Here is a 115343-nt window from a genome sequence, read left to right as displayed (position 1 = left end):
AATATTGAACCCATAGTAGATCTTATAACCTTAGGATTATATATATCCACACAACCTTTTAATAAAATTATTGAATGCGCTCCAGCTGCATCTGCCGTTCTTATTATAGTTCCCATATTACCCGGGTCTTGTATTCTATCCAGTACCACTATAAAATCTGTTTCTTGCCTTAAAGAATCATCCAAGGAATATTCTTTAGATTCAACTACAGCTATTATCCCTTGTGGCTTTTCTGTATCACATAATTCTTTAAAAAGCTTATCAGTTGTTTTGTAAATTTTATAATTATCAATTTCTAAACCTTTTATAAATTCCTTATGTTCATCTTTATTTAAAGATTCATCACTATAAACAATATAGTCAATAGTTGCACTACAGTCTATAGCCTGCTTTACTATTCTATATCCTTCTATTATAAATCTTTTTTCTTGACTTCTCTTTTTTGATTTAAGTAAAGATTTGGTATACTTTATTCTTTCATTGTCTTTGCTAGTTATTTCTACAATCATTATTATCTATCCTCTTTACTTATTTTGTTTATTTTAGTATTTTCACCTATAACAACCAATATATCTCCTTTTTGGAACTTAGCATTAGGAGCTGGAGATATATCTATCTCTTTATTATGCTTTACAGCCATAACATTTATTCCATATTTAGCTCTTAAGTCTAATTCCATAAGACTCTTACCTATCCAATCACTAGGAGTTACTATCTCAACTATAGAATAGTGAGGATCAAGTTCTATATGGTCTAAAACATTCTCAGACACCAAATTGTGTGCAACCCTAACTCCCATATCTCTTTCAGGAAACACTACTCTATCTGCTCCTATTTTATAAAGTACTTTAGCTTGAAGTTCATTTTGTGCCTTACAAATTACATATTTCACACCTAATTCCTTAGCTATTAGTGTAGCCATTGTAGATGCTTGAACATCAGACCCTATACTTATAACTGCAATATCAAAATTTCTAATGCCTAAAGATCTCATAGTATTTTCATCAATAGCATCTGCTTGAACTGCATGAGTTACCTTATCAGCTATATCTTGTACAATATCATAATTTTTATCTACAGCCATAACCTCATGTCCTAAAAGATATAATGTTGTAGCTACAGAAGTACCAAATCTTCCACACCCAATTACTACATATTGCTTCATAAACAAAACTCCTCTCTATCCCACGATTACTTTTTCTTCTGGATATCTTATAACATTTTTTTTCTTTTTATTTGAAATAGCAAATAATATAGTTAAAGCTCCTACTCTTCCTGCAAACATAGATAAAGCTATCAATATTTTACCAATAGTAGTTAAGTTAGGACTTCCAAAAATACTAAGTCCTACAGTTCCATAAGCAGAAACAGCTTCAAATAATATATGAATAAATTGAAAATTCGTATCAGTCAAACTCAGGCTCATAGTTAAAACTATAACAATACCAAGTCCTATAGCAATAACCCCCAAAGACTTATTTACAACAGTATAAGATATTCTTCTTCCAAATGCTTCAACATCATCTTTACCTCTTATAAAAGCTGCTACAGACAGAAATAATACTCCTATAGTAGTAGTTTTTATCCCTCCTGCAGTTGATCCAGGAGATCCTCCTATAAACATTAATATAACAGTTAAAAACTTTGAACTATCCTTCATAGCCGCAAGATCTATAGTATTAAATCCAGCTGTTCTTGTAGTTACAGATTGAAAAAGAGATGCTAAAACCTTACCTTCAAAAGAAAGAGCACCTAAAGTATCAGGATTACTGTACTCAATTGCGAAAAATAACACAAATCCAAATAATATTAAAAAAGAACTCATAGATATTACCATTTTAGAATGAAGATTAAGCTTTGAGAATTTTCTCTTCTTTATAATATCAAGTATAACAGGGAATCCTAATCCACCTAGTATTATAAGTAGCATTATAACTATATTGACAGTAATGTTGTCTACGTATGATGTAAGAGATGAAAAACCTCCCATCAAATCAAATCCAGCATTACAAAAGGCTGATATAGCGTGAAAAACTCCATAACCTACTCCTTTTACAAATCCCATTTGAGGAATAAATACACTAGATAATATTATAGCTCCTACACCCTCTATTATAAAAGTTCCTATCAATATATGTCTTGTAAGTCTTACAAGCCCAGACAAATCATATTGATTCAATGCTTCTTGTATCAAAAGCCTTTGGTGTAGATATATTTTCTTTCTAACTAGTATAGCAAACAATGTAGCCATACTCATAAATCCAAGTCCACCAACTTGAATTAAAGTTATAATAACTATTTTCCCAAATAAAGTCCAATAAGTTCCTGTATCAACAACAACAAGACCCGTAACACAAACAGCTGATGTAGACGTAAATAAAGCATTTATAAAACCTACTTGTTCACCACTGTTGGTTGCCATAGGAGTATTTAAAAGTATAGCTCCTATTAATATTATCATTGCAAACCCTATAACCATTATTTGAGCTGGAGATAATCTATTCTTCTTTCGAATATATTTACCTAACATTTTTTCACCTCTTTATGTAATAAGAATATACTGTAATAATTTCATAATTAATACAAACACTGTAGATTATATACTATTAATTCTAATAGTCAATCTTATTTTTAATACATATCGACAAACTATACATTATTTATATTATTTACTTTAATTTAATAAAGTTCAATATAAATTTAAGCTTAATTCATAAAATATCAAGTTCTTCTCTGTATCCTAATACAATACCTATTATTTTATTATATTAATTGACTATTTTCAATCAATATAATGCATTTTTATAATACTTTATTAAAGGGGTGATTAATTTGTCTTATGATAATTACTATAATAATGTAAAAAAAACATTGATATTCATATTAATACTAAATCTAATCGTAGCTTTTTCTAAAGTTTTTTACGGCTATTACACTAATGTATCGAGTATGATTGCAGATGGTATTCATTCCTTGGGGGATAGCTTATCTAATGTCATAGGAATACTCGCTATATATATTTCTTCTAAACCACCCGATGATACTCATCCCTATGGTCATGAAAAATTTGAAACTCTAGCATCTATTTTTATATCTTTGTTATTATTTTCAATGTCGCTTAAAATAATAACAAATTCGTATAATAAATTATTAAATCCAACTCTACCTAATATTAATATATATAATTTCATAATAATGATACTTACATTAATAATTAATTTTTTTGTTTCAGTCTATGAATCAAAAAAAGGAAAAGAACTTAAAAGTGAAATATTAATCTCTGATTCTGTTCATACACAAAGTGATATATATGTATCTATATCAGTTTTAGTGAGTTTATTTACTATAAAAATGGGATTTATAATACTAGATATAATAATTTCTTTCATAATATCTATGCTTATAATAAAGGCATCTTTTGAAATATTAATTCCTGCAATAAAAGTACTGTGTGATGGTGCTATGATTGATGCTAATCACATACATGACTTTGTTATAAAAATTGATAAGGTTCTATATTGCAATAATATACGAACGCACGGAAAAGAAAACCGAATAAGAGTAGACCTTACTATAGGTGTAGATAAATTCCTCACTCTTGAAAGTACCCATCTTCTATCTCATTATATAGAAGATATGATTATACTGGAATTTAATGGAGTTAAAGAAGTAATAATACACATTGAACCCTGTGATAATAGAAAAACCGATAGTTGAAAAATTATCGGTTTTTGATATATCTATTCAGTTAAATTGTTTTTTAAATTAACTAAGAAATCTTGAACATTAGTAACTATAGTACTAACCTCTAAAGTACCTCTATCTCTTAGCTTGTTAACTGCAAATTCAGAAACATCAACACTATATATGTATACAGGTCTTACTTCTCCATTTACAACTGTATAAGATGGCGTCATATTTCCTGTTGCTATTGAGTGAAGTTGAGTTGCAAGACATATAACAGTCGTAGCTTTTCTAGTATGTTTTCTCATCTCATTTTGAGCTTGATAAACATCACTTATAACTATAGGAAGAGGTCCATCATCTCTTATAGACCCTCCAAGTACTATAGGTACATTATTTTTAACACAAGCGTATATAAGTCCATTATCTATATTTTCTTCTTCTATTAGCTTTTCTATAGATCCTGCTCTTCTAGCTTTATTTAATAAATCTAAGTGGTTGTAGTGTCCATCCTTCATAGATTTCTGAGTATATATATCTTGTCCTAAAGCAGTTCCTATAGTCGCAGCTTCTAAATCATGTGTAGCTACTGCATTTCCACCTAATAATGCGTGAGCATATCCATTCTCTATTAAAGCTTGCATAGCCTCTCTTGAATCTTTATCAAATACTGCAGCTGGTCCTAATACCCAAACTATGTATCCATTTTCTTTTTCATATTTTAAAGCATCATATAAATCATCATAATCCTTAGAATATGCAGTTTCTCTAGATCTTCCAGCTCTAAATGCAAAAGTCTCTTCCTCTTCTTCTTCTGAATTAAAACCGCCAGTATATACGTAAATTCCTTCACTAGCATCTTCAGTTCTTCCAACTATAACCTTATCTCCAGCGTGTAGGTTTCTAAACTCTTTTACTGCAACATCATTATCTTCAGTTACAGTCATTACACAGTCCATTCTACTTTCTTTAGCTAAAATCCATTTCCCATCTATTTTTAAATATTCAGGGTATATTGTAGTCCCATGATAATTATCTGGTGCAACACCATCTTTAAGAACTTCTATAGTTGTAACATTTGGTGCATTCGTTAAAAATTCTTGTTCAAAATTCGGTTCTATGTATTTTGGTAATTTAAAGCTCATTTATAATACCTCCGTGGATTGTATTGTCCTAATTTTATAAAATTTTAAAACCCTTACATATTATATCAAAAAAATACATGCAAATACACACAGTATAAGTTATTTGGAATTTTTCAAGTTTTCGTTATATTCTGATTTTATTTTAAATTCTAGCTTTTTAAAAACAAAAGTGGTGTACATTTAATCGTACACCACTTCTTTAACCTCCAAGAGTTACATCTTGAGTTTCATACCAATTTAGAGCTTCATGTATATGTTCTTCTTTAAAATCAGGCCAATAATCATCAACTATATAAAAATCTGCATATATTGATTGAACTGGTAAGAATCCACTAAGTCTTCTTCTACCACCCCATCTTATTATAAGGTCAAGTCTTGATATATCTTTTGAATTTATATTTTCTATTATTTTATTCCTATTCGTAGTAGTTTCATCAAATTTTAAATTTCCAAGATCCCAGTTCCATCCATAATTAACTAAAAAATTAACCTTCATATCTGCCTTTCCAAAATTTTTTCTTGTCGTATATTCTTTTAACTCCTCTGGAAACATTGGTGATTTATGATTTCCTACAACTAGCAAAGAAGCATCTTCATTTTCAAGCATCTTTACAGCATCTACACAAGCTTTTGTAAATGCTTTAGTTTGAATAGACGGTCTTTTTGTATTGTCCACTGTGAACCCATAGTATGTTATTTCTTCTACTCCCATTTTTTTACACGTTCTAAATAGTTCAATCCCAGGATCTAGCCCTTTATCATATCCCATTTCTTTAGTCATTCCATTGTTACTAGCCCATCTTCTGTTTCCATCAGGGATTACCCCTATATGCTTTGGAATTCTCATACAACCCCTCCTTTAACCTGCTTTTTTATATTATTTTTCCCTTATATAGAAATTTTATACTTCCACTATGAATTCTAAACTTTCTCAATTATATTGTTGAACAATATTCATTAATGTGTTATTATGAACCTAAATTAAATAGTTTTGCTAGGGGTGCTGGTAGGCCAGCTGAGATTAAGACCCATAAGTCTTTGACCCTTAACCTGATCTGGATAATGCCAGCGTAGGGAAGTGTAAATGTATATATTTTTGTATGTAAATATATAGGTGCAAATCCTTTTTTCTGGGTTTTGCACCTTTTTTTATTTTTGGTGAAAGGAGGTACAGATATGATTGTTAATGGAGAAAAAATGTCCTTCAATCAAGATATGACAGTTAAAGACCTTATATCCAGTCTAAATCTAAATTCACAAACCATTGTTGTTGAATTAAATTTAAATATAATACCTAAAGAACACTACGAAAGCACAAATCTTCATAATGATGATAAAGTTGAAATAATCAATTTTGTTGGAGGTGGTTAATATTGAAAATATATGTGAATCAGAAAAAATACAATATAGACCCAAATACAACAGCTTATGAAGTAAAAAATTCTTTAAAAAAATATGCAGATGTAATTATACTAAATGGATTCATGGTAAATAAAGATATTAAACTTAATGAATTAGACAATATAACACTTATAAAAAAAGGAGAACAACCATCCAAGGAAGAACTAGAACACCTTTTAGTATCAAGACATACACCTAATGTTCATGAAAAAATTAAAAAATCAAAAGTAGTAATAGCAGGTCTTGGTGGTCTTGGATCAAATATAGCTGTATCTCTAGCTAGAATAGGTATTGGAAAACTATTTTTATTCGATTTTGATGTAGTAGAACCTAGTAATCTAAATAGGCAACATTATTTTGTAAAGCACATAGGAATGAATAAAACAGACGCAATAAAAGATATAATTCATCAGTGTAATCCATTTGTAGATATTTATGCAGAAAATATATTTATAGATGAAAGTAATATAAAGGATTTATTTAAAGATGCCCAAATCATAGTTGAAGCATTTGATAATCCTAAATCAAAAGCAATTTTAGTGAATACAGTTCTTTCCCATATGCCAGATAAAAAGATAGTAGCAGCTTCTGGGTTAGCAGGATATTTTTCATCAAATTCTATTATCACTCAAAAAATAAGAGACAATCTATATATTGTTGGTGATAATAAGTCAGAATCAAAACCAGGATGTGGACTTATGGCTCCAAGAGTTGGAATTGCTGCAAATCATCAAGCTAATATGGTTTTAAGACTTATTCTGGGTGAACAAGAAACTTAAGGAGGTTTATTATGGACAAATTAAAAATAGGCACAACGGAGTTAGATAGTAGACTATTTATAGGAACAGGCAAATATTCTTCAAACGATATATTACCTAAGGTTATAGATTCTTCTAAATCTCAAGTTGTTACTATGGCTTTAAGAAGAGTTAATTTAGACGCTCCAAAAGAAAATATATTAAATTACATAGATAAAAGCTGTATCTTATTACCTAATACTTCTGGTGCCAGAAATGCTGAAGAAGCAGTTAGAATAGCAAGGCTTGCAAAAGCTGCTGGCTGTGGAAATTGGATTAAAATAGAAGCTATTTCTGATAATAAGTATTTACTTCCAGATAATTACGAAACAATTAAGGCTATAGATATACTAGCAAAAGAAGGCTTTATCGTTCTTCCTTATATGAATCCAGATTTAATGGATGCTAAGAGAATGGTTGATGCTGGAGCCAGTGCTATAATGCCACTTGGTTCTCCTATAGGAACTAATAGAGGAATTAGAACTGAGGAAATGATACAAATTTTAATAGATGAGATTGATATACCTATCGTTGTTGATGCAGGTATAGGAAAGCCTTCTCAAGCAGCTCAAGCAATGGAAATGGGTGCAGATGCAGTTCTTGTAAATACTGCTATAGCATCATCAAATGATCCCATTATGATGGGAGATGCTTTTCGCAGTGCTGTAATAGCAGGAAGAAAAGCATACCTTGCAAAACTAGGATCAGTTAAAAAATTTGCTAGTGCCTCTTCTCCTCTTACTGGATTTTTGCAAGGGGATGAAAAGTAATGAGCTTTTATGATGAATATTTAAAATACAAAAACTTTGATTTTAATACTTTCTTTAAAAATATAACTGATGAAGATATATTAAACACAATAAATAAGGACAAGCTTGATGAATTTGATTTTTTAAAGCTATTATCACCTACTGCTGAAAAATATCTAGAAGAAATGGCTGTTAAATCAAATAAATTATCACTACAGCATTTCGGAAAATCTATAATTTTATATACTCCTATGTATCTAGCTAATTATTGTGCTAATAAATGCTCCTATTGTAGCTTTAATGTAGAAAATAAAATAGATAGAAAAAAATTAACACTTGAAGAGGTTGAAATAGAAGCTAAAAATATATCAAAAACTGGTCTTAAGCACATATTGATTTTAACAGGAGAATCTAAATCAAAAACACCTGTTTCATATATAAAGGATTGTGTTAAGGTACTGAAAAAATACTTCGATTCTATATGTATTGAGATTTATCCTCTTGAAGAAGATGAATATAAAGACCTTGTATCTGCTGGGGTCGATTCTCTTACTATATATCAAGAAGTATATAATGAAGATATTTACGACAAGGTTCATATATTAGGTCCTAAGAAAAATTATAAATTCAGACTCGATGCACCAGAGCGAGGATGTAGATCTAAAATGAGATCTGTAAATATAGGTGCTCTTCTTGGTCTTTTTGATTTTAGAATTGAAGCTTTTATGTCAGGTCTTCACGGATATTATCTTCAGAGTAAATACTTAGATGTAGAAATTAGTTTTTCACTTCCTAGAATAAGACCTTATATAGGAAGTCCTATAGATATACATAATGTAAATGATAAAAATTTAGTTCAAATAATGTTAGCTCTTAAGTTATTCATGCCTTATGCTGGCATAAATATTTCAACTAGAGAAAGTGCAGACTTTAGAGAAAACCTTATTCCTCTTGGAGTTACTAAAATGTCAGCAGGGGTTTGCACTGAAGTTGGGGGACATTCTCAGTCTAACACAAGTTCTAGTCAGTTTGAAATATCAGATATAAGAAGTGTTTCAGAAATTGCAATATCACTTGAAGAAAAAGGTTATCAACCCATATTTAAAGATTGGGTTCACTTATAAAGGGAGGGTTTTTAATATGAATTATACTACTCAAATGGATGCTGCAAAAAAAGGAATTATAACTACTCAAATGGAGACAGTTGCTAAAAAGGAAAATATGGATGTTAATTTACTTAGAGAATTAGTTGCTAATGGTAAAGTTGCTATTCCTGCTAATAAAAATCATAAATCTTTAGATCCAGAAGGCGTAGGAGAAGGTCTTAGAACTAAAATAAATGTAAACTTAGGTATATCAAAGGACTGTCCGGACATAGAGCCAGAAATAGAAAAAGTAAAAAAAGCAATAGATCTTAAAGCCGAGGCTATAATGGACCTTAGTTCTTTTGGTAAAACAGAAGAATTTAGGAAAAAGGTTGTTGAAATATCTCCTGCAATGATAGGAACTGTTCCAATGTATGATGCTGTTGGCTTTTATGATAGAGAGCTTAAGGATATAACAGCTCAAGAATTTTTAGATGTTGTCAAAAAGCATGCAGAAGACGGAGTAGATTTTGTAACTATTCATGCTGGTCTTACTAAGGTAACTTGTGATACTTTCAAAAAGAACAAGAGACTAACTAATATAGTTTCAAGAGGAGGTTCTTTATTATTTGCATGGATGGAGCTTAACAATAGTGAAAATCCATTTTATGAATATTATGATGAGCTTTTAGATATTTGTGAACAATATGATGTTACTTTAAGCCTTGGCGATGCTTGTCGTCCTGGTTCTATCAATGATTCTACTGATGCATCTCAAATCGAAGAGCTTATTATTTTAGGAGAACTTACAAAGAGAGCATGGGAAAGAAATGTTCAGGTTATAATTGAAGGTCCTGGTCATATGCCTATTAATGATATAAAAGCTAATATGCTTCTTCAGAAAAAACTATGCCACGGTGCTCCTTTTTATGTTCTAGGTCCTATTGTTACTGATATAGCACCTGGATATGATCATATAACGAGTGCTATAGGTGGAGCTATAGCTGCAAGCTGTGGTGCTGACTTTTTATGTTATGTAACACCAGCAGAACACTTAAGACTACCTACTCTAGATGATATGAAGGAAGGTATAATAGCCACAAGAATTGCAGCTCACTCAGCAGACATAGCAAAAGGTATTAAAGGAGCTAAAGATTGGGATTATAAGATGAGTGAAGCTAGAAAAAACCTTGATTGGGAAAAAATGTTTGAACTTTGTATAGATGAAGATAAAGCTAGAAAATTTAGAAAAGAGTCTATGCCAAAGCATGAAGATAGCTGTACAATGTGTGGAAAAATGTGTTCTATGAGAAATATGAATAAAATACTAGATGGAAAAGATATAAACATATTAAGGGATGATAATGAAAATGTTACATCTTGTAACCAATAGAAAATTAATACCTGATGGTAATATATTTAGAGTGGTTGAAGAATCTGTAAATGCAGGAATTGATAGTATAATACTTAGAGAAAAAGACTTAGATTATAGATCACTTTATGAAATAGCTAAAAAAATAAAAATAATTACAGATAAAAGGAATGTTCCACTTATAATTAATGGTAATTTAGATGTTGCTGAAGATTTAAATTGTCATGGGTTTCATATAGGATTCAACTGTATACAAAACAAGATCCCTAAATTTAATGGTATAATAGGAGTTTCTATACATAGTGTAGAAGAAGCAATTAAAGCTCAAAATCTAGGTGCTGATTATATAATAGCAGGACATATATTCCAAACAGATTGCAAAAAAGGACTTAAACCTCGAGGTATAGAATTTATAAAAGAATTAAAACAAAATCTTCAAATTCCTATAATATCTATAGGTGGCATAAACGAAAACAATATAAAATCTATATACGAATCTGGCTCAAGTGGAGTTGCAATAATGTCTTCAATAATGGAATCTGACAATATTTCTAATACAATAAAACGTTTAAAATAATAAAAAAGTCTACCTTTAAATAATTTAAAGGTAGACTTTTTTGAATTCGTAACATAAATTATAATTTCCTATTCACTATAAAAAAATCCTTAGATAAAATCTAAGGATTATTTTTAATTAAATTGATTTATTATTTTAAATTTTGCTTAGCTGTTTCAACTAATTGCTTGAAACCTTCTGCATCACTTATAGCCATTTCAGCTAACATTTTTCTGTTTATGTTAATATTAGCTAACTTTAATCCATTTATGAATTTAGAGTAAGATAATCCATGCATTCTAGTTCCTGCATTTATTCTTTGAATCCAAAGCTTTCTGAAATCTCTTTTCTTAAGCTTTCTTCCTACATAAGCATGCTTTAATGCTTTCATTACAAATGCATTAGCCGGTCTAAATAATCTACTTCTAGATCCTCTGTATCCCTTTGCAAGCTTTATTATTTTTTTATGTTTTTTACGAGCGTTAACTGCTTTTTTTATTCTTGCCATTTTTCACGACCTCCTTTGTTTAAATACTCATCCTATACGTATGGTAATAATCTTGCTATTCTCTTTTGATCTCCATCACTTACTAATCCTGCTTTTCTAAGGTTCATCTTAGTCTTAGCACTCTTCTTAGTTAATATATGACTCTTGTAAGCTTTAGCTCTCTTTAATTTACCTTTTCCTGTAGCTTTGAATCTCTTAGCTGCTCCTCTGTGAGTTTTCATTTTTGGCATGCTAATTTCCTCCTCTCAAAGTGTAATTATTTTTTATTAGGATCTAATGTTACAACCAATCTATTCCCTTCAAACTTAGGGCGATTTATTGGAGTTCCAACCTCTTTAACAATATCTATGAACTTGTTAACAACCACTAATCCTGCATCTTTGTGGCCAAGCTCTCTACCTCTAAATCTAAGTTCCACTTTAACCTTATCACCTTTTGATAAGAACTTAATAGCTTGCTTAGCTTTAGTATTCAAGTCATTGTCTTCTATTGATGGTCTCAACCTTATTTCTTTTAAAGTTACTGTTTTCTGCTTCTTTTTTGATTCTTTTTCTTTTCTAGACTGTTCGTATTTAAACTTACCATAATCCATGATTTTGCACACTGGCGGTTTTGCATTTGGTGATATTTTAACCAAATCCAAATTTTCTTCATTAGCTCTTATTTGAGCTTCTCTAGCTGAAACAATTCCTAACTGCTCACCTGTTGGAGATAGAAGTCTTACTTCCCTATCTCTTATCTCTTCATTAATTGGTAGCTCTTTAATAGTTAGACACCTCCAAATAATATTAAAATAATAAAATTTATATCAAATAAACTTTATCTACATTATCTTAATTTATAAATAAAAAAAACGGATAGCATAAGCTATCCGTATATACTCAACATAACCAAGATTTAAAATCTAGTTATTAACCCTACAACTTTGATTAGAGCAAGGTGAGAAGTGGATAACTTCTACTTTATTTAACATCAACTATATTATCATCTTTAATTTAATGTGTCAATATTTTTTTTAAAAATTAATTGTATACTATTGAATTTAAATATCAATAATATATTATAAGTATAATTTAGTTCTCGCAATAAATTTCAATGGTAAAATTAACAAATAATAATCTTACACTTTTAGGAGAAACTAAAGATAATTATAAAATAACCTAACATTTAGAGGTGTTGCATATTATGAGTATGATTAAGGAAATATTTAAAAAATTTAATATGCCCGTATTTGCTTTTAATCACAGTAAGGTTGAGAAAGATTCGGGCAAAGACGACGGGAGTTTTTCAAAGCCTAAAACTACCTTTAGAGATGTTGCTGGTCTTGACGAGGTAAAAGAAGAGTTATTTGAATTAGTAGATTTTATAAAAAACCCTGACAAATATAAGAAAATGGGTGCTACTATCCCAAAAGGGGTTTTATTTAATGGTCCTCCTGGAACAGGAAAGACATTACTTGCTGCATCTGTTGCAGGTGAGACTAATTCAGCCTTTTTTAATACAACAGGCTCAGAATTCGTAGAGAAATATGTAGGTGTTGGTGCTAAAAGAGTAAGAACTCTATTTGAAAAAGCTCGAAAGGAAGCTCCAAGCATAATATTCATAGATGAAATAGATGCTATTGGAGCAAAAAGACATCTAGAGAGCAATAACGAAAAAGACCAAACCTTAAACCAACTCCTTGTTGAAATGGATGGATTCAATAAGGACTCAAACGTTATAATTATAGGCGCAACAAATAGATTAGATCTATTAGACGAAGCCTTACTGCGACCTGGAAGATTTGACAGACACATATATATCGGAAACCCAAATCACCATACAAGACATGAAATTTTAAAAGTTCATACAAAAAACAAACCTTTAGATGAATCAGTAAATCTTGATGCATTGGCAAAGAAAACTCATGGACTTAGTGGTGCTCATTTATCCAATATAGCAAACGAAGCTGCTATAATGGCTGTACGAGAAAATAAATCCACTATAAATAGACAACATTTTGATAATGCAATAGAAAGAATTCTTGCTGGACTTGAAAGTAAGAATAGTAAACTAATAGAAAGAGAAAAGAAAATCGTATCTTATCACGAAGCTGGCCATGCTCTTGTAAGTAACCTGCTTGGAATAAATCCTATTCAAAAGATATCCATAGTTCCTAGAGGGCAAGCTTTAGGTTATGTGCTTCAACTTCCAGATGAAGATAGATTTATACACACAAAAGAAGAACTTCTAAATAAAATAAAAATTCTCCTTGCTGGAAAAGCTTCTGAAGAATTAATATTTGACCATACATCTACAGGTGCTAAAGATGACTTAAAGAAAGTAAGTTCTATTACAGACCAAATGATTTGTGAATATGGAATGAGTTCATTAGGTGCTATTACAATAGAAGGAAATCACAAGAACCTAATGATAAATAAAATTCAAAATGAATCAAATTCCATAATTAACGAATGTTATGAGGAAACTCTAAGTGTATTAAAAAAACATATAGAAGAGCTTCACCTAGTATCTAGTCACCTTTATGAAAACGAAACTTTAACTCATGATGAGCTAAAGGATATAGTAAAAAGAGTCTATACATAATGTACAGACTCTTTTTGCTATATTAATATATTCCTACAGAATCAAATGCATCTTTTACAGCTCTTGTTTCGCTACTATTTTTTCCATATAAGTCTTTTGCAGATTGCACTAATGCAAGTCTTGCATCATGGAAATTAGATGTTTTTACTAAGTAATTAGTAAGTGCATGATAATATATTTGACCGGTTTTATAGTGTCCAACACTTTTCATAACATTGTATGCTGCCTTATTAGGTATACCTGAGTTAGTGTGAACCCCGCCATGATCTTGTGTTGTATCTACATAATCATTCATATGAGCAGGTTGTGCTCTATACGCTTTATTGCTTCCTGGATTTTTCATATCTCTCAATGCATCATTTGGCTCATTTGGAGTCCATATATCTTCTCCTAACAAATAATCTGCTTTATCTGGCTGATATTCAAACTCTATCAAAGCACCAAATACATCTGAAATTGATTCATTTAAAGCTCCTGATTGATCCTTATACTCAAGATTTGCAGTATGTTCTGTAACACCGTGAGTTATCTCATGGCCTACTACATCTAATGCCCCAGATAAAGGTCCTGATATTTGCCCATCTCCGTCTCCATAAATCATTTGAGTCCCAATCCAAGCTGCATTTGAATAATTCTTTTTAAAATGAACTGATGATTTTATATCCATCCCTTTATCATCTATGCTATTTCTATCAAAATTATCTTTATAATAATTATATACATAGTTTGCGTATTTATGTGCATCTACTGCTGCCTTTTGCTCTTCTGCATCAAATTTATCATCTTTATCTATCATCAAATCTCCAGGTAAGAACATCATTGCCCAGCGATCACCCCATTTAGTAGGTATATTTGACGCATCATAAGTTATTATATTTGTTCTTGAGGTTACAGCATCCTTCATTTCATAATTACCATTATTGTAGTTAAGATTTATCTCCTTCTCATCTCCTAATACTCCTATTCCAGATCCCTTTACAGCCGCTGTAGCCAATCTATTGCTTTTTTCTATAATATCTCCTGTACTTCTATCAACAAGAATCTTCCAATCTGCGACTTCTGGTTCTGCAACTATTAATCTCACTTCATAAACAGGAATATATCTTCCTTCTAAATCATATAGATACTTATTAACTTCTGGTTCATTAATTAATTCCTCTGCTCCTACTTCTGATTTAGCAGCGTCTATAGCCATATTTTGATCTATTTCCAAAGATCTTCTTGATCTTCTTGAAACTTTATTGTATATTTCATTATCTATTTTTCCATTAATAGCATATATAAAACCTTCATCATCAAAATGTACTATGTATTCTTTTCCATACAGTGGATTTCCTTTATATAACTGTTGCAGTTTAATATGAGTATTTCCTAATTTATCAGTATTTTTACTTATCATATCAAATTCATCTCTAGGATTATCTATTTTAAAAGTGTCTTTATTCTCTTCAAAAAACTCTATAACACCATCCATGTTTGTAGATTTTTTGCTAGAGTTTTTAACCTCAATAAACTCTAATCCACTTTTTTCTTCTAATTTAACTTCTTTCTTTACTTCCTCTTTTTCTACTTCTTCTTCCTTAGCTTCCTCTTTCTTCACTTCTTCTTTTTCTACCTCTTCTGCCTTAGCTTCCTCTTTCTTCACTTCTTCTTTTTCTACTTCTTCTGCCTTAACTTCCTCTTTCTTTACTTCTTCTTTTTCTACATCTTCTTCCTCAGTTTCCTCTTTTATTATTTTAACACCCTCTTTAACTTCATCAGTTAAATTTTCTTCTACAGATTGTACCTGAGCATTTTCATTTGCTACTATCTTATTAGGAGTAACATCTTGTGCACTAGCTACTGGTGTAAATAGCATAGATCCAGTCATAACTGTCGATAACGCAATTGAAGTTATTTTCTTTTTCATTATAAATACCTCCATTTCAAATTTTTAATAAAATTTATGCAATAACCACAGTTTAACCTACTAACCTCCTTATATTTTATTTATATATATCCTACAATACTAATTATATTTTTACAAATTTTGGTATAGTTATGTAAATTGCATTTTATGCTATAAAAAATATATAGAAGCATTATCAAAATGCCTTTTTAAGTAATTTTTTAAATATTTTGTTTTTTTAATATCATATAATTCTTTTAAGTATAAAAAAATCGTTTACTAGCCAACGCTCCTTACAGGCTCCGTTGTTCAAAAATAATATAGTTTCCTTAATCATAAAATAGGCTATGTCGAAATATAAATTAATTTCTATTTCGACATAGCCTATTTATATAACTTTCTTTTTATGTAAATATAATTCATTCAAAAACTTTATTTCATTTTTTTTACTCAACAATGCTTTCAATTCACTTTCTTTAAATGAAACTTCAAATGATGTTTTATTATATGGCACTATTTCACTTACTTTATCTATGTTTACAATAAATGATTTATGCGATCTAAAAAAATTAGAAGATAATCTTTCTTCTATATCATAAAAAGATTCATAAAAATCCTCTTGTATTTCTGAAGTATATATTCTTGTTACTCTAGCATTTTTTTCAAACATATATATATCATTCAAATTGACTATATACCTCTTTCTATCCTTTTTAAATATAAACTTTTCTTCATTATTAGAATTTTCTTTGGCATGCTTTTTTAAGTTAATTTCTTTCATAGCCTTTTCTAAAGTTGATACAAGCCTTTTTTCATTGAATGGTTTAAGTATATAGTCAAAAGAATAGACATCAAATGCATCTAGTGCATATTCTCTAAAGCCTGTAACAAATATTATATATACATCTGGATTTATCTTAAATATATCTTTAGCTGCATCTATACCATTTTTCTGAGGCATATCTACATCCATTATAAGAATATCAAATTTACCTTTTTTAATCCTTTGAACAGCTTCCAACCCATTTTCTGCTGTTTTTATAAACTCTATATCCTTAATTTTACTTGCAACTTTTACAATATGATTTCTTACTATTTTATCATCATCACATATAAGTACATTTATACCCATTTTAACATCTCCATTTCACATCTTATAATATAAAGCCTGTACACATAAAATGTACAGGCTTTATATTATTTTTGTAATTTTTTTGGTGTTTTTGGTTGGTATAAAGCTCTACTACTTGCTGCATTACATGTATTTTGAGCTACCTTGTCTAAACATTTTCTTGCTGAAACTAATGCCATTTTCTTTAAGTTTTTCATTTTGAAATCCTCCCTTTTAAAATATTATCAAATTTATTAACAACCCTATAAGCTATAGGATGCAATAGTAACATTTGCATAAAAATTCCTATAAAACCAGCTAAAATAAAAGTATATTGTATTTTATAATATAACAATGCAAACATAGAGAATGTATATAATATAAATACATAAGAAGTTATTTTTTTAAATTTTTTCTTTTCTTCTTCATCACTTATAATTCTATTAGGTGTATCTTTAGGTACAAATCTAAAGATAGAATAAACACTATATACTATTGTCAAAACAATAAATAATATAAACATCCTATAATTAATATTATTTTCAAATAATCTCACAATTATAGATAATCCTATAAATAAACTCATTGTGAGAATCATACACCCCTTATATGTATTAGCATGTACTCCTCCTGAAAATGTTCTAAATAAAGCAAATGTAGTAGATATTATAAGTGCATACTTTAAAACTCCAAATAATAACCCTAAAGTTATTAACATAATAATTTTAAAGCAACCACCTATAACTACAAATGAGCCATATTCTATTACTTCTCTATCCTCTTCATCAAGACTTAATTGATTTTGAAAATACAATGATATCTTATTAGATATAATTCCAACCATAGTTTATCACTCCATCAATACTTAGGGATCACAATACTAAATTCAGTTACTTCTTTATTGCTGTCTACAAATATACTCGATTTATATTTTTCAAGAGTTTGTTTTACTATATAAAGTCCAAAACCTCTATCTTTACCTTTTTTAGTGCTAAATCCTTCTTCAAATATCCTATCTGTAAATTCTATTTTATTCCCATTATTTCTTATCTTAAATATATAGCAAAGTTCATCTCCATAAATAATTAATTCTACATATTTATTATTTTGTTCAATTTCATCAAGTGAATCAAGTGCATTATCTACTATATTAGATACTATATTGCAAATTTCAAAATTAGGTATTTTCAATCCTACTATTTTGCTCTTTACATTAGTTTTAAATTCTATCTGCCTATGCTTTGATTGTTCCTCTTTAAGACTTATAACAGCATTTAAAAATGTATTTCCAGTATCTATATATTTAGCTTCACTATTTATATAATCTGTTAGATTATCTATATACTCTTTAGCACTATCAAACTTATTATCATCCAACAAAGACGATATAATCTGCATATGTCTTAAATAGTCATGTCTTTGTTTTTTTAAAATATTTATATTTTTTTTCATATCTTCTAGACTTTTTTCTATTAAAATAGTTTCATACTTATTTTTTATATTTCTATCTACAAATCTAAACATTATCATCAATACGAAAAATAATAATAAAAACAAGCAAGCTACTATTATCAAATTTATTTTTTCTTTTAAACTAAAGATATCATTCTCAAAAACTTTCACATACATATCAAATACTACTATCATTATAAAATTTAATATTAAAAACATAGTAGATATAGTTTTATTATCTATAACATAATCTTTATTTTCTTTCTTCATATAAAATTTGTAAAACACTATATCTTTTTTATATATTACAAAAGCTATTATTCCTAGTAAAATTAGCGATGGATAAAAAAATAATATACGTACTATTTCATTTTCTAATAAAGTATTATATTTCATTCCAAAAACATATATACAAATTAAATTTAGATATTGAATTAAGAAAGATAATATCATAGAAAAAGTTATAGATATAAAAGAACTCTGCATATCTATTTTAAAGAAAAAATATACTAGTAATATTAAAATGATTGTTACTATCCACGAATGTATATCTACAGGTAATAACAAATAATTCATATAAATATAAAACAATATACCTTCTATAATCGACATTACAAATATTTTTTTAAAGTCAACTTTACATCCTATGGATGTTATAGCTATTAATAATATAAAAAATGATTCTGGTATACTTGCTAAAAATATAGTTATCCAACTTACATGTTCCATTTTACCACCATTTCAAATATGTATACTTTAATATGAATTATACCATATAATAAATTTTTTTGTAATATTTTGTGATTTTTCTAGTTTTTATTACTTGATTTTCTATTTTCATTCAATATAATTTAATTCATACAAAACAAAAATGATATAGTTTCATTAAAGAATAAAAAATATCGACTCATATGAGTCGATATTTTTTTATAAGCTATTAGCTCTATCTTTTTGCTCTTTTAATATACTTTCTACAAATTCATCAACAGATATAGATCCTATTTCTCCTTTATCTCTTGAACGAACAGATATTTCATTATTTTCTTGTTCTTTTTCTCCTACAATTAACATGTAAGGAACTTTCTCAAGTTGTGCTTCTCTTATCTTATATCCTATTTTTTCTGCTCTGTTATCTATTTCCACTCTGATTCCTTTATCAAATAAGATTTCTTTTACTTTATTTGCATAGTCTATATATTTATCAGATATAGGAAGTACCTTAACTTGAACAGGAGCTAACCATAATGGGAATTTACCTGCAAAGTGCTCTATTAATATACCTATAAATCTTTCTATACTTCCAAAGGCAACTCTGTGTATCATAATAGGTCTATGCTTTTCTCCATCTTTTCCTATATAAGTTAAGTCAAATCTTTGAGGTAACTGCATATCTAGCTGTATAGTTCCACATTGCCATGTTCTTCCTATACAATCTTGTAAGTGGAAGTCAATCTTTGGTCCGTAGAAAGCTCCATCTCCTTCATTTAATTTATAATCAAGTCCTAATTCCTCTAAAGCTTCTCTTAATCCATTTTCAGCTACTTCCCACTCTTCATCAGTTCCAATAGATCCTTCTGGTCTTGTAGATAATTCTACATGGTATTTAAATCCAAAAGTCTTATATACCTCATCTATTAACTTAGCAACACCTTTTATTTCATCTTTTATTTGCTCAGGTAGCATGAATATATGTGCATCATCTTGAGTAAATGCTCTAACTCTCATAAGTCCATGTAATGCTCCTGATAATTCATGTCTATGAACTCTACCTAATTCAGCAACACGCATTGGGAAATCTTTGTATGAATGCATTTGAGTTTTATATGCAAGCATTCCTCCTGGACAGTTCATAGGCTTTATAGCAAAATCTGATTCATCAATTTGAACTGTGTACATATTTTCTTTATAGTGATACCAGTGTCCTGAAGTTTCCCATAAGTGTTGGTTTAATATTATAGGAGTTTCTATTTCAACATATCCATCTTTTCTATGAATTTCTCTCCAGTATTCTAATAATTTATTTTTAAGCTCCATTCCTCTTGGCAAGAATAATGGGAATCCTGGTCCTTCATCTGGAATTACGAATAATCCTAATTCTTTACCTAGTTTTCTATGATCTCTCTTCTTAGCTTCTTCAAGCATTGTTAAGTAAGCTTCTAAGTCTTTATTCTTTTCAAATGAAGTACCATATATTCTTTGAAGCATTTTATTCTTTTCATCTCCACGCCAGTAAGCACCTGCTACACTTAATAATTTTATAGATTTAACTTTTTTAGTAGTAGGAATATGTGGTCCTCTACATAGGTCTACAAAATCTCCTTGCTTATAAAAAGATAGTACTTCTCCTTCTGGAAGGTCTTCTATTAATTCAACTTTGTAATCTTCATTTTTTTCCTTCATTAACTTTATTGCTTCTTCTTTTGAAAGTTCAAAGCCTTCTATAGCTAAATTTTCTTTAACTATTTTCTTCATTTCTGCTTGTATTTTTTCTAAATGATCAGTTGTTAATCTTTCTTCTAAATCTATATCATAATAGAATCCATTGTCTATTGCTGGTCCTATAGCAAGCTTTGCCTCAGGGTATAATCTTTTTATAGCTTGAGCTAGTATATGAGCACTTGTATGTCTAAATACTTCTTTACCCTCAGCATCATCAAATTTTAATAAATTAATCTCTGAATCTTCTTCTAATTTATAATTAACTCCAACAGTAGCTCCATTTACTTGTCCTGCAACTATATTTCTTGCAAGGCCTTCACTTATTGATTTAGCAATATCTAGTATAGATACGCCTTTATCAAATTCTTTTACTGATCCATCTTTTAAAGTAACCTTTACTTTACCCATTACATTCACCCTCCTGTATTTATTAACTATTTTGGTTTTAAATATAAAAAAACCCGTCCCATAAAATCTGGGACGAGTATAATCTCGCGGTTCCACCCAAGTTGGCAAAAGCCCTCTTGAAGATTATAAGGTAATCATCCTGAATTTTTCATCTAAAGACTAATCAATTCAACTCTAAGGTAGTTTTCAATTATCCATATTTAGAAATGCTCTCAGCCGGTGACACTTCTTCTCTTGAAACTGGGTATAATTTACTCTTCCTTATTCATCGCTTTATCATTAATTTGATTTTATCTGATTATATATCTCATAAAATAAATTGTCAATATCTTTTTAAAAATTAATTACAATAATTCCTTGTAGTATGCCTATAAAAAATCCTAATATAAATCCTAGAACCTCAATATGCTTTAATTCTTTTTTAGCTATACTAATTATTATTTCTTCTAATTTTTCTAAATCGAACTCATTTATCTTATCTTCTACCATTTTTCCTATTCTTATTCGCTTAGAAGATTTATGAATTAAATACCCACTTAAGTCTCCTATTACTTGTCCTATTTCTTCCTGAATTATTTTATCCAAATATTCTTTTATCATACCCTTAAATGTTTCAGGTATAAAGGGTGGTAGTTTTTGTTCTATAATCTCATCAGCCTTAAGTTTTACAGCCTTTATAAGATTGTCCTTATCTTCTTCTTTTACCATATTAGTTATTATATCTTCTATAGATATTAACTCTTGCTCTACCACATCTCCTATAGATTTTGCTATTTCTTTTCTTCTTTTTGGTATAAGTCCTTCTATTTTTAAGTTTATAATAGGTATATTTATAGGTTTTATAGGTCTAAATATTAACTTTATAGCAAGTATATTAGTAACCCAGCCTATAACAGCTCCTATACATCCTAAAAATAGTATCTTCATCACAACTGTCATTTGATTCCTCCTTAGTAATAAAATACATTAACCACTTTTCCTAACTCTATTAATTTATCTTTTATTTTTTCTACAATTTCAACCTTTGTTGCTAGATTCTCTTGAAAATCAAAATTTTCATAAGCCGAATTTACACTTCTTCCAAGTAAAAAGTCAATATGAGTACATTCATCTATCAATATTTTGAGTATCCTATATGCTCCATTTTGTTCTTTATTATGCTTAAAAATATCATCTATATGATACTTATTATTTTTATATTCATCAAGTACTTTAAGTACCTTTTTTAAGGTTATCATACCTTCTGTTACTAAATCAATATTTTTTATATATCCAATAGGAGGTATATCTCCTGTTATATTTTTCATATCCATTTCAAACTCAGTATCCATCTCTCTTTCAACTATTTCAGCGGTAGTCCCCCCACAAACTATTTTTTTACCTGTGCTTTTTATAAGATTTTGAACTACTATCTTATCGTCTTTAGGGTCTAATGGAGGTCCTGTAAGCAAGGTTACATGCTTTTTTTCCATTATCTTTACTGCAAGTACAGTAGTATCATCTCCTGGTTTTTTCATGTATAAGTTGTCACATGTTCCAATTACCTTTTTTATTAAACTTATAGAGGAAATGTCCGATGGAATAGTCTTAATGTATTCAGATACACTGTTCAAATTCCATCCTAAATTTAAATTTTTTCCATTCCCAGCATTTAAAACTCCATCACTAAAAGAAACTATTATATCATCCTTCTTCAAGTTAAATTTAGATTCTATAACTCTTCTACCTGATATTATAACCTCTTCTCCTTCAATTATATCAATATTTCCATTTCTTTTAATAAGCACCTCTGGATTATCAAATCTAGCTATATAGCATTCACCTGTATTAGATATGTATATTATAGTAAAAGTAGAATAGGCAAGTTCTCTAACCTTGCAAGTTGGTAATGTATTAATTATTGTATCTACAACCTCTTCTATACTAAGTCCATTTTTCATCATAGTCACAGCTATCTTAGATGTAAGAGTAGCTAATATATTAGCTTTTACTCCTGAACCTAACCCATCTGATAATACAACGATGCAACCTTGATCAAATTTTTCTATTTCTACTTTGTCACCACATAATTCTTCTTTATATTTTTTCAAACTCAAATACGCTATATCTAAAAAATATTGTTTAATCTTCCTCCTCTCCCTTCATAGCTAATTCTTTTAATTGAGTCAATATCACCTTAGTTTCAGCAGTAGTCTCTCCAAGTAAAGAAGCTATTTCTTGCGCTACTCTCATCTGCTTGTTAATTACATTTTGAGCTGTATTTATTGTATTTAACTTAACTTTTCTTATAGTTTTTCTTTGATTTTCTTCTTTTGTCGTATCTATGTATATTCCAAGCAAAGCGCTATGTTCTTTTAATAAAATTATACTGCTTTGAGTATCCTTATCATACTCTTTCCACTTTAGTTTTTTAGATATAATATCCTCTTTACTATATAAAACGTCTATAAAATATTTAATATCAATATAATCTCCTATATATTCTCCGATTAGTTCCTCTCTTTTTTTCTTTATAACACTTGCCATTGCATTATTTATATCTATTATCTTAAAATCATAACCTACTATCACTATGTAATTTGGAGTTGCTTCAAATATAACATTGCTTACTGCTTCTACTCTATCCTTCATATATCCCATGCACATATGCCTTTGAGCTAACTTCCTATAAACAGCTATAGCCTTATCCCTACAAGTATCATATCCACAAGCACCACAGTTTAATTCATCTTTAACAGTTTTTTTTCCTATAGAAGCTAATATTTCTCTTATTTCATATTCACTTGGAATATCAAATTTTATTCCATAACTCTTAAACTCTTTTTTTAAGCTTAACCCCTTGAATACTTCCCTTATATTGTTCAAATATTTTTGATCTAAACTCCTCTGCCCAGTATATTGTTTTACCCTGTTCTTCCTATAATATATTCCCTTGTCATTCTTAAATCCTACTCCTCCTACACATGATCCCGAACATGCATTAATCTCTATAAACATATTATTAAGTTCATTATTTTCTATACTATTAATTAAGTCCTTAACATTATCCATACCAGAAACCTTTACTTTATTTATCTCTCCCATATTAAAATTCATGCCCTCTTCTACGGGAAATAAAGTAACATCCCCTAACGGCTTATTATCGAATTCTCTTTCTTCAATATCATTTATATCCATATCATTGATTGAATCTATACATTCTTGTATGCTTATAACTTTATCAATAATTCCACCGCTATCATTTAATGACTCATATTTTTTAGATATGCACGGTCCTATAAATACTACCTTTATATCTTCTCCATATATTTTTTTTAGATATTTACCATGAGCTATCATAGGAGAATCCACAGGCATTAAATATTTGATTATATCTTCATGATATTTAGTTATTAGATAATTTATAGTTGGACAACAAGATGATATGTATATATTTTGCTTATTATTTTTTATATATTTTTCATATTCTTCCGTTATAGCTTTTGCTCCAACTATAGTTTCTTCCACTTTATAAAATCCTATTTTTTTAAGAGCTCCTACAAATTTTTTATAATTTATATTTTCTAAATCTGCAACAGAAGAAGGTGCTACACTTGCTACAACTTTATATCCTAATCTTATATATTCTTTAACTTGCCCTAAATAAGACGTCATTTTTTTTGAATGTTGTGGGCATACTTTAAAACAATTTCCACAACCAATACACAATTCTTCTACAAAACAAGACTTGTTATCTTCCATTTTTATAGCTTTAACAGGACATCCCCTTATACACTTATAACAGTTCTTACAATTTACATTTGAGAAATTTAATATATACTTCACGAAATCACCTCCAAAAAGCTTTTTCTATATACTTTTTGTTAATATTATAACATATTTATAAGTTTAAAATGTCAATTAAAGCCAAAAAAATAGAGCATTAAGCTCTATAACCAACCGTAACCCTTCCTTCAAATATAGCTTTTATAGTTTGTATAATCTCTTTTGATAGATTGCTTTCTAAATTATCTTGAATATATATTTGTTTTGGACATAATGTAATCAATGCACTTATTAAAAAGTCCTCTTCATTCATATTTTCTCTTAAAGCTATATCAAACATATCTTCTGCATACGTTTCTTCTAGGTCTTTGTTATCCTTATCATATAGTTTAAATGTTCCATCTTTTTCTATATATAGATTTAAAATCTCTATTTTTTCTTCTTGTACATCTACAAAATACTTCAATAATTTTATAAATTCGTTATAGTCTTTTTCAATTAAATATTCTTCAAATCCTCTATCCTTTAGTTCTAAAATATAATCCATAAAATCTCTTAATCTAAATTTTATAAATCCATTTATATTTAAATAATCATTATCTGAAAGATAAGTATACATCCTATTGAATAAAATTCGTTTTATTTCCTGTTCTTTATTATTAAACAACCCCAAAGAGCATTTATATATGCTATCAACTTCAGATAAATATGTATTTCTATAGCTTGTATTTACAATTTCTTTTAAAACTTTATTTTTAACTTTATTTATAATAAAGTTAGTTAATTGTGAGCATATCAATAGTTTTGTTTGTTGTTTATCTTCATAAACAGGTATGTCTATTTCAATTAATCCTTTTAATTGATTTACATTTTTATCTAATTTGATTTCATTTGCCAATTCTTTATAATTATTGCTTATACCTAAATATATATGTTCCATTAAAGTCACTCCTTTCTAGTCATAACAGGAATTATAGAGCCTAGGTCTATAAGTTTATTTGTTCCCAAAGATATTATTTTTTTACCTCGCTTATTCACAAATTCTTTTATTTTATTGTAATCTGGATGTTTTTTTATATCGCCTAAAAAAGCTAATTCATCACAAGATAAAATACCACTAACACCTCCAATAAAACCATAATTCATATTAAATAAATCTATGCTTCCTGTTTGTATTAATAAGCAGTCTATTTCATTATATTTCAAAACTTCCTTATATATACCTACGTCAGATGTTATTATAGAATTTTGGTCAACAATACATATACAGCATTTACAGTACCCTTGCTTAACATTTATTTTTTTAATATTATTGTCATTTATATATTTAACTATATTTTTATCTGTATATTTGAAATTATGTATTGCATATTCTCCAAATAGTGCCACATTATAGCTTATATTGTATGGATATTTGTTTTTGATATAGTTTGTTCCTTTAATTATATTAAATCTATATTTATTCATTATATTTTTATACTTTTCATATAAATTTGGAGCTACTACTAGGTCCCCTTTTCCTAAATAACACATTTGCATATCTGCATGATATTTAACTGCTTCATATAATTCTTTACATTCACATGTCTTTATTATTTCTATATTTCTATTTTTTGATTCATATTCTATATTTTTAGGTATTCTTCTATCTATTATTATATGACTTACTTTTTCTTTTGGTATAAATGGTCTATCTAAAAATTTCATATTTCACCTCTTAATTCTATTTTCTCCAAATAAAAAAAGGCGATAAAATCGCCTTTTTTAATATTATCTTTCACCTTTTTCATATGGTTGCCCATTAGCTGCTGGCCCATTTCCTTTTCCAACAAATACTATTAGAACAACTAAAGTTATTAAATATGGTACCATTGATAATAGGTTTTCTGATACATTAACTCCTACACTTGGATTTCCTAAGAATACAACAAGTCCTGTAGATGCACCAAATAATAACGATGCAAGCATTGCTCCTTGTGGCTTCCACTTACCAAATATAAGTGCTGCAAGAGCTATATATCCTTGACCTGAAATAAGTGTAGGTCTAAATGTAGAAACTATTGCTAAACTCATTGACGCTCCACCAAAACCTGCAAGAACACCTGATAGTATTACACATAAATATTTCATCTTATATACATTTATTCCTAGAGTATCTGCTGCTTTTGGATGCTCTCCAACAGCTCTTATTCTAAGACCAAGCTTAGTTTTATAAAGTATAAACCAAGTAAGTAAAACTAAAGCAAATGCTATATAAACTGTAGAGTAAGTATTAAATACTATATCCATAAAGCTTCCTTTAGCAAACATACCATTTAATGGTCTTGGCATTTTTTGAGTTAACTCCATAGGTGGAGTCATAGTTGATCCATCAAATAATCTTCTACATAAAAACAATGCAAAACCTGGTGCTAAAAAGTTTATTGCTATACCAGAAACTACATGATCTGCATTAAACTTTATTGTAGCTATTGCATGTAAAAGTGCAAATAAACCACCTGCTATACCAGCTACCAAAAATGCTATCCACGGATTTCCTGTCATTACGGCTGCTGCTGCACCTGCAAAAGCTCCTATAGTCATCATACCTTCAAGCCCTATATTTACAACCCCAGCATTCTCAGAAAAAACTCCTCCTAAAGAAGTAAATATAAGCGGTGTTGAGTACATAAGGGTTGTACTAAGTATCATAGCTAAATTTTTACTAAACATTAGCCTTTCCTCCCCTCATTTTATCTATTATAATTTTTACCATTCTACTTGCTGCAATAAAATAAATTATAGATCCTATAACTATATTTATAACCTCAGTTGGCGCTCCAATATTTTGCATCTTTCCTCCACCATATTTAAGAGCTCCAAATAAGAATCCACCAAATACAGCTCCTATTGGTGTATTATTTCCTATTAAAGCAACTGCGATTCCATCAAATCCAAAGCCTTCTTGAGCCGCAAGTATAGTTATCTTATGGGATACTCCCATAACATGCATAGCCCCTGCTGATCCTGCTAAAAGTCCAGCTATTGCCATTGATATTACCATAGATTTGTTAACATTTATTCCAGCATACTCTGCTGCATATTTGTTAAATCCAACTGCTCTTAGCTCAAATCCTAATACAGTTTTATACAATAAATAAGATATTATAACTATTAATATTAAAGCAACTACTATACCCCAGTTAACGCTTGTCGCTGGTCCAACTAAAGATTTAAGCCATTTTATATCTATAATAGCAGTATCTTGTATATCAAAAGATGCTTCCGTGTGTGGCTTTCTAAAACCTTCTTTCATTATACAGTAGTTTGAAAAATAAAATGCTATCCAGTTTAACATTATGGTAGATATAACCTCATTAACTCCAAACTTAGACTTTAATAATCCTGCTATTGCCCCCCATATAGCTCCAGCTAAACACCCGCTTAGAAGAGTTAATGGAATATGTATAATTGCAGGTAAATGTACGAAATATCCAACAAGAGTTGCAGCTAACGCTCCAACTATAAATTGCCCTTCAGCTCCTATATTGAATAATCCTGTTCTAAATGCAAATGCTACAGATAACCCAGTAAGTATTAAAGGAGTTGCTTTTACTATAGTCCAAGCTACATACTTAGGTTTTCCAAATATTCCTTTAATCATTTCAGCATATCCTTCTATAGGACTAAATCCAGATACACTAAGAACGACAGCTCCAACTAGAAGCCCTAAAAATATAGAAATTAGAGTATACAATAGCGTATCATTAATTATTTTTTTATTCTTCATCTTCAGTACCTCCTGCCATCATAAGACCTAGAGTATTTTCATCAGCGTCTTTAGAGTCTACGATACCAACTATCTTTCCTTCGTAAATTACCGCTATTCTATCAGAAACACTCATAACCTCATCTAATTCTAAAGATACTAAAAGTACTCCTTTTCCTTTATCTCTTTGTTCTACTAATGACTTATGAACAAATTCTATAGCTCCAACATCAAGTCCTCTTGTAGGCTGAGTAGCTATTAATAGGTCAGGGTCATTAGTTACCTCTCTAGCTATGATTATCTTTTGTTGATTTCCTCCTGATAATGCTCTTGCTTTTAAAGTTTCATCTGCTGGTCTTACATCAAACTTATTTATTAAATCCTTTGCAAAATTCTTTATATTATCTTCTAATAATCTGAAGCCTTTTGCAAACTGAGGTTTTGCATAATTTTCAAGAACCATATTCTCTGCAACTGTAAAATCAAGAACTAATCCTCTTTTTTGTCTATCTTCTGGTATATTGTAAAGACCATTTTCAAATATTTCCCTAGGAGTGTTATTAGTTATATCTTTACCATTTATGAAAACGATTCCACTTTCAGCTTTTCTAAGTCCTGTAATTACTTCAACAAGCTCAGATTGCCCATTTCCATCAATTCCAGCAATTCCTAATATTTCTCCTTTTCTTACTTCTAAAGAAAGCTTATTTAAAACGTCTAAGCCTCTATTATCTTTTGCCACTAAATCTTCAACTTTAAAAATTACATCTCCTAAGTTTTGTTCTTTTTTATCAACTTTAAAGTTTACTTCTCTTCCAACCATCATAGCCGCAAGGTCATCTTCAGTAGTTTGTTCAACATCAACAGTGTCTATATACTTACCTCTTCTTATTATAGTACAAAAATCTGCTGCTTCTTTTATTTCTTTTAATTTATGAGTTATTATAATTATTGACTTTCCTTGTTTAGTTAAATTTCTTATTATATTTATTAATTCTTTTATTTCTTGAGGAGTTAAAACTGCTGTAGGTTCATCTAATATAAGAATTTCTGCTCCTCTATATAATGCCTTTAGTATCTCCACTCTTTGCTGCATTCCAACAGTAATATCTTCAACCTTAGCAGTTGGGTCAACATAAAGTCCATATTGTTCAGATATTTTCTTTACATCTTCAATAGCTTTTTTCATATCAATTTTACCTAGTGCACTAGTTGGCTCCATTCCCAGGATAATGTTTTCCGCTACTGTAAAAGGTGGAACTAACATAAAATGCTGATGCACCATTCCTATCCCATTTTCTATAGCTATATTTGGATTGTCTATTAATACCTTCTTTTCATTTATATATATTTCTCCCGAAGTCGGCTGATACAGACCATATAATATATTCATAAGTGTAGATTTACCTGCACCATTTTCTCCAAGAAGTGCATGTACTTCTCCTTTATGGACAGTTAAATCTATATTGTCATTAGCTGTAAAGTTACCAAATTTTTTGGTTATTTCTTTCATTTGTACAACTTTTTTACTAAAATCTACATTTTTTCTTGTATTGTCCAACTTTCATCCCTCCTTAAATCATTTTTTACATTTACCTTTTTAATTATACTAAATTTTTTTTAATATAACAATAAGTTTTAATTTTTTTAAAATTTATTGTTATATATTTTTTTATTATTATATAATAATAAAAACCCAGAAAAATATCTGGGCTTTAATTTTATATATATATTTTTATTTCATAGCTTTAAATTCTTCTTCAGTTGAAGGAACTACTATTTCTCCATCAATTATCTTTTGCTTTTCTTCCTTAACAAATTCTAATATATCTGCTGGAACATTTTTATCACTAGTTGGAGCTATGTCAACTCCACCTTCTGCTAAACCATAAGTTACAGTTGTTCCACCTTCATAAGTTCCCTCTGCTAATTTCTTACTTACATCGTACATTGCATTGTCAACTCTCTTCATTGCTGAAGTTATAACATTATCAGGAGCTAGAGAATTTTGGTCTCTATCAACACCTATTGCATATTTTCCTTCTTCTTTAGCTGCTTCTATCATACCTGTACCAGTATCTCCAGCTGCATGATATAATATGTCAGCTCCATTTGAATACATTTGCTTAGCTATTGCCTTACCTTTTGCTGAATCACTGAATGAGTTTGCATATTGAGTAAGTACTTCTGCTTCTGGATTAGCTTCTTTAACTCCAGCTTTAAATCCATATTCAAATCTTTGAATAAGAGGTACTTCTATTCCACCTATATATCCTACTTTATTAGTCTTAGTCATTTTTCCAGCTATTAATCCTACTAAGTATGAGCATTGCTCTTCTTTAAAAGTTACTCCTATTACGTTTTCAGGAGTTTCATCTCCATAAGAGTTATCTATTATAGCAAACTTTTGCTCTGGGTAATCTTCAGAAGCTTTTTTAATAGCATCTGCCATTTTAAATCCAATTCCCCAAATTAAATCGTTTTCCTGATCTACTAAGTTTTCTATATTTGGAGCATAATCTGCATCTTGTTTAGATTCTTGGTAACTAGCTTTTATTCCTAAATCTGCCTCAGCTTTTTGAAGACCTTCCCATGCAGATTGGTTAAATGATTGGTCATTAACTCCACCTGTATCTGTTACCATACCTACTTTAACTATTTTTTCACCTTCAGCTCCTCCAACATTTTCCTCTGCAGGCTTACCACAACCAACTAACATAGTTCCAAGTAATGTTGCCGTTAATGCAAGAGAAACTAACTTTTTCTTCATTGCCATAAAATGAACCTCCTCATTTGATTTGATTATTTATTTTGCATATCTTCATGAAAACCTTTTCAATAAAGATACATTTAAACTTTTATGTACATTATTATTTTCATTAATATTTGTATTTATTCAAATTATATATTAATGATATGATTATTTATTAAATTGTACTTGCTATAAACATTATATAATATATTAAAGCATTTGTTAAGTATAAATATTATATACTTCAAAAAACGGACAGGTATACACCTGCCCAGTCTTTTTCTAATCTTCAAATACAGTTTGCTCAGAAACTTCTTTAGTTAAAGCTTTCAAACATTTTTCAACTAGTTTTCTTCTAAGTGATTTTTCATCCTTAGCTTCTAAAGCTGGATTTCCTAGAGGATGAGGTATTGCTATAGCTGGAACTATTCTATTTGCTCCAACAGTTAAAGATATAGGAACTACTGTACAAATATGAACAACAGGTATTCCTGCTCTTTCTATTTCTTTTACCATCGTTGCACCACAACGAGTACAAGTACCTCACGTAGAAGTTAAGATAACCGCATCTACTTTATCTTCAATTAATTCTTTAGAGAATTCACTAGCATATTTCTTTGAATTTGCAACAGATGTACCATTACCTACTGTAGTATAGAAGTATTTATGAAGTTCTCCTATAACTCCTTCTTTCTCTAAATCTCTTAAAACATCAACAGGTATTACTCTATCAGAATCTTCATTTGCATAAACTGGATCATATCCACCATGAGCAGTTTCATGTGTTTGCTCAGTTAAATTATCAAATCCAGATATATCATATTTCCCGTATTTAGATGCTGAAGACGATTCTATTCTATCAGGATTTCCTTTTGGAACTATTCCTCCTGAAGTTACAATTGCTATTTTACACTTTGATAAATCTTTTACTGCTGGATTTGGATCTACTCTATCAAAATCAGGCATAGGATACTCAGTTACGTATTCTTCACCCTTTAATTTTTTAATCATCATATCTACAGCTCTTGTAGATCCTTTAGTATCAGAGAAGTAATTTACTCTAACTCCTCTTTCAATGTAACTTTCTTCTTTAGGCGAACCTATAGTTTCATTTTTTGCAAGTTTTAATGCAAATTTAGCAACACTTGGAAGAGCCTTTCTCATACCAGCAGCTGAGTTACTTGTCTCAATTATATAAAGTTCTTTTTTGAACATATCTGCTCCTGGATTTTCAGGATACATACCAGTAAGCACAGGTATATTAAGCTGATCTTTTACTTCTTTAGTAATAGTTCCAGCTGCTACTCCATATCTTCCTGCATTAAATGCCGGTCCAGCTATAAATAAATCAGGATTAAATTGTTTTATCATATCCATAACTTCTTTTTTTGCAGACTCTAAGTTTTCATTGAAATATGAGTCTCCACAAACTACAGTTGCTACAAGATCTGCTTCTTCACCTAAAAGCTTATCTAAATTTTTACTAATAGGAGGCATTTCCTCCATAATCAAAGGCTTAGTATCTGCCTTTTCCTCTCCTCCGATTCCTGCGAAAAACTGATTAATATAATGAACTACTTTTATTTTTTCCACTACGCTCACCCCTCTCAGGTTTTTTATAACGAATAGGAAATTATATTCCTCGTTAAATTAAGATAAGATTAATCTATTCTAATATCCTTTAGTAGTTAAATATCCAAATCCTGTTTCATTTGTAGCACCTGTTATAGCCTGAATTTCTACTTCTATACTTCCATCTTTTCTTAAGCTTCCATCAAATCCACCAGCTATTGTATCTACAAATTCTACATGTCCTATAACTTTATCCATTGGAGGTAATACGATAACTTGATTAGCATTTCCTCCTGTAACAACTGCATCCGCTTTAGGATCTGCATCTGCTAATGATTGAGACGCTCCATCTCTTCCTGCATATTCATCTGTTACAATAACAGTCTTAACTCCTTGACCTTCAATTTTTTTACAGTTCATTATAAGATCTGTATCAGGATTTCCAAATCCTTCTTGAGAAACTATTGCACCATCTAATCCTAAATATTTACATAATTTAGCAGTCCAATTCGAAGATCTTTCTTTATCAGCAAGATAAACATTTTCATTTGTTATAATAATACCTACAAAATTTATTTCTTTTCCATGTTTCTCATATAAATCATGTACTATAGAGTTGTTAACATGTACATAAGTAGGATTTTTATCACAAGCAGATACACAGTTTCCACTTACTATTGCTCCATCCATTATTTCTGTTGGATATAGTAAAGTTGGAACTATTTTTTTTGCATCAACTCCATATACATATGTATCATGTAATAATCCTTGTGTTTGAAGCATATATACATATCCTACCTTTGGAAGATTAGGATATTTTTTAACTGATTCAAGTAGTGGTTCAGTTTCATAGACTTTAGTTTCATCTGGTTCAACATTTCTACCAGCTTCTCCTAAGTATATTGCAGCTTTAAATCCAACCATTCGAACAGCCTTTTCATGTTCATATTGATTTAATCCCTCTACAGGTTCAGCTGTAATTACTATATTTAATAATTTAGAAAAAGGAGTATATTCAGCTCCCGGGCCAGACATATCAACTATACCCTCTTGGAATCCTACTATTTTACCAGTAGTAACAACAGCAGCTCCTTTAAGTACATGAGTTCTTCCACTACCCACAGTATCTACCTTTGATAATACTCCAGGGAATATTCCTCCCGGACCATCAACCTTAACTCTTGGTTCTATAACGTCTTTAACTGGAGTTATTCTTACACTTTCTCCTGGACGAGCAATTTCAATCTCAATTGACTTTATATGCTCATCTCCTCCAATTTCTTTAATCATCTCATCTTTATTTACATATAATATTCCACCTTCAACCTTAGTTTCATTGTGAAATTTTACATCCTTAATAAAGATATTTCCTAATTCTAGACGCATAATGTCACCTCCCTTTTTATTTAAAAGACTAAACTCGAATTTAATTTATTCAATTTTAATCTTTAAAAACTTACAAATACTTCTTAATTATTAATTTATATAAACAGATTCAGTTATAATATTTATAGACTTTTACTTGACATAATAATTTACTGTTTCTATTACATTTTTCATCAAATCAAAATCTATAACTTTAAAATCTTCTAATACTGTATCTGTCCATAATGGTGTTTTAAAATTGTTTTGAAATTTTTTGGTAGTCTCTATAGCCTTTTCTATAAGTAAAAGCGAATCAGTATCTAATTCTTCTACATCATCTATCATTATAGATTTGTAAGGGGTCTCATTCGGCTTTATACTTCCAGCTAATGGATGTGTCAATAATTTATATTTATTGTGTACATAATTCCTACAAGTATTCAGTATTTGTAAAAAATCACCCTCTATATACTCTACTTCATACCTACCATCAAATTTTTCTACTACTAATGAATTATTAGTAATTATCTTCATATAATCATCTCCTCTGAAAAATATATTTCAGAATTTTCTGTATTTGAACTTTAAAAAAAGAGAAGTGATGTCCTAAGAATCACTTCTCTGTTTAGTCCAGAGACCTGTCCAAACAAGGTCCTTTTGCCTGAGAATTTCATTTTATTTTTTAGGTTAAAATAAAATTTGTCCCTTCGGCGGCATATAGCTCTCTCCCTTATTCTTCGTCCAGCGACTATTTAATTTTTTTATATTTCTTAAGTATATTATAAATAAAAGTTATAATTTTATCAATGGAAATACTGATTTTTTTCTATAATCGTTCGACAGCTGGTAACCATGATTATTTTTCTATCTTTTTTAAATATTTTTTGATTTTTTTCTCTTGTTTATGCTTTTTATTTACAATTCGACAAATAATCCTGTTGTGGTTTGTTTTTTTTTAACACCCCCTTTACTTGTATTAATTAAACCTATTTTTCTTTTAATTTTTAAAACCGCACTTTATAATTTTGATTATAATAAATATTCAATAATTTAAAATAAAAACCTTCAAATAAAAATGTATTTTTCAATATAGTTAATTTTGTTGTTTTATTTTCTTTTTTCATGACGTACACTATAAATTTATACAGCATGAATTTATATCCATGTATAAAACCTCCTAATCTATAAAATTTTATAATTGAGAAATATTAGTATATAAAAAATACTTCCGTTTTTACGAAAGTATTTTTTATATACTAATATGAATTTATATTTCTCTAATTATTTTTTCATATAAAATATCGCTATAGTTCCAGGACCTGCATGTGTTCCTATGGCCGCTCCTATATTTGTGACTATTATATCCTTAGGTTTTAACTCTTCTTTTATAACTCTTTTGAATTCATTTAACAACTCTTCATTATCAGCATGACCTATTCCTATAACCTGACTTTGTATATCAGTGCTTCTTTTTTTAGCTAGTTCTATCATCTTAGATATAACTTTTTTCTTACCTCTAACTTGATCAAGTTGAGACACAAGACCTTCTTTAACAGTAAGTATCGGCTTTATATTTAATATAGTTCCTATAGCTGCCTTAGTTGATGAAATTCTTCCTCCTTTTTGAAGGTATTCCAATGTATCAACTGTAAATATATGATCTACTCTATTTTTCATATCTTCTAATTCTAATAAGATTTCTTGAACTTTTTTTCCTTCCTTAGCCATTTGAGCTGCTTTTAAAACCATAATACCACATCCAAAGGACAAAGCCATAGTATCAAATATATGTATATTATCCTTTTCAATTAAGTCTCTAGCTATAACAGATGATTGATATGTACCAGTTGCTCTAGAAGAACAAGCTATATAAATTATATGCTCATATGTTTTTAAATACTTTTCGAAAGCTTCTCTAAATTGCTCTGGTGTAACCTGACTTGTTTTAGGTATTGTTGAGCTTTCCTTAAGTTTTTTATAAAATTCTTCACTAGTTATATCTATTCCGTCTCTATATTCAACATCTTCAAATATAACTGTAAGGGGGAGCACTTCGATGTCAAATTTTTTTATCAAGTCTTTGGGTAAATCTGACAAACTATCTGCTACTATTTTTATGCTCATATTACGCCTCCCTTTCAAAGTAAATAGCTACAGCATTTAGTCCTGAATATGATGCTATAGTACAACCTACATCAGAAACTATTATTTGTTTTGGATTGAATTCATTAATTATATCCGTTTTTAACTTTTCCATATAATCAACATCATTTGCATGATTAATGCCTATAACCTTATCACTAATATCTATATTATTGCTTTTTATGTAATCAGTTAACCACTTTATAGCTTTTTTTCTTCCTCTGACTTTACCTTTTACTACTAACTCTCCATCTTTCATTGTAGTTATAGGCTTTATATTTAAAAAGTTAGCTAAAATGTACTGACTTTTGCTTATCCTTCCACCCTTATATGCATATTCTAATGTATCAAATACTATTAAATACTCCATATTAGCTATCATTCGTTGTATTCTTGTCTTTATTTCATCAAGTGACTTTCCCTCTTTAGCCATTTTAGCAGCTTGTATTACTATTAGACCATACCCTAAAGTTATTCCTCTTGAATCCATAACTTCTATTTTTCTATCAGAAAGTTCATTTTTTGCAATAACAGCCGAATTATATGTTCCACTCATTTTAGAAGACATTAAAATCGCTAATACTTCATTGGAATTTTTAGTTATTTCATCAAATGTTTCTATAAATTCAAAAGGAGTTATTTGACTGGTTTTAGGAAATTCATTATTGTTTTTTATTCTCTCAAATACTTCATTAGGAGTTATATCTACTCTATCCTTGTATGTGTTTTCTCCAAATATAATATTTAGATTCATAACTTTTATATCATATTTTTCAATGTACTCTTTAGGTAAATCAGATACACTATCTGTAACTATTTTTACCATATTCCCCCTCCTATCTCATGTCTGGATAACCAATTTGTCTTAATGCTTCATATGCAACTATAGCAACAGAATTAGATAGATTTAATGATCTAGCTCTTTCTATATTTCTCATTGGTACTCTTATACACGTTTCTTTATTGTCATCCAACAACGCTACAGGAAGTCCTTTAGTTTCTTTTCCAAATACTATAAAACAACCTTTTTCATATTTTACATCACTATGATTTTGATTAGTTTTTGTCGTTGCATAAAAAAACTTTGCATTCTTATTTTTATCTTTAAGTTCGTCAAAATTATCGTAATATTGAACATCTGCTAAATCCCAATAATCAAGTCCTGCTCTTTTTAGATATTTATTATCCATAGAAAAACCAAGAGGTCTTACTAAATGTAGTTTTGCTCCAGTTGCAGCACATGTTCTTATTATATTTCCTGTATTTTGAGGTATTTCAGGCTCTACTAAAACTATATTTATTGACATACGTACTCTCCTATTCTCAATATTAATATTAATTCTAAATTAAGTTCCACTTTGTAAAGTGAAACTTAATTCAGAATAATTATATATTAATTTTTTCCTTAAAACAACTCTATAGCTTTGCTAATAGTTTCATTAATAACGGCCTTTTTATATCAACAGCTTCCACAGGACATAATTCTTGGCAGCAAAAACATCTTATACAACCATCTAAATCCACTATAGGTCTGTTATCTATCATTTCTATAACCTTAGGAGGACAATTATTTGCACAATCTCTACATCCTACACATTTGTCATGTATGAATATGGGTTTTGGCTGTAAAAGATTATTTAGTATTTCTCTTAAGAATTTTGGTAATTTTCCATCTAATAAGTCTAAGCTTCTTATCTCAGGAATTATAAAATCATCTATTCTAAAATTTTCTATATTATCTCCTTTTAATTCTATATCTTCAAAGGTTCCAAGGCATAGATTTCTTTCTACACACCTTTGAATAGTAGGAACTTTAACAGGCTTTAATCCAATAATATTAGTTGCTACTACGTCTAGATGATATGGGCTTGTAGATGCTATAACAACTCCTATATCTCTTGCATCTCCTGCACTAGGACCTTCTCCTTGCATCCCAACTATACCATCCATAAAAGATAATATAGGCTTAGATGCCATACATATATCAACCAAAGCATTTGAAAAATCAACATTTTCTGGCATTCTAACATGATACTCTGCTTTTTCAAGACCTGCAACTACTCCAAACATATTTTTAACTGCTCCTGTGAACATCATCATTCCATGTGTCTTTAATTTTGAAACCGATATAACCTTATCCACTTCATTTAAAACTTCAATAGCAGTTATTTTTTTCAATATTAATCCATTTTCATTCTTAATTTCTACTGAATTTGTGTTATAATTTAGTTTTGCTCCTACATCCTTTGCTATTTCTTCTATTCCACACGCCTTGTATACTCCTTTTAATAAATTAACATTAAAAGGACCTCCAGGGCTATCTCCTATGATAACTTTAGCTCCGTATTCTATAATAGTTTGTGCTAATGCTTTTGCAAATATAGGATGTGTAGTAGTTGCATCTTCTGGCTTTTTCTTCATTAAAAGGTTTAATTTTAATAAAATCGTATCATCTTTATTTATATATTTATCTATTCCTCCTAAATTTTCAAAGGATTGTTCTATTGATTTTTTTACTAAACTATAATTATATTCTTTACACCCAATTATAGATACAATTTCTTTTTTCAATACGTTCACAACCTTCTTCAATATTATATATCCAATAGTTCATTTAAGGCTTTAGCTACTCCACCTCTATCATTAGAATCTGTTATGAAATTAGCCTGTTTCTTTACCTTATCTTCAGAATTTCCCATAGCTACTCCCATTCCAGCATATTCTATCATACTCAGATCATTAAAATTGTCTCCAAATGTTATTATTTCTTCTTGCTTTACTCCAAAATACTCTGCAAGTTTTTTAACTGCTTCCCCTTTACTTACACCTTTATTCATAACCTCTATATTATTATGCCATGATTTGCTAACCTCTATATTATCTATCTTTTTAAGTTCATTTTTTACTTTATTTAATTTATCTAAATCATCATCAATTACTACAAATTTTAATATATTATCCGTATTTTCTATATATTCTATAGGATCATCCATTATCTGTATATTCAATCTATTCTCTTCTGTTTGAGTTTCATTCCATTTAGAGTATTTAAGAGATGAATATTTAAGTTCTTTACAATAAAATCCACTATCATTATAAAAATGATAGTACATACCAAATTTTTCACATATATTAGCTACTTTCTTACAGTCATCTTGATGTATGGTATTTTCATATAATGTATTGTTAGTTTTCTCTTCTCTTATAATAGCTCCATTACAAGCTATTATAGGAGTATCTAGTTCTAGTAAGTTTGAATAATATCTAGCAGATGTATATATTCTTCCTGTAGCTATTGCCACCTTAATTCCAATTTTTTTTGCTTTTTTTAAAGCTTCCTTGTTCTCTTTAGGAATTTCTTTATGGTCACTTAAGAGTGTTCCATCCATATCCGTTACTATTAATTTATATTTCATTTTTATCACCTCAAATGTTCAGTATTATTTAAATTGTGTATAACTGAAAAATTATCAACAACCTCAACTATAGTCATACTACAATTATCTATTTTAAAATTCCAGTGAAATGCATGATCTTTATTTATAAGGTGGGATAAGCAAGCTCTTATAACTCCAGCATGTGATACTATTAATACAGTTTTATCATCTTGAGTTTTAATTATATCATCTATTTTTTTAGCTATCCTGTCGTGAAATCCTATCATATTTTCCCCATTTGGAAAGTTATATTTAAAAGATTCATTTTTTAATCTTTCATATTCTTCTTTATGGTTATACTCTATCTCTTTAAACGTTAACCCTTCAAAATCACCAAAGTTCATTTCTTTAAATTCGTCACAAATATTTATATCTATATTATTTGTTTTAGATATCTCTTTAGCAGTATTTATCGCTCGCTTTAGAGGGCTTGAGTATATCAAGTCTATTTTTTCATCTTTTAGCCTTATACTAGTTTTCTTTACTTGATTCTTACCTGTATCACTTAATTTACTGTCTATAAACCCAGAAAGCTTCATGCTTTCATTATCTAATGTTAATCCATGTCTTATGAATATAAATTTTATCAAATATATACCCCCAAACAAATAAACAGCAAATATATTAACTCTGTAAGTTCACAAATGCAACCTAATATATCTCCTGTTATTCCACCTATTATGTTAGTTATATACTTAGTGTAAATTCTAATTAAAATCCACAATACAATCATAAATATTATATTATAAATCATTAGTTTTAATCCAAAATCAAAAAACATATTTAATAATAAAATATATAGTATAGTAAAAATACAGCATATAGCTATTTGTTTTTTATTTATTTTACCTATAAATACATTTCCCATACCATTTTTTCTAGGACTTTTGCTTTTATACGAGGCAAAAGCTATAGATAACCTTCCATATATAGGCATCAATATTGTTGTATAATACATATTCATATCTAAAGATTTATATATAAACCCTATTTTTAAAAGCACTAGAAACAATATAGCCAAAAGCCCATTAGTTCCAAGCCTTGAGTCCTTCATAATCTCTAATATTCTTTCCTTATCTCTATAGCTATAAATCCCATCAAATGTATCTCCAACACCATCTAAATGAAGTCCTCCAGTCAATATAACTCCACAAAGCACAAATATTATACTTCCTATATACGAATCAAATAATTCTGTACTAATATATGTAACTAAAAAATATAATATACCTAATATAAGTCCAACTGTAGGAAAATATATCATGCCTTTATTAAAATTTTCATCAAATTCTATATTGGCTTTAACAGGTATTCTAGTCAAAAATGTTAATATACCTAAAAATCTGTTCATAGTTTTACCCCTTAACCTTTACAGGTATAGAGCTTACAACTAAATATACCTCATCACTTAATGTAGCTATCTTTTGATTAATTCTTCCTGCTATATCCCTATATATTCTAGACAATCTGTTCTCAGGAACTATTCCCATTCCTAACTCATTTGTTACAAATACAAAATATAAATCCGTATTTTTTATTGAGTCTATTAATTTTTCAATTTGCTCATTTATATAATATTCTATGACATCAATTTTTTTTCTTGATATATTATCCCAATCTACATCAAAATCAAACATAAGATTATTTACAAGTAATGTTACACAATCCAATAAAACAGTATCATGTTTTTTTTCTATATCATCTATTATATTATGTATATCTTTGTATGCTTCATACGTATTCCAATATTGTGGTCTTGATTCTTTATGTTTTTTTATTCTATCCTTCATTCCATCGTCAAAAGCTATAGAAGTAGCTATATAAGCTACTTCTTTTGATTCTACTTTACAAAGCTCCTCTGAAAAAGAACTTTTTCCTGACCTTGCGCCCCCTGTTACCATCACTATTTTGCTCAATCTCTGTTCTCTCCTCTTGTTTTTTTTCATTTTCTTCAATATTATTGCTTTCATTATCAGATTCTTCACCGCATTTTTCATCTTCGCTATTTAATTGTTTAAATTTTTTATGTTCCTCTATAGCAGTAGACCATTGATTTCTAACCATATTTTCTAAAAGTCTCTTTCTTTTTATATTAGGGTCCTTTAAAGCTGCTTGAAACCATTTTAAAGACTCTTCATAGTTTTGAAATTTTCTGTTCAATTCACCTATTAAATATGACATAGTTGCAGAGTCAATTCCTGCCATAGGAAATGTTTCTTTTGAAAAACAATCAGCGAATATAGTCAATGCATATTTCTGAAATTTAATTTCAAGCTCCTTCTCCCCTTTTAATTTATACAACCAAGATAATCTAAGGGCTAATCCTCCTATATAAGAGTTCTCCCAATTAAGTATATTTCCTTCATGTATAGCCAATTTATGAGTTTGTATAGCCTCGATTACATTTCTTTTATTTCCGTAATCTTTTGGATTCCAAATGCTTGTTATATTTTCTTTTATTAAAGAATGGTGATACTTCTTTATACTATTAAATTTACTCTCCAAAGCCGCATATCCACATTTAGAACATACCCATACTGAATAGAAGTATGGATTTACAGTTTTATAATGAACATACAAATCGGTGTCTCTTTTATCTATTCTAAGAGCAGAACTCTTTACTTTTTTTGTAGTGAACTCATTTTTACATATAGGGCACTTTACTTTTTTGTCATATAATTCTCTATCCAATTAATTCCACCTCTTCTTAAAAATAGACTATAGGTCTATTCTACTACCTATAGTCTATATCGTCAAAGCATGTTTAATTATAAAATCCTATTTTTTAGTCAAATATCAAATCATCTAAATTATCGTCAGTATTTTGATCTATCTCTTCTGTATTTTGATTTGTATTATCTGTATTTTGACTTTGGTTTACATCACCTGGATTTGTATCTATTTGAGTATCCACATTATTAGTTGGAATAGACTCTTCCTCTTTTACATCTTGTGTATTATTAGTTTGACTTATCTTCTTGGCACCTTTATATACAACTTTTTTTCTCGGAGGGTAGTAACTCTTAGATATAAGTTCTTTTTTTGCTACCTTTCCATTTTCATAGTAGATTCTATATGTATCTACCTTATAACCATCCCTTCCTTTATCATCTATTCGTTCTTTTCCTAATGCTAAATTCGGGTCTTCTTTAACCTCAACTTGTCTTGGTATTTTCTTTGTAACAGTAGTAGTTATACCTATATTTCTTTTATCACTTGAATTTCCATAAACTCTTGATATCACCATATTTGAAACAATTATATTTTCTATATATATAGGATTTTTATAATAATTCTTAAATTTAAAATCTGTGCTTCCAAACACTAGAGTTGCATCTCTTCCCTTTGTTACATAAGATGATGGTATTGTATGATTTCTTCTATCTGTTATAGTAAGTCCAGAATAAAGAGCTGCATTGTATAATGTAGATGATACCTGACATACTCCACCAGCTACCCCCTCTTGTAGCTGTCCTTGTACTATAATCGGAGCCATCTTAAAACCTTGAGCTATACCTCTTTTACCTGTAGTATCGTTAAATGAAAATTCTTCTCCTGGATTTAATAAGACTCCATTGACTTTTTGAGCTGCAAGCTTAAGATTGTAACTTCTGTTATAATTTCCTGCATTAAATTTTGTTGAAAATTCTCCTAACAAAGTATTTATTTTAGATAAATATTCTTTAGTTACCTGAGCATGTATTTCTTTTCCTGATATACTTATATCTGAATAGTTATTATTTTGTATATTATGAAGTAAAGTTTCTTTTAATTTTTCTTTATCTATTATATAACCATTAGTTTCTGGTGTTATATTTATAACATGATTTTTTATATCTATTTTGGCATTTTGTGGTTCTTTATCTATTTTATTAGCTATTTTATTTAAACCATCATCAAGCTTTTGGTCATCATACTCCATTTTAAGTGTTACAGTTATTTGATGATTTCTTTTAATATCGATTAAAGTCTTCATATTATATATAAAGTTTTTATTTCTTCCAACCTCATACGCTAATTCAATAGCTTGTTCAGTCTTAAAATTTAATCCTATATCATTAAAATTCAAATCAAAAGCCTGATTATTATGTATAAGCTTTATAGATTTTTTATTATAAGTTGAACTTAATAAACTTCTAGCTTCTTCTTTTGATAATCCTCCTACATAAACATCATTTATAGATACATTTTCATATATCTTATCATCATTTTTAAGAGAATGACTCCATAAAATAATACCTGCTAAGAATACTATTAAAATAGATCCTGAAATTAAAATTATATTCTTTTTCAATTAAACTTCCTCCCATATATTAAATTATCTTCTAAATATTAATATCATTATAATAGCTACAATATTTATTTATAGAACAATTATTACAATCCGGCTTTCTAGCCTTGCATGTCCTTCTTCCATGAAATATAAGTAGATGATGAGCTTTTGTCCATCTACACTTGGGTATTACTCTCATTAATTCTATTTCTGTTGCTTCTGGAGTCTTGCAGTTCACAAGTCCAATTCTATTGCTAACTCTAAATACATGAGTATCTACTGCCATAGCAGGAATATCAAAAGCATTGCTTAAAACAACATTTGCTGTTTTTCTACCAACACCCGGTAATTGGGTAAGTTTTTCTAAATCATTGGGTACATTACCATTGTACTTATTTACTATCATTTTTGATGAATCTATTATCTTTTTTGCCTTACTTTTATATAACCCACAACTTTTTATTATTTCTTGTAGCTCTTCCTCTTTTAATAAAGCAAATTCTTCACTTTTATTATACTTTTTAAATAAATTTTTTGTAACCTTATTAACTCTAACATCTGTACATTGAGCTGATAGTATTGTTGCTATTAAAAGCTCAAATGGAGTGTTATAATCAAGTTCACACTCTGCATCTGGATAATCATGTTCTAGTATATCTAATATTTTATCTGTCTGCATTTTCCCCTCCTAATAAATATCGATTAAATATCAAGATAGCCTAAAGCTATCTTGATATTTCATAAAATTTAGTTATCCTTTCTATTATTTTATCATATATTTCAGAAAAAGGCTTATTTGTTAATATTTCCATAGCCTCTTCTATTCTAGTTATAGGATATATATGGAATTCTCCTTTGTCTATACTCTCTTGAACTTCATCTCTTAGAACTATATTTTCTAAATTATATTTAGGTATTATGACCCCTTGTTTTCCACTTAGCCCCTTTTGCTTACATATACTGTAAAATCCTTCTATTTTTTGCGTAACTCCTCCGACTACCTGAACATCCCCTTTTTGATTAATTGATCCTGTAACAGCTATATTTTGTTTTAAAGGAACTTCGCTCAGCGAAGATAGTAATGCATACAATTCTGCACCTGATGCACTGTCTCCATCTACACCACTGTAACTTTGTTCAAAACATATATTAGCTGTAATAGAAACCGGCTTTTCTTTTGAAAAATTTTCAAGTAGATATCCGCTAAGTATTAGCACACCTTTATCATGTATCTTTCCACTAAGCTTAGCTTCTCTTTCTATATTTATTATCCCCTTATTACCAGGACTTGTTGTAACACTTATTACTACAGGTCTTCCAAATGAATATTCTCCCATATTAAGAACAGACAAACCATTTATAACTCCTACTTTTTCCTTATCAACACTTATAAGAAGCTGATTTGATTCATACATGCCGTCTATTTTTTTCTCTATCTTACTTACTCTATTCCACTTCTCGTGTATAGCTTTTTTAACATCTATATCATCTACAAATTCTGAATTTCTCATTTTTGCAAATAAATTTGATTCTATCAATATTTCTGCTATTTTATTGAATCTAGTTGATAATTTTTTATTGCTTTCAACAAGTCTTGAACTATATTTTAATACTACTTGAACTGCATCATATGTGAAATGCTTTAAATTATTCTTGCTACAATAAGATGATATAAATTTAGCAACTCCAATTTCATTATTACTATCTCTATTCATTTCACTGTCAAAGTCTACCATTACTTTGAAATATTTGTTGAAGTCTTCATCATACATATAAAGTACATTATACAGGTACTGACTTCCTATTAGTATTATCTTGACATTTACAGGTATTGGCTCTGGTTTTAAACCTGTTAGAGTTTCTATTTTTACTTTTTTAGTTTGAAGACATATTTTAATCATATCCCAACAATTAGGATTTCTTAATACTTGATCTACATATAATATTAAATACCCTCCATTAGCCTTATGAAACGCTCCTGGAACTAGCTTTGAAAAATCAGTTCTTATAGCTCCATTTACACTTTCATACTCAGCCTTACCAAATAAATTTAAATATGTTGGATTTAATTCAACTACCGATGGAGCCTTATCTACATTTGAATTTGCTACATTATCTATAAATAAATTAACCTTGTACTTCATTAAGTATTCTTTTTCATTTATATTTTTTAATTCTTCTTCATCTAAATAAAATATATACATATTTTCTAACAAATCATCACTCAAATGAGCTAAGTATTTTTTTACCTTATAGTTTTCTCCATATTCTTTAATTAAATTTTCTATATGGGGTTTTATTATATATATTCCCATTTTTTCTTCTAACTCTAATAAATCTTCTTTTGCTATTACCTCTAATTCTTTTATCTTTGATATAACTTTTATGGTTATACTCTCCATTTCTCTTTTTAGCTTTATAAATTCATCTGATGTCGTATCAGTTTCTTCATCCTTTGGCACAAATACCATTCCGTATTTAGTATTTTTTAGCTTAAATCCCCTTTCTGCTCCATACTCTTTCATCTTTTTTATATAAATTTCTTTTTTCATCTCATATTCGTCTAATATTTTATTTTTCTCTATCTCGAATTCTTCACTTTCAAAAGCTCTTTGCAGTTCTGTATATAAATCATCTATAAGATTTTCCATATCTCTTTTAAATAATTTACCTTTACCAATTTCAAAGTCTAGTGCTATTGGTTCTCTTGGTTCTTCAAAATTATATACGTAACACCAATCCTTTTGATTAGTATTATTTTTTTCATATTCTCTTAACTTTTTCAATACATATGAGGTTCTTCCAGTTCCAGTCTCCCCACTTATATATAAGTTATATCCTACATCATCTATTTTCAGACCAAATTCCATAGCTTCTATAGCATTTTCTTGACCAAGCATTTCCTTTAAAGGTTCAATATCAGCTGTTGTTTTGTATTTCATACTATACCCCCTCCCGTATTAATACATAGTATGTTTTAACACATTATTTGTTTAGAGAAAAATTTCACTTTATCCGAAAGCTAAGAATTCTAAAACTCTATCCTCTTTATTTAAGGCTGAAGATAAGAATCCTACAGCTTCTGGATTAGTTCAACTAGAAATTCAGTTGGATTAAAAACTCCATCTGAATTAAGTTTCACTTTATAACTGATATTATGAACTTTTTACCAAATAAAAAAGTCATATAATACTTTATTCATAACAAGTATTATATGACCCATTTATTTTATTATATCTAAATTCCTAAGTATAAGTTTTCTACCTCTCCAGCTAAATGCCCTATCTCTATATCTTCTTTTGAATTCTTTATTTGATATAGTATTTATTTCATCGTAATCTATATTATATATCAACTTTTCCTTAAATTCATTTATTCCGGTAATATTTATTTTTTTATTATGAGGACATACATCTTGACATATATCGCACCCAAAAACAGTAGGATTATTCTTTAATAAATTTTTTTCTTCATTATTTAATTCGTCTTTCTTTTGAGTTATAAAAGATAAGCATTTTTTAGGATCCATCTCAAAATTTCCAAGTAAAGCTTCCCCAGGACATTTTCTAATACATTCTCCACAATTTATACAAGTTTTATCTAATATATCATCCTTTTCTAATTTAATATTAGTCATTATATATCCAATAAATACGTATGAACCATATTCATCATTTATTATATTGTTATTTATACCAAAATATCCAAGTCCAGATATTTGAGCCAAATATCTATCTACTAATGGTCCATTATCTACAAATATCTTGTATTCAAATTCATCAATCTCTTTTTTTATCATCTTTGATAGTTTTTCTAGCTTTTCCTTTACTAATATATGATAATCTAGACTATGTGTGTATTTTGATATATTTGTATTTTCTACATTTCCCGAGAAATACGGAAATAAACAAACAATAACAGACTCTACATTTTCCATTGTAAGTCTTGGATCTATCCTTTTTTGTATATCATCTTCCTCAAGCCCCGTATAGTATCCTTTATCAATTTTATCTTTTAATATTTTTTCTAATTCATAATAAGGTCCTATTCCTGCTATACCTACATAATCTATATTTAATTCCCTACAATAGTTTTTTATATTTTGCTTCATTAAGGTCTTCCTTTCAAATAATTTAATTTGACTATTCTTCATATAACATTATACAATACTTTAAGAGGTGATTTAAATGATAAAAGTTGTTATACCAGGAAGACCTATAAGCAAATCCAACTTTAAGCTTCACAATGTACATGGTCAATCTTGGATGCCAAAGCAAGGAAAACATTCAAGGTATATAGCTTACGAAAATATGATAGCAGGATATATAAACCAACAATATCAAATGGAGCCTCTTGAAGGGAATGTAATTACAGTTTTAAAACTTTATTTTCCTAATAGAAAAATGGGGGATCTGCATAATTACCCCAAGAGTATTTGTGATGGTATAGAAAAGAGTGGAATAATAAAAAATGATAGACAATTAAAGCCAGTTTTATTATTTGACTTTATAGACAAGGAAAATCCAAGAGTTGAAATAGAGCTTTATAAAGCATCGGAATATGATGTTAGTTATAGTATAAGCAAGAAATCTTTATAGCAAAGATTTCTTGCTTATATTACCCCTCTCATAATAACCATAACCACAAACCCTAATATAAATCCAAAAGTAGCCTTTTTTTCATTTCCTCTACAATGGCACTTAGGAATCATTTCATTAGATACAACATAAAGTATAGACCCTCCTGCAAATGCCATAGAAAAAGGTATTAAAGCCTTTATATATTGAAGTGTTAAAATACCTATTCCAGCAGCTAAAGGTTCTGCTATTCCTATCAAAAGTGTATATAATATAGCCTTATACTTTGAATGTAAGGTATTTTTTAATATATTACCCATAATCAAGCCTTCTGGTATGTTTTGTATAGCTATAGCTATTGCAAAGAGTATTCCAGTATTTTCTCCTTCTGCCTCATATCCAGCTCCTATAACAAATCCTTCTGGTATATTATGTATTATATTAGCTATAAGAAACATAAAATTTCCTTTAACCTTATCCTCTGGAATCTTCTTCTCTAAATAATACATAAAAAAAGATCCTAAAAGTATTCCAATTACAGCCTGTATATTATGCCCTTGTTCAATACAAGGATATATAAGACTATAAGCCCCAGCAAATACCATTATCCCTGCTGCAAAACCAAGAAGTATATCCTCTGTTCTCTCATTTAATTCTTTTATAAATAATATAGGAATTGCTCCCACTCCTGTACAAGTTCCTGTTATTAAACTAGCAAAAAAACCATTCAACTATCTCACCTCTATATATATTTTTTCAAATATATATTTCCCCCAAAGGTGAATCTTAATTCAAATAGCAACTTCTATTAACTTAATACTTTAGCCGCATTTTTTAACATTTCTCTAATATTTAAATCATATGGACATTTTTCTTCACAAGCTCCACATTCTATACAATCAGATGCTTTTTTTTCTAAGCTCTTATATCTATTTGTAGACCATTCTTTTAAATCATATCTAGTATAATATCCCTCTAATAAAAATTGAAGAGGTATATTTATATTTTCAACACAAGGCATACAATACTCACATCTTCTACAAAAACTATTTCCTAATTCTTTTTTTATTTTATTTATACAGTCTATTTCATCCTCAGTTAATTTAATTTCATCTTTTAATATAGATACATTTTCTTCTATTTGTTCAACCTTATCCATTCCAGGTATAACAACATCTATATATTCTTTTGATAATATATACTTAAGTGCAAGCTTTGCATCAGTTAATGCTCCACCTGCAAGCGGCTTCATTATTATAGTTCCTATATTCTTATCATTAGCAAGCTTTAACACTTCTTCTCCTTGAGTTTCAACCATATTATAAGGTATTTGTATTGTATCAAATTTTTCATCCTCTATAGCCTTTTTTATAACATCTACGTTATGACTTGTTATTCCTATATGCTTTATTTTTCCTTCTTCTTTAACTTCTAATAAAGCCTTATAAGCCATATTTTCTTCAAATAAAGAATCATATTCCTCCATTTTAACATTATGCATTTGATATAAATCTATTTTCTCACACTTTAAATTATTAAGGCTTATATCTATGTCTTTTTTCATTCCTTTATAATCTCTATTCATAGATTTTGTAGCTATTATAAATTTATAGTTTTTATCTTTTATACTATTCCCTATATATTCTTCACTTATAGTATATCCCCTTGCTGTATCTATAAAGTTCACATCATGCTTTATAATCTCGTCTATTATTTTGTCACACTCTTCTTGAGATACTCTTTGAATAGGCAATCCTCCAAAGCCTACTCTTTTTATATTCAAATCAGTTTTTCCAAGTTTTCTCATAAATACTTCCCCCTTATCATTTATTACCTAATTCATTATAGCAAAATATTTTGTTAAAAGGATAAAATATTATATACTATATTTACAGGCGAATTTAGTTAACCTTAGAAATATTTTGAAATACAACTGAAAGGCAAGTGATTATATGATTCAAAAGAATAATAATGAATCTAATATTAATTATAGATTATCTATACCTGCTGTTTATGATGATATACATGATTTTTCAGAAGGATTAGCTAAAGTAAAAATAAATAATAAGTACGGTTTTATAGACAAAAAAGGTAAGTTAGTTATTCCTATTATTTATGATTATGCACATGATTTTTCAGAAAAATTAGCTACAGTAAAAATAAATAATAAATGGGGATTTATAAATCAAAAAGGTGACTTAGTCATTCCTAATATTTATGATAATGCATTTAGTTTTCATGACGGATTAGCTAGTGTAAAAATAAATAATAAGTACGGTTCTATAGATAGAAAAGGTAACTTAGTTATTCCTGCTATTTATGATGATGCGTATGATTTTTATGATGAATTAGCACTTGTTGAAATTAATGATACATTTGGTTTTATAAATAAAACAGGTAAGTTAGTTACTCCTATTATTTATGATGATGCACAATCCTATTCAGAAGGATTCACCAATGTAAGTATTAACGGTAAATGGGGCTTTCTAGATAAAACCGGCAAGTTAATTAGTCCTTTTATTTATAATCATGCTGAGCGTTTTTCAGAAGGACTAGCTAGTGTACACATCAATGATAAATTTGGTTTTATAGATAAAACAGGTGAATTAGCTATTCCTGCTATTTTTGATGCTACAGGTATCTTCGAAAAAGGGTTATGCAAAGTATTTATGAATGGTAGATGCGGTATTATAGATAAATCAGGTGAGTTTGTTATCCCTGCTATTTGTACACATATATCTGATTTTTCAGAAGGATTATTTGGAATAGTTCATAATAATACACTCAAATATGTAGATAAAACAAACAAGCTAATACTAACTACTGATTTTATTTGTGGAGGTCACTTTTCAGAAGGATTGGCTAAAGTAGTCGATATTCATAAGTTGAAGTTAGGTTTTATAGATAAAAAAGGCGAATTAGTCATTCCTACTATTTATGATCATATATCTGATTTTTCAGAAGGATTAGCTGTAGTAAATGTAGATGATAAACATGGTTTTATAAATAGAAAAGGTGAATTAGTTATTCCTATTATTTATGATGATGCACATTCCTTTTTAAAAGGATTAGCTAAAGTAAAAATTAATGGTAAATACGGTTTTATAGGAAAAGAAAATATTTTTACAAAATATTAAAGGAGGTAATGTCAATGGCTTGTGGACATGATTTTGGAATAATAGATTGCTTAGAAGAATATACAGAGTTTGAGTATAATCCTAAAAAATATAATTGTACTTATGTTGAGGATGATTTATTATGTGAAATATATGATTCCAACTTTAAATATAAAATAGAAGAGTTAGATACGTTTGTACAGAATACTAATAGACCTTTTAAATCATTAGATCATTATGGGATAACTTTAATACCACCAACATCACTCAATCATTTTTTAAATATTATTCTTGAAGTAAATGCTAAATATAATTCAAAAGAGTTTGAAATGTTAATTGAAAAAATATCTGATGCAATCAAAAAAAATAAGTGGATGATTCATTATGGAGTTTAAAAGAAGCAGGTAATTCTTTGTAAGAATTCACCTGCTTCTTAGTAGTTAAAGTTTATGAAATTTTATCTCTTCTATTAAACAAGGTATAACTTTATTAACATCACATACTATTCCTAAATCAGCTACATCAAATATAGCAGCCTCTTTATTTTTATTAATAGCTATAATAAAATCCGAATCCTCCATACCAGCTACATGCTGAATAGCACCTGATATTCCACAGGCAAAATACACATCAGGTCTTACAGTCTTCCCTGTTTGACCCACTTGTCTATCCTTTTTAAGCCATCCTTCATCTATTACAGCACGTGATCCTGATACTTCTCCTTTTAATATATCTGCAAGATCATTTAAAATAGATAAGTTTTCCTTATTTCCTACACCACGACCTCCAGATACAAGTACCTTTGCATCTTCTATATTTATTTTCTTACTCTGTTCTTTAACTACTTCTAATACCTCAACATCAATATCATTTTCATTTATATCTACACTATGATTTTCTATTTTACCTTTTCTAGATTCATCCTTCATAAATTTCTTCATAACTCCAGGTCTTACTGTAGCCATTTGAGGTGTATGTTCACTACATGTTATTGTAGCCATTATATTTCCACCAAAGGCTGGTCTTGTCATCAATAAAGTCTTATCTTCTTCATCAATATCTAATGACGTACAATCAGCTGTAAGTCCAGTTTTTATTCTTGCAGATATTCTTGGAGCTATATCTCTTCCTATTGATGTTGCTCCTATTAATACTATTTCAGGATTTTCAGTTTCTATAATAGATGTAAGTGCTTTAGCATAAGTCTTTGTTATATAATGTTCAAATTTTTCATCATCTACTATTATTACTTTATCCGCTCCCAAGTGTATTAAATCTTCTGCATTGTTGATACCATTTCCTATTACAGCAGCACTTAATTTTACATTTAATTTATCTGCAAGTTCTCTTCCCTTACCTAAAAGTTCAAGTGATACATTCTGAATTTCAGATTCTCTTTGTTCTATGTATACAAGTACACCCTCGTGTTTTATATTCTTCACATTACCACCCCTTTTATATAATATATTTTTCTTTTAACTTATCTAATATAATACTTGCAGCTTCTTTAGGTGTTACTTCATATTTTACTCCAGTAGCTTTTGCTCCTTTTGTAAATGACTTTTTAACTTTTGTAGGAGATCCACTAAGTCCTATGTTATGCTCATCTACATTTATATCATCTAAAGTCCACATTTCTAGTTTACTATCATCAAAAGTTTTATATATTCTCTTAATTCTCATATATCTAGGCTCATTTATCTCTTTTAAAGTAGTTATTAAACACGGAGTTTTAAGCTTAACTTTGTAGTGTCTATCTTCAAACATTCTTTTTAGTATTAAACTATCATCACTAATATTTAAATCTTCAACATAGCTAACAGATGGTATGTCTAAATGCTCTGCTATTTGAACTCCAACTTGGGCAGTATCCCCATCTATAGCCTGTCTTCCAGTTATTATAATATCGTAATCAAGTTTTTTAATAGCTCCTGCAAGTGTAGATGATGTTGCTAGAGTATCAGCTCCTGCAAATTTTTTATCACTTAAAAGTATAGCTCTATCAGCTCCCATAGCAATTGCCTCTCTCAAAGCTGCTTCTGCCTGCTTAGGTCCCATAGATATAACCGTTATATTAGCACCTATTTCTTCTTTTATTCTAAGAGCTGTTTCTAGCCCACTTTTATCATCAGGATTTATTATACTCTTTACTCCATCTCTTATTAAGGTTCCAGTTTTAGGGTTTATTTTAACTTCAGTGGTATCTGGAACTTGCTTAATACAAACTACTATATTCATAGATTTCTCCCCCTTATTTTAACAAATTAGCTGCTATTACCATTCTTTGAACTTCTGATGTTCCCTCATATATTTCCGTTATCTTAGCATCTCTCATCATTCTCTCTATATCATACTCTCTTGTATATCCGTATCCTCCATGCAATTGAACACATCTAGTAGTAACATCCATAGCTACTTCAGATGCATATAATTTTGCCATAGCAGCTTCTTTAGAATAAGATAAGCCCATATCCTTATTCCAAGCAGCTTTATACACTAACATTCTAGCTGCCTCTATTTTAGTTCCCATATCAGCTAATTGAAACTGTGTATTTTGAAAACTAGCTATTGGTCTTGAAAACTGCTTTCTCTCTTTTACATAATCAATCGTAGTATTAAGAGCACCTTGTGCTATGCCAAGTGCCTGTGCTGCTATTCCAATTCTTCCTCCATCAAGAGTCTTCATAGCTATTTTAAAACCTTTTCCTTCTTTTCCCAAAAGATTTTCTTTAGGTATTTTACAATCCTCAAATATAAGCTCGCATGTTGACGATCCTTTAATTCCTAATTTTTTTTCTTTAGGTCCTACCTTAAATCCAAGAGTATCCTTCTCAAGTATAAAAGCAGTTATCCCCTTAGTTCCTTTTGACTTATCTGTCATAGCCATAACTACATAAATATCTGCATATCCTGCATTAGTTATAAATATTTTTGAACCATTAAGTATATAATAATCTCCATCAAGAACTGCTGTTGTCTGTTGCGACGATGCATCCGTACCAGCATTAGGCTCTGTAAGACCAAATGCTCCTAATTTTTCTCCACTTGCTAAAAGCTTTAAATATTTTTCTTTTTGTTCATTTGTTCCAAATTCATTTATAGGAGCCGCACAAAGTGAGGTATGCGCAGACAATATAACACCTGTAGTTGCACAGTATTTAGATAATTCTTCAACTGCAAGTATGTAACCTAAATTATCTCCATCTTCACCATCATATTCACTACTAAAAGGTATACCCATAAACCCTGCTTCTCTCATTTTTTCTACAGTTTCAATAGGAAATCTCTCTTGTTCATCTATTTCACTAGCCAAAGGCTTGACCTCATTTTTAGCAAATTCTTCATACATTTGCTTTAACATAATATGTTCTTTTAATAAATCAAATCTCATAAATTTTTATCCCCCTTATCAAATAATTCTTGTCCTTAAAGTGATACATTAATGTATATTTATAGGGGATTGATTTTAGAACATATTTATTAAACTCACTAAAAAAATTCGTCTACTCGCTAACGCGTAATATCATAAAGTTTAAGTGTTATAAATTTACATTTAAACTTTATGACATTGCCCGCATAGCAAGTGGTTTTCATATATACAATCAAATACATATTTTTATTTATATCATTAATCAAAATCTTGAAAATACCATAACAAGGTTATATATTAGAATGTAAAATACTTAGTAAGATTTATACAGTAATATTAAAATGATTGTTACTATCCACGAATGTATATCTACAGGTAATAAAAAATAATTCATGCAAATATAAAACAATATACCCTTTATAATCGATATTGAAAATATTTTTTAATGTAAGTTATAATACATAAACAAATATTTTTTTGATATTTTGTGATTTTTCAGTTTTAATTACTTAATTTTCCACTTTCACTCACTTTAATTCAAAAGAAATCCCCTCTCTAACTGCCTGACTCACACTTAAATTTCCATGAATTGTATTTTCAAAACTTATATATCCAAACAAATCATTTGTTTGGAAGTCGGTTTTTGACCCAAAATGCGAACTAAAATTCTTGAAAACTGTCTTAATATGTCTTATAGTAATTTATAAAGTAAATCTGTAAGGGAGTTTAGTCTTTATGAATAGAAAACATTTTACTGCAACAGGAATAATTTTAAGAAATAATAAAATACTTACTATATGGCATGACAAATTGCAAGTGTGGTTACCGCCAGGAGGACACATAGAAAAAAATGAAACTCCTGAAGAAGCATTAATTAGGGAATGTTTAGAAGAAATAGATTCAGAAATTATCATTATAAATAATGCTAATTACAAAATTGAAACTCCAAAAGTTCAAGTTCTTAACAACCCTTATTGCACATTGTTAGAACCAATAACTGATAAATCAGGTACTCATTATCATATAGATTTCTTTTATCTATGCAAATTAAAGAATAATAATTTGCAATTTAACAATAAAAATAATTTGAGATGGATTTGTTTCGAAGATTTAGATTCTCTAAATACATTTGATAACGTAAAAAAATTATTTAGAACTATACTAAAAAGTAGATATTAGTGCTTATGAATATATTTTTTAATACACTGTCTTGGATATTAGTAATAGGTAGTTTAGTTGGAGGTCACCTTGTAATTAATAAAAAGAAAGAAGGTTATATACTTTGGATTGTTGTTAATGCTCTTTGGATTATATTTTATATAAATAAAGAAATTTATTCATCAATGTTTTTATTTTCAATATACTTATTTCAATCCATTTATGGATACAAAAAATGGGCTAATGAATAATACAATTTAAAAAATGCTATAAAATATTTGATTGTCAACACTTTTTAGGACACTTTTTGTCGGACATCATCAATCTATAATTCTACATGGGTTAGGTACTCTAAAAGCGCATTTATCCTGTGGTTATTATATCAGTTTACATAATCAAATAATTAACATTCTAGTTGCTCAATGAGGGGTGGTATAAATGATACTATAGATATGGTTCTTCCCACCGTTAGTTGATTTAGTTCTATAAATAGGGGCTGTCTCAAAATGATTTGGTAAATCATTTGAAAAGGTAGCTCCTTTTCTTTTTAAATTTCAAAAAATCATCTAAATTTCAATAAATATCTATATGAAATTTAGATGATTTTTAATTATAGAATAACAGGCTCTATTTCCCAAGCATATCATTATTAAGAATACATCTACTTTCTTTTTTATTTAAAACTAATTTAAAATAGCTTTATCAATAAATTCTCCAGCAGTATTTACTATATTAAAAGGTTCATATTCTTTCAACATGTCTAAATTAGATAATAATACAACTTGCTTATCTTTACCTTCTAATTTATAATTTAAAAAATCGTCTAGCATATCTACTTCTTTAGAATCATTTAATTCATACACTACTGACCCTACCGAATTAGAGTTTTTTACTAATATATAATACATTTCTCTAACTCCTCCAAAATAAATACTTTTATCTCTATCTATAAACTTCATAATATTCTACTGCTATATTTATAAAACCCATATAGACACAACCAAAACAATGCAGTTGATATAGATGATTTAATAAGTGGGTTTAAATTATTTTCTACTGCAAATATATAAAGCCTATAACTTGCTAACATATAAAATGCTATTGTTATAAACATAGCTAATTTTATTTTACTCAAGTAAATATCACCTCTTTAATGATTAATTTTCATTTAATCACAATTACATGGACAAATATTAATTAATAAATTATATACAACTATAATTACAAGTATTTCAAAAAAGTCTATATAAAAATTCTTATACAACTTTATAAAAACATAGTCCTGTATAAATTGAGCTATAAGAGTAATTGATATGAGAATATTATAATTTGATAATTCTATATAAATATTTCTAATAATATTAGTCGACTGTCTTTTTTTCTTTAAAAACAACATCTTAATTAAAGCATGAATTAATCCAAAAACTAAAAATGCTAATGTGATATATCCAATTACTATCTTATCTTTACTATCAGAAATATTATGTATATATAATATATAAAATACAATCAGTGCTAATCTAGCATAATTAATTCGAATTATATAACTAAATACACTCCAATATAAACAAATTAATGTTATCACAAAAACAGCTAACAAAATTATATTTTTTAAAATTTCATTAGCTTCTATTATTCCAGATTCTTTTGATAAAAAAATAGTAACAAAAGTGATAAACATCGCAGTTATACTAATAATTTTTTTCACTCTAATTTCTCTCCTTTATAATTAACACCTAACTTTTTTCATAATTTTACCATCCTATCTTAGTTCTAATTATAACACACAATTAATGTTCATAAGGAGTTATACAAATCTAATTTTCTAACCATTACAAAAAACATAGGGTATCAAAATGTTAGATAATCATTTAAATATTTTTGTATAGAACTTGAATTACATCGTTTGAATATCCGTTAAGAAAGTTCGTTGTCTGACCGTTAGGGAGTTTAGAACTTTTAGGATATTCAATAAGATGTAATGCTTAGTTCTATTAAAAATATTTAATGAATTATCGGTATTTTAATACCCTCTGTTTTCGCTTTAAGTTAATTCTTTTTCAAAAAATCCCTTATCATCTCAATTTCTTTTTTATGCCCCTCATCATCATAAGGAGTCTCCAAGAAAAACGGAAGATTCTTAAGCTTTTCATGTGTCATAAACTCCATTAATGCCTTAAATCCTATTTCGCCTTCTCCAATACCTGCATGTCTATCTTTATTACTATTAAAAGGCATCATACTATCATTAAAATGTACTACCTTCAATTTATCAAGTCCTATTACTTTATCAAATTCATCAAGAACTCCATCAAGATTATTTACTATATCATACCCAGCTGAGAATATATGGCATGTATCAAGACACACTCCAATTTTCGCCTTATACTTAACCTTATCTATAATACTTTTTATCTGCTCAAAATTATACCCTATTTCACTTCCTTTCCCTGACATAGTTTCAAGAAGTATAATTATATTTTGATCCTCCCTTAAAGATTCATTAAGAGCATTAACTATTCTGTCTATTCCAAACTCGATACCTCCACCTACATGACTTCCTGGATGAAAGCACATATATTCTATTTCAAGTTGATCCATTCTCTTTATATCTTCTTTAAATATTCTTCTTCCAAATTCATAGACATCATCTTTTTTCCCACCAAGGTTCATAGTATAAGGTGCATGAGCAAGCATAGCTCCAAAGTTATTTTCTTTTCTTATTCTTTGAAACTCGGCTATATCTTTTTCATTAAATTCTTTTGCATTCCCTCCTCTTGGATTTCTCGTAAAAAACTGAAATGTATTAGCTCCTATATTTAAAGCAGCTTTAGCAGCCTTTGAATATCCTTTAGCTATTGATATATGTGGTCCTATAACTAGCATTTAATCACTCCTTAATAAATTTAATTATACCTTTTAATATACCCAAAAAAAATAGACATCAACAAAATTGTCGATGTCTATTTTTTTGCTTTCTTTTCTTTTCTAAGATCAGGTACTCCCATTAATGTTATATTATATGGTCTAGTATTTTCTCTACCCTTTTTATCTTTACCCTTTAAAATTTCAGTAATCTTTTTTTCTAAAGAATCCATTACTTCCTTACATTCTTCTTCTGTCAAATAATACTGATTATAATGTCTTACATGCTTAGACTTAACTTCATCATTTTCAGCAGCTCTATAAAAATCATCACTTATCTTCTCAAACAAAGATATTGAAACTTGATTTAGTGTTCTAGCTACATTTTCATCATAAACAGCAGAGTTTAGGATGCTCTTATCCATAATAACCATTTTTGCTTTTGGTAAATAGTATTTTTCTATAATTCCCGATTTTACTTTTTCTTCTACTAATTCTAATATACCTGCATTTAATAATATTTTTATATGGTAATTAACCTTTGCATGTGGTTCTGATAATAATTCAGACAATTGCTTAGCTGATAAAGGTTCTTCTGCAAAAGCCTCTAGTATATCTACTCTATACGGATGGGACACAGCCTTTATTTGTTCAATATCTCTTAGAACTAAAATATCCTTCATAACATCACCTTTACTTAGTTTTTTTATAACGAATAGGAAATTATATTCCTATTTAATTTGTGAATAAATATAATTTTCGTTATGAGTTTCAAAAAAGTCTACATTAAAAATCTTCAGAAGGAAGACTTTTTTATATTATATTATCTAATATCGGAATTGTCAAAATATTTTTTATATATAATTTATTAGAATATACTTAGATTCATTTGTTGAGATATACCTTGCATAACTTTTATTCCTGCCATACTATTACCTTTTTCATCAAGAGATGGTCCATATACTCCTATTCCCATTTTATTAGGAACAGTTCCCATAATTCCTCCTCCAACTCCTGACTTTGATGGTATTCCAACATTTATAGCATACTCTCCAGATGCATCGTACATACCACATGTAACCATAAACGTTTTTACTATCTTAGATACCTCTTCATCTATTAATCTTTTCCCAGTAAGAATATCAACACCATGTGATGCAAGATTAACTCCCATTCTAGCTAGATCTCTAACTGTTATCTCAATAGAACATTGCTTAAAATATAAGTCAAGTACCTCATCTACATTCTCAGTTAAAACGCCTTCACCTTTTAGAAGATATGCCATAGCTCTATTTCTATCCCCCGTAAGCTTTTCAGACATATAAACCTCTTCATTAATACTCAAATTTTCATTTCCAGAAAGTTTTTTAAAAAAACTCATTATCCTGTTTAACTTATCTTCATTATTTTTCCCTTTAATCATAGATGTTATCATTATAGCACCAGCATTTATCATAGGATTATAAGGGATTGAAGGTTTTGATGTTTCAAGCTTCATTATAGAATTAAAAGGATCTCCACTAGGCTCCATTCCCACCTTCGAAAAAATCTTATCTTTTCCACTATCCATAATAGCTAAAGCAAGAGTTATAGGCTTTGACACACTTTGAATAGTAAACTTTTTATCACAATTACCAGCCTCATAGATATTATTATTCATATCTACTATACAAATCCCCAGGTCGTTCTTATTCGCTTTTCTTAGCTCAGGAATATATGTAGCTACATTTCCATACTCAGCGTACTTTTTATTGTCATCGATTATCTGTTGTAATATTTTTTCCAAATTATATTCCTTCTTTCTGCCTAATGTACCAATCTACTTCCGCCTATGAACTCTTTAAGTATTGATGTTGGCGGAATATCACCCTCGTCTTCTATTGTAACAAAATATTGTAGGAATTTTAATAATCTATTAGCTTCTCTATATTCTTTGCAATTAGTATCTATTTCTTTTAATAAAGGCTCTGCATATTTTTTAAGTATAGATAATTCATATATAGAAGCAGAATTAAACATAACATCCGCATTTTCTTGATATGGGAAAATATAATTTTTCTCACCACGTCTTACCATAGGCCACATTTGAATAGTTCTTACTGCATCATGTCCTCTAAACTGATTATCTCTTACCATTCTTCTTATAAGTCTTACATCAGTTGTGTGTATTCTATTGTGCTCATCTAGATTAAGTTGAGTTAGTGCACTTACATATATCTTAAATTTATTATCTTCTGGAATAGACTCTGTTAGCAAATCATTAAGACCGTGTATTCCCTCTATTATTATAGGCTGATCTTCATTAACTTTTAATGTATTTCCTCTATATTCTCTCTTGCCTGTTTTGAAGTTGAAATATGGAACCTGTATTTCTTCTCCATTTATAAGTTTTTGTAAATCCTTATTAAAAAGCTCTAAGTCAATAGCATATATAGACTCAAAGTTATAGTCTCCATTTTCATCCTTAGGTGTATCCTCTCTATTAACAAAATAATCATCTAAAGATATAGATACAGGTCTTACTTTATTAACTCTAAGCTGTATAGATAATCTTTGTGCAAAACTAGTTTTACCTGATGATGATGGTCCTGAAATCAATATAACTCTACTCTTTTCTTTATCTTTTACTATCATATCAGCTATCTGAGCTATTTTCTTTTCATGAAGAGCCTCTACAGTTCTTATAATGTCTCCATAATTCCCATCTTCAATTAGCTTATTTAACATAGCAACCTTATGAACATCCATAATTTTTGCCCATTCCTCTGCTTCTTTATAAACCTGTGCATGCTTTGGTTGATCTATAAATTTAGCCACCTTTTCTGGATGATATTTTTTAGGTCCAAGTATTATAACTCCTGGTTTATGATATTTTAAGTCAAATAATTTTAAATAACCTGTAGATGGAACCATATATCCGTAGAAATAATCTTTTATCCATCCGCATTTATATATGCTAACAGTATCAGATTCCTTATATCTAAATAAATCAGCTTTAGCATTCTTTTCATTAGTTTCAAATATTTTTATAGCTTCTTCTATAGGCAACTTTTCCTTTTCTATAAGAACGTCTTCATCTATTATTTCTTTCATTCTAGCTTTCACCTTATCTATATCTGATTCATTTAGATCCTTATAATAGTTTATCTCGCAATAAAGTCCTTTTCCCATAGAATGTTCTACTGATACTCTACATCCTGATAACATCTCCTCACAAGCTCTTATAAATACAAAAGATAAACTTCTCATGTAAGTTCTAATTCCATCCTGCTTTGTTAAATCTATAAATTCAACACTACAGTCTTTATTAACTTTATAAGTTAATTCTCTAAGATTATTATCTATCACTCCAAGAACTATAGTCGCGTCATATTGTTCCTCATAATCTTTACTTATTTCAAGAAGTGTAGTTCCAGATTCATACTCTTTAATATCATCCATTATATTGATTTTCACTTTGTTCATGCTATCATCTCCCTTGCTTTTTTAGAGTTTGTATAATAAGTATATGTGCAAAAAGGGAGCAATTGCCCCCTTCTTCTATTTTTTAGATGCTTTTTTGTATATTTCTAAAAAAATTCATACTTTCACCTAAATACTTAGTATTCATTTCAAACACTAAATACTTATTTTTCTTAATTTTTAGTATATCTTTTATATCTTTTTCAGTTAATAAACCATTTTCACTTAAACCTAAATGTAAATCTTCCTTGCCATCATTATCGCTTAAATGAACCAATTTTATATTATCAGATAATAGGCTTAAATAATCACCTTTATCTATAAGATTATGACCTGTATCATAACAAAATCCTAAACTATATTTTGTCACATTCTTAAACAAATATTCAAAATCTGATACCTTATTTCCTAGATTAATAAAGTCTCCATTTTTAGAGTATGTATTTTCTATATATATCTCCACATTATCTATGTTATTTAATAGTTTTAAAAGAAAATTCTTTGTATTATTTAAATACCCAATACGATTCTTTTCAATCTTATTTTTTATACCATAACCTAGATGCAAATTATAATACTTTACATTTAATTTTTTCCCTATCTTATAGTTTTCATAAAAATAATCAAACCAAAACTTATTTGCCATTTTTATAGGATCACAGGTATTAAGCTCTATAGGCATGTGAATTCCTATTGATATATCGTGTTTTATTAATTCATCCTTATTCTGATATAAATAATTCCAATCCTCAAGATTGTCTATTCCAACTTCTATATGATTAAGTTTTAGTTTTTGGCATACTCCTATTTTTTCCCTTATTTCATATGCCATTGCAGATAATCCTATCCTCACACCCATAATTATTTTAAAGAGCCTATTTTATTAAATGGATAAAGTCTTATAAAAGCTCTACCTATTATTTCATCTTGACTTACAAAGCCAACTCTAGAATCTCTACTGTCTAAACTATTGGGCCTATTATCTCCCATAGCAAATATATGTCCTTTTGGAACTACAGAATCTATAATACCATCAGTGTAATCCCCATTTATATAACCCTCTTTAATCTCTACATCATTTACATATACCTTACCATCCATAACCTTAATCTTATCTCCCGGAAGGCCTATAACCCTTTTAACCAAATCCTTTTCTTTACCATTTTCTTGAGTAAGATGCGATTTAAATATAACTATATCTCCTCTTTTAGGTTCATGCATATTATATGGTATTTTATTTATTATAAGGTAATCATTTTCCTCAAGTGTAGGATACATAGAATACCCCTTAACAAGAGTAGGCCTTATAAATAAAGTTATAAAAAAAGCCAATACACAAGCTATCCCTATAGTCTTTACCCACTCTAAAATTTCACTTTTTATTTTCTCATTCATAATAAACGTCTCCTTTATCTCTTATATATTTACCTAGAAGTTCTATTATTATATTATTTATATCATCATATTTATCAAATTTTATATCAACATCTAATTTTTCACATGCTGTTATAAAATCATCAACAACTTCAAAAGGCTTACCATATATATGTTCTATATCTTCTTTACTAACTCCTTTGAAACCATGTCCAACAGGACAATCATTTCTAAGCCTTATTAAATTTTCTAATTTTTCACTATTAAGTATTCCTAGTACTTCTACTATTTTTTTTGTCTTTCTCATATTCTTATTTATATATCTAGTAATACCATAAGTCAAGTTGCTAGTATATATATTATACCTCTTTCGAAGTATATTTAATATATTTTTTTTAGATACCATATACCCCAACATAGATATCTTCATTTTGTTCGATTGACTTTGAACAAACACATATTTAAATAAAGCTTCTTTTAATCTATATATTCTTCCTAAAAAGTCTATATATTCTTCGTTTATAAGCTTTATTCTTATATTCTCTATAAACTCAGAAAATATAGCAGCAACATCTCCATCAATCAAATCTATAGAATTATTTCTAAGCTTTTTCATATCTTTTCTATTTTTAATTTGTGGACTTAACATATCAAGCTTTTTTACAGCAGTCTTAAAATCAAAATTAACAGATGATTTACAGTAACTTACCAATATATATAGATTTCCATCTTTTATCCCAAGTTCTTCTAGTATATCTATGACAGCATCATAATTATACCTTGCTAAAAATTTAGTTATTACAAATTCATATTTTTTATCTATGCTTCCCATATAAACCTCCTATTAAAGTAAAAATTCGTGTTATATATAATATGCCTTTTATTTAGGTTGTTAAAACAATTAAATTTTTGACATATGAAATTTATATAAGTTTATTACTCCAATAAGTCTTGCGAATCTGTTGCCTAAAAACAGTCTTAAATGTGAATTTTTAACAAGTTATCCGCAATATATAAATCACATGCTACCTTAGTATATAAAAAAAGCCTTCCTTCTGAAGATTTTCAATGTAGACTTTTTTGAAACTCATAACGAAAATTATACTTATCCACAATTTAAAGATAACTATAATTTCCTATTCGTTATAAAAAGACCCTACAAGGGTCTTTTTATTATGATTACATAACTGGTATTTTAATTACTTGATTTGGATATATTAAATTTGGATTTTTTAGATTATTGTAATCAGCTAATTTATTCCAATCCATGTTAAACTTTTTAGCTATTTTGTAAAGAGCATCTCCTTTTTTAACTATATAGCTTTGTTCTTTATCAACAGCTTCTTTTTTAACTTCTTCTTTTATAGTTTTTTCCTTCTTTACTTCCTCTTTTTTTATTTCTTCCTTTTTAGGTTCTTCTTTAGTATCAATCTTAACTAGTCCTTGCTTTTGAAGTTCATATATATTTAAAGATTTAACATTAGGAGTTCTCTTATCCTCTGATGTTGGAATGCTTATCTTTCCTTCTTTAACTAAGTTGTAAACTTCATCTTTTAAAGGATTATTTAAATCTGCCCCAACTATTTTCCAGTTATTATCAACTGTTGGAACTACTTCTTTGTTTTCAGTAACATATTTAACAATAAGAGTTCTTATACTTCCATCTGCATACTTTAATGAAGAATCAAAAACCTTGTCTTCTTTTTTAAAGTATCCATCCTTAACCATATTTCCAAATCTATAGTTATTAACTGCAATAGTAAACGTCATATTATCTGTAACTGGTTGACCCTTAAACTTAAGATCAATTATTCTTTGTCCCTCTGGCTTTGATATATCTATATTATAATCAACACCCGAGAACATATCATAATTATATCCTCTTATTTCAGGATTAAAGCTAACTGTAACATCTCCATCTTTATATGTATTATAATATCTTGCAGACCACTCCATATAATCCTTTAATTGCTTCCCTGTAACTTTAACAGCCATTAAAGTATTTGGGTATTTATATATATTAGCAACATCTTTTTTCTTAAAATCACCTTTTAAAAGATTCATATCACTCTTAAAAGCTGCTGCTGCTGATATATCAGCTCCAGAATAATGCATTTGAACTTTATTTATAAAGTCTATTAATGCAGTATCTTCTACTTGAGCTTTAGGTATACCAGGTAATACTTGAGTATTTTTTATAAAATCATCAGTAACAGTTCCTATTACCATGTTGGCATCATTTCTAGATGTTTCATGAACATAATTATATTTAGCTTCTAAGTCTTTATCTACTGCATAAGCTTTAGTGTCTATATTTTCACTAATTCTTTCAACTATATTCCATTTTCCATTTTCTTTTTTTAATTTTAAATCTATTTTAGATACTCTATTTCCATAACGCTTTGGCTCAACAACTATAGTTTCTCCTACTTTTTCACCTGGAACATCACTATGAGCATGCCCCATTACAACAGCATCAAGCTCTGGATTTTTTTCTACTATACTTCTTGTTCCATCAAAATCTGAATATTCATTTTCAAGTCCCATGTGAAATACTCCAATGAATACATCAGCCTTACCCTTAAGCTCATTCATAACTTTTGTAGTTTCTTCAACAGGGTTTCTAAATTCTAATCCTTCGAAATGGTCTGGAGTTGATGCTTCCCATCTTGGTATATTAGGAGTAATCATTCCTATTATAGCTACCTTAACTCCATCTTTTTCTACTATTTTATAAGCATCATAAGCTCTTTGTCCATCTTCTTTATATATATTTCCAGCTAAAACTGTTGCCTTTGAAGTCTTAACCGCCTTATCTAATACATCAAGTCCAAAGTTAAATTCATGGTTTCCAAGAGTCCATGCATCATATCCTATATCATTCATAACTTCAACTATAGGATTTTTATCTTTTCCCTGGAAAAGTTCTATTGAATTATCCTGATTAGTATCTCCTGCATCAACTAATATTACATTTTTATTATTATTTCTAATTTCTTTTACAACACTTGCAACCTTTAAATATCCTGCATCAGAATCTTCTGTATCTAATGCATAATCCCACGGAAATATTCTTCCATGCATATCACTTGTTCCTAATATAGTTATAGTTTTTTCTTCTTCATTTGCACTAGCTATTGATGGTACAAATAAAGTTAAAAGCATACTCATTACAAGTAATAATGATATCTTATTTTTCATATTTTCTCCCCCTTACTTTTATTCTTAATGTTTTTATTTTTCATAAATGTTTTTACTTTTCATAAAAAACAAATCTTCACATTTAGGATAACATTTTCCATTAAATATTTCAATTGATTTTTTATTGACTATATATATATATATATTAAAATATAATTAAGATAAATTAATATTAAAGGAGGTTATTACAATAGAAAAATTTAAGGACATTTTTTATGAAACAAGTGATTTATTACTAGGATTTTTTGTTCTACTAATAATAGTTTCTACTATAGGATATCAATTCTATGGATGGTTTGATAAAGATAAAGAATCGGTAATGAATATAAATACTACTGTTGAAGATACTAACACTTTATCTGATGAAAATTTAGATGAAAATAGTTCTAAAATCACAATACAAGATATAGTATATTTTCAGATAAAATCTGGAGAATCAGCTGTTCAAGTGGCTACTAATCTTGAAAGTTTAGGCTTAATTAAGTCACAACAAGATTTTTTAACAAAATTAGAAGAGTTAAAACTTGGAAATTCTATAAAGGCAAATACATACAAAATTAAAACAGAATCATCTATAGATGAAATAATATCTATACTTACAAAATAGGTGCTATTATATAATAGCACCTTTTTTTTCATCCTTATATATCATTTTTTCTAAATTTTCAATGGATACTGGCTTGCTGTATAAATACCCTTGGTAAGATTGACATTCCAATTCTTCTAGTAAATTTAATTGATCTACAGTCTCCACTCCTTCAGCTAATACTTTAAGATTTAAAGCTTTTGACATGTCTATAATAGCCTTCATTATAGTTCTATTTATATTATTAAAACAAATTTCATCCACGAATAATTTATCTATCTTAACCTTATCTATAGGTAAATCTTTTAAGTAACTTAATGACGAGTAACCTTTACCAAAATCATCAAGAAGTATTTTTATTCCTTTTCTTCTCAATATGTTTAAAATATTATAAACATATTCTTTGTCTTCCATAGCAGCTGTTTCTATTATTTCAATGCTTATATACTTAGGATCTATATTTGTAGATTCAATTACACTTTCTACATAAGGAATAAAATTTTCTTCCTGAAGTAGCTTAGGAGATATATTGACAGAAATATTTATAGGTTCTTTTCCTCTATCTATCCAATTTCTTATTTGAAGACATGCAAGCTTTAATATATGTTTATCTAAAGTTTTTATAAATCCTGTTTCTTCTGCTATTTCTATAAATTCATTAGGATAAATCATTCCCTTTTTAGTATGATTCCATCTGACAAGCGCTTCAACTCCAGTTATTTCATTGGTTCTTATGTCAACTTTAGGTTGATAATGTAAAATAAACTCATCTTTCTGTATACCAATTCTAAGACTCTCTGCAATATCAAATTTATTTTTCACCTGACTATGCATATTATCATTATAAAACAAATAACCATTCCCTTGCTTTTCCTTTGTTTTATGCATAGCTATTTGAACATTTTCCATAAGAGTTTCCATATCATTTCCATTTTTAGGATATAAGCAAATTCCTATACTACATGTTATGTGTACAGTGGTCTCCTCTAATTCAAACGGCCTTTTAAATCTACAAACTATTTTTTTAGCAATTTCACTTATTTCATTTTCACTTTCAATATCATTAAGTATAACAAGAAATTCATCTCCACCATATCTTGCTAAATAATCATCTTCTCTAATATTTTTTTTAATCCTTCTAGCTACTTTTTTTAGTATGTAGTCTCCATGTCTATGCCCTAATGAATCATTTATAAATTTGAATTTATCTAAATCTATAAACAATATTGTAAATTTTTTATCTTCTAATAAGGCTCTTTGAATATTTTTTTCAATATCTTTTTTATTTGGAAGTTCTGTTAATGAATCATTAAACGCAGTATGAGTTATTTCTTTTAACAACTCTTCCCGTTTTATTATAGCTTTTAAAAATCCATATACGCTAAATATTATACCCATCAATAATGAACTATTAAATAAAATACTCATTTCCCAGTTATTCACTATATCATATCCCATTATATTCATAATATCACCAAGTAGATATATAGAGAAAAACACCCATCCAATACTTAGATACATAGTCTTCAACTTGAATGATATTATAATACAAAGTAAAGATAGTATATACCCTAGTGTTTTAGTGAAAAAATCGAATATAATAGATTGAGTATCCCCTTTAAGAGATATATTATTTAAAGCCAATATATATATGAAGAAAACAATAGTAGCCAGTATAATCCAATTTTTACACAATTTATTTTTCATGAAATCCCCCAAAATATTTTTAGTTAAATTTTTCTTTTTTGCCATCTTAAAATCGTCTCAATATAATAATATCATAAATTAAACATTATAATTTTATTTTTTTAACTTTATTCTTTTTGTATTTTATTTATAAATCCAAATCTATCTTTTGAATCTTGTGTATACTTATTTAATTTACTTAAATTTATCTTCCATAAATAAATCACATAAGGTATAAATAAGGCCATAAGTATAGGCATATTAGACATCAAGATAAAATCAAATATACCATGTAGTATTATAGGCATAGTTAAAGATTTTCTAAGATATTTTTTACAAACCCCCTCTTCCATAACACAATATTTTGCAAGAGATAAGTAATAACCCATAGTTACTCCGTATAGCATATGAGATGGAACAGAAAATAATCCCCTACCTATTCCTATAGTCGGATTTGAACTAAACTTAAACACAACATACATTATATTCTCTACAGTTGCAAATCCAAGGGATGCAAATGTGCAATATACTATTCCATCAAGCTTTTCGTTAAAATGATGGCTTTTAAATGCACTCTTTAGAACTACCAACCTTTTAAAATATTCCTCTGTACATCCAGCAACTATAAATGCTGTATAAAAAGGCCACATTATACCAGAAAAAATATTAAATCTATCTAATATTTTTTCAACTACAATAGTTGGAATAACAGATAAACATCCCAATATAAATACTTTTATTAAAAGCTCTGGTGGTTCTTTATCATATCTATCAGTAAGGTATATTCCAATTAAAAGTGCAATTGACGGTGCTATTGCTGTAATCAAAAGTTTAATATTCATATTTTTCCTCCAAAAACTTTATTTAATTTTATTATTACCAAAATAGCTTAACAAAATATAATTTTTTTCATATTATATAATAGTTTAATTTAGGAGGGATAAAATGGAAATTTATAGAGTCAATAAAGGAGACAGCCTTTATGATATTTCAAATAAATTCAAGGTTAGTATAGATGATATCGTAAAAACCAATAATCTTCCCTATTATGATAAATTAGCTGTTGGTATGAATCTTTTAATACCTTCAAATTCTAATAAACCTAATAACGATTATTTTGAATATAAAGTAAAAGTCGGTGATTTTTTATATAAGATTGCTAAAAAATTCAATGTAGATTACAAAGATATTATAAATATAAACAATTTAAAATCTCCATATGTAGTTTATCCTGGTCAAACTATTAGAATACCTACTTCCAACAAAAGGCAATCTATTTCTACTCTACCTTTTTTTCAACCAGGAGAAGATTATGAAAAATATTATGATTATATAAAACAAATATCAGACCAACTAACTTATATGGCTATATTTGATGTGAGAACAGATAAAGACGGAAATTTAATTAGTGAGATTCCAGATGGTTTGCCCCAGTTTATATTAGATAACAATATAAGCCCACTACCTGTTATAACTAATTTTGATGGAGAGAATTTCAATAAAGATTTAGCAAGAGAAGTTTTAACAAATAATATGGATAAACTAATAGACAACATAGTTAAGTTAACTATAGATAATAACTATGGAGGAGTTGTTCTAGATTTTGAAAATCTATATCCAGAGGATAGAGGTTTATTTAATGAATTTGTTAAAAAACTATCTGAGAAACTTCATAAAAATAATAAAGTACTTGGAATGGCTATAGCTCCTAAATGGGAAGATTGGTCTGATAGGCCTTGGGTTGGATTCTTTGACTATGAAGAACTAGGAAAGTACCTAGATATAGCATATATTATGACTTATGAATGGGGATGGGTAGGTGGAGACCCTCAACCTATAGCTCCTCTTCCTAATGTAAAAAAAGTACTCGATTATGCTATAACCAAAATGCCTAAAGAGGTAATCTATATGGGAGTAAATTTATACGGATACGATTGGCTTGTCTATAAATATAAACAAGAGTCTGCACAAACAGTAACGCTTGAAAATGCCTACAAACTAGCAATAGACAATAATGCTCAAATAATGTGGAATAATGAATCTAAAACTCCATATTTTAGATATACAGATAGTAATAATGATCTTCATGAAGTTCATTTTGAAGATGCTCTAAGCCAATTATACAAACATGAACTTGCAAGAGATATGGATCTTGAAGGTATTGGCTATTGGGTTTTAAATACTGAAATAGCTCCTACTTGGTATATTCTAGAAAACTTATTTGATGTTAGGAAGGTGATGTAATAATGGAAACTGGTAGATTATTAGTTCAAGTTATAGATAGTAAAACTAAAACTCCGATATCAGGTTGTAGAGTTAATATTTATTCAACAGAAACTGATACTCAAAAAACTTTAGCAGAAAATCTTCCTACGAATGAATTTGGTCAAACACCCATTATAGATTTACCAGCACCTGACCTTGAATACTCACAAAAGCCATCAGATACAAGACCTTATAGCACCTACGTAGTAGAGGTTATAAAAGATGGATATGTAGATGTTGTAGTAGATGGTATTCAAATCCTAGCAACAGAACTTGCTATTCAAGGCATAGAGCTTGATAAAATAGAAAACACTAGATTCATGAGACAAGAAACCGAAATTGTAGTTATTAGTGAACACACGCTATGGGGGGTATTTCCTCCAAAAATTCCAGAAACTCCAAATAAAATTATACCCCCACCTACAGGATTTGTAGTTTTAGATTTTCCTCAAGTTCCAGAATACATCATAGTACACGATGGTTCACCAGATGATGATTCTGCTCCTAATTATTGGGTTAGATATAAGGATTATATAAAAAATGTGGCCTCATCAGAAATATATTCTACATGGCCAGTAAGCACAATATACGCAAATGTATGTGCTATAGTATCATTTACTCTAAACAGAGTTTTTACAGAATGGTATAGAGGAAAAGGAAAAAATTATACTATAACATCATCAACAGCATTCGATCATAAATGGGTATATGGAAGAAATATATTTGAAAACATAAGTTTAGTTGTAGACGATATATTCAATCTATACTTTAGTAGACCAGGAGATAGAAGGCAACCTCTTCTTTCTCAGTACTGTGATGGTGTTCGAATTGAATGTCCTACATGGATGACTCAATGGGGCAGTAAATATCAAGGAGATTTAGGTAAGTCTTATGATGAAATATTAAGATTTTTTTATGGACCTAACATAGCATTTAAAAGAGCTCAAGTAGTGACAGGAGTTCCTACCTCTTATCCTGGTTATACTCTAGGAATTGGTTCAAGTGGAAATGAAGTTAGGACAATACAAATGCAGTTAAATAGAATAGCACAGAACTATCCTGCTATACCTAAAATGAAAGTAGATGGTGTATATGGAGATTCAACTGCTGAAGCTGTAAGAGTTTTTCAAGAAATATTTAGATTGCCAGTTACAGGAACAGTAGATTTTCGTACTTGGTTTAAAATTTCTGATATTTATGTAGCTGTTACTAAAATTGCAGAATTAAACTAGGAATATAATCCCCTTAAGCATAAATAAGGAGTGAAGCAATTGCTTCACTCCTTATTTATATGTTTTTTTAACTTGTGATGAATATCTCCAATCAGATACATATCTTATTTTTTCAAAAGCACGTCGCAAATTAAGTGAGCCATATCCCCAAGATATATTAGGATATTCATCACCTTCTCTCATATTAGCTCCTCTTATTAAATAAGTCTTAACCTTTGGAGTATACATTCTAGTGTCATTTCCTTCTACAATTCCCCACTGTAAAAGCTGTGCTACAGCACCTGCAGCATGAGCTCCTGCTGCACTTGTTCCTGTAATAGGTCCATATCCTCCGCCTGGAGTAGTTGATGTTATATTAACCCCCGGAGCTACTATATCTGGTTTTATTCTATCATCTCTGGTTGGACCTCTTGAGGAAGCTCTATACAAACTATTATCTTCATGATTATAAGCTCCTGCTGTTATTCCAGCTTCTGCTGTAGCTGGAGTGACTATAGTTCCGTAAGGGTCTGCCTTTAAAAATTCAGTTCCTTCTGAGAGTAATTCTCTATTAGGCAAGTACATGTCATATCTTCCATCTACAATATAATCCCCATATAATTTTATAATCCAATTTCCAGGTTTTATATTTTCAAAAGAAATCCCTATAAATTCATCTCCAGTAAGCTCATCTGGGAATTTGTAAGTTATATTTGTTTCAGCACCTTCCATTGTAAATTTTACAAGTTCCGTTTCACTTAATTTGGCTGGTATTTTATCAATACTATCTCCAGTTGGAGAAACCAAACCCACAGATATTCGATCAGGCTTTTTACCCCAAAAATAAACTTCTAAATCATCTTGATTTTCTCCTACTTTAAGCTCTACTTCTTGTACTTCTCCAGTATTATTAAATTTTCCACTATAATGAGTTTTAGTATCTGCTTCATTTCCTGCTGCTGCAACAGCTACTACTCCTCTATATCTAGTTAATTCATATATATAATTCTCTAACATAGTTTTACCATCATGGCTTCCTTCATTTGTTCCTACAGATATATTTATAACTAACGGCATACCAAGCTCTTGTGCCTTTTCATATGCATATTTTATTCCAAGCATTAAATCTGAAGAATTATAATGCCCATTGTGATCTTCTAATTTTACAACCACAAATTCACTATCAGGAGCTGCTCCTACATACTTTTCATCTACCATTCCTCGCCCACCTATTATTCCTGCTACTAATGTTCCATGACCAGTTTCATCCTCAGTTTCTAATTTTCCTCCAGTTTGAATTGCTTCATTTATCTCTTCTCTTGTATATTCTCTTCCAAATACAAATCCTTCTGGTGGATTTCCTTCTAAATTTTGATCCCAAATACTTACTATTTTAGAAGTATCATCCTCATATATAAAATCAGGATGAGAATAATCTATACCTGAATCAATTATAGCTACCAAAACACCTCTTCCTGTTTGAGGAATATACGGATGATTGTGAAAAAATTTAGACCCAGTTTCTTCTACACTATTATCTATAAGAGGTACCATTCTCATAGGCCTTCTTACAGCAACTATATTATTTATTCTTTCTACTAATATCTCTGCATTAAGATAATCAGGAACATATACTACTGCATATCTATCATCTATCTTTTGAATTTTATCTATACCCATTCTATTTAATTCTTCTCCTATATCGCCTTGATATTCTACTACATACTCTTTAAAACCATCGCCTTCATCCCTATAATTATTGTCATTTCTATATAAATTCCTAAAACCCTGTGTATTAATATCTTTTAAATTCAATTCACCATACCCCCAAATTTGATCTGGATACTTTAAAAAACTCTTATCTCTTGTAGCATTCTTTAATATTAAAGCTTTAATCCTATCAGCATACAAAAATGGGTCATTTCCATCAGCTATCCCCCACTCCATTAAAAGCGCTATACTTCCAGCTACCTGTGGAGCTGCCATACTAGTTCCTGAAAGAGCCGCTAATCCTCCTCCCGGAAAACTAGATACAATATTATCACCAGGAGCTACTATATCAGGTTTTACTATATTTCTTGATACATCACCTCTTCCCGAGAAAGATGAAGTTGTATCTGTTTTATGATCATAGCTTCCAACAGATATAACCCGTTTAGCGGTAGCTGGAGTTGTTATTGTAAGTTCTGTACTTGGGTCTAAAAATTTAGTGTTTTTGCTTAATTTCTCTGATATAGGAAGGTATACATCCACATCACCTTCTACAACTTCACTGGCATCTATTATTATCTTCCATATCCCCTCTTGAATATATGGATTTCCTTTTAAATTAATTCTAGCCTGTTCTCTTAATGTATATGGAGTTGGTGGAACAAAAAAAGATGTCATCTTAGTATTTCCTAACATAGCGTTTATTTCTCCTGAGTTTTCTCCAATGTTTGGACTGGACACACCAGATGGATTTACAACTTTAAAAGTAAAATCATCAGCAAATTTCTTCCATATAGCAATATCAAGTTCTCTTTCTCCAGGGCCTACAGAAAATTCAATTGGTTTTGATACATCTTTTTCAAGCTTTATATACTTATGATGTCCCTTATCACCTTCATTACCGGCTGCAACAACAATAGAAGTTTTCCATCTTTGTGACATATCATCTAAATACTCTTCAAACAAAGAAGTTCCATCATGAGGACCTTCATTAGTTCCATAACTTATATTTATAACCACAGGTTTACCTAATTTCTCTGCTTCATCTATTATATATTTTACAGCCCTCATAAACTCAGTTGTTCTAGCAAATGACTCTATTCCCTTAGTTCCTACCTTAACAGCTATTATATCGGCATCGGGAGCTGCAGAGGAGGCTATTCCAGCTACATGTGTCCCATGCCCTACCTGATCTACAAAAGGAATAGTTTCTTCTCCCTCAAGTGCTTTATTAATATCTTCATTTGTGTAAACATACCCTTCTTTAAATCCTTCTGGAGGATTACCTTCTCTTGTTTGATCCCATATACTTATTATTTTTGATGTAGAATCTTCATTAATAAAATAAGGGTGAGTATAATCTATTCCAGAATCTATAATTCCTATTATAACCCCGTCACCAGTAAGACCTGTTGTACTTTTGAAAGAATCTATTCCACTTGCTTGGGAACCTGTTAAACTTGGTCCTAAAATAAAAGGTCTCTCTATATATTCAATCTCTTCATAATCTAGTAATTTAGGTATATCTTCTTCTTTTAAAGTAATTATTGCAAACCGTTCATTTAAAAGTTCAACAACAACCTCCAAATCTTCTTCTATTTTTGATAAATTACCGTGATATTTAACTATAACTTCAAAATCCAACCCATTTCCCCTCCTTATAAAGTAATACTTCATTTAGGTGAAGCTGTTAAGTTCTTATCTCCAGCCTTAAGAGGATGGAGTCTTAGAACTTTTAGCTTTCGGATTAAAATAATATTTATTTCAATTTTGCTAAATTAAAGTTCATATTATAATTGTATGTTCAATAAAAAATAAATAGATGTATATTAAATATAAAGTTTGACAACACTAAGTATACATGTTATCCTATATTAGTAATATAGTTACGGAACATGTGTAACAGAGTTACAGAATAATTTTTTTGGAGGCTTTATAAATGAAAACAGGAATAGTTAAATGGTTCAATAGCGAAAAAGGATTCGGATTCATAACAGTAGATGGTGGAGAAGACGTATTCGTACATTTCTCAGCAATTCAAACTGATGGATTCAAAACTTTAGAAGAAGGACAAAAGGTTGAATTCGAAGTAACTGAAGGACCAAAAGGACCTCAAGCTGCTAACGTAGTTAAGTTATAATAATAATTATATATTTTAATATATATTTATTGGAAAGAAAGCCTAGTATAAGCTAGGTTTTTTCTTTTTTTGTTTTTTTAAAGCAAAAAAGGCTAACTTAGAAAATTCTAAGCTAGCCTTTTTATTTTTTAACTATTAGGATTTACATCGATTACATATTTAGCTATATTAGAAGCATGATCTCCTATTCTTTCCATATTACTTATTAACTCCAAAAATACTATTCCCGATTCTATATTACATTTATTGTTATTTAGTCTATATATATGATTTTTTCTATATACTTTTTCCATTTTATCTATTTCTTCTTCTATCTTCAATACACTTAAAGCTAAATCTATATCTGCATTTTTCATAGCTTCAAGTGCTGTTTTGTACGATAACATAACCTTTTCAAACATGTCTTTTATATCTTGTGTAGCACTATCAGAAAAAACTATATCATTTTCTATAACATCTACAGCAAGTTCAGCTATATTGTCAGCATGATCTCCAACTCGTTCTATATCACCTATAATATGAAATAATCCATCTACTATTTCTCTATGTTTTACAGATAAATCTTTATTTGATAGTTTCATTAAATATTCAATAAGAATTTTTTGTAACTCATTTATTTTTCTTTCTTTTTCAAAAGTTTCATCTACTTCTTTTCTAGATTTATTTAAAAGTCCATTAATAGATGATTCAAATGATATTCTAGCCTTCTTACCCATTCTTAAACTCTCTCTTACAGAATTTAAAAGAGCGATTGATGGAGTTTCAAGAATTCTATCATCTATATACTTAGTAAGCTTGTATTCTTTTTCATCTTCTTTTTCTGGTATTATAGTCATAGCAATTTTCACTATAAACATTGCAAATGGAAACTGAACTACAACATTTATAATATTAAACAAAGTATGAGCATTCGCTATTTGTCTTGTAACATCTGTAGGGTTGAACTTAGTTACAATTGCAGTTATAGGAGTACTTAGTATCAAAGCAAATATAGTAGTACCTATTATATTAAATGTTAAATGCATAATAGCTGCTCTTTTTGCATTTTTACTAGCTCCTATACTAGATAAAAGCGCAGTGACACAAGTTCCTATATTCTCTCCATATAATATAGGAAGTGCTGATGATAATGGCATTAATCCTTCAGACGCAAGAGCTAAAAGTATTCCCATAGAAGCACTACTACTTTGAACTATTACAGTAAGTCCAAATCCCATTAATATACCAAGTAAAGGATTATGTCCAAAGCTTACTAATGCATCAGTAAAAGCTTGAACCTCTCTTAAAGGCTTAACAGCATGTTTCATAAAATCCATACCTATAAATAGTATACCAAAACCAATTAATATTTCTGCAAACTTCTTGTTTCGTTCATTAGATGAAAATAAATATATTATCATACCGATTCCGACAGCAACAGGTGCTATATCAGTTAATTTAAAAGACACAAGTTGAGCTGTAATTGTAGTACCAATATTTGCTCCCATTATAACTCCTATAGCTTGAGTCAATTTCATTATCCCAGCATTAACAAATCCAACAACCATAACAGTCGTTGCACTACTACTTTGTATAACAGCAGTAACAAAAGTTCCAACTAAAACAGCCATAAATCGGTTAGTAGTTAGCATAGCTATAATCTTTTTTAATTTTTCTCCTGCTGCCTTTTGAAGTCCTGCAGCCATTAAATTCATTCCATATAGAAATAATCCTAGACCTCCAATTATTCCCATTACTATTTCTACAGCCATATTATTCCTCCTCAATTTTACAATTAAAACTTTTACTAATTTCGTCAAATAGTGACCTTCTTAATCTTATCAAAATTATATATTAATATTGTTAAATTCACGTTAAATATAAGTTAAGAAAAAGTAAAAAACTCTTGGAATAATATTTCCAAGAGTTTAATAAATGACTTAGGTAGAATTACATAACTGCTTCTTCTTCAAAGAATTCCTCATCTACATATTCTATTGTAATTCCTAAGTATCCATATACAATGGCTACTATAGGGTTAATTAAATTTAAAAATGCATACTGCATATAAGCAAATGGATGAACTCCAAGTGTTGTTGACATATACGCTCCACATGTATTCCATGGAATTAATGCAGAAGTTAAAGTTCCTGAATCCTCAAGTGTTCTAGATAGATTCTTAGGATGTAGTCCTCTTTTTCTATATGCATCTTTATACATTCTACCAGGAACAACTATAGATAAATATTGATCTCCAGTAACTAGGTTAGTGAATACACAAGATAGTACAGTAACAAGTATTAATGAACCTGTACCTTTTGCTAACTTTAATATATTAGCTGCCATGCATTCAAGCATACCTGTGCTTTCTAATATACCACCAAAGCTAAGTGCACATAATATTAATGATACAGTTCCCATCATACTATCAAGTCCACCTCTACTTAATAGCTGATCTACAACATCAACTCCAGTATTAGATACAAATCCACTTTGAGCTGCTACTAAAATTGATTCAAAATTTGCACCTTGGAACACAATAGCAAATATACCTCCTATTATAGTTCCTCCTACAAGTCCAGGTATAGCTGGTACCTTAAATATAACAAGTGCTATAACCAAAAGCGGTGGTACCAATAGCATAAGATTTATATTAAACTGATTATTTAAAGTGTTAAGTATTAAATTAATACTCTGAGAATCAACATCTCCTCCAGCATACTTCATGCCAAGCACTCCATATATAACAAGTGCTATTAAAAACGAAGGTCCAGTTGTATAAAGCATATGTCTTACATGATCAAACAATGTAGCTCCTGCCATTGCAGGTGCTAAATTAGTTGTATCAGATAAAGGAGACATTTTATCTCCAAAATAAGCACCCGATATTATAGCTCCTGCAATCATTGGTTCTGGCATTCCAAGTCCCTTACCAACACCAACAAGTGCTATACCAACAGTTCCTACAGTTGTCCAAGAAGATCCAGTTGAAAGTGCTACAACCGCACATATTATTGCTGTAGCAACCAAGAATATAGATGGTGATAATATCTGAAGTCCATAGTATATCATTGACGGAACAACACCACTTAATATCCAAGTACCTATAATAGTTCCTATTATCATAAGTATTAGTATTGCTTGCATTCCCATATTTATACTCTTTAGCATTCCGCTTTCTATTTCTTTCCAAGTATAACCTATATAAGTTGCCACAAGACCAGCAACAGCAGATGCTGCTATTAAAGGTATATGTGGAGATGCTTCAAATTTAAATACTGCTATTGCTAAAAATAATACCAATGAAAATATCGGTATAAGTGATACTCCTAACGATATACGTTTTTTTTCACTCATAATGCCCCCCTAAGTTTTTGTATACAATCTTTTATCATTATACATGTTTATTATTTTTTTGTCAACAACCGACAACTTTTCTGATTGTTTCAAATTTTTTCTTTTATATTCCAGTTCAATAAAAAAGACTCTCGCATTTGAGAGTCTTTTATATATATTAGGATCATAAGTCACTGTGTTAGGGAGTAGAGGAATTTTTTATTAAAAGTTTTGCATCATTTTTTTGTCCATTTTATTTCCTTGTCTATGTTGTCTTCTATCATTTTTATGAGTTTCTTTTATTTTATCTGCTGCATCTTGTGATATCACCTCAGCTTCTACAAGTTCCTTTAGACGTTCTCCTTTTTCTTTATGATTTTCCTTAAAATATTCTTTTCTTTCTTCTTGTGTCATATCTTTAAGTTTTTCCATTTCTACTTTTCTTTCTTCTGCTTTTTTATAACTAAATTCCATCCACTTATCAGCCTCAGCTTGAGTTATTATACCATCTTCTACTAATTTATTTAATCGTTCTTCACGTCTTTGCTTGTTCAACTCAAACTTCATTTGATGAATATTATCTCGTATTTCATCTACTCTTTCCTGAGTTAATAATCCTTTTTCAACTAACTCTGCAAATATACTGCCTTTATTTTGAGGCTTATTTTCTTTCATATATTCAAACTTTTCTTGTTTTGTCATATCCTTAGTAGCTTCTTGCATTTTAGCTCTTTTTTGTTCCTTTGAGTCCTTTAATTTATCCGCTTCTTCTTGAGTTAAAATGCCCTTTTCAACTAATGTGTTTATATCTTTTTTAATATCATGTTTCTTTTGCTTAAAGCCATGATGTTTAGAACCCATACCTTTATTCATTTGACTTCTAAAAGGTGCTTTATTTGTAGGATTTAAGTTGCTAAGTTCATTAGCAAAAGCAACTCCTGAAACAGATGATAATAATGTTCCTCCTATTAAAACTCCGCTAAGTAATTTTTTCACTCTTAAACTTGTTTTCATTTTTATTTCTCCTTTCGAATTAAGTTTTTTTATTTCTTAACTTTATTCTAAAGGAATTTTGTCACAACTTTGTTACAAGAATTTAAACCTTTTATATACTTTTTTATAACGAATAGGAAATTATATTCCTCTTTAATCTATGGATAAATATAAATTCCATTATGAGTTTCAAAAAAGTTTACATTTAAGATTCTTTTAAAGAACAAGTTTTTTATAATAAATGTATATAAAATCTATAACTGTAAATAATATAACTAATCTACTGAGGAATTAATAAGCTTTAATTAATTCCTAGATTAGCTCCATCGACGACCTCCCCCCTGTCGATGGAGCTATTTTACTCTTGATAACCACTTTTCACATTCACTCTTTATATCATTTGCTCCTAGTATTGCAGATACAACTGCATATCCTTGAATATTACATTGTTTTAATACATCTATATTATCCAGTTGAAGACCTCCAATAGTAACTATTGGAATATCAACTTCTTTTCTTATATTCTTAAGTGTTTCTATGCTCACACTCCTTGCATCAACCTTTGTAGAAGTATTAAACATAGCTCCTACACCTATATAATCTGCTCCATTTAATTTAGCTATTCTAGCTTCTTCAATATTTGCTACAGATACTCCTACTACAATATCTTTTCCTACTATAGACTTTACATAAGAAACTGCTATATCGCTTTGTCCTACATGTACTCCATCAGCATTTGATATCATAGCAATATCAACTCTATCATTTACAATAAACATAGCATTATACTTTTTAGTTAACTCTCTTAATTTAATTGCTTTTTTTAAAAATTCAGCTCCAGTTGCACACTTTTCCCTAAGCTGAATTGTCTTAGCTCCACCTTTTAATGCATCCTCTATGCATTTATAAAAATCTCTTCCTTCTAGTATTTTACTATCTGTTACTATATAAATACCATAATCCTTCATATCTTTATCCCTCTTGCTTTAGTTCTATTATGTTTTTTTCTTCATCAAATTTATCTATCATTTCTATTGTATTTTTTGTTCCATCAAATCTATTAATGATTCTTTTAATAGGAAAAACAGCTACTATAACTGTACACAATATTCCTTCCACTCCAGCACTTGATCCATTGTATATAAAAGAGTACCACCATACATTCATACCTTCAGGAGCATATTGTCCAAAATAAACAGCTCCAGATAATATATTCATACCAACACTTACAACTACAGCAAATAAGCAACCCATAAATATTTTAAATTTATTTTCTCTGCCAAATACACATGCTAGTCCAAGTCCCATAGTAGATAATACATAATCAAGTAAAAACTGTGCTGGATGAACTACAAACATCCCATTAAGCATTTTCGATAATCCAAATATAAGACCAGCTGTTAACCCAACTGTTCTTCCATATAATATTGAAAGAAGCATTACAGGTACCATTGAAAATAAACTTATTCCTCCACCTTGAGGGTATTTTATAAATTGTGTAATATAAAGAATATATGATATACCACTAAAAATACCTATCTTTATCATCGTTCTTAAATCAGGCTTATTATTTTTTAAATCCCAAAAGTACATAATTAATAATAAAATTCCACTTCCTAAAATAATACTGTTTTCCATAATATCCTCCTAAATATAAATTAAGTTTAACTTTATAAGTTCTTATATGCCATATCCCAAAATTGTAATTCATAAAGGCTCGATTTTATAAATATATCTTCAATTTTTTCTTTCTTTTCATCTGTTATATCAGCACATATATTGTCTATATAATCTATCCATGCGTCTGTAAACTCTGAATAACCCTCTGATGCATAAGTATCTATCCATGCCTTATAATAATTATCTTCTAAGCAATCTGCATACTTATCCTTTAGATACCTTCCTATATAATTGTAACTCCATGTACACGGAAGAGTTGTTGCTACTATATCTTCTAAGTCTCCAGTTAAAGCTAAAGCTTGCATATAACTTATATAAGATGTTGTAACAAGGTGCATATCCATAATTTCAATTTCTTTCTCTTTTATTCCAAACTTTTTCAAATACTCTATGTGAACTGCAGTTTCGTCCTCCATAGTTCCTTTTATTGATTTATAAAAAAATCTCATTTCGTCCATAGTTTTTGCTTTGATAACTCCCATACAGAACACCTTAGAATATTCTTTAAGGTATAAATAGTCCTGTATAAGATATCCCTTAAATTTTTCCTTAGGTAAACTTCCATTACCTATCCCCTTTACAAATGGGTGCTCTAAATACTTATCCCATATAGGTTTTACCTCTTTTAATAGATACTCTGATATTTTCATATAGTTTCAACCTTTCCAAAATCTCGTATTTTGTCTTCTGTAAGTGTGTATATATTGTCAAATAAATTCACTTTAAATGATCCAATCGCAACATCATCTTTATCAGCTAGTTCACCTGCTAATGTCATGCACAGTATTCCCATAACAGCAGCATCCATATTATTATCACTAACTCCTAAAAAACTTCCTATCAAGCTATTTATCATACATCCTGTTCCCGTAACACTCTTTAATTTAGGTGTTCCATTATGTACTTTTACAACTTTATCAGGATTAACTATAATATCTGTTTTACCAGTTATAGCTAGTGTAGTGTCCAATTTTTTGCTTATTTTCTTTAGATATTCAATATCATCACATTCCTCATGAGAATCAATGCCTTGTCCCTTGACCTCTTGTCCACCTATAAATTTTATTTCTGCCATATTTCCTTTTATAACATCAAACTTTACTTCCTCTAAAAGTTTTTTTACTATTTCTTGTCTTTTATTTGATGCAAATACTCCAACAGGATCTAATACAAGTTTTTTCCCTATTTTATTTGCATATTTAGAAGCTTTTAAAAATAAATCTAGATGGTTAGTATTCATAGTTCCTATGTTTATAACAACTGAACTTGCTATATTTATTACATCTTCTAGTTCTTCATATGAATAACTCATTAAAGGACTTGCACCTATTGCCAAAGTCATATTTGCACAATCATTTATAGTTACTTCATTAGTATAGTGCACTACTAATGGAGATACTTCCTTTACCTTGTTTATTAATTGATACACTACTCATTTCCTCCTTTGTCAAATCTATAAAAGTGATGAACAGGTCCTATTCCATGACCTATATCAAAGCTACTTTCTATAGCCTTTGTTATATATTCCTTACTGTTTTTAACTGCTTGTTTTATATCGTATCCGTGAGCTAATTGAGTAACTATAGCTGATGATAATGTACATCCTGTTCCATGAGTATTTTTTCTATCAAGTCTCTTAGATTCAAATAATTCACATACGCCTTCCCCCATTAATAAGTCAACAGCATCACCATCTAAGTGACCACCTTTAACCAATACATACTTAGGTCCAAGCTCTAATAATTTTTCAGCTGCTTTTTTCATATCTTCTAAATTTTGAATATGTATACCTGTTATTTCCTCAGCCTCCATTGTGTTAGGAGTTATAATATAAGCCATTGGTATTAAGTAATTTATAAGATTTTTTTTAGCTTCTGGTTTTAATAGAGAATATCCACTCTTTGAAATCATAACAGGGTCTATTACAAGATTCTTAACCTCGTATTTATTTAACGTATCTGCTATTTCTTTTATTATCTCAGGACTTGAAACCATACCTATCTTCAAAGCCTTTGGAGGAATATCCTCAAATATTACTTTTATTTGTTTTTTTATTATTTCTTGACTAATCTCCTCTACAGCAAATACTCCTTTAGTGTTTTGAGCTGTAATTGCTGTTATAACACTCATTCCGAAAGTTTTAAGAGCACTAAATGTCTTTAAATCAGCCTGAATGCCAGCTCCTCCAGATGAGTCAGATCCTGCTATTGTAAGTACTGGTAATCTATAATCTTTTTTATTATCCATAAAAAAACCCCCTATTCTAAAAAATCTAGGGGGGACTTTTGTATACAAATAAATTTTTCAAAAAAAATTGTATTCATAAAGAATACAATTAATATATACTAAAACCATATAATCATAACTTCCCTACGCTGGTACTAACCAAATCAGGTTTAAAGAGTTAATAAATAATATCTATTTCTCAGCCAAAAGACACCCCTAGCTTTTTATTTAATTATACATCAAATATTGTATTTTGCAAATATGTTATTTATCCTTACATAACTTTTTACATAGTCCAACCTTTTTTGTACAAGCAACTTTCTTAAGTCCACAAGAAGGACATGACGTTTTATCTTGACTATACTTTATATTATACTCGTTTCCACAATCCATACATTTAAACTTACAGTGCTTAGTAGTATAGTGTCCTCCACTTATTCTTATAGCCTTTCCTTCTGTTAATGATAACGCTACCTTCTTACGAGCACTATCTATTATATTCTGAAATGTTTGTCTAGAAACTTGCATTTTTTTTGCACATTCTTCTTGATTCAATCCTTCTATATCCTTAAGTCTCATAGCTTCAAGTTCTTCTATCTTCACTTCAACTTCTTCTATATCATATTTTTGTTTCCCAAATGGAACAAAATAATTATTTTCTGGAAAAAATTCTACTGTCCTAACCTTTGTAGGTCTTGCCATAGCTATACCTCCCTGTACTGTATATGTTTAATTATATCATTACCCACTAATTATTCAAACTATACAGGGGCATTTCATAGATTTAACCGTTACAATTTCCCTCATGTGCATGTTCTGTACATACACTATTAGTTGATTTTAAGCTTCCATCTATATAGTTTTGTACTGATTCATCAGTAAGACCACTAGCACCAACTACAACCTCTATATTATTTTCTCTAAACAAATCTTGTGCTGTAGCTCCCATACCTCCAGCTATTATAACATTAACATTTAGTTCTTTTAAAAATACAGGTAAAAATCCTGGTCTATGTCCTGGATTTTCAACAAATTCACTTTTTAAAACTTTATTACCTTCTGCTTCATATACTCTAAATCCCTCACAATGTCCAAAGTGTCCACTAACTATTTTATTATCACTCGCAACTGCTATTTTCATTTTAAATTCCTCCTAATTTTTTAATATTTAACCACATATTTTGTATGCATTTATTAGCAATACTATCTTTATATAAAGTTATTGGCTTTAACTCATTTATAGATTTAACTACAGTTTCATCGTATGGAATCTCTCCAACGAGTTTAAGATTTTCATTTTTTATAAATTCTTTTATTTTCAAACTCATTTCTTCATTTATATCGCATTTGTTTATGCATACCATAGTAAATATACCAAAGTGAGAACACAGTGAAACTACTCTAGTCAAGTCCTCAAGTCCTGATTTTGTAGGTTCTGTAACGATTAATGCCATATTAGCCCCTGTTATTGAAGATATTACAGGACATCCTATACCAGGAGAAGCATCTATTATAACTAAATCATTATTCACATTAAATTTTTTAGCATTCTTTCTTATATCTGATATTAACAGTCCTGATCCATCACTTCCTATTTCCATCTCAGCTCTTGATATTATTCCATTATCAAGCTTTGTTATAAAGGTTTGAGCAGTTTTCTCATCCTCTAATTTTATAGCATCGTGTTCACATACATGAATGCATGCTCCACATCCCTCACATGAGAATTTGTCTATATCTAAATTTTTTATAGCATTAAATCTACATATATCCTCACACTTCAAACATTCTGTGCAAGAATACTTATCTATAGTAGCTTTTTTTCCTTTAAAAAAATCTCTATTTTCAATATCTTCTCCATCATAATAAAGATATAGATTAGGGGCATCTACATCGCAATCTACCCTGACTACTTTTTCATTGATTTCACATAAAGCAGTTGCAATTGTAGTCTTTCCTGTTCCCCCCTTACCACTTAAAACTACTAATTCCATGAAAGCACCCCCTTTATACTTTGGGCTATTTCATCGAATACACTCTTATACTTGAAGTCTTCATATAAAATTTCTCCTCTTGAGTATACCTTGGCTATATCCTTGCTATAAGGAATGCTACCTATTATATCTATCTTTTCATCTTCACAGTATCTTCTAGCTATATTGTTTTCTTTATTATCTTTGTTTATAACTATTCCAAATGGTATATCAAACATTCTAACAAGTTCAACAGCCATCTTAAGATCGTGAATCCCAAACTGGGTTGGCTCTGTAACTAAAATTGCCATATCTGCATATTTTAAAGAATTTACTACATTACAAGATGTTCCTGGAGGACAGTCTATTATATTTATATCATTTTCCATACTAGATAGAACCTTTTTTATTATAGGTACTGCCATAGGCTCTCCTATATTTAAAATACCTCTAGTACATTTTATCTCTGATGTTTTACCCTCTTCTATTTTTCCAATATCTCTAAGGTTATACTTTATAGCATTAGATTTGCACACTATTTCACATGCTCCACATGAATGGCACAATTTATCAAATACCATTATTTCGTCCTTTATCTTAATTAAAGCATTGAAATTGCAGTTTTTTACACATTCACCACATCCTGTGCATTTATCATATTCTATATCAGGGTATTCAACCCAAACACTCTTTATTTTATCTATATTAGGCTGTAAAAATAAAAATCCGTTAGGCTCTTCTACATCACAGTCTATATAATTAGCATTTAATGCAAGTGATATATTCGTTGAAACGGTAGTTTTTCCTGTTCCACCTTTTCCACTAAGCACAGCTATATTCAAAATAACTCCTCCTTATACATTCATGCCATGATGAGCCTTACCAGCTACTTCTATTTCTTCAAGCTGTTCTTTATTTAGCATATCTACAGCCTCTTCAACAGAAATTTCATCACATTTATAAGCCTTTATATTAGCCTTTTTAAGTATCTTAAATGCATTAGGTCCTAAATTTCCAGTTATAATAATATCTATATTTTCATCTATAATCTGCTGTGCTGCTGAAACACCTGCACCTGAACCTGATATTTGACCTTCATTTTTTACAGCCTTTATTAGTTCTTTTTTTTCATTATATATTTGAAAGTAATTGCATCTTCCAAATCTCTTATCTAATAAAGCATCCTTCTTTTCTTCAAAAGCTGACACAGCTATATTCATATTAATACCTCCTTAATTAGTAGCTTTATTTAATATTTTACTAAATATATTTTCCATAACTTCTTTAACATCTTTATCTAAAGGCTCATCAGTATTTTTCTCAAGTCCACTTACACTTTTAACCATAGGAAGTTCTCCTAAAAGTTCAATATCCATTTTTTCCAAGAATTTATCATCTTCTTCATCACTAAATAGTCTTATTTTCTTATCACAATCAGAACATTTTATATAACTCATATTTTCAACTACACCGTATACATTTATATTCATTTGTTTCGCCATACTTACAGCTTTTGATACTATCATAGAAACCATATCCTGAGGAATAGAAACCATTACAACTCCATCTATAGGAATCGACTGCATAACAGTAAGTGCTACATCTCCTGTTCCTGGAGGCATATCTATTATTAAATAATCTAGTTCTGCCCAATATGTATCTGTCCAAAATTGCTTTACAACCCCTGCAATCATAGGTCCTCTCCATATTACAGGTTGATTTTCATCCATTAATAAATTAAGAGATAATACACTTATATTATCTTTAGTTTTAACTGGATACATAACATTATCAGATACCATAACCTTTTCTTTGCTAACACCTAAAAGCCTTGGTATACTAGGTCCTGTTATATCTGCATCAAGCACACCAACCTTATATCCTTCTTCACTCAAATGCTTTGCTATAAGTGCCGATACAGTTGACTTTCCAACTCCACCCTTACCACTCATAACTCCTATAATATTTTTTACATTGCTTAATGAATTGTATTCTAACATACATGTATCTTTATCTTTAGAACATGTTTGACTACTTGGACAAGTATTGCATTCTCCCATTTATTTCATCTCCTTGTTTTAAACTTATTGGCATATGCCACTTTTAGTATACCCTTACTTTTCATTATTGTCAAATGCCAATAATTTTTATTCATTTTATAATACCTTAGTATATAAAATAAATCCTGCACTCAATAACCAGGGTATTAGATGCAGGATTCTTTATTCATTTATTCTATTTTTAATCATTCTCTTGTGTTTTATCTCACACCCTATCCATATGATGATAGGTATAATAACGTGAAAAAATAAGTGATAATAATCTATAATTTCATCTAGCCATTGGACCATATCCATTATATCTTTAAATATAAAAACATTTAAATTGATTATATGTAATGTTACAGGTATTACCCAAAACCGATACTCTATACACCCAAAAACATGACTAAGACCTTTACATATAAGCAATGTAAATATGCCAAGCTTTAGTACTCCTCCTAATACAAACATAGTATTTGCTATTATTTCCATTCTCTGTATAAAATGCCCTATGTCCACTCTTGATGCTGTCACAGTCAATGTAAAATATTTATCTGATGATATATTACTTCCTAGTACTGCAACATTTGCTACAAATACTAAAAATATTAATATAAATCCTACCATAGTACCTACTGTATATACTTTAAAATAAGAGTTTTGTGTTTTTAATTTTGAAAATATAGCAATAAAAACAACGACTTGTGTTAAAGGAAATGAAAATACTGCAAAAGCTCCTTGTATTATTGGTTTTATACCTAAATATAAAGTAGGTCTAAGATTCTTTATATCTATATCTCCACCTGCTAATAATAGTACTATTGTTATAAATACAAAAGATATTAATATATATGAAAATAGCTCTGACCATCTTCCTATTACCTCAATTCCCTCTTTTACTAACCAAGCTGCTAAAAAAGCCTGTATGGAAGCTGGTACTATTCCTGGTGTTTGTTGCATTGTTATTATTACATAAAATTCTAAGTACTCTCTTAATATAACAGCAGCTATAATATAAGCATATGATATATATAATAATATAATTATAGTTCCTATTATCTTACCAAAGCACACTTCAACAATCTCAAATAAGTTTTTATTTGGAAATATATTATGTATTCTTATATACATACATATAACTGGTAGTGCCATAATAAGCCCTAGTATACAAGCTATCCATATATCCTGTTTAGCCTGTATTCCTCTTGTATATATAATTGCAGTTCCTGATAAAAATATTATATATATGCTTATAGCTTTTCTATCTGATATAATCTCTTTATCCATATACCCTCCCAAGTTATTATTAACTAATCTTCAACTTAATTATTATATTTCCCTAAGTTTATATTTTCTACACAAAAAAACATCTCTAACGAGATGTTTTTTAATTAAATCTATTCAACTTTAAATTTTTCAACATTTTCTTGTAGCTCTATTGCCAATTCATTTGATGTTTTAGTTAATGACATTATCTCTTGTATAGAAGCTAATTGCTCTTCTGCTGAAGAAGAAACCTCTTGTGTACTTGCCGATGTTTCTTCAGTTATTGCTGATATGTTTTGTATAGCATCAATAATAATTTCTTTATTATCAGATATATCACCACTAACTTGCCTTACTTCCATTATTTTTGATACAAGTTTTTCTAGCTTTTGCTCTATTTTTTTAAATGCATCACCTGTATTATTAATAGCTTTGTCATTACTTTGTGCCATTTGATCCACTTCATTCATTATACCTACAGCACTTACTGCCTTTATTTGTATATTGCTTATTATTTCATTTATATCTTTTGTTGCATTTCCTGTATTTTCTGCTAGTTTTCTTATTTCATCCGCAACTACAGCAAATCCTCTACCGGCTTCTCCTGCTCTAGCCGCCTCTATACTTGCATTAAGAGCTAATAAATTAGTTTGTTCTGAAATCTGAGTTATAAGTTTTGTAATACTTTCTGCATTTCCAGTCGCTGCATTTACTTCTTCGATAATATTATGCACATCTCTATTCTTCTTTTTACTATTTTCTGTTTTTTCGTATAAGTCTGTTATTATTACATTTCCTTCTTTACATATTTCATCGGTTTGAGTTGTCAAGCTTACAGCTTCATTTATAACCTCAACAGATTCATTTATTTTTTCACCTAGTTTTTCTGTGCTAATTGCAACTGATTGAGCATCATTTGCTTGATCAGTTGCACTAAGTGCTATTTGTTCAACTGATTCAGCAATAACACTCATAGCTTGACTAGATTCATTAGTAATTTCAGCCAGACTATTTGACTGACTAGTCATTGCATTTGAACTATTTTTTATTTTACTAACAAGACTATTTAATTCAGCCTTCATTGTTTCAACTGATTTAGCTATATATCCTATTTCATCATTATATTTTAATATATTTGAATCAATAGATTCTGTAAAATCTCCTTGTGCAATTTTTTGAATATGACCAGAAGTTATTTTTAATGGCTTCATAGAATACCCAATTACAAAATATAGTACTAAAGCAACTAATAAGATTATAACTAATGATAGCATGATAGAAGTTTTTATTATATCATTTTTAGCATTAGTTAAAGAGTCTAACGATAAACCTACATTAATAGAACCAATATGTTTTCCATCTTCATGAAATGGAATTTGTACATCATATGCCCAAATCCCCTTATCTTTATCAAACCATTTTTCCCCATCTGCTTTTCCATTTATAGCAGCTGATTTTGTAACATCGTTTTCATATTTTTTGCCTACAAATTCATCAGTACCAGCAATAGCTAATCCTGTTTTATCAATTTGTAAAGCATATAATATATCTTCATCCTTTGTTGATTCTATAAGTGTCTTTTGGATATTAGCATTTTTTTTGAACTCTTCTATTATATCTACAGAAACACCCGCTTGAACGAAATAACCATTGCCTAAGCTAACCCCTCCAAACTTATAAAACTTTCCATCTAGTGGATTCTCTCTGGCTTCCTCTAAATAAAAATCTGAGCTACCATCAAATACAGGATCCATAGCATGTCCAACTGGATACTCCCAACCTATATTAGCAGGAACATTAGAGTAATTTATAATTCTATCTGGACCTATAACACTTATTTCTGATATTCCTAAATCAGAAACCAGTTGAACTATCTTATCATTGGAAATATTATTAATATCCATATACTTAAGCAACGAAGAAGAGGTTATAATTTTGTCATCTATTATATCTTCTAACATATTTTCAACCTCTTTAATTCCACCTATCTCATGTTCTATCTTCTCAGCTAATTTAATACCACTTCTTGTTATTTCATCTTCTAACTTATCATTAACTGTTTTAATAGATGCAAACATAAGACTTAAAATAGAAATGAAAAATAAAGCTAAAACAATACCTATAATTTTCCATTTAAATGTGAATCTTGTTAATATCTTATTAAGCATTTATTCGGCGTTGCCAAAACCTTATAAAACTTTGTAAAGTTTATTTTATAGTGTTGCAAGTTTTGACTAACTTCCCCCTCTCTTTATTCATTTAGTATTTCTTTGGTATATTACGTTGCAACCTACGCAATATTTTTTTAATAATTCTAAAAAGTGCGGTTTTAATTAATTATATTTTAAAAAAAAATGTTTTTCAATGAAAAACATTTGTTAATTTGTAAAATCTTGCATTTTTCGCTTCCTTTTGTGTATAATAACCGAAAGTAATATGCTAAATTCATATAATAAAGCCATAGGAACTCCAAGTAAGATTTGAGATATTACATCTAGAGGAGTAAGGATGCTATTATAAATACCGAAAGTAGATACTGCTAGCCTTTCTTGGCTATTTACTGAAAAAAATATTTTTCATACAAAAAAATTGTTATTTGGATTATACGTCTTTATTTTTAATGTATTTAATAATATGTTTATCTTTAAATTAATATTTCCTTCTTAATTCCTTTTTTAAGGATATTCTCATAATCTATAAATTCATATACAGATTCATCAAATAAGTCGCTAAATTTTTTAAATTCATCAATGCTCATATCCTCTATAGCTATTGATTTTTTTTCGCAGTATAATACTATCTTTCCAACAACTTTATGAGAATCTCTAAAAGCCATTCCGTTATCTACCAGATAATCAGCAACCTCTGTTGCATTTAAAAATCCATGTTTTACAGCTTTAATCATATTTTCTTTATTAACTGTAAGAGTATCTATCATATTAGCCATAATCTTTAAACAACTAAGTATTGTTTTTGTTGAATCAAAAAATACTTCCTTATCTTCTTGCATATCCTTATTGTATGCAAGTGGTAGACCTTTCATAGTTGTAAGTATAGATATTAAACTTCCATATACCCTTCCAGTTTTTCCTCTTATAAGCTCTGCTGCATCTGGATTTTTCTTTTGAGGCATTATACTACTTCCAGTTGAATATTCATCACTTATTTTAATAAATTCAAATTCCTTAGAACTAAAAAGTATTATTTCTTCGCTAAGTCTGCTAAGGTGCATCATGGCTATACTCATATTAGATGTAATCTCTATAATATAATCTCTATCACTTACACCATCTAAGAAATTATCAACAGGTTTATCAAAATTAAGCAAATCAGATGTATACTCTCTATCTATATTATAAGTTGTTCCAGCAAAAGCACAACATCCAAGCGGGCTCTCATTCATTAAACTTAAAGAATTTATCATTCTTTTTTTATCTCTTTTAAACATATTATAATAAGCCATTAAATGATATTTAAATGTCACTATTTGTGCTCTTTGAAGATGAGTGTATCCTGGCATTATATAATTATTTTTCTCAGCTTTATCTTTTATAATATCTAGAAGATATTGTATGCTATCTACTATTTCTAATACTTTTTTCTTTGTGTACATTTTCATATCTACAGCAACTTGGTCATTTCTACTTCTAGCTGTATGAAGTTTTTTACCTACATCTCCTACTTTTTTTACAAGATTTATCTCTACAAAGCTGTGTATATCCTCATAGTTTCCTTCTATTTTAAGTATTCCTTCTTCTATTTCTTTTAATATTTCATTTAATCCTCTAATCAAAATATCAGCTTCACTTTTTGTTAATATATTACATTTAAAAAGCATATTAACATGTGTTATACTTCCACTTATATCTTCAAAATACATGACCTTATCGAATTCCAATGAAGAATTGAAGTCCTCCATAAGCTTACTTTCTTCAGTTTTAAAACGTCCTCCCCAAAGCTTCATCTAGACGCCACCTACCTCACTTTTAATGTTGTTTTTCATATTTGACTTTATTTTGAATGGTAAGCTAAATAAGTTTATAAATCCTTCTGCATCCTTATGATCATACATATCACTATCTTCAAATGATGATATTGATTCATCATATAGTGCAAAAGGAGATTTCATCCCAGCTATCATAATATTTCCTTTATAAAGTTTTAATTTTACACTTCCAGTAACAGTCTTTTGTGTTGAATCAACAAAACCATCTAAGCTTTCTTTTAATGTTGAGAACCATAATCCATCATATACAAGTTGTGAATATTTATGAGCTATTATCTGCTTGTATTGAAGTGTATCTCTATCCAGTGTTAAATATTCAAGTTCTTTGTGTGCATTAAATAATATTGTTCCACCTGGTGTTTCATATACTCCTCTTGATTTCATGCCTACTAATCTGTTCTCTAGCAAGTCTATAACTCCTATTCCATTTTCTCCACCTATTTTATTTAAATAAGATATTATTTCAACAGGAGACATTTCTTCATCATTTATCTTCTTAGGTATTCCCTCTTCAAAATATATTTCAATATAGCTCGCTTTATCTTTAACTTTATCAAGCGGCGTTGTCATCATGTATATATCATCAGGATTATGCTCATTCTCTGGATTTTCAAGTTCTCCGCCTTCATGGCTTATATGGAATATATTTTGATCTCTTGAATATATTTTTTCTTTTGTTGCAGTAACCTCTACACCCTTTGATTTTGCATAATCTATAGCATCTTCTCTTGATTTTATATCCCATATTCTCCACGGTGCTATTATCTTAATACTAGGATCAACCGCAGCAATTCCAACCTCAAATCTTACTTGGTCATTTCCTTTTCCTGTACATCCATGACAAATATACTTAGCCCCCTCTTTATGAGCAACCTCAACCAACTTCTTAGCCATAAGAGGTCTTGCAAAGCTTGTTCCTAAAAGATACTTATTTTCATATATAGCTCCAGCCTTTATTCCCTTGTATATATACTCCGATACAAATTCTTCTTTACAATCCTCAATATATGCTTTTGCTGCCCCTGATTTTATAGCCTTTACCTCAACTTCACTCATATCCTCATCTTGACCTACATCAACACAAACTGCTATTATCTCTGCATTATAGTTTTCCTTAAGCCAAGGTATTATTATAGAAGTGTCCAAACCTCCTGAATATGCTAAAACAACTTTTTCCTTAATATTCTCTTTCATAAATAGATTCCTCCTCAAAATTTTTAATAGATTATTTTAATTTGGTATCTAGCTAGACATATTTTTATTTGCGCGCGCTTTTTTTATATTAAAAAACTCTCGTCTCTTAAATAAGAGACGAGAGTAAAATTCCCGTGCTACCACTCTTGTTGATATAGTTTCATATCCACTCATTATCCTTTAACGATAGGTCCGAATCTTCATACTGCTATTTCAGAAGATCTCCTCCGTGGCTCTTGTTCAATATAACTATGTTGCTGAACTCACACCTACTTCAGCTCGCTGAAACAATCATTATACCTACTCTCCACTTCTTAGGATTTACATATTCTATTTTATTAGACTAGATTATACTGTCTTTAATCTAGTATGTCAACAGAAAAAATAAATTTTATATCAAAACTTATTTTTCAACTCCATAGATCTTATAATAATCTTCAATTCTTGACTTCATATCATCGTCTATAATAACTTGCCCATTAATTTCTTTATTATGCAGATATTTTACAACCTCATTCATGTCAACTATTGCACACGTCTTCATGTTATAAGTATCCTTTATATCATCAAGTGCTGATTTTTCACATGTTCCTCTTTCCATTCTATTAACAGATATAATAAGTCCTACAACATCTACATCCTTATCATTTTTAAGTATTGGCATAGTCTCTCTTATACTTGTTCCAGCTGTTGTAACGTCTTCTATTATAAGAATTTTATCCTTATCCTTTAACTTTGTTCCAAGAAGAATGCCTTTATCTCCATGATCTTTTATTTCTTTTCTATTAGAACAGTATCTAACATTCATATCGTATTTTGAATTTAAAGATATAGAAGTTGTAACACAAAGAGGTATACCCTTGTAAGCTGGACCAAACAGTACATCTATATCTTCATCAAAGTTTTCTTTTATAGCTTTTGCATAAAAATCTCCTAATTTACTAAGCTGTTCTCCAGTTTGATAATTTCCTGTATTTACGAAAAAAGGAGTTTTTCTTCCACTTTTAGTTACAAAATCTCCAAATGTCAAAACATTACACTCAACCATAAACTCTATAAATTCTTGTTTGTACTTTTTCATATTATTCCCACCTTCTCTTAATCTATTATTCCTCTTATACTTGATAAATCTGTTATATTATAATCATTCATATACTTCTTGATTCCGTCTAAAACATCTATTGTAGCTGTTGGATTTATAAGGTTTGCAGTTCCTACTGCAACTCCTGTAGCTCCTGCCATTATAAACTCTATAGCATCCTCTCCAGTCATTATTCCACCCATTCCTATTATAGGAATTTCAACAGTTTTAGATACTTGATGAACCATTCTAATTGCAACAGGCTTTATAGCTGGACCTGATAATCCACCTATTTTGTTGAAAAGAACTGGCTTTCTTCTATGTATATCTATCTTCATACCTATTAAAGTATTTATCATAGAGATGCAATCAGCTCCACCACTCTCAACTGCTCTTGCAATTTCAGTTATATCCGTTACATTAGGGGATAGTTTAACTATTAAAGGCTTATTAGTAACTTTTTTAACCTCTTTAGTTATACTCTCAGCCATTAAAGCATTAGTTCCAAAGGCTACTCCACCTTCTTTTACATTAGGGCAGCTTATATTAAGCTCTATCATATCAATATCCGTATCCTCTAATCTTCTAGCAACTTCCTTGTATTCCTCAACAGTTTTACCTGCAATATTAACTATAATATTAGTGTTTTGTTTTTCAAGAAATTTCATATCATTTTTTATAAAATTATCTACTCCATCATTTTGAAGACCTACACTATTTATCATACCTCCATAAGTCTCAGCTATACGAGGTGAGTTATTTCCATCCCAAGGGTCTAAACTAATTCCCTTTACAACAATTGCCCCAAGTGAACTTAAATCTATGAACTCTTCAAATTCTTTTCCAACAGAACCAAAGGTTCCAGATGCTGTCATAACTGGATTTTTAAATTCTACTCCAGCTATATTAAATCCTAGATTACTCATCAAACATCACCTCACAAGCTTTAAATACAGGTCCATCTACACAAACCTTTTTATTCTTATATCCCTTATCATTATCTTCCTTTATCTTAACAGCACATCCTACACACGCTCCAAATCCACATCCCATTCTTTCTTCAAGAGATAAATAAGCGTCTATATTATTATTGACTGCATACTCTTTTACGGCCTTTAACATGCCTTTAGGTCCACAAGAATATATTCTATCTGCTTTTTTTACATACTTATTCATCAAATCTATAACATTTCCTTTTTCTCCATGTTCACCATCTTCAGTTGCTATATAAACTTCTCCGTACTTTTTGAATTCATATATTAAATAAACATCTTTTCTAAATCCTAAAAATATCTTATTGTTTCCCTTTAACCTCTTAGCAAGTTCTAGGAGTGGAGGAGTTCCTACTCCCCCTCCAACTATTATATTTTCACCCTCACAATCTATATCGAATCCATTTCCTAAAAACGCCATTAAGTAAATATCATCATTTTCTCTAAGTCTTGAAAATTCCTCAGTGCCTTTTCCTACCACCATGAATACTAGTGTTATCTCTTTATTTTTTTCATCTATTTCGCATACACTTATAGGTCTTGGAAGTAGCATTGATTTATCTTTGCTATATAAGTTTACAAACTGTCCTGGCTTAAAGTCGAATATTAAATCTTCTGATTTAACTACAAGCTTATACACATTATCCACTAACATTTCATTTTTTAATATCTTAGCTATAACCTTTTTCTTAGTTATACACATACAATACCTCCTACTTTATTCCCATATTATATACACTCATATCCTCTATCTTTATATTAGAATCCATTATATCTAGTATTCCTCTTACCGTATCAAGGGATGTAAACACTGGTACAGATGCCTCAATAGCTGCTCTTCTCATTCTAAACCCGTCTCTAGTTGAGTCATTTGCCTTAGTTGGAGTGTTTATAAGCATATCTACCATTCCACTTCTTATAACATCTAATATATTAGGTACACCTTCGCTTATTTTTTTTGCTCTTTGAACTTTTAGTGAATTTTTCTCTAATTCATCTGCTGTTTTACTTGTAGCTATAAATTTACATCCTTTTTTGTCAAACTCTTTTGCTATTTCTATGAATTCAGCTTTATCACTAGGTTTTACAGTAGCAAGTATTGTTGAATTTTCATTTGCTACATTAACTCCTGCTGCTATAAGTCCTTTGTATAAAGCTTCTACAAAAGTTTCTCCTACGCCTAATACTTCTCCAGTTGATTTCATCTCAGGGCCTAGACTTACCTCAACATCTGGAAGTTTTTGAGTTGAGAATACTGGAACCTTTACAGATATTTTCTTAGATTCTTTATAAAGCCCTGTTCCAAATCCCATATCTTGAATCTTTTCTCCAAGCATAGCTCTAGTTGCAAGTTCTATCATAGGAACTCCAGCTACCTTACTTATATATGGAACCGTTCTTGATGATCTTGGATTGACCTCTATTATATATAATTCATTTTTAAATTCTATAAATTGAATATTTATCATTCCAATTACCTTAAGTTCTCTTGCTATTTCTCTTGTCTTTACTAATATTTTTTGCTTTATATCATCACTTATATTTTGTGTAGGATATATAGATATGGAATCTCCAGAGTGAACTCCTGCTCTTTCAAGATGCTCCATTATTCCAGGTATTAATATATTATTACCATCACATATTGCATCTACTTCTATTTCTCTTCCAGTTAAGTACATATCTATTAAAACAGGATTTTTAGAATCTCTCTCAAATGAATTTTCAAGATATCTTTTAAGCTCTTTTTCGTTGTGAGTTATCTCCATACCTTGTCCGCCTAGTACATAAGATGGTCTAACTAACAGTGGATAACCTAGATTTAAAGCTTCTTTTATACCTTCATCTACAGACCATACAGCCTTACCCTTTGGTCTATTTATTTGAAGCTTTTCCATTATTTCATCAAATTTTTCTCTATCTTCAGCCTCGTCTATCTGTTCTGGCTTAGTTCCAAGTACATTTACATTTATTTCATCTAGGAAATTAGCAAGCTTTATAGCAGTCTGACCTCCAAACTGAAGTATAACCCCATATGGCTTTTCTTTTTGTATAATATTTAGTACATCTTCTTCTGTAAGAGGTTCAAAGTATAATTTGTCTGCTGTATCAAAGTCTGTACTAACAGTCTCTGGATTGTTGTTTACTATTATAGTCTCTATATTTTGTTTTTTAAGAGCAAGTATTGAGTGAACTGAGCAGTAGTCAAATTCTATTCCTTGTCCTATTCTTATAGGTCCTGACCCTATAACTATTACCTTTTTCTTATCTGATACATAAACCTCGTCATGCTCATCATAAGTTGAGTAGTAATATGGAGATACCGCATCAAACTCACCAGCACAAGTATCTACCATTTTGTAAACTGCCTCTATACCGTATAATTTTCTAAGATTGTATACATCCTTAGGAGATGACTTTGTAAAATCTGCTATAGCCTTGTCAGAGAATCCTTTTATTTTAAGCTTTCTCATCCATTCTTTAGTTATATCTGAAAGATCAACCTTCTTTAATTCTTCTTCCTCGTTTACAATATTTTTTATCTTATTAACAAAGAACCTGTCCATTCCAGTTATTTTACAAACCATATCTATTTTATAATTTCTTCTTAAAAGCTCCGCTAAGTCAAATATTCTCTCATCATCAGGTATTTGAACTCTTCTTTTTAATTCTTCAATGCTTCTTTGAGAAGATGCTTTATGTTCTAAGCTGTATTGTCCTATTTCAAGAGACCTTATAGCCTTTAAAAAAGCTGACTCAAAGTTATTTCCAATAGCCATTACTTCTCCAGTTGCCATCATCTTTGTTCCAAGAGTTTTCTTAGCTCTTCTAAATTTATCAAACGGCCATTTAGGTATTTTTACTACACAATAATCAAGAGTTGGCTCAAAGCATGCCTTAGTTTTTTTAGTTACAGAATTTTCTATTTCATCAAGTGTATATCCTATAGCTATTTTAGTTGCAACCTTTGCTATAGGATATCCCGTAGCTTTTGACGCTAAAGCAGATGAGCGGCTAACTCTTGGATTTATCTCTATTACTACATATTCAAAACTCTCAGGATTAAGGGCTAACTGAACATTACATCCACCTTCTATTCCTATCCTATTTATAATATCTATTGAAGCCTTTCTAAGCATTTGATACTCTACATCTGTAAGTGTTTGAGATGGTGCTACAACTATACTGTCTCCAGTATGAACTCCAACAGGGTCTATATTTTCCATATTACATACTGTTATACAGTTTCCCTTACTATCTCTCATTACCTCATACTCTATTTCTTTCCATCCCTTTATACTTTTTTCTAAAAGCACCTGTCCTACACGGCTTAACTGAAGCCCACTTGCAAGAATTTCTTCTAACTCTTCTTTATCTTCTGCTATTCCACCACCTGCACCACCTAGTGTATATGCAGGTCTTACAACTACTGGATATCCTATTTGAGATGCAAATTTTATTCCATCCTCCATAGTAGTTACTATTTCACTTTGAACTAAAGGTTGATTTGTCTCCTCCATTATTCTTTTGAAGGAATCTCTATCTTCTCCGTCCTTGATAGATTTTATAGATGTTCCTATAACCTTTACATTGTGTTTTTCTAAAATCCCTTTATCATTAAGTTCAACTGCTAGATTTAATCCTGTTTGCCCCCCCATACCTGCTATTAAACTATCTGGCTTTTCCTTTATTATTACTTTCTCTACAAATTCTAAAGTTAGCGGCTCTATATAAACCTTATCTGCAATTTCTTTATCAGTCATTATAGTTGCAGGGTTAGAGTTTATAAGTACTGTCTCTATTCCCTCTTCTCTTAAAGTTTGACAAGCCTGTGTTCCAGAGTAATCAAACTCAGCTGCTTGACCTATTACTATTGGTCCTGATCCTATAACTAATACTTTTTTTATATCATCTCTTTTTGGCATAATTTTACCTCCCCATAATAACTACTTAAAGCTAAAATGTATTTTCTTAAACCGATTCAGTCTTAGCTTTCATATAAACATCTATAAATTCATCAAATATTGGTGCCGCATCATATGGTCCTGGGCAAGCTTCAGGATGAAACTGTATGCTGTATATATTCATATCATCAATTCTCATTCCCTCAACAGTATTATCATTCATATTTATATGAGTTATTTTTACATTTTCAGGTAAAGTCTCTTCTTTAACAACATATCCGTGATTTTGAGATGTTATAAGTACTTTTCCTGTTTGCAAATCTTTTACAGGGTGGTTACATCCTCTATGTCCAAACTTAAGCTTTTCGGTATCTCCTCCAAGTGCTAGTGCCAAAAGTTGATGTCCAAGACATATTCCCGTTATAGGAATTTTTCCCATCATCTTCTTTATCTCTTCGATAACACTTACTAAATCCTTTGGATCTCCAGGTCCGTTAGATAAAAACACTCCATCATAATCTTTTTCAAGTATCTCTTTAGCTCCTACAAATGCTGGATATACAGTTATATTACAATTTCTTTTTTTGAAGGATCTTATTATATTAGACTTTATTCCAAAGTCTATAGTAGCTATATTAAGACCTTCTTTATCACAGTGATCTACTACTTCTTTAGTAGTTACCTTTTCAACTGCATCTACATTTGAAAATGAATTTATGGTATTTTTTATTTGATCGTCAGTTAATTTTCTACTAGTTATAATTCCTCTTAAAGTTCCTTGATTTCTAATCATCTTGGTTAAATATCTCGTATCTATTCCTTCTATTGCAACAATCTTATTTTGCTTAAGGTAATCATCAAGATTGAATTCACATCTAAAGTTTGATGGCATCTCACATTTTTCTCTTACTATAAATCCTCTAACCTTTGGAGACTTTGATTCCATATCATCTATATTAATTCCATAGTTTCCAATCAATGGATAAGTCATTGTAACTATCTGTCCATAATAAGATGGATCAGTTAAAACCTCTTGGTATCCAGTCATTCCAGTGTTAAATACTACCTCTCCTACAGTTTCTTGTATATATCCAAACAACTTTCCTTCAAGTACAACATTGTTTTCTAGTATTAAATAACCTTTCATATTTTTTCCCTCCGATTAGATTACTCTAAGTAAGTCTTGTCTCATTCTAATTACAGCTTCTCTTGCAGCCTTGTGAAACTCTGTTTCACTATATCTATCTTTATACTCATCTTTTTTATAAGCTGCTATTATTCCTCTTGATGAATTTATCAAAGCACCTAGTCCATCTTCATTAAAACATCCTTTTAAATCCTCAGCCGTTGCCCCTTGCGCTCCATAGCCTGGCACTAAAAAGAAGGTATTGGGATTTTGCTCTCTAATTATTTTTCCTTGTTCTTTATAAGTTGCACCTACTACCGCTCCTATTTTACTAAATCCGTATTTACCTATTAAATCTTCTCCCCATTTTGATACAAGCTCTCCCATATGCTCATATACATATCTTCCATCTTCTGTTTTTAAATCTTGTATATCTCCACTATTAGGATTTGATGTTTTTACTAATACAAACATTCCTTTATCAAGCTCTTTGCAGTTTTCAATATAAGGGCTTATCGCATCATATCCCATGTATCCATTTATAGTTACAAAGTCAGCATCAAATACCTTATGTTCATTTCCACCAACACGTACTCTTCCTATATGCCCTCTTGAATAACTCTTTGCAGTTGATGCTATATCTCCTCTTTTTATATCACTTATTACTATAAGATTTTTTTCTTTTGCATATTTTATAGTTTTTATGAAACAATCTATTCCATCAGGTCCTAATTCCTCGTACATAGATATTTGAGGTTTTACAGCTGGAACTAGATCATATATTTCATCTATTATCATGCAGTTAAATTTATAATAAGCATTTGCAAGTCCCTTTAATGTCTTTCCATACTTTTTATAAGCTTCTTTTTTTATGAATTCTGGTATGAATTCTTCTCTAGGATCAAGCCCTACAACAGTAGGATTGTTCAGCTCTTTTATTCTCTCTATCAACTTATCTATCATCTAACCTTCATCCCCCTCATATACAACTTCTCCATTTACTATCGTATATTTTACTTTTCCGAAAACTTTCATTTTATTAAATGGAGTATTTTTTGACTTTGATCTAAATTTACTAGAATCTATTTTATAAATTTCATTTTCATCAAAGATAGTTATATCAGCGACTTTTCCCTCTTCTATACTTCCTTTATCTATATTTATAAGCTTTGCTGGATTTAAGCTCATCTTCTCTATAAGTTCATTTATACTTAGTACATCTTCTTTTACCAAGTTAGTTATTCCAAGAGATAGAGCAGTTTCAAGTCCTACTATTCCATTTGCCACTTTTTCAAATTCACAGTTTTTTTCTATTTCATGATGAGGTGCGTGATCTGTAGCTATAATATCTATAGTCCCATCCTTTAACCCTCTTTTTATCTCTTTTACATCTTCTTTAGATCTTAGGGGTGGACTCATCTTCATATTTCCATTATCTATTTCAACACTCTCATCTGTTAGTGAGAAATGATGTGGACAAACCTCACAAGTTACATATATATTATCTTTTTTAGCTTTTCTCACTAATTCAACGCTTCCTTTAGTACTTATATGACATATATGAAGCTTAGCTCCTGTCTCTTTTGCAATCTCTATATCTCTTTTTACTATAACCTCTTCTGATTCGCTAGATATTCCTTTAAGATTTAGATTTTTAGATTTTGAACCTTCATTCATAACTCCATCTTTAGCTAACTCTTCATCTTCACAGTGTGATAAAACAGGTAAATCATAAGTTTTAGATAGTTTCATAGCCTTAGCTAATATAGCTGAATCTTTAACTGTTTTCCCATCTTCACTTATAGCAATTATTCCAGATTTTTTCATACTCTCTATATCACTTAACTCTTTTCCGTTTTGTCCTTTGGTTATACTTCCTATAACCTCAATATTCACTACAGCTTTTTCAGCCCTTTTATTTATGTATTTTACTACTTGCTCATTATCTATAGCAGGATTAGTATTTGGCATAGCACATATAGTAGTAAATCCACCTCTTGCAGCACTTAAAGCACCGGTTTCTATATCTTCCTTGTATTCAAATCCAGGTTCTCTAAGGTGTACATGTACGTCTACAAACCCTGGAGACAATATATATCCACTAGCATCTATTTCTCTATCAACTTTTTCATTTATGTTTTCGTGTATTCTTTTTATTATGCTATCTTCAATAAGAACATCTGTAACTTTATCAAAGTTTGTTTTAGGATTTATAACTCTTGCATTTTTAATCAATAATTTCATTTAATTCACTCCTCTTTTAGATATTAAAAAAGCAACAAACAAGTATACCAAAATCAAAATTCAACCTTTTGGTACTACCGTTTGTTGCTTACATATTTTAAGGAATTCAAAAACTATTATTGAGTATAATACATTCAATAATTCTTTGAAATTTATACAATTACTCTTATTATCATGTTTTTCTGCATAATAAAAACACGCACTGATGGCTCCCATCATGATTCCTCCCTTCCTGGTCTCTCGTACCAATTTAAAGGTCGACATGCGTATGTCGATTTTTTATATTATTTTGTTTTAACAATAATAACACATAGAGTATTCGTATGTCAAATATAAAATTTGTTTCATACTTCCTACAGCCATCTAAATGTGTTTTTCTAATTAATTTTTAAAACAGAATAAAATAGTTCTATTGGTTCATTGTAAATTTAATGTAGTTAATGTAAAATTTGGTTGATTTAAATATAAAATTGTAAAAGGAGGAATTTCTTTGACAGAAGAAAAAGTTATTTGCTGTAATTGTGAAGAAAAAGAAGCACTTAAAGATTATCCTACAGATCTATGCGAAAACTGTAGAGAAGCGTATATTAAATATCCTGTTCCTATATGGATAAAAGCTTTATTTGTAATTGTACTTATTGTTACAATATTTAGTCTTATGCATTTTAAAAGTTCTCTTATTGGAGCTGTAAACTACGAAAGAGGTTTAAAAGCAGAAAAAGAACTTAAATATGTAACAGCTCAAAATGCATATAAAAAAGCTCTAAATCAATTTCCTGAATCGCAACTCTTAAAAAGCAGACTTTTTATTGTATCAGTCAAGGGTGATAATTTAGACGGAATAGAAAAAATTTATGATGAGATTCTTGAAATGGAATACTACAATACAAAGCTGCTTGACGAAGTTCAAGGTGCAATTGATTTGTATGGAGGATATTTCTTTATGACAGAAGAAATAAAAAAAATAGTAGAAAATGAAAATCTTTCAATCAATCAAATAATTAGTAGCCTTAAGAACCTTACTAAGTCCAGTAACAACGAAAACATATGTGGAGCATATTATTATCTTGGAACCGTCTACTACGCAAATGGAGAGTATGCAAAAGCTATAGAAGCCTTTGATACAGTTTGCTCAATCAGACCAGATATTTACTCTTTTAAAATTCCCAAAGCAACGTGTTATTCAGATTTAGGCAATTATGAAAAAGCTAAAAAAATATTAAAGGAAACATTTATTTTTAACAAAGAATATGAACCTGCATATATTTCTTTGAATTTTATAAATCTTAAAGAACATAACTATGACGAGGCTCTTAAAAACGCAAAAAAAGCCTATTCTATAAATAAAAATAATTTAGATGCTATAGAGGCAATTGCAATATCAAGTCATTATTTAAAAAATGAAAATGAAAGAGATAAGCATATTAAGATTCTAGAAGAAAATAACTACTCTGATATTAATAGAGTCAAAGATATCGTAAACGGAAAAATAAAAGATTATGAATAGGAGTGAAAAATAAATGTTTTTTATACCTGGATTTTTAATATCCCTAGTCACTTTCCCTGGAGTTATAGTTCATGAGTTAGCACATCAGCTTTTTTGTAGACTTATGAAAGTCCCTGTTTTTGAAGTTTGTTATTTTAAGTTTTCAAATCCATCAGGATATGTTATTCATGAAGCTCCAAAAAACCCAAGAGCTCAAATTTGGATCTCACTTGGTCCATTCTTTGTAAATAGTATTTTAGGTGCCTTAATATCACTACCAGGAGCTATAGATATTATAAAATTTAATGATTACTCTAATCAATTAAGCTTTTTCTTTGTATGGCTTGGTGTATCTATTGCAATGCATTCATTTCCAAGTATAGAGGATGCTAAAAACATGTGGAAATCTATATGGGATAAAAGAACACCTATAATCAGCAAACTACTTGCTCTACCAATAGTTGCTATTATGTATATTTGTTCTCTTGGAAGTGTTGTTTGGCTAGATCTTTTCTATGGTATATTTTTAGCCATGGCTATTCCTTATGTTCTTATCCAAATGTTAATATAAACTTAGATTACCCCTAGTAAATACTTGTATATTTACTAGGGGTAATCTTTAGTTTTATTATTTAATATTTTATTTTTTAAATGCTTTTCTAGATTTCAACATACTTTATTTCATTACCTACAAATTCTAAAAACTTCTCAAAATCCCCATAAGAAATCGTAATAGTTGCAGTATTTACATTAGGATGAAAGCTTATATAATCTCCCTTTAAATCCTTGTCTATCAACACCTTAACATTTTTTTCCTCATCATTTATAAGTCCAAATACATTTACTGAACCAGGCTTTAACTTTAAATATTTAAAAAGCCTTTCTTCTGATGCAAAGCTTAGATTTGTACTATTTATTTCCCATGACAATTTCTTTAAATCTACTTTTTTATTTTCTTCTATAATTATAAGATAGTGTTGTTTTCCTTTTCTATCCCTGACAAACAAATTTTTACAATGAGCACCTTTTATGTTCAACTTTAAATTGTCAGCTTCCTCTATTGTATACACAGGAACATGAGTGTATTTTTCATACTCAATATCTAATTTGTCTAAAATATCGTATACTACTTTTTCATTTTCGCTCATAATTTTCTCCTCGTTATACATTCGTAAGTAAAAAATTCCTCTTTATATTATCTTTTATAAGTTATCCATGGCTTTAAAGTAGCTACCACTTCGATCATTTTTTCATCTAACATATCTTGTATCACTCTATCTATATTTTTATAAGCCTCAGGTGCTTCTTCATATATTACATTTTTATCATTATACATTAAATTACATTTCATATTGTTTTGTCTTACATATTTTTTAGAATAAACTTTTTCAAGCTTCTCCTTACACCCAAATCTACTCCATTTTCTTCCTGCTCCATGTGAAATCGAATATGCATAATCTAAAAGATTATATTTAGGCTTTACTATATACGAATTACTTCCTCTAGTCCCAGCTACTACAATACATCCTGTATCAGATGGAGCTGCTCCTTTTCTATGGATATAGAATGTTTTATTATTCACTTTCTTTTTAGTTATACTATTATGAACACTGTCTAAAAGCTTTTTATTTTCTTTTGAATTTACACAATTTGAAATTCTATCAGCTATAATTTCTCTATTTAATTTCGCAAATTCAACTGCATTATCGTGTTCTTTTAAGTATTCATCAAAAGCATCAGTTCCTACATTTAATCCATTTTGACAAGAGTAGTCTTTAATATATTTATTCAGTATATACTCACCGTATTTTCTTGAACCACTGTGAACTAATAAATATATGTTATTTTTATTTATTCCAATTTCATCTACCGCTTTTTCATCATATACTCTATCAATTTCTTCAAACTCAGCAAAGTGATTACCAGACCCTATTGTTCCTAATTTTTCTTTAAATGGAAAATCAGTATCTTTAATAAAGTTATTTATATTTTCAAGACTACTTAATTTCTCTAATTTTTTCATAGTTTTATCTATTTTAAATTTACTTTTTTTAATTCCAGTAGAAAATAACCCTATTCCACAGCCTATATCATTTCCAATTATATGAGGATATATAATATCCTCAGTCATATAACTTGCTCCAACAGGAGTTTTTCCAACATGTAAGTCTGGAAGTCCCACAGCTTTTATTATACCTTTAAGCGTTGCTATTTTTTTAAGCTGATCCACAGCATTACTTTCTATCCACGATTTTTCACTTTTTACTATATTTATCATTATTATATATTCTCTCCTCCATATTATAATGTCCTATGGCAAGAGACTATTATTATTTAGATTCTCTCACCTCATATTTTAATAACATCATATCAATCACGTCCTTTCAAAATATTTATACAATTATTCTATCAAATTTTAAAATTCAACCATTATTCTTGCTGGAAAAGCATCTAATCCTTCAATTTTCATAGGTAAACAAAATACTCTAAAATCATTCTCTGGTATCTTATCCAGGTTCATTAAATTTTCTATTGCATATATCCCATTTTTTCCAAGAAAAACATCTATAAGACCATGATTTTTTCCTCGTCCTAATCCCAAAGTATCTATCCCAATCATATTTACTTTCTTCTCAACTAGATACTTAATTACTTCCATTGAAATTTCTGGATGGTTACTATATCTTTCTTCATCATCTAAATATTTATCCCAATTAGTTTGGAAAAATACAAAATCTCCTTCTTTAACCTTCTCAAAGTTTAAATCATTTATTTCAATTGGTCTATCAGTTATATGCGAAACATCAAATTTTATTCCTGATGATATTAACCTTTCATTTTCTAAAACAACATCCTTACTCATAACATCTATATGAGTCCCCATATTATGAACAGCACAAGAAAATAAAGTTGTTGTATACTCCTTTTTAGTTCCTTCAAAACATTTTATTTTTTCTACCTTAAGAGGTGGTGAACCTGTTCTATAAACTCTATTCATTTTTGTTACTTGTGTAATATCAACTATCATACAAATTCCTCCTATATTATTTTAAATATCCTAACTCAGAAATATTATCTCCAAAGACAGAGGTGTCAATTATAAATTCAGGCATTCCTATATAACCTGCCGCTATTTCATATTCATCAAATACTATTACAAGTTTATCATTTTCATTTATATAGAAGTTAGTATTCTCATCTATAGTATCAAATTCTTCTATAAAATATCCAGCCTCTTCTTTTTCAATTTCTTCTTTCATTTTAGTTATTATTTCATTATTTATAGAACTTATATAATCGTAATCTTTATCAAATAAATCACTTATATTAAGTAATTTACTATTTTTCAAAGCCACATTATAAAAATCAGCTCTATCATATCCACTTGCTTTTATTTGGGTTGTTACAACCTTAAATGACAATATATCTTCATTATTTCTAATTAGTATATAGCTTTGACTTACTGTCTCAGGAATAGATGTTAAAAATCCTGCCTTCTTTGAATCTTCCTTGATTTTTTCTGAGTTTTCAACAGCCTTATCATATACAGCTATAGCACGTTCTTTTAAAATACTATTTATTTTTTCTTGAGCATTATTATCTTCAAGTCCTTCAATAGACGGTATCTCTATATTTATCTCCCTATACTTATCATAAAGTGCCATTTTATCAATAGTTACAAGATTTACAATATCACCTATTACAGGAACATCAAGTATATTTGCTGCAAACAATTTATTTGTATTAACTAGTCCTACAAAAACTACACAAATACAAGCAGCTACTGTAAGACTTCTACTAATTATTTTCTTTAATTTGCTTCTCTTATTGATAGTTTTTTCATGGAATTTGTTTTTTATATTTATTAAACTCTCATGTGTAAACTCAGGAAGCTCACTTTTAATCATATCAAGATTTTCTTGATCTAATTCTGATATAATATTATCATATTTATTCATAATTATCCTCCTAATTTATAATTTAATTTTTGTAAGCAAAGATTTTCTACTATAATAAAGTCTATTACTTACTTCTTTAGATGTAATACTTAATTTATCAGCAATTTCTCTAGGTTTTAACTGATAGAAGTATCTAAGAAAAAAAATCTCACTATCAGGTTCCTTTAGATCTTTTGCAAAATTATATATATCGTTAATCATTTGTTTATTTAATAACGCTTTTTCTATATCTTCAGTCTCTACTTTTAAATCTTCATCATATGGCAAAGTTGTCATTTTATTTATTTTTCTTACTTTATCTATTGCTTTGCTTTTTGTGATAAGACATAAGTAAGATTTAATACTTCCTCTAGTTTGATCATATTTTTGAGGGTGTTCCCATAAATATGTAAAGCTTTCTGCCACACAGTCCTCAATATCTTCTCTAGTTCCAACATTTTTAAGTATCCCTGATGCAATTACCCAAAGTAGCTTACTATATTCCTTAATTAAAAAATCATATGTTCTAGGATTGCGACTATGTATTTCTTGTTGCAATTTCTCATCTATCATCTACTATATTACCTCCCTGTTTCTATATTGATTATAATCGATTACATAAAACAATACGAATGAAAAAGTGTTTTGACTTAAAAAAACAGGTGAAATATTTTATTTAATATTACACCTGTTTTTCATACTTATTTTATTTATAATTATTATTAATATCTAGTAATTTCATTTTTGCTTAATTAATATACGTCCTATTTCTTTTGCGTTTACTGGCTTACTAAAAAAATATCCTTGATATTCATTGCAACCTAAGCTATTTAAAAGTTTTAGTTGATCTTGTGTTTCAACCCCCTCTGCAATTGTTTTTATTCCCAAAATCTTTGCTATATTAATTATTAATAACACTATAGATTTATCTACTTTTCTATAACAAATTTCATCAACAAAAGATTTATCAATCTTTAAAGTATCTAGATGCAGTAACTTCAAATAATTTAGACAAGAGTATTTTGTTCCAAAATCATCTAACGATATACTTATTCCTCTTTCTTTTATTTTTTTTAAATTTTCTTTGTCACAGTCAATATCTTGTATTAATGCCGTTTCTGGTATCTCTAATGTAAGTAATTCAGGATTAATTTTTCGATTTGATATAATTGAATCTATTGTATCTACAAACTTATTATCATTAAATTGAATTTGCGATATATTTATAGAGACATTTATAGGATTGATTTTCATTTCTACCCATTTATTAATCTGTTCACAAACCATTTCTAATACTAATTTATCTATACTTGTAATTAGTCCATATTTCTCTGCTATATAGATAAATTCCTTGGGATATATTAATACTTCTTTTGAGTGATTCCATCTTATTAATGCCTCCAATCCTGTAACTTTGCCAGATTTAGCATTTATTTTAGGTTGATAGTATAAAACAAATTCTTTTTTTGTATTGCTAACTCTATATCTTCTTTATATATATGTGATTCTTTCCTTCTTCTACAAATAAAAACGCTGTATCTCCCCCAGAATAATATGCTTGCTAAATATTAAGTGTATTACATTTTATAATATATCGTTTTACTCATTATCTAATATAAAGTTGTTTATTTCTTCTTGTAAATGTTGTGATAGTTCATTTAAATCCTGAGTATATAATGACACCTCTTCTAACAGTGCAACTCCCTCTTCTGTTGAAGAAGAAACCTCTTGTGTTCGGGATGCAACTTGTTGTGAAGAATAAGATATTCGTTCTATTGAATTTATAATATTATTTTTATAATCATCCTTTTTTTCTGTGTGTGATTGAACATTTTTTATATTTGATCCTAATTTTTTTATTCGTTTTATTATATTGTTAAATACTATATCAGTTTGTGTTATCAAATTATTCTGCTGGTCCTGTATTTCCTTTATGTCATTTAAAATGAAAACTGATTTTTTAAATTTATTTTGCACCGCATCTATTAATAATCTAATCTCTTTAGCAGATTGTTCACATTCATTAGCAAGATTTCCAAACTCTTCAGCCACAACCGAGAATCCTTTGCCTTTTTCCCCAACTCTAGCTGCTTCTATAGATGCATTCAGTGCTAATAAGTTAGTCTGCTTAGCAATCTTAGAAACGGTATCTACTATTCCACCTATTGCTTGAATACTTTTATAATTATCAGATAAAGCTTCTGATATATCATTCGCTCTTATATCACGTTCGTTTGTTTTTTCTACTAAGGATTTTATTATTTTAACTCCATCCGAGCTCAAGTCATTAATTTGTGAGGATTCTCTATTGATATAATGAGTAGACTCTACTACTAGTTGAATTTCATCTCCTAATTCTTTCATATCCAAACTTCCTTTAATTGTACTTTCAGCTTGTTTATTGGCATTGTTTGCAATAATATCTATGATCAGTGCAATTTCACCTATTGAATCATTGGTTTGGGTTGTTATTTTATTCAAAGAATTTGAAGAATTTATCACTGTATTAGCTGAATATTTCACTTTTCCTATTAATCTATTTATATTTTCCATCATTTCATTAAAGCTAGTTCCAGCTTTACCTACTTCATCTTCACTTTTAATATCTATTCTTGTTGTTAAATCTCCTTTTGATGCTACTTCAAAAGAATCTTTCAATTGTATAATAGGATTAGATATACTTTTTGATACAATAATTCCTATTATAGAAAATATTATTATACATATGCCTATTACTACGGTTAAAAAAGAACTTATTTCTGTAGAGCTCTTGAATATTTCTTTTATTGTAGGTGCCACTCCTAATACCCATCCATTACAAAGTTTTGAGTATCCTATTATTTTAGATTCTCCATTAAATTCATATTCAATTACCCCATGATCATTTGTACTCATTTCATCTACTATAAACTTTAATTTTCCATTTTCAGTAGTTCCTAAGTTATCTTTAAATGTAAATTTAGGATGAACTAAATAATCGAATTTTTCATTAAATAATGCTAAATATCCACTGTCATAAATTTTTATACTTTCTATTTCCTTCTTTAATAAATTAAAATCTATATCTGTTCCTACTAATGCAACTAATTTATCCTCCACATAAACTGGCTTTGTATACGAAACTACATGAGTATTTAAGATATCATTCATATACACATCACTCCATTTGTTGAAGTTACTCTTATATTCTTCAAATTGCAATGCAGTTTCTTCAGAGCTTAAATCCCAGTCTAATTTTTTGAACTTTCCTTCTCTCTGCTTGTCTGCATAATAAATATTATATACTGTATCAGATAATTCTGGTGATACTTGAATATATATTGCATTACCTCCAACTGTATTGTCTGCAATCAATTTTACTATATCATCCATTTTTTTATTATAAGAAAGTATATAATCAGGGTCTTTTATAAATTCATTCATATCAAATTGTAATCCTGATATAGTAGCCAAGTTATTTACACCTAGCTCCGCTTCATCTAGGAATTTGTCTATTTTATTAGTATATACTTGTGACATAAAATCAAGCTTTTCTGATGCCTCTTTTTTTATTATGTTCCTACTTTTTATTATAGCTATACTCCCTACTATTAACGCCATAGATATTGAACAAACTAGAATTACTAAAATTATTTTAATTGATACTTTTTTTAATGTTAGCTTCACAATTTCAACTCCTATTCTTTAATTTTTGGCTTCTTCATAAATAATTACAACTCGATTCAAATGTCCATTTTCGACATTTTTATATATATTTCAACATAATAACAGGTTTTTCATGTTGATTCATTCACATTTCTTACATAATACCTATATACATAAATAATAATTTTAGTTTAAAATAATAATGTATGTATTTTTACTTCGTTCAAAGTTTGAAGTTATTTTTATTTTTTAAGGAGATAAATCATGATAAAAAACAACAATATAAATATCAGTCATAAAATTCCAGTTAAAATATATTTTCAAAGAATAACAGATTGTTCATGTAAATGGAACAATGGTATTAAATTTATTATGGTATTAAAAGGAAGCTTACAGTTTTGGAGTTTATACACGAAAAGTATTACAGTTGAAGAAGGGGAAATTAAGATCATAAACCCACATCAATTACACTGTATTTCACCGTTAACAAGTAACAATATTGTTTTGATATTAGAGATAGATTCTGATTTTGTAAGATCATACTTTACTAATAATTTTGTTCAAGTTAAAAATCCTAATTTTAATATTAGATGCCTATTATTTAATTGTGAAGAAAACGTTATCTCGCCTTTTAACGCTGACACAAATAGATATGAACAATTAAAACTACAGATTATTTCTCTAACTAATTCCATTTATTTTTCTTATAACTTAGATAGATGTGAAGAGTTAGCTAACAGCTTACTTTTTAACCTTTTTAATAACTTTTGTATATTTACTAAAAAATCATTAAAAAAATCAAATCGTTTAAAATATTCAACTAGATTTATGAATATTTTTATTTATATGGCTGATAATTTTTTAAATAAAATAGAATTGAGTGAAATAGCAAAATACGAACGATTAAATGCAGATTATTTATCTCGTCAAATAAAAGAGTTAGTTGGATATAATTGGGTTAAGTGTATAAATTTCCTTAGGATTGAACATTCATTAAAATTACTCATGACCACAGATATGAATATTACTGAAATTGCTTTTAGTTCTGGTTTTTCTTCTCCAAGATATTATTATAAAAATTTTTATTATTTTTTCCCTGAAGGACCTGCTAAATTTCGAAAAAAATACAAACCCTTATGTAGCTTTGCAAAAATTTCTGCATCTTTTCGCAAAATAAACTGCAAAAATAAAAGGTATTGAGATTTAATATACTCATACCTTTTATTAGCCAACTTCCTATTCATTTTTTAATTAACTACTTATTCTGTAAATTCTCCT

General features: G+C 29.2%; 110 protein-coding genes, 1 pseudogene, 3 riboswitches and 3 other annotated features (1 of these 117 running past the window's edge). Of the genes and pseudogenes, 20 read left to right on the top strand and 91 right to left on the bottom strand.

Annotated elements, in window-relative coordinates; genetic code table 11:
• The 3 genes in view from N4A48_RS08570 to N4A48_RS08560 are tightly spaced (at most 15 nt apart) and all read right to left on the bottom strand, a layout consistent with a single transcriptional unit that may run on beyond the window.
• Positions 1-509, bottom strand: partial view of a TrmH family RNA methyltransferase gene (locus tag N4A48_RS08570; RefSeq protein ID WP_293665474.1) — the 5' portion only. It extends 292 nt beyond the left edge of the window; 509 of the gene's 801 nt are visible here — the first part of the coding sequence; it begins with the start codon at positions 507-509; its stop codon lies beyond the left edge, outside the window.
• A 2-nt stretch (positions 510-511) separates the two neighbouring features.
• Positions 512-1165: a potassium channel family protein gene (locus tag N4A48_RS08565; RefSeq protein ID WP_293665473.1), complete on the bottom strand. Its 654-nt coding sequence runs from the start codon at positions 1163-1165 to the stop codon at positions 512-514.
• A 15-nt stretch (positions 1166-1180) separates the two neighbouring features.
• The gene (locus tag N4A48_RS08560; RefSeq protein ID WP_293665472.1) at positions 1181-2530 is read right to left on the bottom strand and encodes a TrkH family potassium uptake protein; all 1350 of its coding nucleotides are present in this window, start codon (positions 2528-2530) and stop codon (positions 1181-1183) included.
• 302 nt (positions 2531-2832) lie between these two features.
• On the opposite strand from N4A48_RS08560, the gene N4A48_RS08555 reads away from it, so the two are divergent.
• The gene (locus N4A48_RS08555) at positions 2833-3717 is read left to right on the top strand and encodes a cation diffusion facilitator family transporter (RefSeq protein ID WP_293665471.1); all 885 of its coding nucleotides are present in this window, start codon (positions 2833-2835) and stop codon (positions 3715-3717) included.
• 23 nt (positions 3718-3740) lie between these two features.
• Here the strand turns inward: N4A48_RS08555 and N4A48_RS08550 are convergent, their stop codons facing one another.
• Entirely contained in the window at positions 3741-4829 is a 1089-nt protein-coding gene (locus N4A48_RS08550; protein ID WP_293665470.1) for an ornithine cyclodeaminase family domain, read from the bottom strand.
• Positions 4830-5028: 199 nt separating this feature from the next.
• Positions 5029-5676 carry a polyprenyl diphosphate synthase gene (uppS, locus tag N4A48_RS08545; RefSeq protein WP_293665468.1) on the bottom strand — a complete coding sequence of 216 codons (648 nt, stop codon included), beginning with the start codon at positions 5674-5676 and terminating at the stop codon, positions 5029-5031.
• Positions 5677-5815: 139 nt separating this feature from the next.
• Positions 5816-5923: riboswitch (TPP riboswitch) on the top strand.
• Positions 5924-6005: 82 nt separating this feature from the next.
• On the opposite strand from uppS, the gene thiS reads away from it, so the two are divergent.
• Genes thiS through thiE (N4A48_RS08515) form a run of 6 tightly spaced genes read left to right on the top strand, consistent with a single transcriptional unit; the run spans position 6006 to position 10810 of the window.
• A complete protein-coding gene (thiS, locus tag N4A48_RS08540; protein ID WP_293665467.1) occupies positions 6006-6200 on the top strand; it encodes a sulfur carrier protein ThiS in 195 nt (64 codons plus the stop codon).
• Positions 6201-6202: 2 nt separating this feature from the next.
• On the top strand, positions 6203-7009 hold the full coding sequence (gene thiF / locus N4A48_RS08535) for a sulfur carrier protein ThiS adenylyltransferase ThiF (RefSeq protein ID WP_293665466.1): 807 nt from the start codon (positions 6203-6205) through the stop codon (positions 7007-7009).
• A gap of 11 nt (positions 7010-7020) precedes the next feature.
• Positions 7021-7797: a thiazole synthase gene (locus N4A48_RS08530; RefSeq protein ID WP_330665082.1), complete on the top strand. Its 777-nt coding sequence runs from the start codon at positions 7021-7023 to the stop codon at positions 7795-7797.
• Entirely contained in the window at positions 7797-8900 is a 1104-nt protein-coding gene (thiH, locus tag N4A48_RS08525; RefSeq protein ID WP_293665465.1) for a 2-iminoacetate synthase ThiH, read from the top strand. Before N4A48_RS08530 ends, thiH begins: the two co-directional genes overlap by 1 nt.
• Positions 8901-8916: 16 nt before the next feature.
• Positions 8917-10254, top strand: coding sequence for a phosphomethylpyrimidine synthase ThiC (thiC, locus tag N4A48_RS08520; protein WP_293665464.1), 1338 nt, complete (start codon positions 8917-8919; stop codon positions 10252-10254).
• Positions 10226-10810 carry a thiamine phosphate synthase gene (gene thiE, locus N4A48_RS08515; RefSeq protein ID WP_293665463.1) on the top strand — a complete coding sequence of 195 codons (585 nt, stop codon included), beginning with the start codon at positions 10226-10228 and terminating at the stop codon, positions 10808-10810. The genes thiC and thiE (N4A48_RS08515) overlap by 29 nt, the downstream gene beginning before the upstream one ends.
• A gap of 130 nt (positions 10811-10940) precedes the next feature.
• Here thiE (N4A48_RS08515) and rplT read toward each other — a convergent pair whose 3' ends face one another.
• From rplT to infC, 3 genes are read right to left on the bottom strand one after another with little or no spacing between them, the layout of a single operon-like run.
• Positions 10941-11297: a 50S ribosomal protein L20 gene (gene rplT / locus N4A48_RS08510; protein WP_293665462.1), complete on the bottom strand. Its 357-nt coding sequence runs from the start codon at positions 11295-11297 to the stop codon at positions 10941-10943.
• A gap of 32 nt (positions 11298-11329) precedes the next feature.
• Positions 11330-11527: a 50S ribosomal protein L35 gene (rpmI, locus tag N4A48_RS08505; RefSeq protein ID WP_248482670.1), complete on the bottom strand. Its 198-nt coding sequence runs from the start codon at positions 11525-11527 to the stop codon at positions 11330-11332.
• A gap of 26 nt (positions 11528-11553) precedes the next feature.
• Complete coding sequence (gene infC / locus N4A48_RS08500) at positions 11554-12048, bottom strand: translation initiation factor IF-3 (RefSeq protein ID WP_330665086.1); 495 nt, start codon at positions 12046-12048, stop codon at positions 11554-11556.
• A gap of 88 nt (positions 12049-12136) precedes the next feature.
• Positions 12137-12266 (bottom strand) — a sequence feature (ribosomal protein L20 leader region).
• A 222-nt stretch (positions 12267-12488) separates the two neighbouring features.
• On the opposite strand from infC, the gene N4A48_RS08495 reads away from it, so the two are divergent.
• Positions 12489-13883: an ATP-dependent metallopeptidase FtsH/Yme1/Tma family protein gene (locus tag N4A48_RS08495; protein ID WP_443081750.1), complete on the top strand. Its 1395-nt coding sequence runs from the start codon at positions 12489-12491 to the stop codon at positions 13881-13883.
• A 22-nt stretch (positions 13884-13905) separates the two neighbouring features.
• Here the strand turns inward: N4A48_RS08495 and N4A48_RS08490 are convergent, their stop codons facing one another.
• The 31 genes from N4A48_RS08490 to queG all read right to left on the bottom strand — a co-directional run bounded on the left by N4A48_RS08490 (position 13906) and on the right by queG (position 48346).
• Entirely contained in the window at positions 13906-15792 is a 1887-nt protein-coding gene (locus tag N4A48_RS08490) for a M4 family metallopeptidase (protein ID WP_293665459.1), read from the bottom strand.
• 367 nt (positions 15793-16159) lie between these two features.
• Positions 16160-16903 carry a LytR/AlgR family response regulator transcription factor gene (locus tag N4A48_RS08485; protein WP_293665458.1) on the bottom strand — a complete coding sequence of 248 codons (744 nt, stop codon included), beginning with the start codon at positions 16901-16903 and terminating at the stop codon, positions 16160-16162.
• A gap of 65 nt (positions 16904-16968) precedes the next feature.
• Positions 16969-17100, bottom strand: coding sequence for a cyclic lactone autoinducer peptide (locus tag N4A48_RS08480; RefSeq protein ID WP_293665457.1), 132 nt, complete (start codon positions 17098-17100; stop codon positions 16969-16971).
• Positions 17097-17726, bottom strand: coding sequence for an accessory gene regulator ArgB-like protein (locus tag N4A48_RS08475; RefSeq protein ID WP_293665455.1), 630 nt, complete (start codon positions 17724-17726; stop codon positions 17097-17099). Before N4A48_RS08475 ends, N4A48_RS08480 begins: the two co-directional genes overlap by 4 nt.
• A gap of 14 nt (positions 17727-17740) precedes the next feature.
• Entirely contained in the window at positions 17741-19063 is a 1323-nt protein-coding gene (locus N4A48_RS08470; RefSeq protein WP_293665454.1) for a sensor histidine kinase, read from the bottom strand.
• Positions 19064-19261: 198 nt separating this feature from the next.
• A complete protein-coding gene (gene thrS / locus N4A48_RS08465; protein WP_293665453.1) occupies positions 19262-21181 on the bottom strand; it encodes a threonine--tRNA ligase in 1920 nt (639 codons plus the stop codon).
• Between the two features lie 65 nt (positions 21182-21246).
• Positions 21247-21459, bottom strand: a binding site (T-box leader).
• Positions 21460-21514: 55 nt separating this feature from the next.
• A complete protein-coding gene (locus tag N4A48_RS08460) occupies positions 21515-22120 on the bottom strand; it encodes a DUF445 domain-containing protein (protein WP_293665452.1) in 606 nt (201 codons plus the stop codon).
• 11 nt (positions 22121-22131) lie between these two features.
• The gene (locus tag N4A48_RS08455) at positions 22132-23271 is read right to left on the bottom strand and encodes a SpoIIE family protein phosphatase (protein WP_293665451.1); all 1140 of its coding nucleotides are present in this window, start codon (positions 23269-23271) and stop codon (positions 22132-22134) included.
• A gap of 31 nt (positions 23272-23302) precedes the next feature.
• Positions 23303-25006: a [Fe-Fe] hydrogenase large subunit C-terminal domain-containing protein gene (locus tag N4A48_RS08450; RefSeq protein WP_293665450.1), complete on the bottom strand. Its 1704-nt coding sequence runs from the start codon at positions 25004-25006 to the stop codon at positions 23303-23305.
• Positions 25007-25103: 97 nt separating this feature from the next.
• A complete protein-coding gene (gene ytxC / locus N4A48_RS08445; RefSeq protein WP_293665449.1) occupies positions 25104-25886 on the bottom strand; it encodes a putative sporulation protein YtxC in 783 nt (260 codons plus the stop codon).
• A gap of 5 nt (positions 25887-25891) precedes the next feature.
• Positions 25892-26653, bottom strand: coding sequence for a DUF6873 family GME fold protein (locus N4A48_RS08440; RefSeq protein WP_293665448.1), 762 nt, complete (start codon positions 26651-26653; stop codon positions 25892-25894).
• A 63-nt stretch (positions 26654-26716) separates the two neighbouring features.
• Positions 26717-27658, bottom strand: a complete 942-nt coding sequence (locus N4A48_RS08435; protein WP_293665446.1) for an ABC transporter permease — start codon at positions 27656-27658, stop codon at positions 26717-26719.
• Positions 27651-28715 (bottom strand): ABC transporter permease, encoded by a 1065-nt coding sequence (locus tag N4A48_RS08430; RefSeq protein WP_293665445.1) that lies wholly within the window; start codon positions 28713-28715, stop codon positions 27651-27653. Before N4A48_RS08430 ends, N4A48_RS08435 begins: the two co-directional genes overlap by 8 nt.
• Complete coding sequence (locus tag N4A48_RS08425) at positions 28705-30207, bottom strand: ABC transporter ATP-binding protein (protein WP_293665500.1); 1503 nt, start codon at positions 30205-30207, stop codon at positions 28705-28707. The genes N4A48_RS08430 and N4A48_RS08425 overlap by 11 nt, the downstream gene beginning before the upstream one ends.
• Positions 30208-30429: 222 nt before the next feature.
• Positions 30430-31464, bottom strand: a complete 1035-nt coding sequence (locus N4A48_RS08420) for a BMP family ABC transporter substrate-binding protein (RefSeq protein WP_293665499.1) — start codon at positions 31462-31464, stop codon at positions 30430-30432.
• Positions 31465-31728: 264 nt separating this feature from the next.
• Positions 31729-33039, bottom strand: a complete 1311-nt coding sequence (gene grdB / locus N4A48_RS08415) for a glycine reductase complex selenoprotein B (protein ID WP_293665444.1) — start codon at positions 33037-33039, stop codon at positions 31729-31731.
• A 78-nt stretch (positions 33040-33117) separates the two neighbouring features.
• On the bottom strand, positions 33118-34404 hold the full coding sequence (locus N4A48_RS08410) for a glycine/sarcosine/betaine reductase component B subunit (protein ID WP_293665443.1): 1287 nt from the start codon (positions 34402-34404) through the stop codon (positions 33118-33120).
• A 132-nt stretch (positions 34405-34536) separates the two neighbouring features.
• A complete protein-coding gene (locus N4A48_RS08405; RefSeq protein WP_293665442.1) occupies positions 34537-34917 on the bottom strand; it encodes a GrdX family protein in 381 nt (126 codons plus the stop codon).
• 105 nt (positions 34918-35022) lie between these two features.
• Positions 35023-35124: riboswitch (glycine riboswitch) on the bottom strand.
• Positions 35125-35664: 540 nt separating this feature from the next.
• Positions 35665-36507: a DegV family protein gene (locus tag N4A48_RS08400; protein WP_293665441.1), complete on the bottom strand. Its 843-nt coding sequence runs from the start codon at positions 36505-36507 to the stop codon at positions 35665-35667.
• 1 nt (position 36508) lies between these two features.
• Complete coding sequence (locus N4A48_RS08395) at positions 36509-37351, bottom strand: DegV family protein (protein ID WP_293665440.1); 843 nt, start codon at positions 37349-37351, stop codon at positions 36509-36511.
• 10 nt (positions 37352-37361) lie between these two features.
• The gene (trmL, locus tag N4A48_RS08390; RefSeq protein WP_293665439.1) at positions 37362-37832 is read right to left on the bottom strand and encodes a tRNA (uridine(34)/cytosine(34)/5-carboxymethylaminomethyluridine(34)-2'-O)-methyltransferase TrmL; all 471 of its coding nucleotides are present in this window, start codon (positions 37830-37832) and stop codon (positions 37362-37364) included.
• A gap of 109 nt (positions 37833-37941) precedes the next feature.
• Positions 37942-39105 carry a DUF362 domain-containing protein gene (locus tag N4A48_RS08385; protein WP_293665498.1) on the bottom strand — a complete coding sequence of 388 codons (1164 nt, stop codon included), beginning with the start codon at positions 39103-39105 and terminating at the stop codon, positions 37942-37944.
• Between the two features lie 14 nt (positions 39106-39119).
• Positions 39120-39941, bottom strand: coding sequence for a Cof-type HAD-IIB family hydrolase (locus N4A48_RS08380; protein ID WP_293665437.1), 822 nt, complete (start codon positions 39939-39941; stop codon positions 39120-39122).
• 5 nt (positions 39942-39946) lie between these two features.
• Entirely contained in the window at positions 39947-40552 is a 606-nt protein-coding gene (locus tag N4A48_RS08375; protein WP_293665436.1) for a histidine phosphatase family protein, read from the bottom strand.
• Positions 40549-41313, bottom strand: a complete 765-nt coding sequence (gene cobS / locus N4A48_RS08370; RefSeq protein WP_293665435.1) for an adenosylcobinamide-GDP ribazoletransferase — start codon at positions 41311-41313, stop codon at positions 40549-40551. Before cobS ends, N4A48_RS08375 begins: the two co-directional genes overlap by 4 nt.
• Positions 41314-41317: 4 nt before the next feature.
• A complete protein-coding gene (cobU, locus tag N4A48_RS08365) occupies positions 41318-41878 on the bottom strand; it encodes a bifunctional adenosylcobinamide kinase/adenosylcobinamide-phosphate guanylyltransferase (RefSeq protein WP_293665434.1) in 561 nt (186 codons plus the stop codon).
• Positions 41808-42653, bottom strand: a complete 846-nt coding sequence (locus N4A48_RS08360; protein ID WP_293665432.1) for a DUF2225 domain-containing protein — start codon at positions 42651-42653, stop codon at positions 41808-41810. The genes cobU and N4A48_RS08360 overlap by 71 nt, the downstream gene beginning before the upstream one ends.
• 94 nt (positions 42654-42747) lie before the next feature.
• Positions 42748-44256 carry a VanW family protein gene (locus N4A48_RS08355; protein WP_293665431.1) on the bottom strand — a complete coding sequence of 503 codons (1509 nt, stop codon included), beginning with the start codon at positions 44254-44256 and terminating at the stop codon, positions 42748-42750.
• Between the two features lie 31 nt (positions 44257-44287).
• On the bottom strand, positions 44288-44914 hold the full coding sequence (nth, locus tag N4A48_RS08350) for an endonuclease III (protein ID WP_293665430.1): 627 nt from the start codon (positions 44912-44914) through the stop codon (positions 44288-44290).
• 46 nt (positions 44915-44960) lie between these two features.
• On the bottom strand, positions 44961-47177 hold the full coding sequence (locus N4A48_RS08345) for a Lon protease family protein (RefSeq protein ID WP_293665429.1): 2217 nt from the start codon (positions 47175-47177) through the stop codon (positions 44961-44963).
• A gap of 281 nt (positions 47178-47458) precedes the next feature.
• On the bottom strand, positions 47459-48346 hold the full coding sequence (gene queG / locus N4A48_RS08340; protein ID WP_293665428.1) for a tRNA epoxyqueuosine(34) reductase QueG: 888 nt from the start codon (positions 48344-48346) through the stop codon (positions 47459-47461).
• Between the two features lie 76 nt (positions 48347-48422).
• Between queG and N4A48_RS08335 the strand changes: the two genes are divergently transcribed.
• Positions 48423-48833 carry a RusA family crossover junction endodeoxyribonuclease gene (locus N4A48_RS08335; protein ID WP_293665427.1) on the top strand — a complete coding sequence of 137 codons (411 nt, stop codon included), beginning with the start codon at positions 48423-48425 and terminating at the stop codon, positions 48831-48833.
• A 14-nt stretch (positions 48834-48847) separates the two neighbouring features.
• On the opposite strand, the gene N4A48_RS08330 is transcribed toward N4A48_RS08335, so the two are convergent.
• Positions 48848-49543 carry a ZIP family metal transporter gene (locus N4A48_RS08330; RefSeq protein WP_293665426.1) on the bottom strand — a complete coding sequence of 232 codons (696 nt, stop codon included), beginning with the start codon at positions 49541-49543 and terminating at the stop codon, positions 48848-48850.
• 77 nt (positions 49544-49620) lie between these two features.
• Positions 49621-50619 (bottom strand): aldo/keto reductase, encoded by a 999-nt coding sequence (locus N4A48_RS08325; RefSeq protein WP_293665425.1) that lies wholly within the window; start codon positions 50617-50619, stop codon positions 49621-49623.
• Between the two features lie 145 nt (positions 50620-50764).
• Here N4A48_RS08325 and N4A48_RS08320 point away from each other — a divergent pair, with 145 nt between their 5' ends.
• Together N4A48_RS08320 and N4A48_RS08315 are read left to right on the top strand one after the other, a co-directional pair.
• A complete protein-coding gene (locus N4A48_RS08320) occupies positions 50765-51949 on the top strand; it encodes a WG repeat-containing protein (protein ID WP_293665424.1) in 1185 nt (394 codons plus the stop codon).
• Between the two features lie 14 nt (positions 51950-51963).
• Complete coding sequence (locus tag N4A48_RS08315) at positions 51964-52323, top strand: hypothetical protein (RefSeq protein WP_293665423.1); 360 nt, start codon at positions 51964-51966, stop codon at positions 52321-52323.
• A 45-nt stretch (positions 52324-52368) separates the two neighbouring features.
• On the opposite strand, the gene N4A48_RS08310 is transcribed toward N4A48_RS08315, so the two are convergent.
• From N4A48_RS08310 to N4A48_RS08300, 3 genes are read right to left on the bottom strand one after another with little or no spacing between them, the layout of a single operon-like run.
• Positions 52369-53370 carry an electron transfer flavoprotein subunit alpha/FixB family protein gene (locus tag N4A48_RS08310; RefSeq protein WP_293665421.1) on the bottom strand — a complete coding sequence of 334 codons (1002 nt, stop codon included), beginning with the start codon at positions 53368-53370 and terminating at the stop codon, positions 52369-52371.
• A gap of 13 nt (positions 53371-53383) precedes the next feature.
• Positions 53384-54166, bottom strand: a complete 783-nt coding sequence (locus N4A48_RS08305; RefSeq protein WP_293665420.1) for an electron transfer flavoprotein subunit beta/FixA family protein — start codon at positions 54164-54166, stop codon at positions 53384-53386.
• 13 nt (positions 54167-54179) lie between these two features.
• Positions 54180-55319, bottom strand: coding sequence for an acyl-CoA dehydrogenase (locus N4A48_RS08300; RefSeq protein WP_293665419.1), 1140 nt, complete (start codon positions 55317-55319; stop codon positions 54180-54182).
• Positions 55320-56033: 714 nt separating this feature from the next.
• Between N4A48_RS08300 and N4A48_RS08295 the strand changes: the two genes are divergently transcribed.
• Together N4A48_RS08295 and N4A48_RS08290 are read left to right on the top strand one after the other, a co-directional pair.
• The gene (locus N4A48_RS08295; protein WP_293665418.1) at positions 56034-56477 is read left to right on the top strand and encodes an NUDIX domain-containing protein; all 444 of its coding nucleotides are present in this window, start codon (positions 56034-56036) and stop codon (positions 56475-56477) included.
• 5 nt (positions 56478-56482) lie between these two features.
• On the top strand, positions 56483-56707 hold the full coding sequence (locus N4A48_RS08290; protein WP_293665417.1) for a nicotinamide mononucleotide transporter: 225 nt from the start codon (positions 56483-56485) through the stop codon (positions 56705-56707).
• 432 nt (positions 56708-57139) lie between these two features.
• Here N4A48_RS08290 and N4A48_RS08285 read toward each other — a convergent pair whose 3' ends face one another.
• From N4A48_RS08285 to N4A48_RS08235, 11 genes are all read right to left on the bottom strand, one after another.
• On the bottom strand, positions 57140-57415 hold the full coding sequence (locus N4A48_RS08285) for a DUF6718 family protein (RefSeq protein WP_293665416.1): 276 nt from the start codon (positions 57413-57415) through the stop codon (positions 57140-57142).
• Positions 57412-57591, bottom strand: coding sequence for a hypothetical protein (locus N4A48_RS08280; protein ID WP_293665415.1), 180 nt, complete (start codon positions 57589-57591; stop codon positions 57412-57414). Before N4A48_RS08280 ends, N4A48_RS08285 begins: the two co-directional genes overlap by 4 nt.
• 33 nt (positions 57592-57624) lie before the next feature.
• The gene (locus tag N4A48_RS08275) at positions 57625-58164 is read right to left on the bottom strand and encodes a hypothetical protein (protein WP_293665414.1); all 540 of its coding nucleotides are present in this window, start codon (positions 58162-58164) and stop codon (positions 57625-57627) included.
• Between the two features lie 341 nt (positions 58165-58505).
• The gene (locus N4A48_RS08270) at positions 58506-59342 is read right to left on the bottom strand and encodes a deoxyribonuclease IV (protein ID WP_293665413.1); all 837 of its coding nucleotides are present in this window, start codon (positions 59340-59342) and stop codon (positions 58506-58508) included.
• Positions 59343-59419: 77 nt separating this feature from the next.
• On the bottom strand, positions 59420-60004 hold the full coding sequence (locus N4A48_RS08265) for an ArsR/SmtB family transcription factor (protein ID WP_293665412.1): 585 nt from the start codon (positions 60002-60004) through the stop codon (positions 59420-59422).
• Positions 60005-60189: 185 nt separating this feature from the next.
• The gene (gene glsA / locus N4A48_RS08260) at positions 60190-61107 is read right to left on the bottom strand and encodes a glutaminase A (protein WP_293665410.1); all 918 of its coding nucleotides are present in this window, start codon (positions 61105-61107) and stop codon (positions 60190-60192) included.
• A 20-nt stretch (positions 61108-61127) separates the two neighbouring features.
• Positions 61128-62786: a nucleoside kinase gene (locus N4A48_RS08255; protein ID WP_293665409.1), complete on the bottom strand. Its 1659-nt coding sequence runs from the start codon at positions 62784-62786 to the stop codon at positions 61128-61130.
• Between the two features lie 82 nt (positions 62787-62868).
• Positions 62869-63642: a sugar phosphate isomerase/epimerase family protein gene (locus N4A48_RS08250; protein ID WP_293665408.1), complete on the bottom strand. Its 774-nt coding sequence runs from the start codon at positions 63640-63642 to the stop codon at positions 62869-62871.
• Between the two features lie 2 nt (positions 63643-63644).
• Positions 63645-64178 (bottom strand): signal peptidase I, encoded by a 534-nt coding sequence (gene lepB, locus N4A48_RS08245; RefSeq protein WP_293665407.1) that lies wholly within the window; start codon positions 64176-64178, stop codon positions 63645-63647.
• Positions 64171-64989: a hypothetical protein gene (locus N4A48_RS08240; RefSeq protein ID WP_293665406.1), complete on the bottom strand. Its 819-nt coding sequence runs from the start codon at positions 64987-64989 to the stop codon at positions 64171-64173. The genes lepB and N4A48_RS08240 overlap by 8 nt, the downstream gene beginning before the upstream one ends.
• 347 nt (positions 64990-65336) lie before the next feature.
• Positions 65337-67358: a 5'-nucleotidase C-terminal domain-containing protein gene (locus tag N4A48_RS08235; protein ID WP_293665405.1), complete on the bottom strand. Its 2022-nt coding sequence runs from the start codon at positions 67356-67358 to the stop codon at positions 65337-65339.
• A 319-nt stretch (positions 67359-67677) separates the two neighbouring features.
• On the opposite strand from N4A48_RS08235, the gene N4A48_RS08230 reads away from it, so the two are divergent.
• Positions 67678-67965, top strand: coding sequence for a hypothetical protein (locus tag N4A48_RS08230; RefSeq protein WP_293665404.1), 288 nt, complete (start codon positions 67678-67680; stop codon positions 67963-67965).
• A gap of 6 nt (positions 67966-67971) precedes the next feature.
• Here the strand turns inward: N4A48_RS08230 and N4A48_RS08225 are convergent, their stop codons facing one another.
• The gene (locus tag N4A48_RS08225) at positions 67972-69651 is read right to left on the bottom strand and encodes a putative bifunctional diguanylate cyclase/phosphodiesterase (RefSeq protein WP_293665403.1); all 1680 of its coding nucleotides are present in this window, start codon (positions 69649-69651) and stop codon (positions 67972-67974) included.
• A gap of 107 nt (positions 69652-69758) precedes the next feature.
• Positions 69759-70472, bottom strand: coding sequence for a PrsW family intramembrane metalloprotease (locus N4A48_RS08220; RefSeq protein ID WP_293665401.1), 714 nt, complete (start codon positions 70470-70472; stop codon positions 69759-69761).
• 103 nt (positions 70473-70575) lie between these two features.
• On the opposite strand from N4A48_RS08220, the gene N4A48_RS08215 reads away from it, so the two are divergent.
• Both N4A48_RS08215 and N4A48_RS08210 read left to right on the top strand, forming a co-directional pair.
• Entirely contained in the window at positions 70576-71874 is a 1299-nt protein-coding gene (locus tag N4A48_RS08215) for a LysM peptidoglycan-binding domain-containing protein (RefSeq protein ID WP_293665400.1), read from the top strand.
• A gap of 2 nt (positions 71875-71876) precedes the next feature.
• On the top strand, positions 71877-73127 hold the full coding sequence (locus N4A48_RS08210; RefSeq protein WP_293665399.1) for a peptidoglycan-binding domain-containing protein: 1251 nt from the start codon (positions 71877-71879) through the stop codon (positions 73125-73127).
• Between the two features lie 51 nt (positions 73128-73178).
• Here the strand turns inward: N4A48_RS08210 and N4A48_RS08205 are convergent, their stop codons facing one another.
• Positions 73179-76460 carry a S8 family peptidase gene (locus N4A48_RS08205; RefSeq protein WP_293665398.1) on the bottom strand — a complete coding sequence of 1094 codons (3282 nt, stop codon included), beginning with the start codon at positions 76458-76460 and terminating at the stop codon, positions 73179-73181.
• Positions 76461-76755: 295 nt separating this feature from the next.
• Here N4A48_RS08205 and N4A48_RS08200 point away from each other — a divergent pair, with 295 nt between their 5' ends.
• The gene (locus N4A48_RS08200; protein WP_293665397.1) at positions 76756-76956 is read left to right on the top strand and encodes a cold-shock protein; all 201 of its coding nucleotides are present in this window, start codon (positions 76756-76758) and stop codon (positions 76954-76956) included.
• Between the two features lie 128 nt (positions 76957-77084).
• Here the strand turns inward: N4A48_RS08200 and N4A48_RS08195 are convergent, their stop codons facing one another.
• The 26 genes from N4A48_RS08195 to N4A48_RS08070 all read right to left on the bottom strand — a co-directional run bounded on the left by N4A48_RS08195 (position 77085) and on the right by N4A48_RS08070 (position 105212).
• On the bottom strand, positions 77085-78707 hold the full coding sequence (locus N4A48_RS08195) for a Na/Pi cotransporter family protein (RefSeq protein WP_293665396.1): 1623 nt from the start codon (positions 78705-78707) through the stop codon (positions 77085-77087).
• A gap of 178 nt (positions 78708-78885) precedes the next feature.
• Entirely contained in the window at positions 78886-80292 is a 1407-nt protein-coding gene (gene nhaC / locus N4A48_RS08190; RefSeq protein ID WP_293665395.1) for a Na+/H+ antiporter NhaC, read from the bottom strand.
• A 201-nt stretch (positions 80293-80493) separates the two neighbouring features.
• On the bottom strand, positions 80494-81285 hold the full coding sequence (locus N4A48_RS08185; protein ID WP_293665394.1) for a hypothetical protein: 792 nt from the start codon (positions 81283-81285) through the stop codon (positions 80494-80496).
• Positions 81286-81617: 332 nt separating this feature from the next.
• Entirely contained in the window at positions 81618-82232 is a 615-nt protein-coding gene (thiE, locus tag N4A48_RS08180; protein ID WP_293665393.1) for a thiamine phosphate synthase, read from the bottom strand.
• Between the two features lie 4 nt (positions 82233-82236).
• Positions 82237-82902 (bottom strand): energy-coupled thiamine transporter ThiT, encoded by a 666-nt coding sequence (gene thiT / locus N4A48_RS08175; protein ID WP_293665391.1) that lies wholly within the window; start codon positions 82900-82902, stop codon positions 82237-82239.
• 32 nt (positions 82903-82934) lie between these two features.
• The gene (gene tenA, locus N4A48_RS08170; RefSeq protein WP_293665390.1) at positions 82935-83594 is read right to left on the bottom strand and encodes a thiaminase II; all 660 of its coding nucleotides are present in this window, start codon (positions 83592-83594) and stop codon (positions 82935-82937) included.
• The gene (gene thiM, locus N4A48_RS08165; RefSeq protein ID WP_293665389.1) at positions 83591-84373 is read right to left on the bottom strand and encodes a hydroxyethylthiazole kinase; all 783 of its coding nucleotides are present in this window, start codon (positions 84371-84373) and stop codon (positions 83591-83593) included. The genes tenA and thiM overlap by 4 nt, the downstream gene beginning before the upstream one ends.
• A complete protein-coding gene (thiD, locus tag N4A48_RS08160) occupies positions 84373-85191 on the bottom strand; it encodes a bifunctional hydroxymethylpyrimidine kinase/phosphomethylpyrimidine kinase (protein WP_293665388.1) in 819 nt (272 codons plus the stop codon). The genes thiM and thiD overlap by 1 nt, the downstream gene beginning before the upstream one ends.
• A gap of 103 nt (positions 85192-85294) precedes the next feature.
• A riboswitch (TPP riboswitch) is annotated at positions 85295-85398 on the bottom strand.
• Positions 85399-85434: 36 nt separating this feature from the next.
• A complete protein-coding gene (locus N4A48_RS08155; protein ID WP_293665387.1) occupies positions 85435-85872 on the bottom strand; it encodes a DUF134 domain-containing protein in 438 nt (145 codons plus the stop codon).
• 82 nt (positions 85873-85954) lie between these two features.
• Positions 85955-86311 (bottom strand): NifB/NifX family molybdenum-iron cluster-binding protein, encoded by a 357-nt coding sequence (locus tag N4A48_RS08150; RefSeq protein WP_293665386.1) that lies wholly within the window; start codon positions 86309-86311, stop codon positions 85955-85957.
• A gap of 1 nt (position 86312) precedes the next feature.
• Positions 86313-87164: an ATP-binding protein gene (locus N4A48_RS08145; RefSeq protein ID WP_293665385.1), complete on the bottom strand. Its 852-nt coding sequence runs from the start codon at positions 87162-87164 to the stop codon at positions 86313-86315.
• Positions 87155-87985 (bottom strand): ATP-binding protein, encoded by an 831-nt coding sequence (locus N4A48_RS08140; protein WP_293665384.1) that lies wholly within the window; start codon positions 87983-87985, stop codon positions 87155-87157. The genes N4A48_RS08145 and N4A48_RS08140 overlap by 10 nt, the downstream gene beginning before the upstream one ends.
• A gap of 12 nt (positions 87986-87997) precedes the next feature.
• On the bottom strand, positions 87998-88363 hold the full coding sequence (locus N4A48_RS08135; protein ID WP_293665383.1) for a NifB/NifX family molybdenum-iron cluster-binding protein: 366 nt from the start codon (positions 88361-88363) through the stop codon (positions 87998-88000).
• 12 nt (positions 88364-88375) lie between these two features.
• Entirely contained in the window at positions 88376-89203 is an 828-nt protein-coding gene (locus tag N4A48_RS08130; RefSeq protein ID WP_293665381.1) for an Mrp/NBP35 family ATP-binding protein, read from the bottom strand.
• 162 nt (positions 89204-89365) lie between these two features.
• The gene (locus N4A48_RS08125) at positions 89366-90472 is read right to left on the bottom strand and encodes a GerAB/ArcD/ProY family transporter (protein WP_293665380.1); all 1107 of its coding nucleotides are present in this window, start codon (positions 90470-90472) and stop codon (positions 89366-89368) included.
• A gap of 110 nt (positions 90473-90582) precedes the next feature.
• Complete coding sequence (locus N4A48_RS08120) at positions 90583-92619, bottom strand: methyl-accepting chemotaxis protein (protein ID WP_293665379.1); 2037 nt, start codon at positions 92617-92619, stop codon at positions 90583-90585.
• A gap of 476 nt (positions 92620-93095) precedes the next feature.
• Positions 93096-94415 (bottom strand): argininosuccinate lyase, encoded by a 1320-nt coding sequence (gene argH / locus N4A48_RS08115; RefSeq protein WP_293665378.1) that lies wholly within the window; start codon positions 94413-94415, stop codon positions 93096-93098.
• The gene (locus tag N4A48_RS08110; protein ID WP_293665497.1) at positions 94416-95639 is read right to left on the bottom strand and encodes an argininosuccinate synthase; all 1224 of its coding nucleotides are present in this window, start codon (positions 95637-95639) and stop codon (positions 94416-94418) included.
• 122 nt (positions 95640-95761) lie between these two features.
• Positions 95762-95976 (bottom strand) — a binding site (T-box leader).
• A 78-nt stretch (positions 95977-96054) separates the two neighbouring features.
• Positions 96055-96732, bottom strand: a complete 678-nt coding sequence (gene pyrE / locus N4A48_RS08105) for an orotate phosphoribosyltransferase (RefSeq protein WP_293665377.1) — start codon at positions 96730-96732, stop codon at positions 96055-96057.
• A gap of 17 nt (positions 96733-96749) precedes the next feature.
• A complete protein-coding gene (locus tag N4A48_RS08100) occupies positions 96750-97658 on the bottom strand; it encodes a dihydroorotate dehydrogenase (RefSeq protein ID WP_293665376.1) in 909 nt (302 codons plus the stop codon).
• Positions 97651-98427, bottom strand: coding sequence for a dihydroorotate dehydrogenase electron transfer subunit (locus N4A48_RS08095; protein ID WP_293665375.1), 777 nt, complete (start codon positions 98425-98427; stop codon positions 97651-97653). Before N4A48_RS08095 ends, N4A48_RS08100 begins: the two co-directional genes overlap by 8 nt.
• Before the next feature lie 10 nt (positions 98428-98437).
• Positions 98438-101647 carry a carbamoyl-phosphate synthase large subunit gene (carB, locus tag N4A48_RS08090; RefSeq protein ID WP_293665374.1) on the bottom strand — a complete coding sequence of 1070 codons (3210 nt, stop codon included), beginning with the start codon at positions 101645-101647 and terminating at the stop codon, positions 98438-98440.
• A gap of 46 nt (positions 101648-101693) precedes the next feature.
• Positions 101694-102773, bottom strand: coding sequence for a carbamoyl phosphate synthase small subunit (locus N4A48_RS08085; RefSeq protein WP_293665372.1), 1080 nt, complete (start codon positions 102771-102773; stop codon positions 101694-101696).
• Positions 102774-102788: 15 nt separating this feature from the next.
• Complete coding sequence (gene pyrF / locus N4A48_RS08080; RefSeq protein ID WP_293665371.1) at positions 102789-103715, bottom strand: orotidine-5'-phosphate decarboxylase; 927 nt, start codon at positions 103713-103715, stop codon at positions 102789-102791.
• Positions 103716-104996: a dihydroorotase gene (locus tag N4A48_RS08075; protein ID WP_293665370.1), complete on the bottom strand. Its 1281-nt coding sequence runs from the start codon at positions 104994-104996 to the stop codon at positions 103716-103718.
• Between the two features lie 60 nt (positions 104997-105056).
• A complete protein-coding gene (locus N4A48_RS08070) occupies positions 105057-105212 on the bottom strand; it encodes a hypothetical protein (RefSeq protein ID WP_293665369.1) in 156 nt (51 codons plus the stop codon).
• Positions 105213-105486: 274 nt separating this feature from the next.
• Between N4A48_RS08070 and N4A48_RS08065 the strand changes: the two genes are divergently transcribed.
• Both N4A48_RS08065 and N4A48_RS08060 read left to right on the top strand, forming a co-directional pair.
• Entirely contained in the window at positions 105487-106503 is a 1017-nt protein-coding gene (locus tag N4A48_RS08065) for a tetratricopeptide repeat protein (protein WP_293665368.1), read from the top strand.
• A gap of 13 nt (positions 106504-106516) precedes the next feature.
• Entirely contained in the window at positions 106517-107053 is a 537-nt protein-coding gene (locus tag N4A48_RS08060) for a metalloprotease family protein (RefSeq protein ID WP_293665367.1), read from the top strand.
• Between the two features lie 88 nt (positions 107054-107141).
• Here the strand turns inward: N4A48_RS08060 and N4A48_RS08055 are convergent, their stop codons facing one another.
• The 7 genes and pseudogenes from N4A48_RS08055 to N4A48_RS08025 all read right to left on the bottom strand — a co-directional run bounded on the left by N4A48_RS08055 (position 107142) and on the right by N4A48_RS08025 (position 114086).
• On the bottom strand, positions 107142-107630 hold the full coding sequence (locus N4A48_RS08055; protein WP_293665366.1) for a prolyl-tRNA synthetase associated domain-containing protein: 489 nt from the start codon (positions 107628-107630) through the stop codon (positions 107142-107144).
• Positions 107631-107677: 47 nt separating this feature from the next.
• Complete coding sequence (locus N4A48_RS08050) at positions 107678-108760, bottom strand: RNA ligase RtcB family protein (RefSeq protein ID WP_293665365.1); 1083 nt, start codon at positions 108758-108760, stop codon at positions 107678-107680.
• A gap of 138 nt (positions 108761-108898) precedes the next feature.
• Positions 108899-109510: a cyclase family protein gene (locus tag N4A48_RS08045; RefSeq protein ID WP_293665364.1), complete on the bottom strand. Its 612-nt coding sequence runs from the start codon at positions 109508-109510 to the stop codon at positions 108899-108901.
• 16 nt (positions 109511-109526) lie between these two features.
• Positions 109527-110441 (bottom strand): DUF3298 and DUF4163 domain-containing protein, encoded by a 915-nt coding sequence (locus tag N4A48_RS08040; RefSeq protein WP_293665362.1) that lies wholly within the window; start codon positions 110439-110441, stop codon positions 109527-109529.
• Between the two features lie 15 nt (positions 110442-110456).
• Positions 110457-110993: a sigma-70 family RNA polymerase sigma factor gene (locus N4A48_RS08035; protein WP_293665361.1), complete on the bottom strand. Its 537-nt coding sequence runs from the start codon at positions 110991-110993 to the stop codon at positions 110457-110459.
• A 165-nt stretch (positions 110994-111158) separates the two neighbouring features.
• Positions 111159-111878, bottom strand: a pseudogene (locus tag N4A48_RS08030) (putative bifunctional diguanylate cyclase/phosphodiesterase); the annotation flags it as partial.
• A gap of 141 nt (positions 111879-112019) precedes the next feature.
• The gene (locus tag N4A48_RS08025; protein ID WP_293665360.1) at positions 112020-114086 is read right to left on the bottom strand and encodes a methyl-accepting chemotaxis protein; all 2067 of its coding nucleotides are present in this window, start codon (positions 114084-114086) and stop codon (positions 112020-112022) included.
• Positions 114087-114329: 243 nt separating this feature from the next.
• Here N4A48_RS08025 and N4A48_RS08020 point away from each other — a divergent pair, with 243 nt between their 5' ends.
• Complete coding sequence (locus N4A48_RS08020; protein WP_293665359.1) at positions 114330-115265, top strand: helix-turn-helix domain-containing protein; 936 nt, start codon at positions 114330-114332, stop codon at positions 115263-115265.
• Positions 115266-115343 lie beyond the last annotated feature (78 nt).

Origin of the sequence: Tepidibacter sp., from assembly GCF_025210165.1 — a bacterium.
Classification (GTDB): domain Bacteria; phylum Bacillota; class Clostridia; order Peptostreptococcales; family Peptostreptococcaceae; genus Tepidibacter_A.
Note: the sequence above shows the minus strand (reverse complement) of the source record. Positions and strands in the feature narration are given on the sequence as shown.

Coding starts and splice junctions, on each gene's coding strand:
- N4A48_RS08565 (WP_293665473.1), bottom strand. CDS start 1,165: ATGAAGCAATATGTAGTAATTGGGTGTGGAAGATTTGGTACTTCTGTA.
- N4A48_RS08560 (WP_293665472.1), bottom strand. CDS start 2,530: ATGTTAGGTAAATATATTCGAAAGAAGAATAGATTATCTCCAGCTCAA.
- N4A48_RS08550 (WP_293665470.1), bottom strand. CDS start 4,829: ATGAGCTTTAAATTACCAAAATACATAGAACCGAATTTTGAACAAGAA.
- uppS (WP_293665468.1), bottom strand. CDS start 5,676: ATGAGAATTCCAAAGCATATAGGGGTAATCCCTGATGGAAACAGAAGA.
- thiS (WP_293665467.1), top strand. CDS start 6,006: ATGATTGTTAATGGAGAAAAAATGTCCTTCAATCAAGATATGACAGTT.
- N4A48_RS08530 (WP_330665082.1), top strand. CDS start 7,021: ATGGACAAATTAAAAATAGGCACAACGGAGTTAGATAGTAGACTATTT.
- thiH (WP_293665465.1), top strand. CDS start 7,797: ATGAGCTTTTATGATGAATATTTAAAATACAAAAACTTTGATTTTAAT.
- thiC (WP_293665464.1), top strand. CDS start 8,917: ATGAATTATACTACTCAAATGGATGCTGCAAAAAAAGGAATTATAACT.
- thiE (WP_293665463.1), top strand. CDS start 10,226: ATGAAAATGTTACATCTTGTAACCAATAGAAAATTAATACCTGATGGT.
- rplT (WP_293665462.1), bottom strand. CDS start 11,297: ATGGCAAGAATAAAAAAAGCAGTTAACGCTCGTAAAAAACATAAAAAA.
- rpmI (WP_248482670.1), bottom strand. CDS start 11,527: ATGCCAAAAATGAAAACTCACAGAGGAGCAGCTAAGAGATTCAAAGCT.
- N4A48_RS08495 (WP_443081750.1), top strand. CDS start 12,489: ATGATTAAGGAAATATTTAAAAAATTTAATATGCCCGTATTTGCTTTT.
- N4A48_RS08490 (WP_293665459.1), bottom strand. CDS start 15,792: ATGAAAAAGAAAATAACTTCAATTGCGTTATCGACAGTTATGACTGGA.
- N4A48_RS08485 (WP_293665458.1), bottom strand. CDS start 16,903: ATGGGTATAAATGTACTTATATGTGATGATGATAAAATAGTAAGAAAT.
- N4A48_RS08480 (WP_293665457.1), bottom strand. CDS start 17,100: ATGAAAAACTTAAAGAAAATGGCATTAGTTTCAGCAAGAAAATGTTTA.
- N4A48_RS08475 (WP_293665455.1), bottom strand. CDS start 17,726: ATGGTTGGAATTATATCTAATAAGATATCATTGTATTTTCAAAATCAA.
- N4A48_RS08470 (WP_293665454.1), bottom strand. CDS start 19,063: ATGGAACATGTAAGTTGGATAACTATATTTTTAGCAAGTATACCAGAA.
- thrS (WP_293665453.1), bottom strand. CDS start 21,181: ATGGGTAAAGTAAAGGTTACTTTAAAAGATGGATCAGTAAAAGAATTT.
- N4A48_RS08460 (WP_293665452.1), bottom strand. CDS start 22,120: ATGACAGTTGTGATGAAGATACTATTTTTAGGATGTATAGGAGCTGTT.
- ytxC (WP_293665449.1), bottom strand. CDS start 25,886: ATGGAACATATATATTTAGGTATAAGCAATAATTATAAAGAATTGGCA.
- N4A48_RS08440 (WP_293665448.1), bottom strand. CDS start 26,653: ATGAAATTTTTAGATAGACCATTTATACCAAAAGAAAAAGTAAGTCAT.
- N4A48_RS08435 (WP_293665446.1), bottom strand. CDS start 27,658: ATGTTTAGTAAAAATTTAGCTATGATACTTAGTACAACCCTTATGTAC.
- N4A48_RS08430 (WP_293665445.1), bottom strand. CDS start 28,715: ATGAAGAATAAAAAAATAATTAATGATACGCTATTGTATACTCTAATT.
- N4A48_RS08425 (WP_293665500.1), bottom strand. CDS start 30,207: ATGAAAGAAATAACCAAAAAATTTGGTAACTTTACAGCTAATGACAAT.
- N4A48_RS08420 (WP_293665499.1), bottom strand. CDS start 31,464: ATGAAGAAAAAGTTAGTTTCTCTTGCATTAACGGCAACATTACTTGGA.
- N4A48_RS08410 (WP_293665443.1), bottom strand. CDS start 34,404: ATGCGTCTAGAATTAGGAAATATCTTTATTAAGGATGTAAAATTTCAC.
- N4A48_RS08405 (WP_293665442.1), bottom strand. CDS start 34,917: ATGAAGATAATTACTAATAATTCATTAGTAGTAGAAAAATTTGATGGT.
- N4A48_RS08400 (WP_293665441.1), bottom strand. CDS start 36,507: ATGAGCATAAAAATAGTAGCAGATAGTTTGTCAGATTTACCCAAAGAC.
- N4A48_RS08395 (WP_293665440.1), bottom strand. CDS start 37,351: ATGGTAAAAATAGTTACAGATAGTGTATCTGATTTACCTAAAGAGTAC.
- trmL (WP_293665439.1), bottom strand. CDS start 37,832: ATGTCAATAAATATAGTTTTAGTAGAGCCTGAAATACCTCAAAATACA.
- N4A48_RS08380 (WP_293665437.1), bottom strand. CDS start 39,941: ATGAAATATAAATTAATAGTAACGGATATGGATGGAACACTCTTAAGT.
- cobS (WP_293665435.1), bottom strand. CDS start 41,313: ATGAACAGATTTTTAGGTATATTAACATTTTTGACTAGAATACCTGTT.
- nth (WP_293665430.1), bottom strand. CDS start 44,914: ATGCAGACAGATAAAATATTAGATATACTAGAACATGATTATCCAGAT.
- N4A48_RS08345 (WP_293665429.1), bottom strand. CDS start 47,177: ATGAAATACAAAACAACAGCTGATATTGAACCTTTAAAGGAAATGCTT.
- queG (WP_293665428.1), bottom strand. CDS start 48,346: ATGAAGCAAAATATAAAAAACTATTGTAGGGAATTAAATATAGATTAT.
- N4A48_RS08335 (WP_293665427.1), top strand. CDS start 48,423: ATGATAAAAGTTGTTATACCAGGAAGACCTATAAGCAAATCCAACTTT.
- N4A48_RS08325 (WP_293665425.1), bottom strand. CDS start 50,619: ATGAGAAAACTTGGAAAAACTGATTTGAATATAAAAAGAGTAGGCTTT.
- N4A48_RS08320 (WP_293665424.1), top strand. CDS start 50,765: ATGATTCAAAAGAATAATAATGAATCTAATATTAATTATAGATTATCT.
- N4A48_RS08315 (WP_293665423.1), top strand. CDS start 51,964: ATGGCTTGTGGACATGATTTTGGAATAATAGATTGCTTAGAAGAATAT.
- N4A48_RS08305 (WP_293665420.1), bottom strand. CDS start 54,166: ATGAATATAGTAGTTTGTATTAAGCAAGTTCCAGATACCACTGAAGTT.
- N4A48_RS08300 (WP_293665419.1), bottom strand. CDS start 55,319: ATGAGATTTGATTTATTAAAAGAACATATTATGTTAAAGCAAATGTAT.
- N4A48_RS08295 (WP_293665418.1), top strand. CDS start 56,034: ATGAATAGAAAACATTTTACTGCAACAGGAATAATTTTAAGAAATAAT.
- N4A48_RS08290 (WP_293665417.1), top strand. CDS start 56,483: ATGAATATATTTTTTAATACACTGTCTTGGATATTAGTAATAGGTAGT.
- N4A48_RS08285 (WP_293665416.1), bottom strand. CDS start 57,415: ATGAAGTTTATAGATAGAGATAAAAGTATTTATTTTGGAGGAGTTAGA.
- N4A48_RS08270 (WP_293665413.1), bottom strand. CDS start 59,342: ATGCTAGTTATAGGACCACATATATCAATAGCTAAAGGATATTCAAAG.
- N4A48_RS08265 (WP_293665412.1), bottom strand. CDS start 60,004: ATGAAGGATATTTTAGTTCTAAGAGATATTGAACAAATAAAGGCTGTG.
- N4A48_RS08255 (WP_293665409.1), bottom strand. CDS start 62,786: ATGAACAAAGTGAAAATCAATATAATGGATGATATTAAAGAGTATGAA.
- N4A48_RS08250 (WP_293665408.1), bottom strand. CDS start 63,642: ATGGGTGTGAGGATAGGATTATCTGCAATGGCATATGAAATAAGGGAA.
- lepB (WP_293665407.1), bottom strand. CDS start 64,178: ATGAATGAGAAAATAAAAAGTGAAATTTTAGAGTGGGTAAAGACTATA.
- N4A48_RS08240 (WP_293665406.1), bottom strand. CDS start 64,989: ATGGGAAGCATAGATAAAAAATATGAATTTGTAATAACTAAATTTTTA.
- N4A48_RS08235 (WP_293665405.1), bottom strand. CDS start 67,358: ATGAAAAATAAGATATCATTATTACTTGTAATGAGTATGCTTTTAACT.
- N4A48_RS08230 (WP_293665404.1), top strand. CDS start 67,678: ATGAATATAAATACTACTGTTGAAGATACTAACACTTTATCTGATGAA.
- N4A48_RS08225 (WP_293665403.1), bottom strand. CDS start 69,651: ATGAAAAATAAATTGTGTAAAAATTGGATTATACTGGCTACTATTGTT.
- N4A48_RS08220 (WP_293665401.1), bottom strand. CDS start 70,472: ATGAATATTAAACTTTTGATTACAGCAATAGCACCGTCAATTGCACTT.
- N4A48_RS08215 (WP_293665400.1), top strand. CDS start 70,576: ATGGAAATTTATAGAGTCAATAAAGGAGACAGCCTTTATGATATTTCA.
- N4A48_RS08210 (WP_293665399.1), top strand. CDS start 71,877: ATGGAAACTGGTAGATTATTAGTTCAAGTTATAGATAGTAAAACTAAA.
- N4A48_RS08200 (WP_293665397.1), top strand. CDS start 76,756: ATGAAAACAGGAATAGTTAAATGGTTCAATAGCGAAAAAGGATTCGGA.
- N4A48_RS08195 (WP_293665396.1), bottom strand. CDS start 78,707: ATGGCTGTAGAAATAGTAATGGGAATAATTGGAGGTCTAGGATTATTT.
- nhaC (WP_293665395.1), bottom strand. CDS start 80,292: ATGAGTGAAAAAAAACGTATATCGTTAGGAGTATCACTTATACCGATA.
- N4A48_RS08185 (WP_293665394.1), bottom strand. CDS start 81,285: ATGAAAACAAGTTTAAGAGTGAAAAAATTACTTAGCGGAGTTTTAATA.
- thiE (WP_293665393.1), bottom strand. CDS start 82,232: ATGAAGGATTATGGTATTTATATAGTAACAGATAGTAAAATACTAGAA.
- thiT (WP_293665391.1), bottom strand. CDS start 82,902: ATGGAAAACAGTATTATTTTAGGAAGTGGAATTTTATTATTAATTATG.
- tenA (WP_293665390.1), bottom strand. CDS start 83,594: ATGAAAATATCAGAGTATCTATTAAAAGAGGTAAAACCTATATGGGAT.
- thiD (WP_293665388.1), bottom strand. CDS start 85,191: ATGGATAATAAAAAAGATTATAGATTACCAGTACTTACAATAGCAGGA.
- N4A48_RS08155 (WP_293665387.1), bottom strand. CDS start 85,872: ATGGCAAGACCTACAAAGGTTAGGACAGTAGAATTTTTTCCAGAAAAT.
- N4A48_RS08150 (WP_293665386.1), bottom strand. CDS start 86,311: ATGAAAATAGCAGTTGCGAGTGATAATAAAATAGTTAGTGGACACTTT.
- N4A48_RS08145 (WP_293665385.1), bottom strand. CDS start 87,164: ATGGAATTAGTAGTTTTAAGTGGTAAGGGGGGAACAGGAAAGACTACA.
- N4A48_RS08135 (WP_293665383.1), bottom strand. CDS start 88,363: ATGAATATAGCTGTGTCAGCTTTTGAAGAAAAGAAGGATGCTTTATTA.
- N4A48_RS08130 (WP_293665381.1), bottom strand. CDS start 89,203: ATGGGAGAATGCAATACTTGTCCAAGTAGTCAAACATGTTCTAAAGAT.
- N4A48_RS08125 (WP_293665380.1), bottom strand. CDS start 90,472: ATGGATAAAGAGATTATATCAGATAGAAAAGCTATAAGCATATATATA.
- N4A48_RS08120 (WP_293665379.1), bottom strand. CDS start 92,619: ATGCTTAATAAGATATTAACAAGATTCACATTTAAATGGAAAATTATA.
- argH (WP_293665378.1), bottom strand. CDS start 94,415: ATGAAGCTTTGGGGAGGACGTTTTAAAACTGAAGAAAGTAAGCTTATG.
- pyrE (WP_293665377.1), bottom strand. CDS start 96,732: ATGAAAAAGTACAAACAAGAATTTATAGAGTTTATGGTTGAGTGTAAT.
- N4A48_RS08100 (WP_293665376.1), bottom strand. CDS start 97,658: ATGAGTAATCTAGGATTTAATATAGCTGGAGTAGAATTTAAAAATCCA.
- N4A48_RS08095 (WP_293665375.1), bottom strand. CDS start 98,427: ATGTGTATAACTAAGAAAAAGGTTATAGCTAAGATATTAAAAAATGAA.
- carB (WP_293665374.1), bottom strand. CDS start 101,647: ATGCCAAAAAGAGATGATATAAAAAAAGTATTAGTTATAGGATCAGGA.
- N4A48_RS08085 (WP_293665372.1), bottom strand. CDS start 102,773: ATGAAAGGTTATTTAATACTAGAAAACAATGTTGTACTTGAAGGAAAG.
- pyrF (WP_293665371.1), bottom strand. CDS start 103,715: ATGATAGATAAGTTGATAGAGAGAATAAAAGAGCTGAACAATCCTACT.
- N4A48_RS08075 (WP_293665370.1), bottom strand. CDS start 104,996: ATGAAATTATTGATTAAAAATGCAAGAGTTATAAATCCTAAAACAAAC.
- N4A48_RS08070 (WP_293665369.1), bottom strand. CDS start 105,212: ATGGGAGCCATCAGTGCGTGTTTTTATTATGCAGAAAAACATGATAAT.
- N4A48_RS08060 (WP_293665367.1), top strand. CDS start 106,517: ATGTTTTTTATACCTGGATTTTTAATATCCCTAGTCACTTTCCCTGGA.
- N4A48_RS08055 (WP_293665366.1), bottom strand. CDS start 107,630: ATGAGCGAAAATGAAAAAGTAGTATACGATATTTTAGACAAATTAGAT.
- N4A48_RS08050 (WP_293665365.1), bottom strand. CDS start 108,760: ATGATAAATATAGTAAAAAGTGAAAAATCGTGGATAGAAAGTAATGCT.
- N4A48_RS08045 (WP_293665364.1), bottom strand. CDS start 109,510: ATGATAGTTGATATTACACAAGTAACAAAAATGAATAGAGTTTATAGA.
- N4A48_RS08040 (WP_293665362.1), bottom strand. CDS start 110,441: ATGAATAAATATGATAATATTATATCAGAATTAGATCAAGAAAATCTT.
- N4A48_RS08035 (WP_293665361.1), bottom strand. CDS start 110,993: ATGATAGATGAGAAATTGCAACAAGAAATACATAGTCGCAATCCTAGA.
- N4A48_RS08020 (WP_293665359.1), top strand. CDS start 114,330: ATGATAAAAAACAACAATATAAATATCAGTCATAAAATTCCAGTTAAA.